Source organism: Nostoc sp., from assembly GCF_036917755.1.
Taxonomy (GTDB): domain Bacteria; phylum Cyanobacteriota; class Cyanobacteriia; order Cyanobacteriales; family Nostocaceae; genus Nostoc.
This window is the reverse complement of sequence record NZ_JBALFC010000050.1, coordinates 1-115,343: the sequence shown is the minus strand read 5'-3', so window position 1 is coordinate 115,343 and position 115,343 is coordinate 1. Positions and strand designations below refer to the sequence as shown.

Annotated in this window: 103 protein-coding genes and 1 pseudogene; 62 read left to right on the top strand and 42 right to left on the bottom strand. The window is 42.1% G+C overall.

The features are described from left to right. Positions 1-180: 180 nt before the first annotated feature. From V7L05_RS12610 to V7L05_RS12600, 3 genes are all read right to left on the bottom strand, one after another. Positions 181-570 (bottom strand): response regulator transcription factor, encoded by a 390-nt coding sequence (locus V7L05_RS12610; protein ID WP_335164488.1) that lies wholly within the window; start codon positions 568-570, stop codon positions 181-183. Between the two features lie 56 nt (positions 571-626). Continuing rightward, positions 627-1,748: a response regulator gene (locus V7L05_RS12605; RefSeq protein ID WP_335164487.1), complete on the bottom strand. Its 1,122-nt coding sequence runs from the start codon at positions 1,746-1,748 to the stop codon at positions 627-629. A gap of 1,410 nt (positions 1,749-3,158) precedes the next feature. Next, positions 3,159-3,650, bottom strand: a complete 492-nt coding sequence (locus V7L05_RS12600; RefSeq protein ID WP_335164486.1) for a hypothetical protein — start codon at positions 3,648-3,650, stop codon at positions 3,159-3,161. A 145-nt stretch (positions 3,651-3,795) separates the two neighbouring features. Here V7L05_RS12600 and V7L05_RS12595 point away from each other — a divergent pair, with 145 nt between their 5' ends. Then, on the top strand, positions 3,796-4,401 hold the full coding sequence (locus V7L05_RS12595; protein ID WP_442937025.1) for a Uma2 family endonuclease: 606 nt from the start codon (positions 3,796-3,798) through the stop codon (positions 4,399-4,401). Positions 4,402-4,781: 380 nt separating this feature from the next. On the opposite strand, the gene V7L05_RS12590 is transcribed toward V7L05_RS12595, so the two are convergent. Beyond that, positions 4,782-5,132, bottom strand: coding sequence for a pentapeptide repeat-containing protein (locus V7L05_RS12590; protein WP_335164485.1), 351 nt, complete (start codon positions 5,130-5,132; stop codon positions 4,782-4,784). Positions 5,133-5,733: 601 nt separating this feature from the next. Between V7L05_RS12590 and V7L05_RS12585 the strand changes: the two genes are divergently transcribed. The 10 genes from V7L05_RS12585 to V7L05_RS12540 all read left to right on the top strand — a co-directional run bounded on the left by V7L05_RS12585 (position 5,734) and on the right by V7L05_RS12540 (position 18,028). After that, complete coding sequence (locus tag V7L05_RS12585; protein WP_335164484.1) at positions 5,734-7,098, top strand: LLM class flavin-dependent oxidoreductase; 1,365 nt, start codon at positions 5,734-5,736, stop codon at positions 7,096-7,098. Positions 7,099-7,215: 117 nt separating this feature from the next. After that, entirely contained in the window at positions 7,216-8,583 is a 1,368-nt protein-coding gene (locus V7L05_RS12580) for an LLM class flavin-dependent oxidoreductase (RefSeq protein ID WP_335164483.1), read from the top strand. Between the two features lie 153 nt (positions 8,584-8,736). Further along, positions 8,737-10,275, top strand: a complete 1,539-nt coding sequence (locus V7L05_RS12575; RefSeq protein WP_335164482.1) for an amidohydrolase family protein — start codon at positions 8,737-8,739, stop codon at positions 10,273-10,275. A gap of 251 nt (positions 10,276-10,526) precedes the next feature. Next, on the top strand, positions 10,527-11,969 hold the full coding sequence (locus V7L05_RS12570) for an FAD-dependent oxidoreductase (protein WP_335164481.1): 1,443 nt from the start codon (positions 10,527-10,529) through the stop codon (positions 11,967-11,969). Continuing rightward, positions 11,936-12,094, top strand: coding sequence for a hypothetical protein (locus V7L05_RS12565; RefSeq protein ID WP_335164480.1), 159 nt, complete (start codon positions 11,936-11,938; stop codon positions 12,092-12,094). Before V7L05_RS12570 ends, V7L05_RS12565 begins: the two co-directional genes overlap by 34 nt. Then, positions 12,028-12,774 (top strand): dienelactone hydrolase family protein, encoded by a 747-nt coding sequence (locus tag V7L05_RS12560; protein ID WP_335164479.1) that lies wholly within the window; start codon positions 12,028-12,030, stop codon positions 12,772-12,774. The genes V7L05_RS12565 and V7L05_RS12560 overlap by 67 nt, the downstream gene beginning before the upstream one ends. A 100-nt stretch (positions 12,775-12,874) precedes the next feature. Further along, complete coding sequence (locus tag V7L05_RS12555; protein WP_335164478.1) at positions 12,875-13,558, top strand: GDSL-type esterase/lipase family protein; 684 nt, start codon at positions 12,875-12,877, stop codon at positions 13,556-13,558. Between the two features lie 169 nt (positions 13,559-13,727). Next, a complete protein-coding gene (locus V7L05_RS12550) occupies positions 13,728-14,726 on the top strand; it encodes an aldo/keto reductase (RefSeq protein ID WP_335164477.1) in 999 nt (332 codons plus the stop codon). Positions 14,727-14,801: 75 nt separating this feature from the next. Then, positions 14,802-15,920: an aliphatic sulfonate ABC transporter substrate-binding protein gene (locus V7L05_RS12545; protein ID WP_335164476.1), complete on the top strand. Its 1,119-nt coding sequence runs from the start codon at positions 14,802-14,804 to the stop codon at positions 15,918-15,920. 227 nt (positions 15,921-16,147) lie between these two features. After that, complete coding sequence (locus tag V7L05_RS12540) at positions 16,148-18,028, top strand: ABC transporter ATP-binding protein (RefSeq protein WP_335164475.1); 1,881 nt, start codon at positions 16,148-16,150, stop codon at positions 18,026-18,028. Between the two features lie 235 nt (positions 18,029-18,263). Here the strand turns inward: V7L05_RS12540 and V7L05_RS12535 are convergent, their stop codons facing one another. From V7L05_RS12535 to V7L05_RS12525, 3 genes are read right to left on the bottom strand one after another with little or no spacing between them, the layout of a single operon-like run. Beyond that, positions 18,264-18,488 carry a hypothetical protein gene (locus tag V7L05_RS12535; RefSeq protein WP_335164474.1) on the bottom strand — a complete coding sequence of 75 codons (225 nt, stop codon included), beginning with the start codon at positions 18,486-18,488 and terminating at the stop codon, positions 18,264-18,266. Beyond that, positions 18,478-18,690 carry a DUF4258 domain-containing protein gene (locus tag V7L05_RS12530; protein ID WP_335164473.1) on the bottom strand — a complete coding sequence of 71 codons (213 nt, stop codon included), beginning with the start codon at positions 18,688-18,690 and terminating at the stop codon, positions 18,478-18,480. The genes V7L05_RS12535 and V7L05_RS12530 overlap by 11 nt, the downstream gene beginning before the upstream one ends. Then, on the bottom strand, positions 18,687-19,007 hold the full coding sequence (locus tag V7L05_RS12525; protein ID WP_335164472.1) for a hypothetical protein: 321 nt from the start codon (positions 19,005-19,007) through the stop codon (positions 18,687-18,689). Before V7L05_RS12525 ends, V7L05_RS12530 begins: the two co-directional genes overlap by 4 nt. Positions 19,008-19,453: 446 nt before the next feature. Between V7L05_RS12525 and V7L05_RS12520 the strand changes: the two genes are divergently transcribed. Next, positions 19,454-20,428, top strand: coding sequence for an RRXRR domain-containing protein (locus tag V7L05_RS12520; protein WP_335164471.1), 975 nt, complete (start codon positions 19,454-19,456; stop codon positions 20,426-20,428). A 128-nt stretch (positions 20,429-20,556) separates the two neighbouring features. Next, positions 20,557-20,814, top strand: a complete 258-nt coding sequence (locus V7L05_RS12515) for a type II toxin-antitoxin system RelN family antitoxin (RefSeq protein ID WP_335164470.1) — start codon at positions 20,557-20,559, stop codon at positions 20,812-20,814. Between the two features lie 157 nt (positions 20,815-20,971). On the opposite strand, the gene V7L05_RS12510 is transcribed toward V7L05_RS12515, so the two are convergent. From V7L05_RS12510 to V7L05_RS12500, 3 genes are all read right to left on the bottom strand, one after another. After that, positions 20,972-21,511, bottom strand: coding sequence for a DOMON-like domain-containing protein (locus V7L05_RS12510; RefSeq protein ID WP_335164469.1), 540 nt, complete (start codon positions 21,509-21,511; stop codon positions 20,972-20,974). Next, positions 21,508-22,626 (bottom strand): phosphotransferase enzyme family protein, encoded by a 1,119-nt coding sequence (locus V7L05_RS12505; protein ID WP_335164468.1) that lies wholly within the window; start codon positions 22,624-22,626, stop codon positions 21,508-21,510. The genes V7L05_RS12510 and V7L05_RS12505 overlap by 4 nt, the downstream gene beginning before the upstream one ends. A 91-nt stretch (positions 22,627-22,717) precedes the next feature. Next, positions 22,718-24,580: an ABC transporter ATP-binding protein gene (locus V7L05_RS12500; protein ID WP_335164467.1), complete on the bottom strand. Its 1,863-nt coding sequence runs from the start codon at positions 24,578-24,580 to the stop codon at positions 22,718-22,720. A 276-nt stretch (positions 24,581-24,856) separates the two neighbouring features. On the opposite strand from V7L05_RS12500, the gene V7L05_RS12495 reads away from it, so the two are divergent. After that, complete coding sequence (locus V7L05_RS12495; RefSeq protein ID WP_335164466.1) at positions 24,857-25,180, top strand: hypothetical protein; 324 nt, start codon at positions 24,857-24,859, stop codon at positions 25,178-25,180. Positions 25,181-25,327: 147 nt separating this feature from the next. After that, a complete protein-coding gene (locus tag V7L05_RS12490) occupies positions 25,328-28,690 on the top strand; it encodes an AAA domain-containing protein (RefSeq protein WP_335164465.1) in 3,363 nt (1,120 codons plus the stop codon). Between the two features lie 7 nt (positions 28,691-28,697). On the opposite strand, the gene V7L05_RS12485 is transcribed toward V7L05_RS12490, so the two are convergent. Together V7L05_RS12485 and V7L05_RS12480 are read right to left on the bottom strand one after the other, a co-directional pair. Further along, entirely contained in the window at positions 28,698-29,912 is a 1,215-nt protein-coding gene (locus V7L05_RS12485; protein WP_335164464.1) for an SUMF1/EgtB/PvdO family nonheme iron enzyme, read from the bottom strand. Positions 29,913-30,106: 194 nt separating this feature from the next. Then, on the bottom strand, positions 30,107-30,679 hold the full coding sequence (locus V7L05_RS12480; protein ID WP_335164463.1) for a single-stranded DNA-binding protein: 573 nt from the start codon (positions 30,677-30,679) through the stop codon (positions 30,107-30,109). Positions 30,680-31,101: 422 nt separating this feature from the next. Between V7L05_RS12480 and V7L05_RS12475 the strand changes: the two genes are divergently transcribed. Beyond that, a complete protein-coding gene (locus V7L05_RS12475; protein ID WP_335164462.1) occupies positions 31,102-31,350 on the top strand; it encodes a hypothetical protein in 249 nt (82 codons plus the stop codon). A gap of 97 nt (positions 31,351-31,447) precedes the next feature. Here the strand turns inward: V7L05_RS12475 and V7L05_RS12470 are convergent, their stop codons facing one another. The 4 genes from V7L05_RS12470 to V7L05_RS12455 form a co-directional block, all read right to left on the bottom strand. Beyond that, positions 31,448-31,744, bottom strand: a complete 297-nt coding sequence (locus tag V7L05_RS12470) for a hypothetical protein (RefSeq protein WP_335164461.1) — start codon at positions 31,742-31,744, stop codon at positions 31,448-31,450. A 562-nt stretch (positions 31,745-32,306) separates the two neighbouring features. Beyond that, positions 32,307-34,088, bottom strand: a complete 1,782-nt coding sequence (locus V7L05_RS12465; RefSeq protein ID WP_335164460.1) for a PAS domain-containing sensor histidine kinase — start codon at positions 34,086-34,088, stop codon at positions 32,307-32,309. Between the two features lie 72 nt (positions 34,089-34,160). Then, positions 34,161-36,731 carry a sensor histidine kinase gene (locus V7L05_RS12460; protein ID WP_335164459.1) on the bottom strand — a complete coding sequence of 857 codons (2,571 nt, stop codon included), beginning with the start codon at positions 36,729-36,731 and terminating at the stop codon, positions 34,161-34,163. Between the two features lie 44 nt (positions 36,732-36,775). Further along, complete coding sequence (locus tag V7L05_RS12455) at positions 36,776-36,913, bottom strand: hypothetical protein (RefSeq protein ID WP_335164458.1); 138 nt, start codon at positions 36,911-36,913, stop codon at positions 36,776-36,778. A 109-nt stretch (positions 36,914-37,022) separates the two neighbouring features. Here V7L05_RS12455 and V7L05_RS12450 point away from each other — a divergent pair, with 109 nt between their 5' ends. The 3 genes from V7L05_RS12450 to V7L05_RS12440 all read left to right on the top strand — a co-directional run bounded on the left by V7L05_RS12450 (position 37,023) and on the right by V7L05_RS12440 (position 39,725). After that, positions 37,023-37,610: a Uma2 family endonuclease gene (locus V7L05_RS12450; RefSeq protein ID WP_335164457.1), complete on the top strand. Its 588-nt coding sequence runs from the start codon at positions 37,023-37,025 to the stop codon at positions 37,608-37,610. A gap of 218 nt (positions 37,611-37,828) precedes the next feature. Continuing rightward, a complete protein-coding gene (ada, locus tag V7L05_RS12445) occupies positions 37,829-38,944 on the top strand; it encodes a bifunctional DNA-binding transcriptional regulator/O6-methylguanine-DNA methyltransferase Ada (protein WP_335164456.1) in 1,116 nt (371 codons plus the stop codon). Positions 38,945-39,023: 79 nt separating this feature from the next. Next, positions 39,024-39,725, top strand: a complete 702-nt coding sequence (locus V7L05_RS12440) for a DNA-3-methyladenine glycosylase family protein (RefSeq protein WP_335164455.1) — start codon at positions 39,024-39,026, stop codon at positions 39,723-39,725. Here the strand turns inward: V7L05_RS12440 and dapF are convergent. Next, positions 39,709-40,548, bottom strand: a complete 840-nt coding sequence (dapF, locus tag V7L05_RS12435; RefSeq protein ID WP_335164454.1) for a diaminopimelate epimerase — start codon at positions 40,546-40,548, stop codon at positions 39,709-39,711. The two genes, V7L05_RS12440 and dapF, sit on opposite strands and share 17 nt — an antisense overlap. A gap of 69 nt (positions 40,549-40,617) precedes the next feature. Between dapF and V7L05_RS12430 the strand changes: the two genes are divergently transcribed. The 8 genes from V7L05_RS12430 to V7L05_RS12395 all read left to right on the top strand — a co-directional run bounded on the left by V7L05_RS12430 (position 40,618) and on the right by V7L05_RS12395 (position 49,677). Next, positions 40,618-40,833 (top strand): Hfq-related RNA-binding protein, encoded by a 216-nt coding sequence (locus V7L05_RS12430; RefSeq protein WP_335164453.1) that lies wholly within the window; start codon positions 40,618-40,620, stop codon positions 40,831-40,833. A 135-nt stretch (positions 40,834-40,968) separates the two neighbouring features. Beyond that, on the top strand, positions 40,969-41,139 hold the full coding sequence (locus V7L05_RS12425) for a transposase family protein (protein WP_335164452.1): 171 nt from the start codon (positions 40,969-40,971) through the stop codon (positions 41,137-41,139). 271 nt (positions 41,140-41,410) lie between these two features. Further along, a complete protein-coding gene (locus V7L05_RS12420) occupies positions 41,411-41,797 on the top strand; it encodes a DUF2358 domain-containing protein (RefSeq protein ID WP_335164451.1) in 387 nt (128 codons plus the stop codon). A gap of 922 nt (positions 41,798-42,719) precedes the next feature. Further along, the gene (locus V7L05_RS12415) at positions 42,720-45,032 is read left to right on the top strand and encodes an NACHT domain-containing protein (RefSeq protein WP_335164450.1); all 2,313 of its coding nucleotides are present in this window, start codon (positions 42,720-42,722) and stop codon (positions 45,030-45,032) included. 227 nt (positions 45,033-45,259) lie between these two features. Beyond that, positions 45,260-45,715: a response regulator gene (locus tag V7L05_RS12410; RefSeq protein ID WP_335164449.1), complete on the top strand. Its 456-nt coding sequence runs from the start codon at positions 45,260-45,262 to the stop codon at positions 45,713-45,715. Between the two features lie 207 nt (positions 45,716-45,922). Beyond that, on the top strand, positions 45,923-46,564 hold the full coding sequence (locus V7L05_RS12405; RefSeq protein WP_335164448.1) for a Uma2 family endonuclease: 642 nt from the start codon (positions 45,923-45,925) through the stop codon (positions 46,562-46,564). A 281-nt stretch (positions 46,565-46,845) separates the two neighbouring features. Then, positions 46,846-48,312 (top strand): efflux RND transporter periplasmic adaptor subunit, encoded by a 1,467-nt coding sequence (locus V7L05_RS12400; protein ID WP_335164447.1) that lies wholly within the window; start codon positions 46,846-46,848, stop codon positions 48,310-48,312. Between the two features lie 147 nt (positions 48,313-48,459). Next, the gene (locus V7L05_RS12395) at positions 48,460-49,677 is read left to right on the top strand and encodes an ABC transporter permease (RefSeq protein WP_335164446.1); all 1,218 of its coding nucleotides are present in this window, start codon (positions 48,460-48,462) and stop codon (positions 49,675-49,677) included. 145 nt (positions 49,678-49,822) lie between these two features. On the opposite strand, the gene V7L05_RS12390 is transcribed toward V7L05_RS12395, so the two are convergent. The 3 genes from V7L05_RS12390 to V7L05_RS12380 form a co-directional block, all read right to left on the bottom strand. Next, on the bottom strand, positions 49,823-50,059 hold the full coding sequence (locus tag V7L05_RS12390) for a DUF4351 domain-containing protein (protein ID WP_335164445.1): 237 nt from the start codon (positions 50,057-50,059) through the stop codon (positions 49,823-49,825). A gap of 39 nt (positions 50,060-50,098) precedes the next feature. Then, positions 50,099-50,953: an Rpn family recombination-promoting nuclease/putative transposase gene (locus V7L05_RS12385; protein ID WP_335164444.1), complete on the bottom strand. Its 855-nt coding sequence runs from the start codon at positions 50,951-50,953 to the stop codon at positions 50,099-50,101. Positions 50,954-51,092: 139 nt separating this feature from the next. Further along, a complete protein-coding gene (locus V7L05_RS12380) occupies positions 51,093-51,389 on the bottom strand; it encodes a hypothetical protein (protein ID WP_335164443.1) in 297 nt (98 codons plus the stop codon). A 569-nt stretch (positions 51,390-51,958) separates the two neighbouring features. Between V7L05_RS12380 and V7L05_RS12375 the strand changes: the two genes are divergently transcribed. From V7L05_RS12375 to V7L05_RS12360, 4 genes are all read left to right on the top strand, one after another. Then, entirely contained in the window at positions 51,959-55,573 is a 3,615-nt protein-coding gene (locus V7L05_RS12375; RefSeq protein WP_335164442.1) for a CHAT domain-containing protein, read from the top strand. Positions 55,574-55,921: 348 nt separating this feature from the next. Beyond that, a complete protein-coding gene (locus V7L05_RS12370; RefSeq protein WP_335164441.1) occupies positions 55,922-56,266 on the top strand; it encodes a hypothetical protein in 345 nt (114 codons plus the stop codon). Next, the gene (locus V7L05_RS12365; RefSeq protein WP_335164440.1) at positions 56,263-57,681 is read left to right on the top strand and encodes a hypothetical protein; all 1,419 of its coding nucleotides are present in this window, start codon (positions 56,263-56,265) and stop codon (positions 57,679-57,681) included. Before V7L05_RS12370 ends, V7L05_RS12365 begins: the two co-directional genes overlap by 4 nt. 27 nt (positions 57,682-57,708) lie before the next feature. Continuing rightward, entirely contained in the window at positions 57,709-58,470 is a 762-nt protein-coding gene (locus V7L05_RS12360) for an ABC transporter ATP-binding protein (protein ID WP_335164439.1), read from the top strand. Between the two features lie 124 nt (positions 58,471-58,594). Here V7L05_RS12360 and V7L05_RS12355 read toward each other — a convergent pair whose 3' ends face one another. Next, positions 58,595-59,125: an orange carotenoid protein N-terminal domain-containing protein gene (locus V7L05_RS12355; RefSeq protein ID WP_335164438.1), complete on the bottom strand. Its 531-nt coding sequence runs from the start codon at positions 59,123-59,125 to the stop codon at positions 58,595-58,597. Positions 59,126-59,343: 218 nt separating this feature from the next. Between V7L05_RS12355 and V7L05_RS12350 the strand changes: the two genes are divergently transcribed. Further along, entirely contained in the window at positions 59,344-59,721 is a 378-nt protein-coding gene (locus V7L05_RS12350) for a hypothetical protein (protein ID WP_335164437.1), read from the top strand. 484 nt (positions 59,722-60,205) lie between these two features. On the opposite strand, the gene V7L05_RS12345 is transcribed toward V7L05_RS12350, so the two are convergent. Continuing rightward, a complete protein-coding gene (locus V7L05_RS12345; RefSeq protein WP_335164436.1) occupies positions 60,206-60,841 on the bottom strand; it encodes an HAD-IA family hydrolase in 636 nt (211 codons plus the stop codon). Continuing rightward, the gene (queG, locus tag V7L05_RS12340) at positions 60,816-61,790 is read right to left on the bottom strand and encodes a tRNA epoxyqueuosine(34) reductase QueG (RefSeq protein ID WP_335164435.1); all 975 of its coding nucleotides are present in this window, start codon (positions 61,788-61,790) and stop codon (positions 60,816-60,818) included. Before queG ends, V7L05_RS12345 begins: the two co-directional genes overlap by 26 nt. A gap of 470 nt (positions 61,791-62,260) precedes the next feature. Here queG and V7L05_RS12335 point away from each other — a divergent pair, with 470 nt between their 5' ends. Further along, positions 62,261-62,701, top strand: coding sequence for a ketosteroid isomerase family protein (locus V7L05_RS12335; RefSeq protein WP_335164434.1), 441 nt, complete (start codon positions 62,261-62,263; stop codon positions 62,699-62,701). A 395-nt stretch (positions 62,702-63,096) separates the two neighbouring features. Here V7L05_RS12335 and V7L05_RS12330 read toward each other — a convergent pair whose 3' ends face one another. The 3 genes from V7L05_RS12330 to V7L05_RS12320 all read right to left on the bottom strand — a co-directional run bounded on the left by V7L05_RS12330 (position 63,097) and on the right by V7L05_RS12320 (position 66,086). Beyond that, positions 63,097-63,522: an ATP-binding protein gene (locus V7L05_RS12330; protein ID WP_335164433.1), complete on the bottom strand. Its 426-nt coding sequence runs from the start codon at positions 63,520-63,522 to the stop codon at positions 63,097-63,099. Between the two features lie 3 nt (positions 63,523-63,525). Then, on the bottom strand, positions 63,526-65,199 hold the full coding sequence (locus V7L05_RS12325) for a SpoIIE family protein phosphatase (RefSeq protein ID WP_335164432.1): 1,674 nt from the start codon (positions 65,197-65,199) through the stop codon (positions 63,526-63,528). A 167-nt stretch (positions 65,200-65,366) separates the two neighbouring features. After that, positions 65,367-66,086 (bottom strand): response regulator transcription factor, encoded by a 720-nt coding sequence (locus tag V7L05_RS12320; RefSeq protein WP_335164431.1) that lies wholly within the window; start codon positions 66,084-66,086, stop codon positions 65,367-65,369. A 283-nt stretch (positions 66,087-66,369) separates the two neighbouring features. On the opposite strand from V7L05_RS12320, the gene V7L05_RS12315 reads away from it, so the two are divergent. Both V7L05_RS12315 and ftsE read left to right on the top strand, forming a co-directional pair. Continuing rightward, complete coding sequence (locus tag V7L05_RS12315) at positions 66,370-67,125, top strand: WecB/TagA/CpsF family glycosyltransferase (RefSeq protein WP_335164430.1); 756 nt, start codon at positions 66,370-66,372, stop codon at positions 67,123-67,125. A 407-nt stretch (positions 67,126-67,532) separates the two neighbouring features. Continuing rightward, positions 67,533-68,273, top strand: a complete 741-nt coding sequence (gene ftsE / locus V7L05_RS12310; protein WP_335164429.1) for a cell division ATP-binding protein FtsE — start codon at positions 67,533-67,535, stop codon at positions 68,271-68,273. A gap of 108 nt (positions 68,274-68,381) precedes the next feature. Here ftsE and V7L05_RS12305 read toward each other — a convergent pair whose 3' ends face one another. The 3 genes from V7L05_RS12305 to V7L05_RS12295 form a co-directional block, all read right to left on the bottom strand. Beyond that, positions 68,382-69,494 (bottom strand): acyltransferase, encoded by a 1,113-nt coding sequence (locus tag V7L05_RS12305; protein WP_335164428.1) that lies wholly within the window; start codon positions 69,492-69,494, stop codon positions 68,382-68,384. A gap of 524 nt (positions 69,495-70,018) precedes the next feature. Next, positions 70,019-70,792 carry an armadillo-type fold-containing protein gene (locus V7L05_RS12300; RefSeq protein ID WP_335164427.1) on the bottom strand — a complete coding sequence of 258 codons (774 nt, stop codon included), beginning with the start codon at positions 70,790-70,792 and terminating at the stop codon, positions 70,019-70,021. Between the two features lie 172 nt (positions 70,793-70,964). Further along, complete coding sequence (locus V7L05_RS12295) at positions 70,965-71,549, bottom strand: hypothetical protein (RefSeq protein ID WP_335164426.1); 585 nt, start codon at positions 71,547-71,549, stop codon at positions 70,965-70,967. Positions 71,550-72,099: 550 nt separating this feature from the next. Here V7L05_RS12295 and V7L05_RS12290 point away from each other — a divergent pair. After that, a complete protein-coding gene (locus tag V7L05_RS12290; protein ID WP_335164425.1) occupies positions 72,100-72,996 on the top strand; it encodes an alpha/beta fold hydrolase in 897 nt (298 codons plus the stop codon). A gap of 210 nt (positions 72,997-73,206) precedes the next feature. Here V7L05_RS12290 and V7L05_RS12285 read toward each other — a convergent pair. Continuing rightward, positions 73,207-73,795: pseudogene (locus V7L05_RS12285) on the bottom strand (Uma2 family endonuclease). A 400-nt stretch (positions 73,796-74,195) separates the two neighbouring features. On the opposite strand from V7L05_RS12285, the gene V7L05_RS12280 reads away from it, so the two are divergent. Next, the gene (locus tag V7L05_RS12280; RefSeq protein ID WP_335164424.1) at positions 74,196-75,479 is read left to right on the top strand and encodes a protein kinase domain-containing protein; all 1,284 of its coding nucleotides are present in this window, start codon (positions 74,196-74,198) and stop codon (positions 75,477-75,479) included. Positions 75,480-75,753: 274 nt separating this feature from the next. Here V7L05_RS12280 and V7L05_RS12275 read toward each other — a convergent pair whose 3' ends face one another. Next, positions 75,754-75,972, bottom strand: a complete 219-nt coding sequence (locus tag V7L05_RS12275) for a DUF4327 family protein (protein ID WP_012407469.1) — start codon at positions 75,970-75,972, stop codon at positions 75,754-75,756. 998 nt (positions 75,973-76,970) lie between these two features. Between V7L05_RS12275 and V7L05_RS12270 the strand changes: the two genes are divergently transcribed. The 13 genes from V7L05_RS12270 to V7L05_RS12210 all read left to right on the top strand — a co-directional run bounded on the left by V7L05_RS12270 (position 76,971) and on the right by V7L05_RS12210 (position 93,545). Then, the gene (locus tag V7L05_RS12270; protein WP_335164423.1) at positions 76,971-77,396 is read left to right on the top strand and encodes a tetratricopeptide repeat protein; all 426 of its coding nucleotides are present in this window, start codon (positions 76,971-76,973) and stop codon (positions 77,394-77,396) included. A 64-nt stretch (positions 77,397-77,460) separates the two neighbouring features. Then, positions 77,461-78,450, top strand: coding sequence for a UDP-N-acetylglucosamine 4,6-dehydratase (inverting) (gene pseB / locus V7L05_RS12265; RefSeq protein WP_335164422.1), 990 nt, complete (start codon positions 77,461-77,463; stop codon positions 78,448-78,450). Next, positions 78,447-79,613, top strand: coding sequence for a UDP-4-amino-4,6-dideoxy-N-acetyl-beta-L-altrosamine transaminase (gene pseC, locus V7L05_RS12260; RefSeq protein WP_335164421.1), 1,167 nt, complete (start codon positions 78,447-78,449; stop codon positions 79,611-79,613). Before pseB ends, pseC begins: the two co-directional genes overlap by 4 nt. Beyond that, complete coding sequence (locus V7L05_RS12255; RefSeq protein WP_335164420.1) at positions 79,610-80,347, top strand: glycosyltransferase family protein; 738 nt, start codon at positions 79,610-79,612, stop codon at positions 80,345-80,347. Before pseC ends, V7L05_RS12255 begins: the two co-directional genes overlap by 4 nt. Before the next feature lie 17 nt (positions 80,348-80,364). Continuing rightward, positions 80,365-81,867 (top strand): UDP-2,4-diacetamido-2,4,6-trideoxy-beta-L-altropyranose hydrolase, encoded by a 1,503-nt coding sequence (pseG, locus tag V7L05_RS12250; RefSeq protein WP_335164419.1) that lies wholly within the window; start codon positions 80,365-80,367, stop codon positions 81,865-81,867. Positions 81,868-81,879: 12 nt separating this feature from the next. Then, positions 81,880-82,944, top strand: coding sequence for a pseudaminic acid synthase (gene pseI / locus V7L05_RS12245; RefSeq protein WP_335164418.1), 1,065 nt, complete (start codon positions 81,880-81,882; stop codon positions 82,942-82,944). A 61-nt stretch (positions 82,945-83,005) separates the two neighbouring features. Continuing rightward, a complete protein-coding gene (locus tag V7L05_RS12240; protein WP_335164417.1) occupies positions 83,006-83,614 on the top strand; it encodes a class I SAM-dependent methyltransferase in 609 nt (202 codons plus the stop codon). After that, positions 83,615-84,601, top strand: a complete 987-nt coding sequence (locus V7L05_RS12235) for a GNAT family N-acetyltransferase (RefSeq protein ID WP_335164416.1) — start codon at positions 83,615-83,617, stop codon at positions 84,599-84,601. It abuts the gene before it with no gap. A gap of 35 nt (positions 84,602-84,636) precedes the next feature. Then, complete coding sequence (locus V7L05_RS12230) at positions 84,637-85,347, top strand: glycosyltransferase family protein (protein ID WP_335164415.1); 711 nt, start codon at positions 84,637-84,639, stop codon at positions 85,345-85,347. A gap of 14 nt (positions 85,348-85,361) precedes the next feature. Beyond that, positions 85,362-86,333: a Gfo/Idh/MocA family protein gene (locus tag V7L05_RS12225; RefSeq protein WP_335164414.1), complete on the top strand. Its 972-nt coding sequence runs from the start codon at positions 85,362-85,364 to the stop codon at positions 86,331-86,333. 8 nt (positions 86,334-86,341) lie between these two features. Continuing rightward, entirely contained in the window at positions 86,342-87,610 is a 1,269-nt protein-coding gene (locus V7L05_RS12220; RefSeq protein WP_335164413.1) for a DegT/DnrJ/EryC1/StrS aminotransferase family protein, read from the top strand. After that, a complete protein-coding gene (locus V7L05_RS12215) occupies positions 87,607-88,587 on the top strand; it encodes a hypothetical protein (protein ID WP_335164412.1) in 981 nt (326 codons plus the stop codon). Before V7L05_RS12220 ends, V7L05_RS12215 begins: the two co-directional genes overlap by 4 nt. 257 nt (positions 88,588-88,844) lie before the next feature. Continuing rightward, on the top strand, positions 88,845-93,545 hold the full coding sequence (locus V7L05_RS12210; protein ID WP_335164411.1) for an O-linked N-acetylglucosamine transferase family protein: 4,701 nt from the start codon (positions 88,845-88,847) through the stop codon (positions 93,543-93,545). On the opposite strand, the gene trxB is transcribed toward V7L05_RS12210, so the two are convergent. Next, complete coding sequence (trxB, locus tag V7L05_RS12205) at positions 93,521-94,891, bottom strand: thioredoxin-disulfide reductase (protein WP_335164410.1); 1,371 nt, start codon at positions 94,889-94,891, stop codon at positions 93,521-93,523. The two genes, V7L05_RS12210 and trxB, sit on opposite strands and share 25 nt — an antisense overlap. A gap of 259 nt (positions 94,892-95,150) precedes the next feature. Here trxB and V7L05_RS12200 point away from each other — a divergent pair, with 259 nt between their 5' ends. Further along, complete coding sequence (locus V7L05_RS12200; RefSeq protein WP_118164352.1) at positions 95,151-95,771, top strand: hypothetical protein; 621 nt, start codon at positions 95,151-95,153, stop codon at positions 95,769-95,771. Between the two features lie 88 nt (positions 95,772-95,859). On the opposite strand, the gene tnpA is transcribed toward V7L05_RS12200, so the two are convergent. Continuing rightward, entirely contained in the window at positions 95,860-96,369 is a 510-nt protein-coding gene (tnpA, locus tag V7L05_RS12195) for an IS200/IS605 family transposase (protein ID WP_335164409.1), read from the bottom strand. Positions 96,370-96,435: 66 nt separating this feature from the next. After that, positions 96,436-96,714 carry a hypothetical protein gene (locus V7L05_RS12190; protein WP_335164408.1) on the bottom strand — a complete coding sequence of 93 codons (279 nt, stop codon included), beginning with the start codon at positions 96,712-96,714 and terminating at the stop codon, positions 96,436-96,438. A 183-nt stretch (positions 96,715-96,897) separates the two neighbouring features. Here V7L05_RS12190 and V7L05_RS12185 point away from each other — a divergent pair, with 183 nt between their 5' ends. From V7L05_RS12185 to V7L05_RS12165, 5 genes are all read left to right on the top strand, one after another. Beyond that, complete coding sequence (locus V7L05_RS12185; protein WP_335164407.1) at positions 96,898-97,143, top strand: helix-turn-helix domain-containing protein; 246 nt, start codon at positions 96,898-96,900, stop codon at positions 97,141-97,143. A gap of 61 nt (positions 97,144-97,204) precedes the next feature. After that, positions 97,205-98,410, top strand: a complete 1,206-nt coding sequence (locus tag V7L05_RS12180) for an RNA-guided endonuclease InsQ/TnpB family protein (RefSeq protein ID WP_335164406.1) — start codon at positions 97,205-97,207, stop codon at positions 98,408-98,410. A 372-nt stretch (positions 98,411-98,782) separates the two neighbouring features. Continuing rightward, entirely contained in the window at positions 98,783-99,349 is a 567-nt protein-coding gene (locus V7L05_RS12175; RefSeq protein WP_335164405.1) for a Uma2 family endonuclease, read from the top strand. Positions 99,350-99,536: 187 nt separating this feature from the next. Next, positions 99,537-100,091 (top strand): type IV pilin-like G/H family protein, encoded by a 555-nt coding sequence (locus V7L05_RS12170; protein WP_335164404.1) that lies wholly within the window; start codon positions 99,537-99,539, stop codon positions 100,089-100,091. A gap of 139 nt (positions 100,092-100,230) precedes the next feature. Beyond that, positions 100,231-102,450 (top strand): O-linked N-acetylglucosamine transferase, SPINDLY family protein, encoded by a 2,220-nt coding sequence (locus tag V7L05_RS12165; RefSeq protein ID WP_335164403.1) that lies wholly within the window; start codon positions 100,231-100,233, stop codon positions 102,448-102,450. Positions 102,451-102,630: 180 nt separating this feature from the next. Here the strand turns inward: V7L05_RS12165 and V7L05_RS12160 are convergent, their stop codons facing one another. Beyond that, positions 102,631-103,278: a nucleotidyltransferase family protein gene (locus tag V7L05_RS12160; RefSeq protein ID WP_335164402.1), complete on the bottom strand. Its 648-nt coding sequence runs from the start codon at positions 103,276-103,278 to the stop codon at positions 102,631-102,633. A 12-nt stretch (positions 103,279-103,290) separates the two neighbouring features. Then, positions 103,291-104,448, bottom strand: a complete 1,158-nt coding sequence (locus tag V7L05_RS12155; RefSeq protein ID WP_335164401.1) for an XdhC family protein — start codon at positions 104,446-104,448, stop codon at positions 103,291-103,293. 357 nt (positions 104,449-104,805) lie between these two features. On the opposite strand from V7L05_RS12155, the gene V7L05_RS12150 reads away from it, so the two are divergent. Continuing rightward, positions 104,806-105,399: a flavin reductase family protein gene (locus V7L05_RS12150; protein ID WP_335164400.1), complete on the top strand. Its 594-nt coding sequence runs from the start codon at positions 104,806-104,808 to the stop codon at positions 105,397-105,399. 185 nt (positions 105,400-105,584) lie between these two features. Then, entirely contained in the window at positions 105,585-106,448 is an 864-nt protein-coding gene (locus V7L05_RS12145) for an alpha/beta fold hydrolase (protein WP_335164399.1), read from the top strand. Positions 106,449-106,556: 108 nt separating this feature from the next. Here V7L05_RS12145 and V7L05_RS12140 read toward each other — a convergent pair whose 3' ends face one another. From V7L05_RS12140 to V7L05_RS12130, 3 genes are all read right to left on the bottom strand, one after another. Then, a complete protein-coding gene (locus V7L05_RS12140; RefSeq protein ID WP_335164398.1) occupies positions 106,557-106,793 on the bottom strand; it encodes an IS5/IS1182 family transposase in 237 nt (78 codons plus the stop codon). 85 nt (positions 106,794-106,878) lie between these two features. Further along, positions 106,879-107,412, bottom strand: coding sequence for an IS5 family transposase (locus tag V7L05_RS12135; protein ID WP_335164397.1), 534 nt, complete (start codon positions 107,410-107,412; stop codon positions 106,879-106,881). 359 nt (positions 107,413-107,771) lie between these two features. Then, the gene (locus tag V7L05_RS12130) at positions 107,772-109,343 is read right to left on the bottom strand and encodes an MFS transporter (protein WP_335164396.1); all 1,572 of its coding nucleotides are present in this window, start codon (positions 109,341-109,343) and stop codon (positions 107,772-107,774) included. 165 nt (positions 109,344-109,508) lie between these two features. Here V7L05_RS12130 and V7L05_RS12125 point away from each other — a divergent pair, with 165 nt between their 5' ends. Then, entirely contained in the window at positions 109,509-109,697 is a 189-nt protein-coding gene (locus tag V7L05_RS12125; RefSeq protein WP_335164395.1) for a hypothetical protein, read from the top strand. Between the two features lie 358 nt (positions 109,698-110,055). Next, positions 110,056-111,282, top strand: a complete 1,227-nt coding sequence (locus tag V7L05_RS12120; protein ID WP_335164394.1) for an RNA-guided endonuclease InsQ/TnpB family protein — start codon at positions 110,056-110,058, stop codon at positions 111,280-111,282. 227 nt (positions 111,283-111,509) lie between these two features. On the opposite strand, the gene V7L05_RS12115 is transcribed toward V7L05_RS12120, so the two are convergent. From V7L05_RS12115 to V7L05_RS12105, 3 genes are all read right to left on the bottom strand, one after another. Continuing rightward, entirely contained in the window at positions 111,510-112,247 is a 738-nt protein-coding gene (locus V7L05_RS12115) for a DUF4142 domain-containing protein (protein ID WP_335164393.1), read from the bottom strand. Positions 112,248-112,465: 218 nt separating this feature from the next. Beyond that, positions 112,466-113,536, bottom strand: coding sequence for an aldo/keto reductase (locus V7L05_RS12110; protein ID WP_335164392.1), 1,071 nt, complete (start codon positions 113,534-113,536; stop codon positions 112,466-112,468). A gap of 312 nt (positions 113,537-113,848) precedes the next feature. After that, positions 113,849-114,226 (bottom strand): DUF6632 domain-containing protein, encoded by a 378-nt coding sequence (locus V7L05_RS12105; protein WP_335164391.1) that lies wholly within the window; start codon positions 114,224-114,226, stop codon positions 113,849-113,851. 170 nt (positions 114,227-114,396) lie between these two features. Here V7L05_RS12105 and V7L05_RS12100 point away from each other — a divergent pair, with 170 nt between their 5' ends. Further along, positions 114,397-114,576, top strand: coding sequence for a hypothetical protein (locus V7L05_RS12100; protein WP_335164390.1), 180 nt, complete (start codon positions 114,397-114,399; stop codon positions 114,574-114,576). A gap of 73 nt (positions 114,577-114,649) precedes the next feature. Continuing rightward, complete coding sequence (locus V7L05_RS12095) at positions 114,650-115,021, top strand: hypothetical protein (RefSeq protein WP_335164389.1); 372 nt, start codon at positions 114,650-114,652, stop codon at positions 115,019-115,021. Positions 115,022-115,343 lie beyond the last annotated feature (322 nt).

Genomic DNA, 115,343 nt, shown 5'->3' with positions numbered 1-115,343 from the left:
AAGTTAGTGGGCGTGAATAATTAAAGGTTTATAGTCAGTAGCTACACCCTATTTTAAGGTCTGAAGCCCCTTACTACGAGCAAGTTTAATTAATTTTACATTCCTTAATATAGTTTGATGTATTCTTGCCCACTTACTTAATTCTTCTTAACTGAACAATATTGTGTTATGTCGCACAAACTAATTTGTCGGTTTATGCGTCAACGATTGAATGACATTCAGTAGCTGCTCAGGCGTATATGGCTTAGTTATATAGGCATCAGCAGCTTGCTTCTTTGCCCACAAGCAGTGAATTGCCTGATTTTTGCTACTACAAATTAGAATCGGCACTTTTTGACTAGTCAGATTTGTTTTGATGAAGCGACACAATTCAAATCCACTCATTCCCGGCATTACTACATCAGTAACAATCGCATCTGGCTTTTCTTCTAAGATTATTTCTAGAGCTTCTTTAGCACTAGTCGCCTTAATAATATTGTAACCTCTATCGCTGAGATAATGACTAATTAATTTCAATTCACTCAGGCAATCTTCTATAACCAGAATGGTAGCGATCCAGGTAATACTCAACCTTAAATCTCCAAAAAATATGTTGGTGAAGTGGAGTTATTTTTTATATTAGGAAATTAAACAATATGTTGAAAGATGACTTTTAGTAAATCTCCTTGTGTAAAAGGTTTAGTTAAATAGCCTGATGCTCCAACCATCTTAGCTTTAGCTCTATCTATAAATCCTACTTTTCCTGACACCATAATCACAGGTGTATTTTTAAAATGTGAGTGTTTACGCAGCAAAGAGCAGAGTTCATATCCATCTAAATTAGGCATCGAAATATCCAACAAAATTATGTCGGGTTTTGTGCGAACAATCTGCATTAAAGCTTTCAAAGAATCGGTGACTCCCACAACAGAAAACGTTTGCTCATCTAAATAACTTTTAATAACATTCAATACCGCAGGACTGTCATCAATACAAAAGATTGTGTATAGTTTTTTGTCAACAGGCGGTTGGATGATTCCCTGACCTCTATGATCATTAGTATTAATAGGGTAGGCTGCTGGTTTATAGCCGTTTGTTCTAGGCAACTTTGGTGTAGTTTTGGCTTGAGGTTGTAGCTGATTTATTTGGAACAATTGTGAGGGGTGCGATTGAGAAGTTGGTGATGTCTGATGATAAGCCGCTTCTCTACGAGAGTCTTCTCTTTCAGAGAGGCTAACGCCAACGCTTCGAGGCGTTTGACATCGTTCAACTAATAAGCGGAGATTTAGATAACAAAACTTTGGCATGTCATCCAGAAAGCTGTCAGGAATAAATTCATAACTCCCCTCTTCTAAGTTCAAAAATGACTCCAGAACTTCTAGTGCTAATTGCTCTATCAGTATCGCCGCTTGAGACGGACTGATATATTTTTGATTGACCAACCAGCAAATAGCCAGATAATCTGGATTCGGTATTGCTTGATTTTCAATACCAGTTTCAAATATCGCCCGCAACTGTTGGTCGATTCCGCAAGGGAGAGTAGAAATTTGTTGACTCAAGCGTTGCAAATTCCGATAAAGCGGCTCAAACATTTTCTCTGAATAGCAAGCATAAATTAGTTTACCCTCGTCCATATATATTGACCAAGAGCCTGATGTGCTAAACACCTGCAAACAACCAGTAACCGACTTACCAGTGATTTTTTTTAACAGAGATAAGGGCTGGAGCTTTTGAAAAAATCTGTATCTACTAATCGGAAGTGTCTTCATTGCGATAGCTCTGGAATAAAATTAACATTTGCAGGCAAAATTAGTGAATTACCTTTTCGGAATTCACCGCGACTTTGTTGGAAGCACTGTCAGATAAATATAGCGATAACATTTGAGTTAGTACAGAGATTCCACACCCCCCAACTCTTAATTCACCAATCTCTGTTAAGCTATCAAGCACGAGTTATAACTAAACCAATTCATGCTATTTTCCAATAGCAAAATTGCCCGACTAGTTGCCAGGATATAGTATTTCAAAAATTAGATTGGTTTTCTGTATCTTTCGCTAATCTAGCCAATCTAACAGTAACTCAAGTATCACGCACAGACAATTGGCTCTCGCCCATCAGTCACAAAAGCATCATTGTTATCCGTATTTTGCAGCTTACAATTGCAAATACTTTAGTTCTCTTGCAAAAGTTTTTTTTACCCCTAATATTAAAGTCTGGAATGACTAAAACCTACTGTAAGGTAGACGAAAATGGCTTTGTATCATGGCTTTTAGGCATTAAGTCCGCACTGACGAACTATGTTTTTGTCGCCATGACGAAAGTCGTCAGGTACTTTTCCAAGAAGTTTATTCTTGAGGGGAACTTCATTAAAAGAAAAAGTATTATTAAAAACTAAGCATTCCAAAAGTTCAATGTCTTACTTAAGTTTGTGATTGTAGAGCAACTCTTAGTGTTGGGATTGGGCAAAATTATCACTTGCACAACAAAAATGGTAATGGTAAACCTCCGACCAAGGATGAGTTAGCTGATAATTGCCGCCATGATGGTATGTGGTGAGATGCACAGGCGACCAGTTCAGCAGAAGGGAATCTCTTCATAAGTACAGGAAACGGGTTCTGATGTTGTATGGGGCTAAATAGTCACCCTGTACAGTTTGGAGCGACAAATCAAGAATTTACAGCGAAATGCTTGATTGGTAGTACATACCGGCAAAATAGCTATTTTCAGCTAGATGGTAGATAACAAGTAACGTACTCACTAAAATTCAGATTACTATAATTTTCAAAAAAAGTTAGCATAAATATATAAACTTCATGATAAGTCAGTAAACAAAACATCAAAACTAATTAATATCATCTTCCAGATAATTGTCATAAATATTTATTTTTTCGGATGTCCTGAAAGGCTGAAAATGTACAGTAAAAGATAATTTCTGATGCTTATTTAATTACACTTATAGATGAGTGAATCATTATATGGTAGCAATTTGCCCGAAAAATCTCAAGTTTTAAAAGTCACAAATATAAATACAAAATTATACGCGTAGGCGTAGCCCGTGGTAGACATTGCATTCATTAACCTATAAGGTGTATGTAGCAAAAAGACGCAAATAATTTCTTTGCGTCTTGGGCGTGAGATTTAGAAATAAACATCCTCACCGTTATATTTCTCCATCTAGTTAAAGTTGCTCCCGCCAGCACCAGCTTAAAAGTGTGCCACCAGCCACCAGCTTAACTACTTCCAGTAGCCAATAACCACCGTGTAGTAAATTCATTGTCGATGGAACAGCAGCAGCAGCTTCAAATAGGTTGAGTTGAACTCCTATAGCGCACATCTGCGGAGTTAATAAATAGGTGTCAAGCATAGCTATAGTTAGCAGTAGCGCAGATAAAACAATACTGCCAATACGCCAGTGATATTGGGTTTTGCTCAAAGCTAATGCCCCAGTCAGTACTACAGCAGCAGAGAATAATTCCATCCGATTGAAGTTCCAAAAAATCGTATAGCCTGCTGTCGTAAAACCAGCTTGGCTCATCATCCCAGAAAGATAAAGACTAGGCATAATTACCCAGTCTAAAACTAGACTAGCACTAAGCCAGAAGCCCAAAGTCACTATGATTGCGGTTTGCCAAATTGGCCGTTTGAATTCAAGGCTAGAAATAGCAGTCATATAAATAATTACGTGTGTTGTATATTTCTTAGTTTCTAACTTCACTAGCAGTTTGACAAGAAATATCAACTAACCTTTACAAAGCGATCGCTCTTAATTCTGAACTCAAGACTTAGAGGAGATATTGCGATAATAGATCAAGCTAATGATGTTTTTACCAGAAGGTAAGGTGATTATGGCAATCACATTAGATAAAGCTGCATCTGGGAATATGACTCTTGAGGAGTTCTTTAATTATGACGATGGTACAGATGCTCTCTATGAGTTTGAAGATGGAAAATTGCTTCTGATGACGGCTGAGAGTGAGATAAATCGACGAATTGCCATGTTTATCCTTGTCTGCTTTGTGCAACTGGGTATTCCTGCTTATCGGCTGTCGATGAAAATGGAAATTGTGACTACTGGCTCACGGGTGCGCGTTCCTGATTTGGTAGTGTTTTCTGAAGAGTTGGCAACTGCGATGGAGGGGGCTAAACGATCTACGGTGATGCCAGAGATGCCACCGCCGTTATTGGTGGTTGAGGTGGTGAGTCCCAATCAGAGCAGTCGTGATTATCGCTACAAGCGATCTGAGTATGCAGCGCGGGGTATTGCTGAATATTGGATTGTTGATCCGATACAACAGCGAGTGACGGTTCTGGAATGGGTAGAGGGTTTTTATGAGGAGAAGGTGTATCTAGGAGATAGTGCGATCGCAACGCTTGTATTTGCTGATCTAAAGTTGACTGCTGCTCAAATTTTACGAGCGTGATGGAGATTCAGCAGGGAATGAAGGATTTGCTGAAGTGATTTCTCCCAACTCTATTTAGTGGTACTACACGCGCTAAACTCACCAAGTCTGAAGCTTCAGAGATTCTGATTCCAGTTCCACCTTAGAAGAACAGCGACGAATTGCAGAGATACTCGATCGCGCCCAAAAACTCAGGTCTAAACGTTGGCAAGCGATCGCTCTTAATTCTTAACTCAATCCCAATGTTTTTTAAACTTAGTTGAGAAATATTAAGATTTTATAAAAATTAATTTAAATAATGTTCCAAGTGAATAGTGAAAAAGTACAGCTTAAAGACAAAGAGATATGACAATCCTTATTTGAGTAGTTCTTTGTTGGTTGAGAAAAGAAGCGATAACTTTTCACCCTTCAATACTCTCTTCGACAAGAATATCGCCATTACCGACAATAGTATTTTGGAAATAAGCTCCGTGAGCCCGACCGAAATCACTGAGGTAAGACCCTTTGAGATTAGCATTTTCAAATCTGGCGCAAACAGCGTCAGCATCGGTCACACTAGCCCCTTCCAAATTAGTACCAATGAACCTAGCCAGACTCAATTTGGCATAGCTGAGATTAGCCCCACTCAAATTAGCTGCCAACAGATTAGCTCGACTCAGGTTAGCCCCACTCAGGTCAGCCTCTTCCAAATTAATCCCACTAAAGTCTCTCTCCCCAGCAGCATAACGCTTGAGCAACTCTTCAGCATCCATAAATCACCTCTTGCATCAATGTTCCCAAAGTCCATAAATTAGTTTGCAATACTTAATATTCGATAAACTAATAATTAGTATTTCATAATATTGTGATTTCCAACACATATTTTTTTGTATGGATTGTGTAAAGTCTATCTACGGAGTCAGATTACTAGATAAATTTATGGTAATTCGAGCGCCAAGCAGTAGCATCCCTAGCTCTGCCGTGGTATTGACCTTACTTACAGTTCGGTTATTTCATTCCTTGTAGAGCAATTAGTAGGCAACGGAAGCACAAGTTTAGTTGCTGCCAAAGTATTCCATTATTACATTCACTATCTAGCAGGAGGTGAATACCTGAGAGCTAGAAACGAGTACCTCAAAGCTTTATGGGGAAATGATTTTATCGCTCTGCCATCCCTTGTATTTTTTGGGCGGATGTCAGTGGTTGAAAGCAAGACTGCTGTTGTCTTCTCATAAGTCACTAAATTGATTTATGGGGATTTGAATTTTGAATTTTGAATTTTGAATTCCCCGAAGGGGTTGACGTAGCTATACGCAAATTAGCGATACCAACCGTAGAGCTACCGCTAACGCACTATAAAAAACAAAAAAGCAGATGAGTACAACACGCAAGTTTCGTTTAGGTGCATTCATTCAAGCCACTGGGCATCATATCTCTGCTTGGCGACACCCCGATTCACAAGCAGATGCTGGTCTGAATTTCGAGCATTACAAGGAAATTACCCAGACAGGCGAACGCGGGTTGTTCGATGCAGTTTTCCTGGCGGACAGTCCAGGAGTCTGGGGCGGCGCTCCAGAAACTCAGTATCGCAACGGTAAAATTGCCCATTTCGAGCCGGTCACTCTCTTCTCGGCCTTGTCCTCCGTGACCCAAAACATCGGCTTCATTTCCACCGCCTCGACCACCTATGAAGAACCCTACACCCTGGCACGTAAGTTTGCTTCCCTGGACTACTTGAGTAAAGGCCGGGCAGGGTGGAATGTTGTCACCACAGGCAATGAGAATGCTGCACGTAATTTTGGGCTTGAGCATCACCCGGAACACAGCCAGCGTTATGAACGTGCTGAAGAGTTTGTGGAAGTGGTGAAAGGATTGTGGGATAGTTGGGAAGATGATGCCTTCATCCGTGACAAAGAATCTGGTGTTTATTTCGACCCAGATAAACTACATACACTTAACCACAAGGGCAAATATTTTTCTGTAAAAGGCCCTTTGAACGTCGGTCGTCCGCCCCAAGGTTATCCCGTGATTGTTCAGGCTGGAGCCTCCGAATCGGGACGGGACTTGGCCGCACGCACTGCCGAGGTGATTTTCACCGCCAATCAAACCCTAGCTGATGCACAAGAATTTTATACTGACATAAAAGGTAGGCTGGCACAATATGGGCGATCGCCAGACGATCTAAAAATTATGCCTGGTGCTTTCCCAATCATTGGCCGTACTGAAGAAGAAGCTCAAGAGAAGTACGAATTCCTGCAATCGTTAATCCATCCCGATGTCGCCTGGGGTATTTTAAAGAACTATTACAAAGGTGTGGATCTATCTAAATATTCTTTAGATGATGCGGCTCCTGAACTACCTAGCGACACCAACACTAACAAAAGTCGTCTCAAGCTGGTCAGAGATTTGGCGACTCGTGGCACTCTCACACTACGCCAGTTGTATCTCTCTCTTGCCACCGCACGAGGACATCGTACCATCCTTGGTACTCCCGAAAGCATTGCCGACCAGCTAGAAGAATGGTTCAACAATGGTGCAGCAGATGGTTTTAATATCATGCCGCCAATCCTCCCCACAGGATTAGATGACTTCATTAACCTAGTCGTTCCCATCTTGCAAAAACGCGAACTATTCCGTACCGAATACGAAGGCAGTACCTTGCGTGAAAACCTGGGATTGCGTCGTCCGGGCAATCGTTTTACCGCCAAACAAGTGGATGAAAGATTGGTGTTGGCGTAAATGACTTTTAATATCTGCACCGTGCTTAAGCAGACATGAAAATTCATTAGTTATACACAAATTAGCGATACCAACGGTAGAGCTACTGCTAACGCACTATAGAAAACAAACATACATATGAGTACAACACGTAAGTTTCGTTTAGGTGCATTCATTCAAGCCACCGGCCACCATATCGCCGCTTGGCGGCACCCCGATTCACAAGCAGATGCTGGATTAAATTTCGAGCATTACAAGGAAATTACCCAGACAGCCGAACGCGGCTTGTTCGATGCAGTTTTCCTTGCCGATAGCCCCAGCCTACAAGACAACAGTGAACCGGAGGTGCTGAAGCGCAACGGCAAATTAGCTAAGTTCGAGCCAGTGACCCTATTTTCCGCACTCGCCCCACTAACCAAACATATTGGCTTTGTTGCTACCGCTTCGACGACCTATGAAGAACCCTACACCCTTGCACGTAAGTTTGCCTCGCTAGACTACCTAAGTAACGGCCGAGCAGCCTGGAATGTAGTCACCACAGGCAATGAGAATGCCGCCGGTAATTTCGGTAGCGACCAGCATCTAGAGCATGGACAGCGTTATGAACGCGCCGAAGAGTTTGTGGAAGTGGTCAAAGGCTTGTGGGATAGCTGGGAAGATGATGCTTTCATCCGCGACAAAGAATCTGGTGTCTATTTCGACCCGGATAAACTGCATACACTCAACTATAAAGGCAAACATTTTTCTGTAAAAGGCCCTTTGAATGTCGGTCGTCCGCCTCAAGGTTATCCGGTGATTGTGCAGGCTGGTGCTTCAGAAGTCGGTCGTGAGCTGGCGGCACAAACTGCTGAAGTTATTTTTACTGCCAACCAAACACTCGAAGACGGGCAAGAATTTTATGCGGATGTGAAAAGCAGGTTGGCTAAATATGGCCGCCATCTGGACGATTTGAAAATCATGCCGGGTGTGTTTCCGGTGATTGGCCGCACTGAAGAAGAAGCCCAAGAAAAATACGAATTCCTGCAATCACTAATTCACTCATCGGTAGCGTGGGGCTTACTCAAAACACGTTATAAGGGCATTGATTTATCTGGCTATTCACTCGACGATCTTGCACCACCATTGCCTAGTGATACCAACGGTGGTAAGAGCCGCCTCAAGTTGCTGACGGATCTCGTAAATCGCGGCAACCTAACACTGCGCCAGTTGTATCTCTCTGTCGCTACCGCGCGGGGTCATCGCACCATTATCGGTACGCCGGAATTGATCGCTGACCAGTTAGAAGAATGGTTTAACAATGGTGCGGCAGATGGCTTTAATATCATGCCGCCAATCCTGCCCACAGGATTAGATGACTTCGTTAACCTAGTCGTCCCCGTCTTGCAAAAACGCGGACTGTTCCGTACCGAATACGAAGGCAGTACCCTGCGTGAAAACCTGGGATTGCGTCGTCCGAGCAATGGTCTTGCTGCTAAACAAGTGAACAAGAACCTGGTGGTAGCGTAAATGAATTTTTCATTAAATTGCACCTTCTGTAGATCGCCGCCCTACAGAATTTGAAAATTGTAGAGAGACGCGATAAATCGCCGTCTCTACAGAAAATGTATTCGTCAATAGCACCATGCTCGGAAAAACCTGTAATTTTTTGAAGGAAAAAACATGACTGAATATAGCCGATTGAAGACTTCACGCTCTGCTGCAATCAGAGCAACCCTTGATTATCCGGTAATAGACACCGATGTTCACACCAATGATTTCACGCCAGCTTTTGAGGATTACATCGCTAAGTACGGCGGCGTGAAACTTGTAGACGAATTACGCAAGACCGAAGCTTCCCGTCTCAACTCCAAGAGCAACGGTAAAGACTGGTATCAACAAACCCCTGAAGAACGTCAATACAACCGCACAATCCGATCGCCTTGGTGGGCTAGAGTGACTAAAAACACACTGGATCTCGCTACTTACACCCTCCCCGGACTGCTCTATGAGCGTCAGGCGGAGCAGGGGTCAGACTATTCGGTGCTGTTTCCCAACAATGTCCTGGCACCGGCTGGAGCCAGTGCAGAGAATCGTCAGGCACTGCAACGGGCGGTCAATCACTATCATGCTGATATCTACCGGAAATATAGCGATCGCCTGACACCGGTAGCTGGCATTCCCTTGACCAATCCCCAAGAAGGCATTGAGGAGTTGGAGTTTGCAGTGAAAACACTTGGCTTAAAAGTGATTAATATCACTGGGGGTGTGAAACGGCCGATTAAAGCGATCGCTGATAAATATCCAGCCGATCAATTCCCCGAAATCGCCAAGTATGCGTCTTATATCGACTTTTACGGACTAGATAGTGAATACGACTACGATCCCTTCTGGGCTAAAGTTGTTGAATTAGGCGTACCCGTCACCACCCATTATGGCAGTCAGGGTTGGACTGGCCGCTCCTCCATCAGTAACTACATGAACAACCATATTGGCCACTTCGCCGATGGTTCGGAAGCTTTTGCTAAGGCGCTATTCTTCGGCGGTGTTACTAAGCGTTTTCCGCAGTTGCGTGTAGCGATGTTGGAAGGTGGCGCAGATTGGGGTGCCCGCGTCTACATTCATTTGGTAGATCGCTTCTCCAAGCGCAGTCTGAAGGGACTGGAAAACTACAATCCAGCATCGACGAATGCCGATGAGCTATTTGAAATATTTGAGCGCTACGGTGCGGAAATTACTCAAGGGCATTCCCTCGATAAGGATGAATTGACCAAGACTGTACTGGGAGCTTCATTCAGCCGTCATAGCCGTGCGCCAATTGGTAGCGAATTAAACGATTTTGCAGCAGCAGGCATTGAAACAATTGAAGATATCCGCGATCGCTGGGTGAATAGTTTCTTCTTTGGTTCCGAGTCCGACGATCGCACGATCGCTGCGGCATTCAATGACAAAGCTAATCCCTTGGGAGTCAAGATCAACGCCATCTATTCCTCCGATGTTGGTCACTGGGATGTGCCAGACCTGACTTCCCCACTGGCTGAAAGCTGGGATTTGGTGCAAGAAGGCGTTATTTCCGAAGCCGACTTTAGATCCTATGTATTCGCTAATCCCTACAAGTTTTACACCCAAGCTAACCCCGAATTCTTCAAGGGTACAGCGATCGAATCCAAAGTAGGTAATACCGAATCTAAACAAGTGGATAAGAGCCTAGTAGTGGCGTAAAAGGCGAGATGAGGGAGTGGGGGAGATGAGGGAGATTATTCTTCTTTAGGACTTACGCAAAATATCTCTGAAACTCTGATTTCCACCGTTCGCGCAGCGTCTCCCGTTGGGAGAAGTTCAGATCGGCAGAAGCCACCGCTCCGACTTCTCTCCGTGTACTCTGCGCCTCTGCGGTTCGTTATTCCGTAACTCGTGCGTAAGTCCTATTCTTTATCCCCTCATCCTCATAGTGTTTCACCCTGGAGATCGACATGACGATAACAACTGATCCTGATCTTGGGGCACGCGAGGCGCTACGCCTAATCGGCCCCGATCCAGAGAACTGGGTACCCGATCGCCAAGGCGTCGAGCACAACGTGACGATTGTGGGTGGTAGCGGCAGTGGCAGCACCTTTGCATTTGCGCTGCGGCGGGCTGGCATCGGCCGCGTGACCGTGATCGACGCGGCCAACGACGAAGCCCATGCTGGCGTGTGGCTGAATCGAGCGCGGATGAAGAAACTACGCACGCCGAAAAATTTGCCCGGCCCTGAATTGGGTATCCCGGCGCTGTCCTTCCAGTCCTGGTACGAGGTGCGGCACGGTGCTGAGTCCTACGCAGCCATTGATCGCATCCCCCGCTTGGTATGGGCTGAGTACCTCAGTTGGTATCGGCAGTTCCTCGGCATCCCGGTTAGGTATGGGACGCGGCTGGTGCGAATCGAGCCAACCGAAGGTTTCTTTCGCCTGCACCTTGAGGTGAACGGTGTCCCACAGGTGGAGACTACCCGCAAGATCATCTTCGCCAACGGTGTGGCTGGTACTGGTGGCCCATACGTGCCACCAGTGCTAGATCGTCTGCCACGCAAGCTGTATGCTCATACCGCCGATGCCATCGACTTCACCGCATTGCGTGGCAAGACCGTAGCAGTGCTGGGTGCTGCGGCCTCAGCTTTCGACGCCGCAGGGGTGGCGCTGGAATCGGGAGCAAAGGCGGTGCATTTGTTCGCGCGGCGGTCGGCGATCGCATCGCTGCCAGTAAATCGCGTGCGTGGGTATCCTGGCGCTTACTACAACTATCCAGAACTGCCCGATGCGGCCCGTTGGTTCCAGGCTTGGCGCTTTGGTCAAGTTGGTTCTACACCACCAGCCGACGCAATTGAGCGAGCGATCGCATTCTCGAACTTCCACCTACACCTGTCTGCAAACTGGAGAGCAGCACACGAGCAAGCTGGCCGGATCGTCGCGCAGGTAAACGACGATGTATTTGAGTTCGATTTTGCGATCGCAGGCACTGGCTATTTCGTTGACCCGACGAAGCGGCCTGAACTAGCCGACTTTGCACAGCACATTGCACTTTGGCGCGATCGCTACGAACCACCAGCCAACCAACGCGCCGACGACTTGGGCACACACCCCTACCTTGGTAGCGCCCACGAATACCAAGAAAAAGTACCCGGTAGCGCACCTTACCTGAAGGATATCCACGTCTTTAACCCAGCCGGTTTTGTGAGCTTCGGTCTGCCCATTGGCGATGTACCCAGTATCCGGCGCGACGTGCCAGCAGTGGTAACACGTATCAGCCACGACTTATTTTTCGCCGACTGGTCACTTCACGAGGCACGCATCACGAGCGACAACATCGCGCCAGACTTCGATGCCTCGCTGTACGCAGCCGCAGTGTGGAAACAGCCAGCGAAAGCGGCAGTTACCTGAGTCTAAGTAATACACAGGGGATGAGGGAGATGAGGGAGATGAAGAAAGTGTTTTCCCAATGCCCCATGCCCCATGCCCAATGCCCCATGCCCAATGCCCAATGCCCAATGCCCAAATCAAATTAGGAGTCACAACAATGCCTGTCCAACAACGCTCTTACGAGACCAATAATGGTTCTTTGCCTTATCTTTTCTCGCCTGTTTCTGACAATGCCAACAAACCCGCACCCTTAGTGCTGTTTCTGCATGGAGGACGCGATCGCGGCACAGATTTGAATGTGTTGCTGAAATGGGGTCTACCTCGTTTCGTGGATTTATCCGACTCCTTACCTTATGTGTTCGCCGCACCCCAGATTCCGGCTGAACAGACTTGGGCAGATCGAGCCGATGATGTGCTTGCTTTGCTTGATGAACTGATTGCTTCCCAACCCGTCGATCCAGCGCGGGTGATATTGGCTGGGTTCAGCTTAGGCTCGGCGGGGATCTGGCATATCGCTGCTTTGCATCCTGATCGCTTCGCCGGTCTGGTACCTGTGTCTGGACGAGTACCCAAAACATTAGAAGAAAGCGAACTAGCTGCACTCAAAGACATTCCCGTTCAGATATTCCAAGGTGGACAGGATAAAAATCTGCCGGTTGAGGATACAGAGCATTTTGTTGAGCGCTTACGCAAAGTCGGTGGGAAAGTTGATTTGACACTACTCCCAGAAGGCGATCATTTTATTGCAGATGAGGTATACGGCGATCCGAAGTTGCAACAGTGGCTAATTTCACAAAGCCGTCGTGAAATTTCTGTAGTTGCTTGAGGCAAAATGTCCAAAAACTAACTTGCAATATTCGGTTAGGTAGGCAAGATGCCTACCTAACAAAATATATTAATATCTTCGTGAGATGACAAATAGAATCATGAACATAATGCTTCTTTCCAAGTCAAAACCGAACTTTTTCGCCAAAACTTCAGTTGACTTATGTCAGTCTCTCGCAAAGAAATCAGAATTTGCTTTATTGGTGAATCCTTTGTCAATGGCACAGGCGATCCAGAAGTTTCTAGGTTGGACAGGTAGAGTGTGCCGCAATGCTAAATCAAGAGGATACGCTATCACCCATTACAATTTGGGGGTGCGGGCAGAGACAAGTCGGTATCTCAAACAACGTTGGTACTCAGAAGTCTCCTATCGTCTTCCTAGAGAATCCGATGGTCGAGTAGTGTTTTCCTTTGGGGCAAACGATTCAGGATGGGCGGGTAAACAGCAAGGAATCGAACTTTCAGAGTCGATCGCCAATGCTCGCAGCATCTTAACCCAAGCAAAGCAACTCTATCCGATCTTGATGGTTAGTCCGCCACCTTGTGGTGATGTCGCTCAAGAAAAAAGAAATCAAATTCTTGCAAATCTATCACAGGAATTCGCGTTGGTTTGTAATGAGCTAGATGTTCCTTATCTCGATGTGTTTTCCAGTTTGGTGAAGTCACCGATTTGGCTAGCAGAAGCAAAAGCCAATGACGGCGCTCATCCAAAAGCAGATGGTTATGCGGAATTTGCTGCGATCGTTCAAAACTGGGAAGGTTGGTTAAATTGGTTCACGCCTTAAAAATGCTGACATCGTTATCCTATTGATTTGTTGTATAGCGTTTTAGTTCTGCGTTAGCGTACCCCTCCGGGGAAGCAAGCTACGCGTAGCGTCTCGTAGAGAAGCGGGGCGGAACGCACGTCGCATTCTATTTAAAAGTTTCCACACTTTCTCAATTAACAACATCTTTATGACCTTACCAACTACTAATCTCGGTAAAACTGGATTGACTGTTTCGCGCCTTTGTCTCGGCACCATGACCTTCGGATTGCAGACCGATGAAGAAACTTCCAGAGACATCCTCGACACTGCTGCTGATGGCGGGATCAACTTTTTGGATACAGCCGACGTTTATCCCCTCGGCGGTGGGCTTGCTATAGCTGGACGCACCGAAGAAATCGTTGGGCGCTGGCTGAAAGGTAAACGCGAAAATTTTATCCTGGCTACCAAGTGCGTCGGTCGGGTCGGCCCTGCACCTTGGGATCAGGGGGCTTCGCGTAAACATATTCTGGATGCGATCGATGCTTCTCTGCGGCGGCTGGGAACCGACTATATCGATCTGTACCAGTTGCACTCCGACGACGCTTCAACTCCCCTCGATGAGACTCTGGAAGCACTGGACGCGGTGGTTCGTGCTGGCAAAGTGCGCTACATCGGGGTTTCCAACTTCTTAGCTTACCGACTCGCCCGCGCTTTGGGTCGTGCCCAAACGCGCAATCTAACTAGGTTCATCTCGATTCAGCCGCGCTACAACCTGTTGTTCCGCGAAATTGAGCGAGAACTCTTGCCCCTGGCGAAAGAAGAAGGACTGGGTGTAATTCCCTACAATCCCTTGGCGGGTGGTCTACTCACCGGCAAACACATTCTCGCTCAAGGCCCCACTTCAGGTACTCGTTTCACGCTGGGTGCTGCCGCAGAACGTTATCAAGATCGCTACTGGCACGATCGCGAGTTTAATACTGTTGAGGAATTACGCACAGTAGCGGATCTCGCCGGATTTTCCCTCACCACCCTAGCGATCGCTTGGGTTTTATCTAATCCCATTATCACTGCCCCGATCATTGGCGCTAGCCGCCCAGAACAACTTGCTGACAGCCTAAAAGCAGTGGAACTAAAACTCGACGACAGTTTGAAACAAAAATTAGACGACCTAACCGCCGAATACCGAAGAGGAGATTCTCTGCGTTAGTTTCTAATTACGAATTGGTATTAGGCGTTTACAAACCTGAAGATTTAAGCAACTCAACACCCACAGCTTTTGTAAATGACAACCATAATTCCTTCAAATCAGAAATATCTCATGGATAAAATAGCTAGGATTAAACGCCGTCGTTTTCTCCATTTTGCTACTTCAGGGCTATGTGGCTTTTCTATGGCATATCTGTTAGGAAGTTGTAGCAAACAAAGCCAACAAAATGTAGCAAAATCTTCTTTGATAAACAGTGCTACTGCCGATGAAAGTTCTCTTGGGATAAAAACGAAAGTTCTCCGCATGGGGTATCAGAGTGCGGGGGATCTCTTCAGAAATCGAAAAGTTTTAGAGAAACGCTTGGAGCCGATGGGGATTAAGGTGGAATGGGCGCAATTTGTCCAAGGTCCCCAACTTATGGAAGGGATGCGTGCGGGAAAAGTTGACGTGGGATCAGTGGGAGAAACACCACCAATTTTTGCTCAAGTGGCTGGGTCTGACCTGGTTTATGTAGTCGGTACACAAAGAAACCAAAAGACAGGGACGAGCAGTGTTATTGCCGTTCCGCCGGAGTCTCCCCTTCAGAAGTTTGAGGATATCAAGGGGCAAGAAGTTTACTTTCAAAAAGGCTCGGCATCGCACTACTTTATGATCAGAGCGTTGCAGTCAATCGGCTTGACCCTCAAAGATATTAAAATCAAAAGTCTGCCAACTGTCGAGGCATCGGCTGCTTTTCTCGAAGGTAAAATTCCCGTTTGGATGACAGGAGATCCATATTATGCGATCGCTCAAAAGCTGGGTCGAATTCGAGTCCTCAAAGATTCTGTTGGGCTAGATTCTCCTGGTGGCTATTATATTGCTGACAGGAAGTTTGCCGAAGAAAATCTTGGCTTGCTAAAAATTATTATTGAGGAGCTTAATAAGCTCGACAAATGGGCAGAGGCACATCGAGGCGAAGTGGCCAAAATGATGATCACTGAACAAAAGCTCGATGCGGATGTGGTAGAAAGGGTGATGTCTCGGCGCACTTTCGTCGGACGCAGAGGACTTAGCCCTGCACTAATTAAGGAACAACAACGTGTGGCAGATTTGTTCTTTGAAGAGGGCGTAATACCGAAGAAAATCAACATTCAGGATGCGTTACTCCCACCTGACATCTATACTGCCATCACGCCACCAGAAATTATGGTTTAGTAGTCTTGGCAGACTACTATCCGGGGTTAAATAACGAACCGCTCCAGGCACAGACAAGACACAGAGAAGGAGAGAAAGATTCTAAAACTTGGTTTACTCAATCATTGTTACTGTGGTGGATTACTAGTGGAGTACTGCCATTCGTCCCTAATACCACCGGACGGCTTATCCAGTCGTCCATTTTTATCTTGCACAACAGCTAAAATGATGCTAAGAGAGCGACTTTCATGACAAAAAAGGCCAGACAATCCAAATCCTTTCAACGTGCTCCTGATGCACCAGACCTGCCATCAACTCCATTCAGGTTCATTTGCTATTTTGTGAACCAGTTCCGATGGTGGTATGTGTTAATGGTGATCCTGGAGATAATACACGCAACCTGTGGCATTATGTTGCCCTATGCTATTGGCCAGATCATCCGGGGCGTAACGGGATCGGCGGGACACAGCCAGCCCATTTTTGATGCCATGAGGCAACCCCTAATGCTGTTCATCGGCTTGAGTGTGGGTGAAGTGGTATTCGGGCGAGCGGCTGGACTCTTGCAAACGATCCTCCATCCGATTCACCGACAGCACATCGTTCGATCGCTATATGCATACTTGCAGCACCATTCGCATCGCTACCTGAGTAGCAGTTTTTCCGGGGCATTGGCACATCGGATTAGCGAAACTTCTCTGGGTGTTACCCAGACGATGCAAATGATGATTACTGAATTTATGCCAGTAATCGTCGTGTATAGCGTCGCCACGACGATACTGTATCGCGCCTATCCTCCGCTTGCTGCACTTGTGGGGATCTGGGCAGTTCTCTTCATCAGTATTTCCTTCTGGCTGGCAACTCGCTGCCGATTTTATTCCCGGAAAGCCGCAGCCGCAAGAAGTGAGACAACTGGCATGATCGTAGATGCGGTAACAAATCTCACTAGTAGCCGACTGTTTGCTCGCTTCGGTTTTGAACGACGCTATTTAAATGACCAATTAAGGCGGGAAATCAAAGAGGTGAGAGAGTCCAACTGGTACTCGGAGCGAATTCGCTGGTTTCAGTTTATCTCAGCAGCCATTCTAAAAATCAGCACCCTGTATTACTCGCTCTCCCTCTGGAGTCAAGGAAAGATCGCTACTGCTGACTTCGTTGTGGCCACTAGCCTATCGCTGTTGATCATCAGTGAAGCCCGCAATTTGAGCCGCCGCTTTCTCGAATTTTTTGAACATGTCGGCAATGTCGCCAATGGTGTCTTTATCATCATTCAACCCCACGAGTTGATTGATCGCGATCGCGCGATCGCACACTCAATCACCCAAGGTAAAATTGAGTTTCGGCGGGTGAATTTCAACTATACAGATGAAAAGAAAGTTTTCAACAACCTTTCTGTCACCATCCAACCGGGACAGCGTGTCGGACTGGTGGGCTTGTCCGGCTCTGGAAAATCTACCTTTGTCAATCTGATTCTGCGTTTGTTCGACCCCCAATCTGGACAGATTATTATTGATGGGGTCGATATTCGAGACATGACTCAGGATGCCTTACACGCTCAGATCAGCTTGATTCCCCAAGATCCGTCTCTGTTCCATCGGACGTTGCTAGAAAATATTCGTTACGGACGCTTGGATGCAACCGATGAAGAAGTGATCGAGGCAGCGCGAAAGGCTCATGCTCACGATTTCATCGCCCAAAGTAAGGATGGTTACAATTCTCTGGTGGGCGAACGTGGTGTCAAGCTATCTGGAGGACAGAGGCAGCGCATTGTGATCGCTCGCGTAATCCTCAAAGATGCGCCGATCCTCATCTTGGATGAAGCCACCTCTAGCCTCGATTCAATTACCGAAAAAGCGATCCAGGATACCCTCGACTTAGCAATGAATGGCAAAACGGTCATCGTGGTGGCTCATCGGCTATCTACCATCATCCATCTAGACCGGATTTTGGTGTTCGACAAAGGTCGCATTATCGAAGATGGTTCCCATGCCAAACTGCTGACACTCGGCGGCGCTTACCACAGGTTATGGAAAATGCAGGCAGGTGGATTTTTACCGGAAAATCTGGACGAGGAACGCATACGCGAGGCTCGCACTGGCACAGATAACATCGAAGAGGGAATGATTGCTTGACCGAATTAATTCATAATTAAAAATGCTCGACTTCAAACCCTGATGATTCAAGTTTTGAACTCGAAGATTGCACCTTGGAACGTAAATTTTTTGCTAATAAGTTGCTAATAAGCTAGCTATCCGAATACTCTATTTATTTATAGCGGTTATCGATTGGATGAGAACACCAAAGTCCCTGCTGTAAAATCATTTCAGCAAAGTTTCTGTATCTCACTCAACTGAACACCGCTATATCCTAAGCAGCAAAGTCATACACTGGCGTTTCAACAATGCGGACAGGCTGTTGTTGGTTGTAAATAATCTGCTGCAACCGTTCTACGGTAGACGGTGAGAAAAATTGTTCTCCTGTCTCTAGATTCACTCGTGCAGGTACATTTTCAATTAAGTAAAATTTGCCATTCATCTGTAGTGTGTAGGTTACTGTTTGCTCTACTAGTGTCTCATTGGAATTACTGCTCATCGTTGCTTCTCCTTCGGGTAAAGTCATTGTTCCATAGGTTGGAGTTAGGCTCGTAAACGGTAATAATTTTAATTAACGAGCGAGAGGGATAGCTACACTGAACGTGAATAGGTCGGTTTGCTTGCGTCAAGCCACTAATCAAGCAGCTAGCGCCATATTTATCATCTGGATAGTCTTCAATAACTTGACCACTAGCAATCACCTCCTTAATTTCTTGTAGGTGAATCCCACGCAGGAAGATTGGTCAACAGCGTGTTTGGAGAATTCAAATTGATCATCAGCTATTTTGCGACGAATTTCTGCAAGCATTGTTGACATACAGCACACAACTATTTTATTTATGCTTGCATTAACATTGTAAGCCGATGCATTGGCATTGCAGGGTATCGCATTGGCATTGCAGGATATCGCATTGGTATTGCAGGGTATTGCATTGGTATTGTAAACCGATGCATTGGCATTGTAAGCTGATGCATTGGTATTGTAAGCTGATGCATTGGCATTGCAGGGTATCGCCAAATTTAATTTGTTACAAATTAATGAAATGCTGTATTAAGTTGTAAGATTGAGCCAATTATGCTTAGGCGTAGCCCGTCGGAAACATTAGTCTCTTTATTCATGTTTTAACTAGCTCTTTAAGCATAGTGCTGATCGCGTTTCAATTTTGCGATAATTTAAACTAGATTCTTCTCACTGCTGCTGATTTGGTTCAAGAGTAGTGAACGCAAAACCACTGGAGGAGCGGTCACAAACCCTGCTCTACCAGAGACAGGGCTTGTAAGAGAAAGACTAACCACCTTTCTGATACAAGACTAAAAAAGTGTCTAGCTTACAGGCTTAAAGCCTAAACTGAATTGCCTGGGCGTGGTAGCCCACAAAACGTTAAGAATGCTTCCCAAGTTTTTAACCTCTTGGACAATCAGTAGCGATGGGATATACACACCTAGCAATAGGATTTATCGTAAATGTTTGTACCAGTAGTTGATCAAAACAACCGTCCCCTAATGCCAACGACACCTAGTAGAGCAAAGCGTTGGATTAAATCAGGTAAGGCTACACCATTCTTTAAAAAGGGAGTATTCTGTGTTCGATTAAATCAAGAGCCAAGTAATAGAAATACTCAGCCAATTGCCGTTGGAATTGACCCTGGTAGTAGGCGTGAGGGGTTCACTGTGAAATCGAAGATGCATACATATCTAAATATCCAAACTCATGCCGTTGATTGGGTAAAAGACCATTTGTTGGTTCGCCGTAATATGCGACGTGCTAGGCGATTTCGTAATACCCCTTGCCGACAGAATCGCAAGAACCGACTTGTAAACAAACAAAAATTACCCCCATCTACTAAGGCAAGGTGGCAATGGAAGTTACGCATTTGCAAGTGGTTGACGTTAATATTTCCTGTCTCAACTTTTGTGGTTGAGGATATCTTGGCTAAAACCTGGAAAAATGGACGTAAGTGGAACGTGATGTTTAGCCCTTTAGAAGTTGGTAAAAAGTGGTTCTACTCAGAACTTAAAAGGCTTGCCAACCTGGAAACTCGCACAGGGAACGATACTTACGAGATGCGTCAAAGTTTAGGGTTGAGAAAGTCTAAAAATAAATTGTCCAATACTTTTTCTGCCCATTGTGTCGATTCATGGGTGCTAGCTAACTGGTTTGTTGGTGGGCATATTAAGCCCGAAAATACATCATTGGTTGAGGTTGTCCCACTAGTATTTCATCGTCGTCAACTTCACCGATTACAGCACACTAAAGGGCATATTCGTTCTAGATACGGTGGCACGATTAGTGTGGGATTTAAACGCGGCTCAACAATCAAGCATCGAAAATTTGGATTTTGTTATGTCGGTGGTTGGCAGGAATCCCCAACTAAAAAAGATCCAAGTAGAAAAACAATTAGTTTGCATTGCCTAAATACTGGCAAACGATTAACATAGAACGCATTACCAAGTGAGTGTAAATTCAAAGGATATTCTTCCTGGAGAGCCACGGCAGTTAAAACTGCCGTTCGGCTTTCCTCCACGTAAGAAAGCCAAGTGGTTTCCATCCGTTTCGGAGATTTTATATGAAAGCTATTGAAGTCATGGCAAATGTGGATAAACAAGGTCAACTTTCTCTAGATGTACCATTGACTGTAGACCAGCAGACCCGCGTCAGAGTTATTGTATTGCTCCCAGAAAACGCTGACGAAGAAAATAACCAACAGGAGGATAAGGAAATACCTGAATCTGCGATCGAAAGTTTTCGTCACGGTTGGGATGATGCCATAACAGTAAACACTTTACCTGTGTCTCAACTGTGGGAAGGAATGGATGTAGAATGACCAATTAACAATTCAAAATTCAAAATTCAAAATTAAAGACATTTTCAGACTCTTATTTAAACCCCGATTGAAACTGATCGGAGGCGGAGTAGCTTCGACTCCGCGCTACCTGTATTGTTGGGGTCTTAAACCCTTTTATTTACGATCATATCAGTCTTCAAAACTCAACGATAAAACTATCCCGCAGATGAAAGTCAGCCTCCGCGCCTCGATGAGTTAACGCCCAGTAAGTCACCTCAGTATTTCTGTGTTTAATAACTGTAGTAATACCAACTTCAATCGCTTGTTCTGCCGAGACGATTTTATCCAAATCGACATCTAACACAAGTGCTAAAGCGTCGGCTTGATTTTGAACATTAAACGGAAGTATTGTAAAAGCTGTTTCCTCTTGCATTCCTTGACGGTATGCATCAAAGCGATAGACATTCCAATGTCCGGCGGGGGAAAGGTTGAATTCCCAATACCGTTGAGAATCTTTGATGCTAAGAAAGAACTCAAAGCATGTGTCTTTCCACAATTCGGGCTTTCGCAATTGGGCATTTGATGGTGGGTCTATGGCAATTTCTTTTAAGTCGCCTCCAAGGGTGTAGCGGATGGCAAGCTGATTAGAATTTCGGTCGATATTGCCTGCAATTTTCAAATTAGGCAAGGATTTTGTCGAAGGAAAAGGTTGCAGGGAAAAAGTCTGGTCGTTCATTTCATGTCTTTGATAATCTTACGAATCTGCGTTTCTTGAGATTCGATACTTTCGGTCAGCTTAAACTGGACGATCGCTCTTGCCAAATTATGTTCTGGGTGCTTAACTTTGAAGTAGACATTCTCTGCTAAATAATCAGCAAAAAATCTCAGCCCTAGTTCAAAGGTGATCAGACGAATTGCATCGTAAATATAAGCATAATCATTGTCGGTCAGAAATACCTTTGCCACTGAGAGATAACCTTTTAGAATTCCCTGACACAGATCAGTATCAAAATAAATACTTTCCCAATTCTCGGTTTCTTCTCCAGCCGGATTGCAACCCGATCGCAGGCAATCACCAATATCGTAATGTACCAGACCGGGTTTAACGGTGTCGAGGTCGATGACACTGACGGCTTGCTGGGTAACAGTGTCAAACATAACATTGTTGATTTTGGGATCGCCGTGCATCAAACGCAGGGGTAGAATGCCTTCAGATTTGGCATTTTCTAGGATATGTGCAAAGATTTGGCGATCGCTAACAAACTGTAAGCAATAATTAACTTCCACAGATTGACGCACACTAGTTTTCGCCAATACTTCCTGATAATATTCGAGGTAAAGCGGTGTAATGTGGAAGCCTTGAAGGGTGTCCGCGAGTTTTTCTGGTGGTAAGTCGCTGATCAGATTGTGGAACATCCCCAAGGCGTAACCGATTTCTTTCGCGTATGAGCGATCGCGCATACTATCGAAAGATTGCGAGCCTCCAATAAAGCTAATCGCCCGCCAAAAGTAGCCGTGTGTATCTCTCCAGTGGTCTTGAGCATCCTTGGTTAATAGTACGCGTGGCACTTCCCAGCGACGATTCAGTGGGGTGCATTGTAACCGTTTCTGAATATGCTCAGTAAAGATACACATATTCTGCATAATCAGTTCGGGCTGACGAAACACCTGCGTGTTGATGCGTTGCAGGACAAAATGTTGTTCTTCAGAGTCATCGAGAGTTACTAAGAATGTGTCATTGATATTACCACTACCAAAGGCTTTAACCTCTGTAACCTTTCCCGATTGGGCGAATTGATCAGCGATCGCAACTAGATTTTCTGCCCCCTGTGTATTAAATTCTTTTGTCATGTTTGTGTTAGACCTGCATTAATCCTGACGTATATTGCACAAAGGCAATAGGGGATATCGTAGCGCAAGTCTCAAGATCATAATCACCTTTCTATAAAGCTTTCAGATGACGATTTCGCACACGTTCAGGACTACCAGTAGGAATCGCAGCAATTAATTTTTGTGTGTATTCCTCTTTGGGTTGCAGGTAAATGCTTTCGGCTGTGCCTTCTTCAACAATTTGACCGCGATTCATCACTAAAATGCGATCGCTCATAAATTTCACCACACTTAAATCATGGGAAATAAAAATATAAGTAAGCTGAAAGTCTGACTGTAATTCTTTGAGAAGATTTAATACCTGCGCCTGTACTGAAACATCCAGCGCTGAAACTGATTCATCGCAGATAATAAATTTAGGATTTAATGCCAAAGAACGGGCTATGCAAATCCGTTGGCGTTGACCGCCAGAAAACTGATGGGGATAGCCGTTAATTGCATCTGCACTCAAGCCCACCCGTTCTAAGAGTTCGACTACTCGCTGGCGTCGTTGTTGCTTGGTCTTACCAACGGAGTGAATTATCAATGGTTCCATCACCGCTTCCCCAACCTTCATCCGTGGGTCAAGGGAACTAAAAGGATTTTGGAAGACTATTTGCATTTCCCGCCGCAGTTTTTGCAACGCTTCTCCTTTGAGGCTAGTAATATCTTGTTTCTCAAAGATAATCTGACCACTCATCGGTTCAATTAATCGCAGCAAGGTTCTGCCAAGGGTGGTTTTACCACAACCAGATTCTCCCACCAAACCGAGTGTTTCTCCTGGTTTAACATCAAAGGAAACGCCATTAACTGCCATATTGTAGCGTTTTGTCCCACCAAACACCCCGCGCACTGGAAAACCAACTTTCAGATTGCGGATTTGCAGCAAGGGTTCCAATTCATTGAAGTTTGCCAATCTTGCAGCAATTTCTTCGGCGGTGATTTCTGTAGGTTGTGCGGGTTCTTTCGCTTGAATTACTACTTGTCCCGTTGCTGTCTCTTCTGCACTCATGTAGTCAGAAACAGTGAGTAATTTTTGAGGACGACGGTCAAGTGAGGGGCGACAGGCGATCAAACCTTTAGTATATGGATGCTGGGGACTGCTGAAAATTTGCTCACAAGCACCAGACTCGACAACTTTACCTCTATACATCACCGCTACTTCGTCAGCAATTTCCGAAATTAGCCCCAAATCGTGGGTGATGAAAATCATTGCCATGTCACGGCTTTGTTGCAATTCTCGAATTAACTCCAAAATTGTCGCTTGCACCGTCACATCCAAAGCTGTAGTTGGTTCATCGGCAATTAAGATTAATGGGTTGCAGGAAATTGCCATTGCAATCATCACCCGTTGCAACTGACCCCCAGAAAGTTCATGAGGGTAGCGTTCCAGCATCGCTTCTTTGTGTTCTTTAACCAACTGTGGCAACTTTGATGGATCTAGTTTCGATGAATCGGTATACTGCTGTTGTATCTCCTGATCGCTAGGTAGAAGTTTTACTTCTTGCAAACCTGCGATCGCAATTTGTTTTGCTTGAGATGCTGACACATTTTGATGTCGCGTAATCGCTTCTGTTAGCTGAAACCCGATGTTATAAACTGGATTAAGCGAACTCATCGGCTCTTGAAAAATCATGGCGATGTCGCCACCCCGGTGTAACTGCATTTGCTCAGGAGGCAATTTTACCAAATCGATGGCGTTGGCATTCTCCTGCGGACGAAACCAGATTTCACCGCCAGTCACTAGACCGGGAGTTTGCAACAAACCCATCACAGCTAAGGCTGTCACTGATTTACCACTCCCCGATTCTCCTACTATTCCTAGAGTTTCACCTCGATGCAGCGCAAAAGAAATACCATCCAAAGCTCTGTTAATGTTGCCATCACTGGGAAATTCAACTTGGAGATTGCGAACCTCTAGGACAGTTTCTCTCATAGGAGTTGGGTATGAATATTAACTTAAAATTATTTGGATTTTAACAATAGTTTTGATGTATGTGTGGGTAAATTTGGTTTTTACACTCCTTGGCAGTTTTTCTGACATCGCATACTTCCACAATATACACGCATTTGCGATGTATTACTGAAAGATTTAATTGATGATTTTAAACAAGGCAAAGGCAGAGTAGTTTTTACTTCCTCTGAAGGTGAGCAAAAATCTTGGATAAAAAATGAATCAAGCAGCATCTATACTTATCACTTTCTCGAAGCCTTGCAAGGTGCTGGCAATCAGCCCGGTGATACAGAAGTTCGAGTTTCTAATTTAATGAATTATCTGGGTAAAACTGTGCCTGAAAGTGCGCGTAAGTTATACAAAGCAGAACAAATCCCGCATTTTGATATGGATGCAGGAGATTTTGTAATTGCCAAACTTCGAGGTGGTAAAGGTTTACCTGATAAAGGATGGGATGAGGTTAAGCCCCAAGCTACACAAAAGATTAATAAAATTGCCGAGACGATAAACCAGTATGGAAAGTTTATCACGAATATTAATGAAGCTAGTGATATCCATATTGGCGATATTTACAATAAATAACTGCTGCAAAACAATATAGGGATAACTGATGGCTACCCCAAATGAATTGAAGGATATTTTTGAAAAGATTGCAGAGGTACTGCTATCTGATTAGACTAGTAATAATACATAGAAGACTCAAGCTATAATCACAACCTGGAGGTACTTTTGAACGCAGCCAGCAAAGTAGATAAAATTCTTAATGCGTGGTTCGATTACATTGCATTGGATGATTACAGTAATGCCAGAATTGCAGCCAACAGCGATAAAGTCAAAGTCAAACAGCGTGGTATAAAGCTAGTACGCGACCATGTATTAATTGAGGTAGGCACTTTTTCAGAACTACAAAAGAAAGTTAACCAAAGGCAAAAATTTCAACAAGAAACAGCGTGGGTTTTATCTTTTCCACAAGTTTTAGATGTAGAAAACGGAAAATCTTATCTTTGTCCTCTGTTTAGCTTGGATGTTACATCCATCCTCAAGGGAGAGTATCAAGAGCAAGGATGGAACTTAGATAGCTTGACACTCATAGAAGCCGGAGACAACTTAGCTACATTCCTTGGACTGGATGATGAACAATGCGAACAATTCATTACTAAAGATGGGCTAAGACGGTTTCTTGAAACAACTTTTGAGCCAACACCATTTGATAGTTATCAAAATTGGATGGAGCGCGTTGTTATACCTCGTCGCTCTCGTGACCAAATTCAACGTCAGCCGTACTTGTTTGAGTTTACAGGAACAATATATTCTAGGAATATCAAGGAAGATTTAAAAGAAATCAAGTCAGATTCAAAAAATTGGTTAATGCCAAGACATCCAGCTTATGAATATTTGTTTGGTGTGCCTAACTCTGCAAAAGACGAAGTTATTTACATAGGAGCTTTCCCAATCCATGCACCGACTAATTCACAATCAACAGCACTAAAACATGCTCAAAGCGAACCTATAACAGCTGTACAAGGGCCTCCTGGTTCGGGGAAAACGACTCTTATTCTTCATGTTATTGCTCAACAAGTAGTCAACCGCGCACTCAGCTTAATTGAAACTGGTAAGAACATCAATAACCTGACAGTAGTGAGTAGCTGGAATAACAAAGCAGTTGATAATGTTATTGAAAAGCTAGATAAATTTTTCAAAAATGAACTATTTTATCTAAAAGGAGGAAATAAAGTTAATATTCAATCATCTAGTGGAGCCATTGAACAACTGCGGCAAGCTATTGATTTTTTACAAAAAAATAGCTTTGATGAACAACTATATAATTCATTAAAACAGAGTATTAAAGCAATTAAAGTTGAAATATTAGCAGAAGAGTCTCAATATTTAGAACTACGTCATCAACGAGATTTAGATGAAAAACGACACCAACATCTTTCCGATAAAATTCAAACACTGCAAAAGCATTTAGATGAAATTTTAGCTGCTATAACCCCCTTTCAAAGAGGAGCAAGAACTTTATCAGAGTATAATCAACTACCAATCCAAGCTTATCGGACAATCGAGAAACACTTTAATAAGGCTGAATCACTGCTATCTAAAGGAAGATTAACTTGGTGGGTTCGTCTATGGCGTTGGCTGACTGGTAAAACAGAAGAAGGTATTTTACGTAATGTCAATTCAGTTTGCCAATCAGCAATAGCACAAACATCTGCAACTAGTTTTCCTATAGAACCACCTAGCACTCGTGTTGATTTAATTCAACAAGTGCGATTAGTTAGAGAAAGAATAGATAAGGCAGATGAGTTAAAAAATGTACAAAAAATATTAGAGCAAAAGTATAACGATAGAGACAATACAAAGCGACAAACGGATGATGCATTTAAGGAATTCCAGATATTAGAAGTTAGGTTGACAACTCCGCTAGAAAATTTTTATGCTTTGTTTCATCAAAATTTTCATGACAAGCAGCAAGAGCTATTTAAGTTATCGTGGCAATTTCTTAATCAACAAGCACTATACAATAAAGACAGAGGAAAACAGACTTTAGAACTATATTCAAGTGTTCTCTCAGGATATAGGAAAGATAAAGATAGGATGGCAGAAAACTTAGATGAACATATTAAATATCTGAGTTTAATTTTTCCTGTCATCACTAGTACCTTACCCTCGGTGCGAAATATGCTCCCGTGGATTGAGGAATGTGTTGACCGCACAATTGTAGACGAAGCCGGAATGATTGACCAGCATAAAACTTTTCCGTTATTGGTGCGATCGCGCAAAGCTATTATTGTTGGTGATCCTCTACAAATTGAACCTATTATCACTCTAAGTCAGCAGAGACGCGAGAACTATCGCCAAACAGCGTTTCTTAGCAGAGGATTAACTGAAATTGATTACCATCGTTACAGTCCAGAAGAAGAGTATAGTGCTACTACCTATCATCGCGCCGCCGGAGCAAGTGGAGAAGATAATGATCAGGGCCACGGAATCTTTTTGAAGGAGCATTATCGTTGTCAGCCTAGTATTATTCAATATTGCAACGCTATTACTAACTATGATTTAGAAATAAAAACAGAACTAGTAAATTCTTTATTAGATTCACACTTAATTGCTTACGACGTTGAGGGTAATATCCACAATAATGCAAATGAGGAAGAAGTTACTGCTGTATGTGAGATAATTCAACATTTGCTTAAGCAAGGTTACTCATTAGAAGACATAGGCGTTATTTCACCCTTTAACGTTCATGCTGCTGTATTAAAAGAACGATTAAAAAATAAATTTCCTAAACTAGACTCAAAATCTGTTGGAACAATTCACACTTTTCAAGGTTCTGAGAAGAGAGTAATTATCTTGTCTACAAAGGTATGCCGACCACAAGATAATGTTTACTGGATTAACAAACGACCAAATCTTCTGAATGTGGCTGTATCGAGAGCAAAAGAACTATTTATTTTGGTTGGCAATCTTTACAAACTAGAAAAAGGAAATCTAACGCGTCAGCTAGTTGAACATATTCGGGAGCATGGGGTTGTTTTAGAATACAAATCTGAGGCTGAAATTCCCAAAGCTGAACCTGGAAATATTCTAATCTATGATTGTGAGCATTTACAAATTTTTAGAGAAGCTCTTGAGCAAGTTGAAGAAGAATTGATCATTATCACGCCTTGGATTCGAGGCTCTGAATCAAAACGCTTTGTTAATGATGTTGTTTCAGCATTGGAAAGAGGGGTGAAAGTAACCGTAGTTTATGGAAATAAAGGCAGCGAGCAAAATGATTATAATGATGCTGTTATTGAGGAGAATTTGAGAGATTTATTCTCACGGTATTCAGGTTCACGATTCAGTCGTTTAGGTGAAGGAATACATATAGAAAGTAGGGGAACAAATGCAAGGATTTTAGTTTGTGACACTAAAATTGCTGTTATAGGAAGTTGGAACTGGCTGTCTCATCCTTACAGAAAGCAGTGTAGTAGGTCATCAATGAATATTAAGCCTCAAATTCGCCAAGAGACAAGCATAAAACTTTCTGACATATCATCTATTGAACATGTAAAAGCAAGTATTTCTAGACTAATTACATCATAATAAAAAATTATGTCAAAGTACAAACAATCCGAAAACCAAATCTACTATCAGTAACGCTTGCCATTTCAGAAAAGCGAGATGCAGAACGACAGCAGCTTGGAGAAGAATCCCAAGAACCACCGCGCAAAATTCGATATTCTTCATTGCCATCATTTAACCATGCACTCCCATCTAAGGGTGCGCCTTGATAGTCTTGATGTTCGTAGTCATCACACCACTCCCAAACTAGCCCGTGCATATCGTATAATCCAAAAGCATTAGCTGGAAAATTACCAACCTCTATTGTCTGCTGGTGATAAAAAGTATGAATATTTTCGTTGTGTCCACAATAATTTCCTAAATTAATCGTAATTATTTTGCCAAAATGAAATGGAGTTGATGTTTGGGCACGACAAGCATATTCCCATTCAGCTTCGCTAGGTAAGCGATATTTTCTTCTTGTTTCTCGTGAAAGTCGCTCACAAAATTCATGTGCATCATACCAAGAAACTCTTTCTACAGGTAAGTTATCCCCCTTAAAACAAGATGGTTCCAGTTTAAGACAGCTTTTGACTTTTGGAAGCTTTGCAATAACTCTCCACTGTGCTTGAGTAATAGGATACTTACCCATACAAAAGGGTTTTAAAGTGACTATGTGCTGGGGACGTTCATCTTCAAGTGATTCAGATTCATCTTGAGGTGCGCCCATTTGAAATTTCCCACTACCAATAGAAACCATTTCCAATACTATGCCATCTGCTAGACTCTCTATAAAAGACTCAGCCTGTTTAAAACAACGCTTCGTTTCTATTCCTTGAGTGTCTATAGTTACAACTTCAAACTCGAACTTTGTGATAGCTGGTATTCTTGGAGGAGGAAGCAGTGGTGTTTGTGCATTAGTTATAACTACAAACTTTTCATTTGTAGCTGGAGGAGAAATATTAGATATAAGAGAAATCGGGGAATTTGCCTGTGAAGCTGTTTCAATGCTGATTTTCTGGAGTATTTCTTGTATCTGTCGAAGAATTGCGATCGTTTCTTCATTAATACCTTCGTTGATGATCTTATCGCCAATATGAATATTGTTGCTATCAGGGGTATTAACTATATATTTAGCTGACTGCACCAAATTCTTATTACTACTATTTTCTAGCCAATGTCGCAATAGAGCAATATCCGTTTTATCTTTTTTACCATCTATGATGCGGTCAAGTATCGTGATTAACTCATGAGATGTAGTCATTCAATACCATCAAGTGTTGCAAACATTTATTAAAAATAGTGTAACTTTCTCTATCTCTAACTTACTCGATAGCTAGACTAAGCGATCGCAGACAAAAAAATAGCACATCCTAAAGGATGGCTATTTGTAGAAATTGTCTAATTGTAATGCTTTTTGCTAAGTATGTGAGCAAATTGAATAGACACTAAACAACTTTAGAACGGAATATCATCTGGATCTGGTTCTTCCGCTTTCACTGCTGGATAAGTGGTTCGCTCATAATTTGTGGGTTGGGGTACGGGTTCGTAACTTGTCGCTTGGGGAGTAACGCCAACAGGATTTGTAGCTGGGGTAGGTGCTGGACGTGGTGACTCGTAAGTGGGAACGTCTTTCTGTGGCGGACGAGATGTTGAAGATGGCTGTGGTGGAGACGTTTCAGTAAATGATGGAGTTACGGTTGCTGAGGGCAATGGATCAGTATTAAAACTACCTCCAACAGGTTGAATTTGTTGCACCGTCAATTCAGCGCGTTTTTCTTTAAAACCTTCCATCGGAACAGTATTCATACTTAAACGTCCTACCAAGATGACGCGATCGCCTTGGTGGTAGTTTTGCTGAATTTCTGTGGCTAAATTCCCCCAGCCGACGACTTTCAGGGTGGCTGGTGGATCTTCTGGTTTCTGGGAATTGGGAAACTGCACCAGCATTTCCGTGACTCCCAGATTATCCGCCGTATAGCGGAGTTGTGGCTCGTTAATAATTTCCGCCATCAAAACACAGCTGTTCATTATAATTTCTCCTAACTGCAAAAAGTGCTGATTCAAAAACAGGGGGTTTTTCTATGTAGTGCCAACTAATATCTAGATAGGTTTAATTGTTTGCATTTTTTAATAATGTTTGAATAAATTTCTTACTTTTAGTTATTCTTAGCATAAAAGCCAAGCGATCGCTTTGAACAGCATTAAATATGCTACTCGCCACCTTCGCTTGACTAAATAAGCATTGAATTCTGCCTTGAGTAGTATAATTGTACCATAACTTCGGGAAATAGAAAAAATTCTTGGCAAAAATTAAGTCTTGATGTGAACTGGAAAACACCCAAGGCGATCAACCTTCCTGGAAGGTCGCGCCAGATGGGTAAATTAGACGAACACTAGATGAACCGTCGAATTAACGTTATATTAGCTACTACGTATTGCATGATCAAAAGATGTTTAACGACAGCAATAACTCCGAAGCTAACCAAGCTAGTGTTCTCTACAGACACGGCGACGTTCTAATCAGACGTATTGCTAACTTACCTGTCGGTACTCAAATTTTTATTTTTTCGGCAAAACCTACGCAGTATTGGATCGTACTAAGTAATACTCTTAATTTCACTTCATGCGATCGCATCTATTCATCTGATTTTACTGATAATTTGGACAAAAAGCGCCTAACTTTGTTAGCAACTCCTTGATTAACATTATTTAGGCATTAATTTGAGTAGATTTATGCAAATAAAAAAAGGAGAATATTGCTACTCTCCTAACGTAATATGAGGGAAAATTTTCAGCTTAGTGATTAAAATGAGCTTGACGTTGACGCAATTCACGAGCGCGTTGTTCACGGGCTTGACGCTCACGCAATTCACGAGCGCGTTGTTCACGAGCTTGACGTTCACGCAATTCACGAGCGCGTTGTTCACGGACTTGACGTTCGCGTTGAACTTTACTGTTATTAACAGCTACAGTATTACGATTAAAATGATCATGCTCAGATTTAAATTCAGCAGCATTAGCATTTTGAGAAAGAGCAGCAATTGAAGCAGCTGCTAATAAGCCTCCAAGAAGAATAGATTTTAAGCGGTTCATATATCCTTTAATCTCCGTTGCATTGCTTGATTTCTATATTCTCAATATAATCGGAATAATCACGCATACACCTGTGCCAAAAGTCACCTTTAAATGGTGACTTTTGTCACTAATACTAAGATTTATATTTGATTTTTGAAATCGGATAACGGTCGAAACCTTCCCTGGTATAGGTTATACCCCAGTATGCCTAGTTACACCGTTTTACTTTAATAATGATACAAATACGTTGGTAGGGAACATTGCTTATAGGTGTCAACTTAAGCTGAAAACCAGTCTATAAGGAGCTTTTAGAGATTGTCTCGTTCCCAGTCTCTGACTGGGAATGCCTATTAGAGGCGGAGCCTCAAGACTAGCGGCAGAGCCGCAATTGAAGAGCATTTCCAGCCAGAGGCTGGAAACGAGGTTTGAAAAGGGTTTTGGCTTAAGTTGACATCAATGAGCATTGCTGTGCCCCTACGAGAAATCTATATGTATCAGGGTTTGTGTGAAATGGCATCACACAATGAGAGGATTTTGGATTGAAAAGAGCAATCAAGTCAGGGGCTTGTGTCATTTAATTTCAGATTTTGCGGAAAGTCTGAGCGGAGGCTTCTGACGCGCTAATAGGTAATGTAAACCAGAAGGTTGCGCCTCCATCCAATGCACTATTCACACCAATTTCGCCACCGTGAGCATTGATGATTTGCTTACATAGATACAAGCCTAATCCCAAACCTACGGAATTACCGATACTAGCACCCCGAAAGTAAAGGTCAAAAAGCCGATCGCTTTGTTGTTGACTAATTCCCATGCCGTTGTCACTAACAGTACAATAAATCATGTCATCCTTACGGATAGCGTTGATTGTCAAAACTAATTCTGGGGGATTGTGTTTGAGAGCGTTGACGATTAAGTTAGAAAAAACTCGCCATAGTTGCGTAGGATCAGCATTCACTAATGGCAAATCTGCGGACACCAGATTTATCAGCTTGGCTTGATTTTGTGCTAGTAATGGCTCTAAATCTGCGATCGCAGCTTCAACAACTGCCAGTAATTGTACGGCTTGGCGTTGCAAAATGACACCTTGCACCTCGCTGACATAAGCTTCCATCAAGGAATTAATTAAATTAAGTTGGCGATCGCTACTTTGAATCATCCGCTCTAAAATTGAGCGTGAAATCGAAATATTTTCCTCTGGACGTGAAAGCAAATTTTTCAGCACCATTAAACTACCCAGCACTGGGTTGCGTAAGTCGTGAGAAACTGCATGAAAAAATACTCGTAGTTCTTCTTCAGTTTGTTTGCGCTGGGTAATGTCTTCAATTAAACCTTCGTAGTAAAGCAGTTTAAGATGTTCATCATACACTGCATAGGCTTTTTCCGAAATCCAGACAATACTCCCGTCTCGGCGATAAATTTGGGACTCAAACTCGGAAACGCTGCCATACTTTTCCATCAGACGCACAAATTCTGCCCGACGATTCGGATCAACATACAATTGTTCAATATCAGTGAAATTTGCTGTCACCTCCTCCGCTAAGGAGTAGCCATAAATGCGGGCTAAAGCCGGATTTGCCGTAATGTAACGTCCATCGGGACTGCTTTGAAAAATACCTTCAACGGCGTTTTCAAAAATGCTGCGATATTTAGCTTCTGCAACCTTGAGTTTTTGGTAGGCTGATTCTAGTTCTTGACGGGCGTAAAACTCAGAGCGTTGCAAGCGATCGTACAAATATACACCGATATCACATATAATACAAAACCAAAAAATGTATAAGATAAAGGTTACATTATATATTTCTGCGTGTTCGGGGATTGGTGTTTTTAGCCCAAGTGCCGTATTTACACCAAAATAGTAAATCAGCACACCAACTTGACACAGCAAATGAATAATCCAGCAGATGGGCATCAACACAGCTTGGCTCAAAAACAGCAGCGACCAGCCGATGGTGTCAGGTAGTGCGAAACCTCTGATGGTTGCAAACAACTGCGATGCTAGACTAATTGACCAAGAAGACCCCAAAAATAATAAATCTGGACGATGACGACCTAACTTAGTTTTATGTAAGGCAAAGCAAATAATTATACTCGCAAGCATTGCAACATTGATCGCAAGGCTTTTAGCTCTAAGTACTTCTGGCAGGCTTTCCAACTCCTTTAAGGGGAAAAACAAGCCGTAAATGTCTCGCAAGGTAAAAGACAAAAGACAAATTAGCACCAGCCATAACCATAAGCGCAATCTCTGCCACAAAAAATGGTTACGCCAAGCTTTGTAAAGAGTAGTGGTTTCATCTGTTGTTGGTGCAGAAAAGGTTTTTCTCCACCACCTTTGCACTGTTGTAAATTGAGTAGATATTAGCATCAGAGCAACTTTGCCCATACCGTCGAGAGTGTTTCCCTTACTGGTTCATTTACTCTCGCATTTTTTGGTGATTTATGGGCGATTTATTGCGGATGAAGTTGCTAGAGGTAATGTAAACCAGAAAGTTAACCCGCGCTTGCGGTTACTAATAACACCAATTTTACCGCCATGTGCCTTGATAACTTTCCGACAAAGATACATTTTTAAGCCAATGCTTGTAGAACAAGAATCTTGAGGATCGCGGACATGGAGATCAAAGAGGCGATCGCACTCTATTTTACTCATACCTACACCGTCATCTTGAATCTGAGTGCGAATCATTCCAGCTTCAACGCTGGCACTCATAATCAAATTTAATCCTGGTGGATTATTTTGCAAGCTATGTGTTACTAAATGTGCCAAAACTTTCTGCAAGCAAATTCCATCTGCCATTACTAACGGTAAATCTGCGGGAACCAAGTTCTTTAGAGTCGCTTGATTTTGTGTCAGCATGGGTTCCAACTCGGCGAATATTCCTCCCAGTAGGGTGCTAATTTGCACAGGTTCGGGTTTGATTTCAATACCCTGTTTTTCACAGGAATTAATTTCTAGCAATGAGTTAATCATCGTCAGTTGGCGATCATTACCTTGAATCATCCGCTCGATGATTGACCGAGATACTTGAATTGGGGCTTGGGCATTGGGCATTGGGCATTGGGCATTGGGAGGAGACAAGGGAGAGACTTCTTCAATAATTGCTCTTTGTCCGCCTTGTGCCCTTGTCCCCCTCCCCACTCCCTGATTTAACAAATTCTTTAAGACCATCAAGTTACCCATCACCGAAGTTCGTAAATCGTGGGCAACTGTATGCAAAACAACATCTTTGACGCGATGCAATTTTTCAACTTCTTGCATTTTCTGCTGCAATTGTGCTGTCCGTTCTTGTACTTGGTGTTCTAAATTAGTGTTAAGTTCTGCTAGTTTTTGGCATATCTGGCTTTGCTGAATGGCGATCGCTACCTGTTCTGACATCTGCTGTAACAAATCAATTTCTATTGGCTGCCAATGACGCGATCCTGAGCATTGATTAGCAATTAACGCCCCAAATAATTCGTCACCTAGCATAATTGGTACAGCCAAAGTAGCCTGCGTTTTGAATTTTCGATAGTGTGCTTTTACTCTGGGAGATACTGATATTTTTGTTATATCTTCAATGACACGGACAAGATTATCTTTTAGTAAGTTTCTTAATTCTTGTAGATAAGCTTCATCATTAGTAGACCAACCTGTGACTGATGGATACTTGGGATCTACTGATTCGGCAAGAGTTCTGACTCCTAAATTGGCATTATTTAAACCAATGAAAACTCGATCTGCTTGCAGAAATTGCCTGACTTCGGTTACAGTGGTTTGGAGAATTTGCTCTAAGTTAAGCGAAGACCGAATTCGCACTAGGGTTTCTGCCAACAAGCGATCGCGTTGTGCAGAAAGGCGTAATTGCGCTTCTACCTGTTTGCGTTCTGTAATGTCGTGATGGACTGCTAGGATGCTCTTGTTACCATTCAAATCAATCATTTCGGCTGAAAGCAGTGCTGTAATTATCTTGCCAGACTTTTGCCGAAATTGAAATTCCAAGTCGCGAACAACTCCTGTGGCTTGCAACTCCTGTAACAAATTCAGGCGATCGTGATCGTCTACCCAAAGATTTAACTCAAAAGAAGTTTTACCAATCGCCTCATCTCGCTCATAACCTGAAAGTTTCACAAAACTGTCGTTAACTTCGATAAAGCGTCCTTCTTGCAGCGTACTAATAGTAATTGAATCGGGGCTGCAACTAAAAGCTTTAGAAAATTTTTTAGCCAGATTTTCTAAGGTGACTTCAGCTTGTTTGCGTTCTGTGATATCTCGCACAATTGCGAGGATCTCATCTTGACCACTCACTACCAACCGCGCTTCATAATCTCTGACTCCCAAAGGCGTTGATAGTTGATATTCACAAGTTTCCAAAGTTCCAGAATCTAAAGTTTTAGCGATCGCTACTTGGCTAATCGCCGCAACATCACTGGGCAATAACTCTTGCAGATTTTTTCCAACTATTTCTTCCCTCGAAAGAGTGATATTTTCTGCCTCATTTTTCAAATCTAGATACTCTCCATCGCGGCTGATCCGAAATATCAAATCGGGGATAGCATCCAAAATTGCTTTATACCGCGCCTCACTCTCTTGCAATTTTTCTTCGGCTTGTTTTCGGTCTGTAATATCCATAACCAAGCCATTCCAAAGAAAATCGCCTTCTGCTTGTAATTCAGGTTGCGAAGTACCTTGAATCCACTTAAGTTTGCCACTAGGGGTAATGATCCGACCTTCCCAATGCCAAGGTGTGAGAGTGGTTCTACAAACAGTAATAGATTCTCTAAAAGCTTTTATATCTTGTGGATGAATTAGTTTATATAGCACCTGGAAGTCTGCCTGTAAAGCTTCTGGTTCTAATTCATACAAGTATTCACAACCAGAACTAACATAAGGGATAAACACAGAACCATCCTGCCGTTGCAGAATTTGAAAAATCATTCCTGGTAAATTGACAGCAATTTTTGAGATCAGGTTAATAGCCTCTTGCTGGCAATTTGGTGCATACAGCCATTTTACAACGGTTTCATCCACTCTTAGACCCTTTGATAGACAAGCTATTGATGTACAATAAAAAGTCAGAATAACCAATTTAACAGTTTTGATTCTGTAGGCATAATCGCTAACAGAATTAAAATAGTACCTTCTTTCAGAGTAGTTCCTGATGAGGCGATCGCATTCACCCAATCGGGTGAACCAGTTGTCAAAGATATCAAAGAGCGAATCAGTTAAGGACTAAAGTCCTGACTACAAACTTATTTACCCAGGATAGTTGACTTGACAGACTACTAGAATAGATATATAGCTTCTCCCCAAACTGATAATATGAATACTACCACCGTCAGTTTACCTCCTACCCTCGAATTAAACATCGATCTGACTGACGAGCAATTTTTTCAGCTTTGTCAAAATAATCGAGACTTAAAGTTTGAGCGGACGGCTTCAGGGGAGTTAATTATTATGCCACCTACGGGGAGTAATACTAGTGACCGGAATGCTGATTTAACTTATCAATTAAGAGATTGGAGTCGTCAAAATCAGCTAGGGAGATCCTTTGACTCTTCTGGTGGTTTCAAACTTCCCAATGGTGCAGAGCGTTCTCCAGATGCGTCTTGGGTGAAAATGGAACGGTGGAATGCTTTGAGCGAAGCAGAAAAAGAAAGATTTGCTCCTTTGTGTCCCGATTTTGTGGTTGAGTTAATTTCTTTTAGTGATTCATTAGAAAAAACGCCAGCCAAAATGAGGGAATACATGGAGAATGGCGCAAGATTGGGCTGGTTAATTAATAGAAGGCAGCAGCAGGTAGAAATTTATTGTTCCAATCGAGAAGTTGAGATTTTCCAAAGTCCTAAAACTCTATTGGGAGAAGATGTTTTGCCAGGATTTGTTTTAGATTTGGCGGAAATTTGGTGAGTAATTGCCTACCCGGAATCATTCGTGAGAAACAAGATCCCCAACTTCTTAAAGAAGTCGGGGTTCAGCGAGTTTGTAAATTAAAAAACTGAGATAATCAACTTTGATCGCAACAATCAGATAGAAAGTAGTTTTTCCATACCTTAATCTAGTGTTATATCAAGCTTAGTACGTAGCGATCGCCCTGTGATTTACCAAAAAGGGCAGAGGAGGCATCAATGCAATTACAACAGACATCTGTTTTAGAAGAAACTCTTTGGGAAGCAGTTCTCAATCGAGATCCAACTTTTGAAGGCAAGCTTTTTTACGGTGTTCGTTCTACAGGCGTTTATTGCCGACCGATTTGCCCTAGTCGCAGACCAAATCGCCATCAAGTTTGTTTCTTTGAGTCAGCACAAGAGGCTGAAATTGCAGGTTTTCGACCTTGTAAGCGCTGTCAGCCACAATCTGAAACAGTTCCAATTCCGGCGAAAGCGAAAGTTTTAGCAATATGTCGATACATTGAAGCACAAAGCGATCGCATCCCAACTCTTTCGGAATTATGCTCTCAGGTGGGAATGAGTCCCAGTTATCTGCAAAGAATATTTAAACAAATAATTGGCGTATCGCCCTTTCAATATGCAGATGCCTTGCGTAGCCAGCGATTGAAGCAGCGTCTTCAGTCAGGCGAAGAAATTGCTCATGCAGTTTACGACACGGGGTATGGTTCAAGTAGCCAACTGTATGAGAAAGCACCTAAGCAACTCGGAATGACACCAAAGACTTACCAACAAGCTGGAAAGACAATCAGCATTGTTTATGCGATCGCTACATGTCCACTAGGATATTTGCTTGTGGCAACAACAGAAAAGGGTATCTGTGCCGTTAAACTAGGTGATGAAGCAGACAAGCTTGAACACATTTTGATCAAGGAATTTCACCAAGCGCACATCATGCGTGATGACCACACACATAAACAATGGATAGAAGCAATCCTCAACTTTATTTCGGGAGATGAAACACATCTCGATTTACCACTTGATATACGTGGGACAGCATTTCAGAAACAGGTTTGGGAAGCATTACAGAAAATTCCCTATGGCGAAACCTGCACCTATACCGATATCGCTCGTAATATTGCCAAGCCGCAGGCAGTCCGCGCCGTGGGAAATGCTTGTGGAGCTAATCCGATCGCGCTGATTGTACCATGTCATCGTGTGCTACGAAGTGATGGCAGTCTTGGTGGTTATCACTGGGGAATTGAGCGCAAACAAAAACTGCTTGTACAAGAATCAACCCCAAAGGGGAATTCAAAATTCAAAATGACGCTCGCGGACTCGCTAACGCTACGCTAACAAAATTCAAAATTACAATTCCCATAAATCAATTCACTTGCTCTGTATCCTATTCTTTTTAGGTTGAAATTTCTTAAAGATGACATTGGAAGAAACAGCCGCACAAACAGCTGAACTAGAATCGCTGACTGAAGAAAGTCTAACCCGTGGTTTGCTGGTGCTTGCCAATCTTGACAGCGATTTGGCTCGGATTTTAGAGACACTGGGGCCTCCACCTATGTGGCAAAGAGAACCGGGTTTTGCAACGCTTCTGTGCATAATTCTGGAACAACAAGTTTCCTTAGCAGCTGCAAGGGCTGTATTTAGCCGACTATGTGGGGTTGTTGTAACTCTCACGCCAGAAACTTTTCTGACATTGGATGATGTTCAATTGAGAGGAATTGGATTCAGTCGGCAAAAGATTCTATACTGTCGTGGGTTGGCTCAGGCGATGCCGAAGGCGGGCTACGCCTACGCAACTGGTCAGCTTGATCTAACCAAGCTGGAAAGAATGGACGAAACTACTATCAGAACTGAGTTAAAGCGTCTCAAAGGTATAGGAGACTGGACAGTTGATATTTACTTGCTAATGGCGCTGCAACGTCCTGATGTCTTTCCTAAAGGTGATTTAGCGATCGCGATCGCTTTCCAAAAACTCAAAAACTTGGCGACGCGTCCAACACCAATTCAACTAGAAGCAATGACACAGCACTGGCGACCGTGGAGAGCAGTTGCTGCAAGACTTTTATGGCACTACTACTTGAGTAATGCCAATAGTAAATCGGTTACAGTTTCCCAGTGAATATCCGCTCGGCTGGGCCTGTCATGTAAACCCGTTGGTCTACTTCTGACCATTCAATTTGCAAACAGCCACCAGGTAATTCGATCGTGGCGGCGCGATCGCATTTTCCAGTCAATACTCCAGCTACCAAGGAAGCGCAAGCACCAGTCCCACAAGCTAATGTAATTCCAGCACCCCGTTCCCACACCCGCATTTTCAAATAGTCACGGCGTACCACTTGCATAAATTCGGTATTTATGCGTTGGGGAAAAGCTGGGTGATGCTCAAATTTTGGGCCGATGGTTTCTAGCTCAATTGCTGCTACATCTTCCACAAAAGTGATGCAATGGGGATTTCCCATACTTACACAAGTGACTTCCCAAGTTTGCCCCGCCACCTCCAACGGCTGAGAAATTACTTTTTCTTCAGCAGGTGCAAGGGTGGTGGGAATTTCGCCAGCGAGTAACCTGGGTAAACCCATGTCTACTTTAACTTGACCATCAGGTAAGATTTGGGGAATCATCACACCAGCTAGGGTATGAATGCGATATGAGTCTTTATTCCGGGATTCGCCTTCTAAGTCTGCTAAAAAGCCAGCTAAACAGCGAATGCCATTGCCACACATTTCTGGTTCTGAACCATCAGAATTAAAAATCCGCATGGTGTAGTCAGTGCCGTTTTCTCCCGGTAGCGCAAAAATTACACCATCAGCACCGATACCAAAGTGGCGATCGCACAACTTAATGGCTTGCTCTGGAGTCACTACAGGCACAGATGACGAGCGATTGTCAATCAGAATAAAGTCGTTGCCTAGACCATGATACTTAGTAAATTCGATTGCCATTTCCTCAAGGATGAATTATCAAGGATTAGTTACTCTTTATTTTGCCTTGTAGGTTCATCTTTACTCAAAATGCTTACCGAATTTGACACCACTTTACCTAGTATTAGACAAGTCCAAAACCTGATTAAACACACAATGCCAGTAGAGTTCAAGCTGCTGACTGGTGATCTAATCACAGGAAAGATTTTATGGCAAGATCCACACTGTATCTGTATTGCTGATGAAAACAGTCAGCAAACCACTATTTGGAAACATGCGATCGCCTATATTAAACCAAAGAGTTAGTCATATCATGTCCGCCAAATTACCCATAATAAAGGAACCCCTCCCCGCTCTTCGGGAGGGCAGGGTGGTTTCATACAACGAGAGAAAAATAATAATGATTTGTAGAGGGTAGAGAAAAATGGATAACTAACAAGTATGAATCTCATCGAACAATTGCAGCAAGTCCCAGACTATAGGCACATCGGGGGACGAAGACATGAATTATGGTTAGTATTATTGCTCATATTGCTCGGAGCAATGACTGGGTATTGGGGCTACCGTCCACTGGAAGATTTTACCTGCATTACACAGACAAAGCTTAATTGAGCTGTTAAACCTAGATGAGGCAATGAAGTTTCCATCAGATTTCTTGGTTTTCGCACTATCCCTCAAGCTCAACGTGCTGTCTTCCAATCAAATCCAAAAAGTTTTTTCTTTCTTTGTATGAAACCACCCTGCCCAACGCTAGTAGGGAAGGGGGCTGGGGGGTTAGGTTTTTGATTACTGAATCGATGCTCTAGCAAACAGTACAGCGTTCTAGTGAATAAACTAATGCATCTCTGCGCTAATCTAGAGGCTATATCTAACAAAAGTTAATATGGATATCATTGAAATCCTCAAAAAAGACTATCAAAGATTCCCACTAAATCAAACTTACAGCATTTACGCTTCAGACGTTTATTTTCAAGACCCACTGAATAAATTTCGTGGTGTTAAACGTTACAAAGAAATGATTAATTTTATCCAAACTTGGTTTTTAGACCCGAAGATGGACTTACATAATATTCAACGTTTAGGAGACACAATAAAAACTGAGTGGACACTTAGTTGGAATACTCCTCTCCCCTGGAAACCACGGATCTCCATTCCTGGTTGGAGCGAACTAGGTATTAACTCTGATGGTTTGATTGTCTCCCATGTGGATTATTGGAATTGTTCACGCTTAGATGTGGTGAAGCAGCATTTCTTTGCTGCAAAAATGTAACCAATTAAGGTTTGTTCTAATTCCCTCGTTAAAAAAGAGAGCTAAGGAGGATCAAGCTTTAACCCAAGGGACATTCATCATCAGAGACTTCCAAATAAAAAAATATCCAATTATCTATTGTGGGGTGGTCATTGGTGTCAACTTAAGCCAAAACCCTTTTAAAATCTCGTTTCCAGCCTCTTGCTGGAAATGCTGCTCGTTGCGGCAGAGCCGCAAGTCTTGAGGCGGCAGCCCTCTCGGAATGCATTAAGAGTCGGAGACTTCTTTTCGAGACAATCTTAAAAGCTGCTTAGAGACTGGCTTTCACGTTAAGTTGACACGTATGAGCATTGCTGTGCCCCTACGAGAAATCTATATGTATCAGGGTTTGTCTGAAATGGTATAACATGGTGCGTTAGGGCTTTAACCTAACGCAGTCTACCGAAGATTTACTTCTAACTTCTGCTGTATTTTAATAATTATTTAGTTTTTTTAGCTCATATTATACAACTTATACGCTACTCAACCGCTTGCTCAAACATGATTTCTAACACTAGGATGTCATACTAAAAATAATTAGCAAATTACACACAACCAAGTCAGATAAATGGCTGCTATTATTGATGCTGTCGTTAACGAGGTATAAAATATACTACTAGTGTAACTATAATTTCTGAGCAAGTAAGTATTTATAAGTAAGCTCTCAATCTCTACTTAAGCATTACATCTCAATCTTTGAGTTCAAGTCTTGCCAAAGCTTGAGATGTATAAGATAAACGTATAACGTTTGAGTTTGTTATAAAACTTTAAGAAAATAAGAGTATGCTCTGGGATTTTGTATAAGATTAATCAAGTAGAATAGTGGTATCACATAAAAAGCTATAAAATTCCAGAGATTAATAAAAGTTTAAGTTCATGATTTGAGGAGCAGGGTTTTTGTCCTATGGTCAAGCGATCGCTCCAAGCATCACTGACTGGCATTCAAGAGGCTAAAAGAGCATTCGCTCGCAAGGGCTGGACACAAGACAATTTGGCAGGAGAAGTTAACCTCAAGACTAGACAACCAATTTGGCGGTTTTTCAGTGGTCGTCCGGTTGAGCGTCATAGCTTTATTGAAATTTGTTCGGTGTTGTCACTGAATTGGCGTGAGATTGCTACCAATCCTCCGGCAGAATTCGGTGAACGAGAAGAATTCACCCAGCCCTCTGTCGTGGATATTGATACATTAGTGCAAAAAGTGCGATCGCAACGCTTCGACAAAATTCAAGACCAGTGTGGTATTTTGCAATTATTGGATATCAACCGTCCCGTTGCGATCGATGACATATATATAGATGTGAATATTTTGGAGTCAATTGCAAGTCAACAGTACTTAGAAATCACTAAACTGCAAAGCATTGATCCCAAAGAATTTGACCGTTTTGGCTTAGGTGAGGCTGACCAGAACCAGATACCTGGTACACACGCAGTTAAAACATACTCCAAGCTCAGGGTGTTAGGCAAACCAGGAGTAGGTAAAACCACCTTTTTGCAATATCTTGCCATTCAGTGTAACCAAGGCGCATTTGCGGGGAATCAAGTTCCGATCTTCATCACACTCAGAAACTTTGCCCAAGAGTCTAAAATCACCAGCGAATTTAGCCTATTAAAGTACATCCGCCAGGAGTTTCACACATCTAGAATATCAGATCCCTCAGTCATCGAAACCTTGCTTAGTAGAGGCAGAGTGTTACTCTTGCTTGATGGCATGGATGAAGTTCTTAACCAACAAAGCAATGCTGTCTTAAGCGAAATTCGCAGATTTTCAGAGAAGTATCACCAAAATCAGTTTGTGGCCACCTGTCGAACAGCAGTTCAAAAGCTCAGACTCCGAGGCTTTACCGATGTTGAGATTGCCCCATTTACCTCAGAACAAATCCGAGCCTTCGCTCAAAAATGGTTTGTGGCCTTTCCCAACACCAACACTCAAGATGGTCTGGCGCAATCGATTCAGTTTATTCAGAAATTGGAGTTAGATGAAAACTGGGAATTTCGCCAACTCGTCGTCACACCCCTATTTCTGCATCTTGCCTGCTGGCTGTTTCACGGTCAAGAAAAATTTCCGACTAAGCGGACTGACTTTTATAAACAAGGTCTAGACCTGGTGTTGGGTAAATGGGATGAAGCCAGAGGCATTGAACGGGATGACGTTTACCGAGGGTTTTTATTACCACAAAAGCTTAAGTTATTGAGTCAGATTGCAGCAGCGACATTTGAGCAAGGTCAGTACTTTTTTGAGCAACGCATCGTTGAGAAATACATTGGTGAGTATATTCAGAGTCTGACCAACGCACCAATAGATGCAGAGTCACTGCAAATAGAAAGCGAAGCGGCGCTGAAGGCAATTGAGGCTCAACATGGGCTACTCGCAGAACGGGCGCGGGGAATTTTCTCCTTCTCCTATCTGGCGTTTCAAGAATATTTAACTGCAAGAAAAATCGTTGCCAGCCATAACCTACAGGCATTTGAGCAAGCTCTGGGAGGTCTGGTCAGTCATATCACTGACCCGCACTGGCGCGAAATCTTCTTATTAACGGCTACCATGCTTCGGAGTGCAGACGGGCTAGTACTGTTGATGAAACAACAGATTGATACACTGGTTGCTCAAGATCCTTATTTACAAGAATTTTTGACGTGGGGCAGCCAAAAATCTCGCACGATTCCCACCCAAACAAAAGATGCGACAGTTCGAGCCTTTTACCTTGCCTTGAGTCGGACTCCTCATATAGCTTCTCACTTTGCCCTAGCCAGCAGCCTCGAACAGGGGATGTTTCTGGATGTCGCATTAGATGACCTGCTGCTAGAGTGTGCAATTGATGGGAACCAGGACTTTGCTCACATCCACACCTGTGGAGAAGCTCTCTCGAACATTCTGGGCATTGTTCTGGATGTTGGACTCCATAAATCCTTGCAAAAACTCTCTGAACAATTGCCAAACTCTCGTCAAAGTCAAGAACGGTTTGGGCTATGGGGGCAGACAAACTATTCAGCCTGGGCTGAACAATTAAAAATAACGGTGATTAATTATCGCAATATTAACCATGAGTGGCAGTTTAGCCAAGAACAACAGCAAATGCTGCAACGCTACTACGATGCCAATCAGTTACTACTCGATTGCCTACATAGCAATTCGGAAGTGACGGCTGCTATCAGGCAGGAAATTGAAGCCACCTTATTGTTGCCGATAAAGGAACTTGAGGATAGGGAATGGCAATAATTCTTTTTGCAAAAATGATTTTGACTACATTTTGTGTCGTAGTTAATCAACTCATTCACCAAATCAAACAACACCAAGTTTATAGTACAGGAATAGAACCGAGTAATTGTAGCCATCTACGTGGTTCTCTGCTATTTTTTATTTGATCTATCAAGTTGTCTTACCTCTTTAAGACTACGTATTTTTCAGCCCACTTTGCACTTAAAGCCCTAATCGCAGGTCTTATTATGAATTTAATCAATGACTTTTGCTTGAGAGTTGGGATACTCAAAGGTGTACAAGTACTAGTTGTAGACAACGATCGCGATAGTAGAGATTTGTACGCGTTATTACTCAAAGACTTGGGCGCAAATGTGATCACTGCTGGTTCTATAAAAGAAGCTTTAGAAATCCTGAGTTGTTTCACGCCCAACATCCTGGTCTGTGAAATTAGGTTCTTAGGTGAAAGTATTTATACATTGCTAAATACATTGAGTGCTATGGAAGCAAACAATGGTAATCATATTCCAATCATTGTGACTTCAACATCTACCACAGGTACTCATGACCAAATTCCAGAGGTAGAGTTTGAAGAATATTTACTTAAACCATTTGACCTTGACAAATTTGTTTCCCTGATTACCAATCAAGTACAGTCAGATGTGGTGGAAAGTTTTCGCCAGGATGTACTAGTTTTACATTAGTAGATAAGTTTAAGCATCTGCCTTGTTTGCCCGGACTGAATTGAAGAAAAATTCAGAATTTTGAATCAAAAGGCTCTCTACGAGATGCCGGGCGGATGCGGACTCGCTCTCCGTGGCACTATCCGCTTTTTCGGTCAGAATAGACAGCTGAATTCTGTTTCGATAAAACTTGTATGATCGTTGTTAAAGTTCCCCTTTAGCAATATTATGAGCGAATTACAGATCCAATTAGTAACTGATACCTGGATAGCAGTAACTTGGGATGAATATATTCAAGTAATTGAAAATCCTGCCTACGAAAAAGCCAAGGGTTACTACCACAATGGACACATGAGGATTGAAATCTACGCACTCGGCCATGACCACGCCTGCGACAACACAATTATTGCCTTTGCTGTTAACCTTTTTTGCACAATCAAAGATATCCTCGCCAAAGGCTTAACTAACTGTACATATCGGAAAACAGGCTTTAATGAAGCTCAACCTGATGTATCTTACTATATTGGCGAGAATGCTGATGTCATTCCTTATGGAACTTCAATCATTAATTTAGATATCTATCCACCACCAGATTTAGTTATTGAAGTTGCTAATACTTCACTTGCTGATGATCAAGGCGAAAAACGACTTTTGTACGAAGATTTAGGAGTGAAAGAATATTGGATTTTAAATGTCCAGAATGTGCAAGTTATGGCTTTTGCTATTGAAAACCAAGGTAGTAGGCGGATTACAGAATCTCAGGTATTACCAGGATTAGTAATTTCTTTGTTAAACGAAGCATTACGGCGAACTCGTCAAATAAATCAAAGTCAAGTTGGTGCTTGGTTATTAACCCAATTTCAGCAATAATTACTTGAACCATTCTCAATAACCGTAGGAGAGCCAATTGTTATAGGTAGGCAAACTCCCGCGACAGTACATCAGTGGCTAAAGTCACCCATTTAGGTGAAGACATATAGGTATGTAATATCTACTATGAAGGAAGATTAAGCAACTATGAAGCTAATTATGTGTCTAGTTGTGAGTTTACTAATAAAAATTTAATCCAAAAGTTTGAAAAAATCCGTATTCCTGCACTGCCCTCTAACTGAGGACTACTCGCATAAAGCAATATTCATAGGCTTATAGATATGGCTACATACATAGAAATTCCAGTTATAGGCAAAGTTAAGTATCCATTACGCTGGCTGATGGGCCTGATTGCTGGGGGTGCCTTGGTTGTTGGTACAGTCACAGCCTACACCCTGGTAAATCAAGGGACAAAAGAAGATATTGCTAAATTAACTGTGCCAGTGGCAGCGCAAAACGTGACTTTGCGGATTACAGCTAGTGGCAAAGTTGTGCCAGTTCAGAGCGTAAATATTAGTCCGAAGAATCCCGGAGTGCTGTCGCAATTATATGTGGAACAAGGCGATCGCATTCAACAAGGGCAAATTCTCGCCCGGATGGATAGTGCCAGCATTGAAGCCCAAAGGAGCCAGTATCGTGCTAACTTAGCCCAAAGTCAAGCACAACTAGCCGAAGCCGTTGCTGGTAGTCGTCCTCAAGAAATTGCTCAAGCTAGGGCGCGATTAGCACAATCTCAAGCCCAGTTAGCCGCAGCCCGTGCTGGTAATCGTCCCCAAGAGGTTGCTCAATCTCAATCCCAAGTGGATGCGGCTCAAGCAAAGGTGAATTACGCAAGTCAACAGGTAAAGCGTTATCAATACCTATATAAAGAGGGAGCAGAGACAAAACAATTACTCGATCAAGCTATCAGCGACGACAAAAGTGCTAGAGCCAATTTAGAAGAAGCTAAAAAACGCTTTTCGTTAGTCCAAAGTGGCACTCGGACTGAGGAAATTGACCAACGCCAAGCGGCTGTGAATGAAGCACGGGCAGCATTAGTTCTGTTGGAAGATGGCACCCGTTCTGAAGAAATTGTCCAGCGTCAAGCAGCAGTTGCCTCTGCTGAGGCTCAATTGAAGGGTGTGCAAGTGCAATTGGAAGATACAATTATTCGCGCTCCTCTTTCGGGAATTGTGACGCAAAAGTATGCCGAACCAGGCGCGTTTGTCACACCCACAACTTCTGCTTCTACTAGTGCGTCGGCAACTTCCAGTTCAATTGTGGCTGTAGCACGCGGTTTAGAAATATTAGCTCAAGTTCCCGAAGCCGATCTTAGCAGAATAAAACCGGGACAGCAGGTGGAAATTGTCGCCGATGCCTATCCCGATCAAGTTTTTAAAGGTCATGTGCGTCTAATTGCTCCCGAAGCTGTGGTGGAACAAGGTGTGACATCCTTTCAGGTGCGGGTTGCTCTCGATACTGGTGCAAATAAACTGCGTTCTGGCTTAAATGTGGATCTGACTTTTTTAGGCGATCGCGTCAATAATGCCTTAGTATTACCAACGGTGTCAATCGTCACCGAAAAGGGTAAAACTGGCGTACTTGTACCAGATGCAAACAATAAACCCCAATTCCGCGAAGTTACAGTTGGGGCGCAAATTCAAGAGCAAACTCAGATTTTAGAGGGAGTTAAAGCAGGCGATCGCATTTTTGTTAACCCACCCAAAGACTACAAAATTGAGAAGGCCAAGGAACAAAAGAATAAATAAGTCGGAAGTCGGAAGTCGGAAGTCGGAAGCGATGCCCTTCGGCAACGCTTGGGGTACAGTTTTGTAACGGGGATTTAGACCCACTTTTTGATAACAAGATTTTTGAAATTTTAATTACGAATTACGAATTACGAATTACGAATTAGTATGAACTTTCTAGAAAGTATCCAAATGGCGGGAAAAACCCTGCTGTCAAATAAGCTGCGTAGCGCTCTCACCATGCTGGGTATAGTTATTGGTAACGCCTCAGTTATTGGCATGATTGGTATTGGCGAAAGTGGCCAAAAGTACGTGAATAAACAGCTGGAGTCATTAGGGCCAAATGTGCTGTTTGTAATTCCAGGTAATCGAGAAACTCAGCGTATCTCCTTTGAAGTGCCAAAAACTCTGGTGTTGCAAGATGCTGATGCGATCGCTTCTCAGGTACCAACTGTAGTAGGAGTTGCTCCCGAATTAAACAGAAGACAGGTAATTACATACCGCAACAAAAACACCGATGTCAACATCATTGGCACAGCTCCCAGTTTCCTATCGGTGCGGGATTTTGAAACTGCTAAAGGCAGGTTTTTCTCTGAGGTAGACATTAAGCGAAGTAACCAAGTTGTTGTGCTGGGTGCAGACTTGGCAGAAAAACTATTCGGTAATAGTAACGCTGTCGGTCAGCAATTGCGAATCGGAAATACTAGCTTTCAAGTGATTGGGACGTTAACAGCCAAAGGTTCCAGCGTCGGTGCAGATTATGATGAAGCTGCCTTAATACCGATTACGACTTCCGCAAACCGACTTGTGGGAAAGAATTCTCCCTATGGTATCGCCTTAGATTATCTCGTCGCTGCCGCTCGTGATTCAGAGAGCGTCGATGCAGCAGAATTTCAAATTACTAATTTGTTGCGTCTACGGCACAAAATTAATGGTGAAGATGACTTTACTCTTCGCTCTCAAAAGGATGCTTTGCAAACTGTCGGTCAAATTACAGGTGCATTGACAATTATGTTAGCAGCGATCGCAGCCATATCGCTGTTTGTCGGTGGCATTGGCATCATGAATATTATGCTTGTCTCCGTCACCGAACGCACCCAAGAAATCGGATTGAGAAAAGCGATCGGGGCAACTGAGCAAGATATTTTGCTACAGTTCATCATTGAGGCAGTGATAGTTTCCGCAGCTGGTGGTTTAGTTGGGACTGCGGTTGGTATCAGTGGCATTCTATTAGTGGGAGCCTTGACTCCTTTAGAAGCGAGTCTTTCTCCCGTAGCGATTACTATGGCAGTTAGTGTTTCTGCTGGTATTGGTTTATTCTTTGGCGTTGTTCCCGCACGTCGCGCAGCTAAACTTGACCCAATTGTGGCTTTGAGAAGTGCTTAGTACAGAACACCACAAAAAGGGTATGGAATTTAATCATTCGTAGGTTGGTTAGAACGAAGTGGAACCCAACATCAAGTCTCAATATTTCCGAACCCCTTTTACAGTGACGTGTACTTAGTGATGGGAATGGCGAAACTTAATCTTCCTAATCAGGTTGAGCTAAGTAATTCACTAAATCATTTTGACTGGAGAAATCTAACAGCGCTTCAGCTAACTCTTCTAGTTGAGCGATCGATAAAGTGCGAATCTGCTGTTCTATCTCCGGCTCAATTGCAGCAAACCGATGTGTCAAAAGACGCATAATCAGTTGTAGCGCCTCCTGTTTCTTTCCTCGTTCTTCTCCTTTTTGCAGAATGTCTTGGTAAATTACAGATTCTTGCATAATTTGCTTTTTAGTAGGTTTGGCAAAGCGATCGCTTCCTTAATCCCCTAAACTGGGTTGAAGTGGGGAGATATTTGCTAGATAATTCACTAAATCACTTTGGCTGTTAAAACCCAACAGTGCTTCAGTTAACTCCTCAAGTTGAGCGATCGATAATTTGCGAATCTGCTGTTCTATCTCCGGTTCAATTGCACCAAACCGAAGCTTCAAAAGACGCAGTATTACCGCCACCTCTCCTTTTTGCAAACCTCTTTGCTCTCCTTTTTGCAGAATGTCTTGGTAAATCACTGATTCTTGCATAATTTCTTCTCTAAAAAGCTGTTTAATCACATTTTTGTCAAACCGCAAACCAGCCAAAACCTGTACACAAGCTGATATATTCTGTCGTTCGTCTGTTTCCTCAATCATATCGACAGCAGTAGCGACTTGCTCTAAAAGTCTTTGGGGTGAGTTGGTTCTGGCTAATGTCGCTAGTGGTAAGAGTGCGGGGTTAGCCAGTAGTGGCGTGGGATCTTCTTCCCATAAACGAATCACTCGATATCTGTGTGTAGTGTTTATGTCTATATACTGAGTTTGAAAAGCGATCGCCGAAGATGTAGCTTGAAGGAAAATTAACACCTGTTTAATCTCACACCAGTATTCTCGCTTTAATCTGGTGTAGTAATCCAGCATCCGAAAGTCAAGCGGGGTTGTGGATTTGGGTGTTGTTTGAAACTCTAAATGTAAGATTTGGTTGGCGATTTGCAGGAATGTCACCGAATCAGCGCGAATTGGTTCGAGGTTGAGTTCGGTTTTGAGTACTTGGATATCTGACGTCTCAATTGAGAGTAACCAGCTAGCAAACTCAGCAGGGTAGTTTTCAGCAAGGTATTTGCAGGTGTTATCGTAGGCCAAGGGCGATCGCTTGTCTGACTATATTGATATATTGTGGTCTAATATACCATTTCCATATTTGAGTTGTGCTGATATCACGTCAGACTGTCAGCGAAACAGAACCCCGACTTTTTAGAAAAGTCGGGGTTCTTGTTTAAAGTTATGAAACTAAAATCTGACGGCTTAAAATACTCATCACCTCGCCAGGGTTAGCGGTTGGTAGTAGTTGACTCCAGTCTCCAACACTTGCATAACCAATTACCTGCAAAAAGCGTATTGTGCTAGTGACGGCTTTTGGAGAACCAATCAATAAATGTTTTATTGGTTCTCTTTGAGACAATGGCTTTTGAGCAGATTCCTTGAGGGTGGGTGTATTGAAGTCTTCACTACTCAAATACTCTTCCAACTGTACTTGAGCAAACTTTGGATTTTCTACGAACTTTTGTACTTGTGTCATTATGATAGTTGACTCCTAGAGTAGGGGTTAAAGAAAGGCGATCGCGGACTCTTCCCGGAGGGCGATCGCTTTTCTCATACTTTTGATATTATAGTATAATTTTATACAAGTCAAGTACTAATGCAAAAAATGTTTACGACAAATTACCTCGTCTAAGTTGCACTGTTAGGCGGGGTGGTGGAGAAGCTATAATTCTCAGTTAAAGGGGAAAGTTGTGTAAAAAAGACTGGGAATTGGGTTTGTTGGGTTGCGCTAAAAAGCGGGAACGTTTCTCTACAAGACGGTACGCATAGCTAACATTACAACGTTGGTCATCAACATTGCAACATTAAGGAGAAACATTACAACGTTAGTCATCAACATTGCAACATTAAGGAGAAACATTACAACGTTGGTCATCAACATTGCAACATTAAGGAGAAACATTACAACGTTGGTCATTAACATCACGACATTAAGGAGAAACATCACGACATTAAGGAGAAACATTACAACATTTCTCATGAACATCGCGCCGATCGCCAACAAGTCATAATAGAGAAGGTGTTACATGATACTTGCACCTGACTATGAACGAACAGCGCCTACAAGCTTATTACCAGCTGATCAAAAGTCTGCTAAATTGCCCTAATGGGGAAGAACCAGGGATATTAGCAGCTAATACAGAATTGCTTGATACTGGTTTTTTGCAGGTGTTGGCAGCAGTAGCAGAGCATTTTGCACAGCAGGGTGATGAAAATAGAGCAAACTGGTTGAGAAACCTAGCAACACAACTCACCCCGAAAACTTCCCCCATCACCCAAGAAGATATAGAGACTTACGGGCAATTTTTACTAGAAATACTGCAAGCAACGGCAAAAAGCAACGGCGATGCTCAAGTAATTTACCCATTGTTGGCAGCAAATACCGATAAACTCAATCATATTTTTGCTGAATTATTGCGTCGTTGGGCAACAAATACCTTAGCAGAAGCGGAACCAGATACAGCAAGATCTATCGCCGCAGTGATTGTTAATTTTAGTAATCTGATTCAGCAGTTCCCCTTGGGTAGCAAAGCCAGCAATATGGAAATTAGCATCGCTTGCTACGAAATCGCCTTAACTGTTTACACCCGCAGCGCCTTTCCCCAAAATTGGGCAACCACGCAAAATAATCTGGGGGCTGCTTACGGTAACAGAATATTTGGAGAACGAGCCGAGAATATTGAATTAGCGATTGCTGCTTATTCTGCTGCACTGTCTGTATATACCCGCAGCGCCTTTCCCCAAAATTGGGCAACCACGCAAAATAATTTGGGAGAGGCTTATCGTAACAGAATATTCGGAGAACGAGCCGAGAATATAGAATTAGCGATCACTGCTTATTCTGCTGCACTGGAAGTATTAACCCGCAGCGCCTTTCCTGAACAATGGGCAACATTACAAAATAATCTGGGGAATGCTTACGGTAACAGAATATTCGGAGAACGAGCCGAGAATATTGAATTAGCGATCGCTGCTTATTCTGCTGCACTGTCTGTATATACCCGCAGCGCCTTTCCCCAAGATTGGGCAATGACGCAAAATAATCTGGGGAATGCTTACGGTGACAGAATATTCGGAGAACGAGCCGAGAATATTGAATTAGCGATCGCTGCTTATTCTGCTGCACTCGAAGTTAGAACCCGCAGTGCCTTTCCCCAAGATTGGGCAATGACGCAAAATAATCTGGGGAATGCTTACCGTAACAGAATATTCGGAGAACGAGCCGAGAATATTGAAAGTGCGATCGCTGCTTATTCTGCTGCACTGTCTGTATATACCCGCAGCGCCTTTCCTGAACAATGGGCAACCACGCAAAATAATCTGGCGACTGCTTACGGTGACAGAATAAAAGGAGAACGAGTCGAGAATATAGAATTTGCGATCGCTGCTTTTTCTGCTGCACTCGAAGTTAGAACCCGCAGTGCCTTTCCCCAAGATTGGGCAATGACGCAAAATAATCTGGGGAATGCTTACCGTAACAGAATATTCGGAGAACGAGCCGAGAATATTGAAAGTGCGATCGCTGCTTATTCTGCTGCACTGTCTGTATATACCCGCAGCGCCTTTCCTGAACAATGGGCAACCACGCAAAATAATCTGGCGACTGCTTACGGTGACAGAATAAAAGGAGAACGAGTCGAGAATATAGAATTTGCGATCGCTGCTTTTTCTGCTGCACTCGAAGTTAGAACCCGCAGTGCCTTTCCCCAAGATTGGGCAATGACGCAAAATAATCTGGGGAATGCTTACGGTGACAGAATATTCGGAGAACGAGCCGAGAATATTGAAAGTGCGATCGCTGCTTATTCTGCTGCACTCGAAGTTAGAACCCGCAGCGCCTTTCCTGAACAATGGGCAACCACGCAAAATAATCTGGCGACTGCTTACGGTGACAGAATATTCGGAGAACGAGCCGAGAATATAGAATTAGCGATCGCTGCTTATAATCAAGCACTGTCCGTTAGAACCCGCAGCGCCTTTCCCCAAAACCATGCAGAAACTTTATTCAATCTCGGCAATCTCTACCAAGACACAGAACAATTTGACTTAGCTTACAATACCTTTGCCTCTGCCATTGCTACAGTCAAATCATTGTGGGGAGAAATTGTTTCTGGCGATGAAGCAAAGCATAAACAAGCAGAAGAATGGAATCAGCTTTATAGACGCATGGTGGAAGTTTGCCTGCAATTAAAAAGGGACACGGAAGCAATAGAATATATTGAGCAGAGCAAAACCCGCAATTTAGTAGAACTGCTAGCCAAAAATGAACAACTTGCCCAAATAGCTAAAGCACCAGTAGGCGGTGAAGCAAATCTCCCTTCAGTTGATAGCAGCATCCGCTTTGCACAAATTCAAAACCTTCTAGACAACAAAACTGCAATTATCCAGTGGTACATTTTTAATGATTGTTTTCGGGCTTTCATCATCACCAGCGACAACGATCAACCAGCAATCTGGCATTCTCATGAACAAGACTTAGAAAACTTGATAAATTGGACTAATGAATATCTTCAGCTTTACGGCGAAGATAAAAAACGATGGCGATATGAGCTTAGTGATCAACTTACTCAACTGGCGCAAATTCTCCACCTCAATCAAATAGTTTCCTTAGTCCCATGTGATTGCCAAAAGCTGATTTTAATTCCCCATCTTTACCTACACCTGTTACCTCTCCATGCCTTACCCATATCTGCTAGCGACTCCCCAGCACCAGAGTATCTCATTGATCAATTTCCAGAAGGTGTAAGTTATGCACCTAGTTGTCAACTTTTGCGTTTCGCTCAACTCAAAATGCAAAAATTAGACTCATCGCCTGAAATACCTACAAATCCTGCTCCCTCCTCGCTTGCAGGGAGGGTTGGGGTGGGGTTAAATTTACAACTCAGCCACCTATTTGCTATTCAAAACCCCACAAACGACTTAATATTTACGGATATCGAAGTCGAAACAATAGCAAAAGACTTTCAACCTCACCAAGTCCTCAAACATAGCCAAGCCACCAAAGCAGCTTTAGCAGAATCATCAATCAATGATAATTTTCTAAATGCTCAATGGCTGCACTTTTCTTGTCATGGATATTTCGATTTCAACTCACCCCTGAAATCTGGATTACAGTTAGCAGACGCTAGAATTCTGGCTAATACTGCATCATCGCGCTACCTGCGAGTTGATAACGAAACATCGATTGATTTAAATCAATGCCTCACCCTAGAAGATATATTTTTATTAAACTTACGCAACTGTCGTCTAGTCTGTCTTTCAGCTTGTGAAACAGGCTTAGTTGACATTAGCAGCAATAGCGATGAATATATTGGTTTAGCCAGTGGTTTTATCCGTGCTGGTGCAGCCAACATTATTAGTAGTTTATGGGCAGTCAGCGACTTTCACACATCTTTATTAATGATTAAATTTTATGAAATACTGAAAACTAATCCATATAATGTAGCCCTAGCTCTCAACACAGCCCAGCAATGGTTACGCCAAGCAACGCAAACACAAATAATTGAATGGATTCAAAATAAAATCAATATAGTAACAGAGCAAAAGCAAAAAATCATAGATGTTTTATTACAAGAATATAAACCAGAGCAGCAACCATTTAAAAGACCAGAATTCTGGGCAGCTTTTTGTGCCATATCACCCGTTTATAGCGTTTCCTAATCATACAAGTTACATCAGAGCAAGCTCCTCGGTTGTTATATACACAAGTCGAATTACCCCCCTTAATCCCCCCTTATAAAAGGGGAAACAGGAAATTTAGTTCCCTCCCCTTTACAACTACGGTGTACACACAAGTCTTGGAAAGTTGCCCCATAGCCTTTTGATCCCCCCAACCCCCCTTTTTAAGGGGGGCAAAAAATTCTCAAAGTCCCCCAATTTATCGGGGGATTTAGGGGGATCTTACGATGTTTTGCATAGTGTATAGAGATGTGTGTACACCGTAGCCCCTTTATAAGGGGAGGGTTAGGGTGGGGTAAAATAAGAGTCAACCAACACCACAATAAACCAATGGAAGCCGATAAACTCATCCAAGCATTTACCCAAGTTGTGAGAAATCAAGATTATGTGTTTTCAACTGAAGCCATAGCAACTATACCTGCACTGCGAGAAACTATTGCGGAATTTGAAACCCAAGCGCCGCAAGAACTAGCAGAAGTAATTCGCAACTGGTATATCAATCACGAAGATGTGAGAGATGCTGTATTAATTGAAGAAAGAGAAATTGATAAAATCAGTAAAACTAAGCCAGAATCTCAAGAAAACACCCAAGAGAATCGCTACCGAGTTTTGCAAGATGAACTGCAAAAGTTGCAAGATAAAAAGACAGTAGCACCTCAGCCAAACCAACCATGAAAGTATATGCGCCTAACGTCCATTTATTTGCCTTTCAACTTGACAAAAACTCAAATGATCCATCGATTAATAAAAACTTTATCTGGGAAACTGGTGATGAAATAGTTCATACAACCTTACATCAAGACTTGCATCTGTGCCAGCGTATAGACGTAAACAAAGAACCTGATAGCCCCCGTGTAGATTTGCTCAAAGATGCAGAAGTTATTGATAATAACTATGCAGTATCATTTGCAGGTAAAGTTTCCCTAAACCAAACTCAAGATGTACTAATTAAAGGTTTTGCTCATCCATTGCGGATTTATGACAGCTACAGTTTGTGGCTGAATTTGCGTCGTCCCGAACAAGAAGATGATAAACCAACGTCAGATGTAGACATTACTTTTTTAAGTCAGTTCAATCAAAATAACTGTCTCACCTTCAAAGAACATCCTCTTTTTCTCGGACAAACTCTGCTGATTACCGCTTGGTTAACAGGCGCAAAGGATAAAAAAGTTGTCAAGCAAATAGCCGAAGAATGTTTAACAGCAGTTTTTCCAGATAGCCAGAAAAAACCGCCATTCAATCGCCAAGGTGAGTTATTTGGTAGTCCGATTTTTGAATATGGTTTATTTAGCCAAATATCTAACTATCAGCATGTGCTGATTTGGTTATTTGCAGATGAACAAGCTGATATTAAATTTAACCAATGCTATCAAGAATTATTAGATTTACTTTTCTTTCGTAATAAAGTTGTCAAAGCTTATAAAGACAGTAGAGAAATTTATAAAAAACTAGATGCAGCTTATCTTAAAATAGAAGCAGAGATTGATAAAATGCCTAAATTAGGCGAGCCAGAATCTCTGGTTGCAGCAAATTTAACTGACTTAAAAAACCAGTTAAAAGCTTTACCACAGCTAGCACTAACATATACCCGCCTGCTGCGAAACTTAGAAGATTACCAAAATACAATCGCCATTAATGCCTATAATTATGAGGAAAGATTACAGAAAGTTCATGCTATAATAGGCGATAATATCAGCTTTTTAGAAACCTTCAGTCAGAAGAATTGCCCTTTCTTCCAACAACAAATCAACGCCGATTTAGGTTATTTTCGTCATGGTTTGGAGTTATTAGGTAGAGCAATAGACTCAATTCGCGGCATCGTAGAAATAGAACAAGCCGAGCGCGATCGCTCTCTAGAACATACAATACAAATATTAGGTATAGGATTTGGTGGCGGTGCAATTATCTCCGGCGTAATCGTCCAAGACATCGACAAAATCAACCAACCTCTAACCGCGATATCTCCCAACAACCCACCACATCCCTTTTACGCCTCTTTGCTTTTGAGTATTGTTGCTACATTGTTGTTTATCGCCTTGGGTTGGTGGTGGATAAATAAAGGACAAGGGAGACAAGGAAGAAAGAATTAATGACTAATAACTAATAACTAAATATTTATGGCAAAAACTATTTCAATTACCGATTCTCTAGTTGCTAATCCTGTACCGAAACCAGCAATCATTCGACTAGAAAACATTTTCAAGATTTATGGTAGTGGCGAAACAGAAGTACGAGCGCTGAATGATGTCAACCTAATTGTGGAACAGGGCGAATATTGTGCAATCATGGGGCCTTCAGGTTCAGGTAAATCCACAGCCATGAATATTATCGGCTGTTTAGATCGCCCCACCACTGGACATTATTACTTAGATAACCTTGATGTAGCCCAAATGGACGATCGCTCATTGGCACACATCCGTAATAAAAAGCTGGGGTTTGTCTTCCAACAATTCCACCTATTGCCCCAACTAACAGCATTAGAAAATGTGATGCTGCCGATGGTGTATGCTGATGTCAATCCCAAAGAAAGAAGCGATCGCGCCACAGTTGCACTGACGCGAGTCGGTTTAGCAAATCGCCTCAACAACAAACCAACTCAGCTATCTGGTGGACAACAACAACGAGTAGCAATTGCTCGTGCGATCGTTAATCGTCCCGTAGTACTCCTAGCCGATGAACCCACAGGCGCACTTGATTCGCACACAACCCAAGAAGTCTTAGATATTTTTGGCGAACTCAATGCCAGTGGAATCACCGTTGTCATGGTAACTCATGAACCAGAAGTTGCTCGTCAAACCCAGCGCATCGTTTGGTTCCGTGATGGTGAAGTAGTACACTCCAACCTCACCCCAGCCGACTTAAATCAGCTTGCTATGTAGCCGCGACTTCTAGCGATTGAGACAAACAGAGGTAATGGATGTGGATTTAGTCCGCGTAGGCGGACTTTGTTTGTGTAGCCGCGACTTCTAGTCGCCAGGGCTGATAAATGCGATTTTGATATGATTACAAACTCGGCGTTTTCCCAGTTTCTGCTTGGGTTGCGATCGGCTTGACATCGGTGTAACCCATTTCACCAGATATTGTCCGAAACACTGAAATTTGCTCCTCAAAATCTAGTCCTTCAATTTGGGAAACCAAATCATTAATCGCCTTACTTGCCTGATAGCTAGCTGGTAAGTCAACCACCGTATCCCCCATAGCTACTGCCCAAGCATACCAAACTAACAACTGGTTGTTTTCTTTTATCGCCCCATAAGCACGAGAATATTCTGTATCTTTGCGGTTAACTATATCCCGCATAATATCTAGTTGCTGCTCATCGGATAATTCAAAATAATCCCCAAGTAGAATTGGTGCTAACTCTGGTTCGGCCGCAGCTGGAGCAGCTGGAGTGATCGAATCACCCATTTTTTCATAAACATAATAAAACCAGGCTAGTTTGGCATCAGTATCTAAGCCATTAAAAGCATCCACCAATTTTTGAGTTTCATTGCTCTGAGCTTGAGAAATAGTTTTGTCGTAACTTGCAGTCATTATTGTTTGTCTCCAAAGTAATTTAACAGGCCAAACTAATTGTTACCAGAGTTCGGTAATCAGATTCTACTATCGATAGAAAGAATTAAAATAATTGGAAATTGCAGCTTTAATCTACCTTTTAATAGAGGTAAAGTCTCTCCTAAGGAAGCAATAAAGCAGCACATTACTTTGCTACAATCGCCCCAGTGATAAAAAATTTACCTAAGGTTTTAATTATGCCTAATGAAGAAGTGAAGCCCAATTTAAATGAAGCTTCCACCCAGGATGCACAATTAGCTGCCGAAAGCATAGCTAGTGGTGAAGAAAAAGCGCCAACGGTAGATTTTGATGCTGATTATGCAGCTGCACAGCAATTCAGCGTTAGTGAAGTTGATCGCAAAGGTGAAGGTTCAGCAGCAGCCCAAGCAGCGACTGCACCTAAATATAAAACCTCTAAACCAGAAGAGACAAAAACTCAAACGCAGTCAACTGGTAATCCTGATGATTTTGTAGAGTCAGCAAAGGAAATTGGGAATTCTCAGACTGAGGGTGTAACTAATGTCAGTGATGATCTAGTACAACAAGCTTTGGAAAAGGGTGAACGGAAAAATTGAAGAAGAATTCAGCTATTCTGAATTCAGAATTCAGGAGTCAGAATCAATGAGTGGAGGATTTAGACCCACCACTCAGTTGTTGTACCACTAAATATACGATTTAGTGGGGGTCTTAAACCCGTTTATTCAGCGTTCGACTGAGCGCTCACGCCGAAGTCCGTCAGTACTTCGACAAGCTCAGTAACCATCACACAGAATTAAATTCTGAATTCTGGCGACTGATGCCTTTATTCTGTTTGGTAAGTTTTCCTGACATCTTGCTATTTTGTTGGGTGGGGAATGTCACAAATACAGCAGAATTCAGAATTAAGGAGTCAGAATTCAGAAGTAAAACAGGCTTTATCCCTGGCTTTGAGACTTAGCTTGTGTACTTCACAAATCTGAAATTTGCTGTATTAAAATTGAAGTTTTCGGCATTGATAGACATTACCTACCCTTCTGTTTTGGTCAATCGTCAATAGTTAAGATTTTCACTATTGATTAATTAACGACCATTCATAACTTCTAGTAGTTCGCTAGGTTGCTGAATTAAATAATCTGGATTTTGCTTGGCTAGTGCTTCTGGTGAGTTAAAGCCCCAAGTCACAGCAATCACTTGGATATTTGCTTTCTTTGATGCTTCTATATCTCTGGTTTCATCTCCCACATAAATAACTTCTTCAGGCTGGAGTTGCTTTTGCCTCAATACATTATTGATTATGGTTGTTTTACCAAAAATTGTAATTCCTGAGTAGATAAAATCAAATAGATGATTTAAATCATTGATTGTCAGGAATTGCGTCACATTTTCTTTAGAATTAGAAGTGATAATGCCCAGATTATATCCTTTAGCTTGGAGTTCCATTAATGCTTCTTTAATTCCCGGAATTGGCTTTAATTCTGGGATTTTGTTTTTTAATTCTCCTTTAACTTTTTTAACTAGAAAAGGTATCTTAAATAGAGAAACTCCTGAGTATTTAATAATTTCCCTAGATGTTAGGTTTTTAAGGAGGGCTAATTGCTCTGGGCTTATGTGTCTATAACCAAAGTCTACAGCTAGACGATTAGCAATACTTACAAGGGCATCTACTGTATCAGCAATTGTGCCGTCAAAATCAAAAATAATTACTTTCGGGGTCATTCTTTCGCCTGGATGCGTCAAGATTAGCTAGGGCGTTGCGTCGTAACATTTCTGGCTTAATCCGCCGCAAGGCAGATGCTGGAAATCGTTTATTCCACTCCTGATCTGAGATTTGGGCTAATTCTAGCAGTTGGGGAGCAATATTCCCAGGATAAGGCTGAAACTCTGCAATATCAGTTGTGCTGGCAAAACGTTGATTCCAAGGACAAACATCTTGGCAAATATCGCAACCAGCAACCCAGCCTTGCAAATGATGTGTAATTGTCTCTGGTAATTCCTCGGCTCGATTTTCAATGGTATGATAAGCAATGCAGCGATTAGCATCCACGACAAAAGGCTGAGTAATTGCACCCGTAGGACAAGCTTGAAGACAACGAGTACAGCTACCGCAGTGTTCTGTATGCGGGCGATCGCTCTCTAATTCTAAATTGGTCAACACTTCTCCCAAAAATACCCAAGAGCCATATTCTCGTGTAATCACATTACCATTTTTGGCAATCCAACCAATTCCGGCTTGTTGTGCTAACACTTTTTCTTGCACTGGGCCAGTATCTGCATAATAACGAGCTACTACGCCTTCATCAAGTGATTCTAGCCATGTAGATAGCTGTTTGAGTTTTTTATGCATCACCTTGTGATAATCCCTTCCCCAACCATAACGGGAAATTTTGGCATATTCCTCGCCTTTGGGACGTTGATCTGGTGTGTAGTAATTTAGCACCACACACACTAGCGATCGCGCCTCTGGCATCACTAAGCTGATATCCTGACGCTTGGGATTACCCATCCATTCCATATCGGCGTGATAACCCAGTTCAATCCATGCTTGTAACCTCTGCGCTTCTGTAGCATCTATCCTATCTACACCAGCAATTCCAACTTTGTGAAAGCCCAACTCCTTGGCTTTTTCTTTCACTACACTGCTGCTTGTTACGGAATACTGATTCATTTTTTTTGGGGATTTTGCCTTACCTAAAGGCATTCTGATTATACATTACGTAGTCAATACCTCTAATTAAGATTTGTTGCTTTTCATCTATATAAATTTTATTTATAGCCCAATACACCTGCCTCCCCGATTCGATCCTACGGTGTACACACAAGTCGAAAAAAAGCTCGATTTTCCATTGTTCTCTCGTTCTTGGAAATGGCTGCTGACGGGACTGCTGCCTCCAGTCACACATCAAGGCTGTTTTACTTGTGAATTCTGCTGTAAAACTTCCATCGTGAGGAAGATTTACCAATATGTAGCAATCTATCTCCACAGCAGCTTTATTTTTACCTAATTTTATATTGAAATTAATATTTAGCTAGCATGATACAGATAATCCGATGACCGACAAAGACTCATGATACAGAGCAACTAAATGTATTTATAGCGATTGTTAATTTTGAATTTTGAATTCGGAGTGAAGTGACGTGACCTCTGCTGAATTTATATCCCCAGCGCAGTTGAAAGAAGAATTCCAGATTGAAGGAATTACAGAACCAAGTATACTGCGTTATTTTGAAACCTTAAATGCAGGAGAATTTGAGGCAACTGCTGCCTTATTTGCGGTAGATGGTGTGATGCGTCCACCATTTGAATCTGATATTGTGGGGACAGATGCGATCGCAGCCTACTTAAAACAACAAGGCCAAAACATTAAAGCTTACCCCAACACCGGAATAGCCGAGAGTTTAGAAAACGGTGATATCCAAGTGCAGGTAACAGGCAAAGCCCAAACTTCCTGGTGTAGTGTAAATGTCTTGTGGCTATTTATCCTCAACCAACAACGGCAAATTTCCTATACTAGAATCAAACTTTTAGCTTCTCCCCAAGAGTTACTTTCTTTAACGTCAGTTCGACGGGGTAAATAATGTCCCCCTAATTAGTCGAATTAAAAGACCTCTCCCTCTCCGAGTCAGAGCTACGGTGTACACACCAGTCATCGAATTAGCCAAAACAAAAATCTCACCCTGTCTTGACGAACATCCCTCTCCTTACTAAGGAGAGGGACAGGTTTTGCGTAGCAGAACCAGGGTGAGGTTTCTTTGGGCTATTCGATAAACAGTAAATTGTGTTAATTAAGACAGACTTGTGTGTACACCGTAGGAGTCAAAAAGGGATAGGTTTATCCAACTCACATTTGTTTACGTCGTCAAAAATAGCAAATAAGTATAATGACTTAGGCAAGCTCTAATAATACCCAAAACAAAATCTAGTCATCTAAAATTCGGATAAATCACATAACTTAAAAAATAGGAACTATTATCTATTGGACTAATTCGGGTAAAGTCGCTTCTAACTTGAGACAGTTGGCACCATTAACCTGCAACTGATACTCTACCTTATCCATCAGACGATTCATAATCAGCCAACCATAACCACCTTCTTGTTTTTCCAGAGGGTGTGGAGCGTAGTAGCTAGACATATCAAAGCCTTCGCCGTAGTCCCAAATTTCTAGGGAAAGCTCCCGGCCTTTGAGTTCCAAACGCAGTAAAATCGGTAAACTTGGTTTCTCCTTGTGAGCATGACGGACTGCATTTGAGTAGGCTTCTACCAAAGCCAGTCTCAAACGACTTGATTGCCGTGACCAATCTACAGAATCTCCTAACTGGATTTTCAAACATCCCAGCAACCAGTTTTCGACAATATTAAGAAAATTCAAGTCACTTGGTACATGAAGCTCACTTTTCATGACTTACAAAATCTCCAGTGAAAGTATAGTTTGATCATCTTCTTGAACCGGGTTATCTGCCTGGATGCGAGCTAGTAAATGCTTAAGAGAAAGCGGTTGTTCCTCTTGTTGTAAGAGATGCCAAAGACCATCTTGATTCAGCATAGAACGGTTAGCTGGCTCAACGTCAGACTCGGTTTTGACTGCTGAATCAAAATTATTTGATATCATTGCTTCTGTAATTCCATCGCTGGCTAGCAACAATGTGTCTCCAGCAGCAAGAACCAAATGACCAGACTGTGCCTGCCACTTAGGCAAGATCCCCAAAGGAATGCTGCGGACTTTGAGGTAATTGGGATTGTCAGCTAAAGCGCCTTGGCGTGACCATAATAGTGGATAGATATGACCAGCATTAGTGTAGACGAGTTCCTTAGTGCTAGGGGTATAACAGACTAACACAAGGGTGATAAAATAATTATTGCTAATCAAGTCTTCACTGAGAGCATGGTTGAGGTTCTGCATGACCACATTTGGCTCGGCGGGTGTTTCTTGAGATAATTCCCGGCGCAAAACTGAAATAATACTAGCCATAAATAAAGCAGCTGGGACACCCTTGCCAGAAACGTCACCCACTGCTAACCACAAGTCGCCTTTGGGATGAACAAAAACTTCAAAAAAATCGCCTCCTACTTCTCGTGCGGGATAGCAGCAGGCTTGCACCTTGACACCTTTGATGTCAGGTAAAGTTTGGCGTAGCAAGTTGTATTGAATTTGGCGAGCCACTTCCAACTCATTGTGAATCTGCTCTTGCTTTTCTTGGAGGCGCTGGTAGAGTTTTGCTTGAGAGAGGGCTAAGGCTGCTTGTTCGGCAACACCTGCAATTAGTTGGATGTCTTCGTCTTGCCAAGGGCGATCGCGTCCCCATTGGTTGAGGGCCAGCACAGCCAACATATGCTGCTGGTAGCTAAGTGGTACAACCAAGTGGTGAGAGGGATTACCGTTATATACATCTTCAGCAAGTTGATAATGACGGGTTTCTAGCACCTTTTCAATTAAAGGACTGGGGTCAAAGAAGTAATCTGATACATCGGATTTCGCATCGGTGTAAAAAAATTGGTCTGGTGTGAGGCGATCGTCCTCTACTGGTCTGAGTAAGCAACTGGTAGCTTCAAATGTTTGTCCAATAGTTGCGACAATCTTTTGCAGCATACTGTCATAGTCTAAAGATTCCCGAATTGCTGTTGTTACAGCATTAAACAAAGATTCTCGCCGTAGGGCGCGACGCAATTCTTGCGTGCGCTTCTTAACTAGGCGATATGTATCAGTGGCTTGCTCAACTAACGCTCTCAGCCGATCCGGATTCCAGGGTTTAGTAATGTACTTGAATACCTGACCGGAGTTAATCGCATCCACCAAATCTTCGACATCAGTAAAACCAGTTAACAAAATCCGAATCGTATCTGGAAAGCGCTCTACAGTAAGACTCAAAAATTCAGTGCCATTCATTTCTGGCATTCTTTGGTCAGAGATAATCACCGCCATTTCGCCAAATTTCTCCAAGATTTCCAGAGCAGCAAAGGCATGATTGGCTTTATATACTTGAAAATCTCGCCTAAAAGTGCGGTAGAGTAGATCTAAGTTATCCGGCTCATCATCTACCACCATGAGCTTAAGTTTGTCCAACCCGATCTCAGACATATTTAACTTCAGTTTTCACATATTTGAATAGTGAGATAGTGTGATCTTTATCCCACCTGATAATTAACAGAAAATTAGAGAAGCCATTCACTTTGAAAATGTAACTTTCTCAAAGTTGTAAGTTTCTCTTGTTCATCCTCAATAATTGCTCTACATCAAAATTAACTTTATCCAACCAACCCAGAACGCAAGGCGCGGACTGCTGCTTGGGTACGGTCATCGGCACATAGCTTATTCAAAATATTGCGAACGTGAGTTTTAACAGTCCCAACAGTGATGTAAAGTCTTTCCGCAATTAGTGCATTACTACAACCTTCGACAATCAACTGTAACACTTCTAATTCCCTTTCTGTCAGGGTGTAAGGTTGAATTCCTTCCAGAGTCTCAACAGAATCAGGGTTAGAGGCAATAGCCTTGATATCGACAAAAGCCGATTCCGACTTTTGGGGATTTTGTTGCGCTTGTTGTAATACAATCCGAGCGATCGCTGGATCGATCCAGGCGTTGCCATTGTAAGTTACTCGCACTGCTTCCAGCAAATTATCAAATTTGATATCCTTCATACAGTAAGAGTCTGCGCCAGCCGCAAAAGCTGCCAACACCGCTTCTTTGTTATCCCGCAGCGTCAAAATTAACACCTTTGTGACTAGCTGCTGCCCATTAGTAGTAGATTTTACCTCCCGTGTCAACTCAATGCCATCCTTATCTGGTAAACCAATATCTACAATCGCAATATCTGGTTGTAGCATTTTTAACATTTTTAGTCCTTCAACAGCATTAGCAGCTTCACCTACAACTTCAATTTCATCCTTTTGCTGTAGTGCTGTGCGAATACCCACACGAGTTAGGTCATGATCTTCAATCAGAGCGATACGAATTTTACTCATAGCCAACTTCAGCCCGTTACACTACCTTAACTATAAAGTCGAGTTTCGTGACATACTCCCACACTAACCGCAAGTAGTATAGTGGGGGTTAATCAACAGCAGTCAATAAGCTCACAATTATTCAATGAATAATCATCTTGATTTAACTTAATTTGTGCTAAAATCGACCGAATAACAACGATTTTACCCTTGCCGTCAGAGGATACACCCGTAAGCATTCACTGGCGTTTGATAAACTTAACATTCAAGGAAATCTGGTGTGATGGTTAATCAAGAATAGGCTATGTCTAACGACAATCAAGCATTTTCAGTGTTGGGAATACCAGTTCATGTGATGGCTAACTATCCAGGCTGGTTGTTAGAATGCCTGCACGCAAGCAAAGGAACTCATGTAGTAACCCTGAATGCAGAAATGACTATGCAGGCAGAGCGAAATCAATTCTTAGCTCAGGTGATTAAAAATGCTGAACTAGTGATTCCAGATGGAGCCGGGGTTGTTCTGTATTTGCGGTGGCTATTATGGCAAAAAGTGCAGCGTTTTCCGGGGATTGAATTAGCAGAAAAACTTTTGCAAGAACTTGGGCAACAGAAGACAGAGGCAAAGGTATTTTTCTATGGAGGAGCGCCTGGAGTGGCCTCAATTGCGGCAGATTTTTGGCAGCAGCAAATTCCCGATTTGAATATCGTAGGCACTCACTCAGGCTACCATTCGCCAGAAGAAGAAGCACAATTGCGACAAACTCTCGCTCAATTGCAGCCACAAGTGATTTTTGTCGGTTTGGGAGTGCCACGTCAAGAGTTATGGATTGCTGAAAACCGCCATTTGTGTCCTCAAGCAATTTGGATTGGCGTTGGTGGCAGTTTTGATATTTGGTCGGGAACTAAAACTCGTGCTCCCGCCTGGCTAGGAAATAATAATTTGGAATGGTTATATCGGCTTTATCAAGAACCTTGGCGTTGGCGGCGGATGTTGGCTTTGCCAGCGTTTGCTGTGAAAGCGTTTGTTTATCGTTTGACAGCAAGGGGTGCTATTAGTTAAGGGTGGGAGTGGGGAGAGACGCGATTAATCGCGTCTGTACAGGAGTTAGGAGTGTTATTACTTGTACTATTTGACACAAACTTTGAGAGATGTAGATTTCTCGCAGGGAACATTGCTCATGGGTGTAAACTTAACGTGAAACTTAGTCTCGAAGCAGCATTTAGAGATTGTCTCGTTCCCAGTCGGAGACTGGGAATGCATTCCGGGAGGCTCTGCCTCTTGACTTGCGCCAGAGTCGCAATGAGGTGCATTTCCAGCCTCTGGCTGGAAACGAGGTTTTAAAAATTTGAAATTTTATTTGTTGCATTTTAAATTCCCAGGCGAAACCTGGGAATCATTATTTTTGAGAGGAATGTCACATCTAAGTTGGCAAACTATTTGGTTGTGGGTATGAGGAAAATTTAACAATGCCAGTATTAACAACTCAAGTTAAGACAGACAAATCAGTTCATAGAGAGGACAGTAAAACTCAACACCACGGTAGCAATACTACTGTAAAGGTGCAGTTGCAATCTGTAACCAAGACCTATACTAACGGCTGTCATGCCTTGTTGAATGCGAACCTTGAGGTAAAAAAGGGAGAATTTCTATTTATCACAGGGCCAAGTGGTTCTGGTAAATCAACGCTCTTGAAACTGCTGTATGGCCAGGAGTTGCCTACACAAGGAGAAGTAATTGTTGATGGATCTAATGTAGCGGGTTTACGGGGCGATCGCTTATCATTATTGCGGCGACGCATTGGCATTGTGTTTCAAGACTACAAACTGATTAGCCAACGAACAGTAGCGGAAAATGTGACTTTTGTGCTGCAAGCTCAAGGGTATACCCGTAAAGAAATTCAACGACGTTTACAACCAACCTTGAAGCTAGTTGGTTTGCTGAATAAAGCTGACTGCTTTCCAGATCAACTGTCTGGGGGAGAGCAACAACGGGTGAGTATTGCACGAGCGATCGTTGGTACACCACCCCTGCTGTTGGCGGATGAGCCGACTGGAAATCTCGATCCAGATAATTCCTGGCAAGTCATCCAGATTCTCCAGAAGTTAAATTCCTTTGGAGCTACGGTAATTGTTACCACTCACGATGAACAATTGGTGCGGCGATGCAACCATCGGGTAGTGCAAGTTCGCAATGGACGGCTGTCTTGAAAATAAGCATTTGTCATTTGTCATTTGTCATTTGCAAATGACAAATGACCAATATAGGGAGAAGCTAATCGGCATTCAAGTTGCATAATCTGTTTTACTGAGTATAAATTATTTTAACAATAACATAGAAAGCAAATTCGAGTAATTCTGACCAAATGTGGTTTTTTTAATTATTCCAGAAACTATTTTTTTCTGTAGATAAGTGACTGCGATCGCTCCTACAGTTACCACTGAAAAGGCAATCAAAAAGTGACTGGCAAATTTTGGTAAATATACCACGATAGTTTGCCAATAATAAACAAAGAATATATGCCACAAATATATCCATAAAGAGGATGAACTGATAAAAATAATTCCCCTGATTAAGACATGATTATTGTTAGATAAATTATACTTAGAACAAATTCTATCTACTGCACAAAAAGCAAAAAAAGACATAAAAATCCCATAGGAAACAAAGTACATTGTGGGTGGATATTTAAAATCTGCGGTAGATGCAAAATGTCCTAGAGTCCGGTAATAGAACCCAGTTAATAATAAGAAGATAGTCAAAAAGAATCCCGAAATAAATAATATTTTTTTGAATCTAAGTTGGAGTAATACTATACCCAACCCAAATAAACATCCATAGGGAATAAGATAAAATAAATAATCATCGATCAATTGTATAATGATTTGATTGTGTAAGTGAAAATGACCAATTTTAAGAAATAATATTTCGTATCCCAGATATATTAAAAAGAGCAAAGCTAAAAATTTATTTTCCGACTTACATAATTTGTATAACTTCAATAAAGGATTCGCAAAAATTGCAACGAGAGTAAATACACGAATAATCCAGACATATCCAATCCCTTTTAAGAAGAGAAAAGTTTCAATTATTTCTGAAGACGAAAATGGATAAGGTTTAGCCAGCAAAAGAAATATCAGATTAGCCGAAATGAAGAAAAAAGTCAAAAACAACCATACCGGGGCAATCAGACGAGGCAATCTTTTTTGTAAATAATTCCAAAAAGATATATTTTTATTGTTAGCTGAATAGTAATATAATGTTCCTGATGCAATAACCATCAGAGGTACATCAAAACGTCTGATGTCAAATAAAATGTTATTTTCAGGCCCTACATGGGCAAAAATAATAAAAATCAGCGCGATGGTTTTTAAAATATCAAATCTAATATCTCGCTGTTTGTCTAGAGTTTTTTCTATCCTATTTATCATTGATTACACAAAAGTAATTTAATGTTTATGGGTTTTGAATAATTATGCGAAGTTGCTTCGCTAAAAGTATGGAAATTTTGCCAGACAATAAAAAATAAAATTATTATCTAACATTGGAAGATTTTCTAGCAATTGGAGCATTCTATCGTTGATTTTTAAGTAAAATTAGGATTTTGATGTTTAACTAATATAGGAATCCTTTCGGGAGCATCTCAATGAGTGTAAAAAGCTTTGTAAAACCTCACCCCAACCCTCTCCTTGGTAAGGAGAGGGAGCAAGAATCTTGTTTCTCATCTGGTATATTTGCTTTCACTGAGATGCTCCCAATCCTTTCTGTCCTGTTCCCTCTTCCCTGCCACGCAAGTGAATTCAGGAATCAAATCGGATTGCTATAGTTTGGCATACTATATATTGAATAACCACATTTATTTACACATATCTTGCCTGGTTGACTGACAAAATTCAAGCAGCATAGCAGTATGATTTGACCCGAAACTCTCTTTCATACTGCTTTTGAGCCATAATTAATAAACGTGGTGCTTGACTTTTGTCGATAGGGGTACGAAAGTTGCTGCTGTTTTGGGTGGTAGAAGTTGTAGGCGATCGCAAGCTTGTAAACTCTTAAAAGCTGCCTCTCGAATCACAACTTCCTCCTCTCGACTAATTAGCAGTTGCAAGCATTCGACAACATCTTGCTGCACTGAAGAATCAACTCGCTTATGGCTGATGAATTTAGTTAGTTGACGTAGCGCAATCAACCGCTTCAATGGATCTTTTTCTGTTAAATTGACCAACAACTGATCAAGGTGGTCTTCTTCTCGATATTCATAGAAGTTGACAATTTGCCAGACCAATAAAATTAAAGTTAACAGGGTTCCCAGACCTTGCACAATAGCACCAGCGCCAATCCAAGGACTGTGAGAGTCAACCCAAATTGCAGCGGCCATGTAAGTGCTGACAGTTGCAAGACCACCACTGACGACTGCTAAGGCTAACCGACGATTTGGACTGTTTAAGAACTTACGTATCTTAGACCAGTGCAATTGCCAGTCCCACTCCTGCATTGAGTAAACCAATACCATTATCCCAACGCCGATTAAGAGAGCCAATAGCAGTATCCAGTTCCACAACAACATGGCAACGACGATTGTCAGGAACCCAAGAAAGCCCCCAGGCCCAGAGAAGCGCTTAAATGTTTGCTGCTTTGTGGCTCCCTTTGTCTTGAATTTTGTCAGCGACCAGTTCCATTTTGGAATCTGGTTGATCAATTGCTGCCAATAAGACGAAGCCTGTGCCACAGTGTTTACCTACTTGATTACAAAATTACCTATTGTAGGTGAAGACTCAAACCACGAGATGCCCCTTACGGCATTCATGGTCAAGATGCACAATTTTACCAGAAAAAGAGTTCGTTTCCTCCATGTCCTCTGATCGGAGTGCGGGAGCAAGTTGGTGAGGCATAAAGGCTTTTTAAAGACAAAAACGAAAGCGATCAAGGGTGAATTGACCATCAAAAGCACAGAAGGTAACGCTGTAGATGTTATTCACAGCTATAGATAATAAGGTATTGGGGGAAATTGCCGAGTCGGAATTGGCAAGATTGGCGCTTGGTAGTGTAGTTTGACCGAGCAGTTGCCGATCGCGATCGTAGGCGCAAAGCACTAGCCGTTGCGAACTAGTGACAAAGGCGCTAACTGAGTTAACCGGACGTAAGAAAGTAGCTTCTAAAAATCCGCTTTTAGGCGCTCCCATTAAGACTGTTAACCCTGAATAGGTTGGAAATGCTGGATTTGATGGCTGTATTGCTAGAGAATTGTCAAAAATTACTCCCCAGCGTTCATACTGGCGCTCTACTGTTTCAAAACACTTCAAGCCTTCTAAGTCTAAACAAATACAAGTAGGTACAGTCACTCTGGCAGCGTCAAGAGCTGGTTCGACCTGACCCCGCCAAGCTGAAGCTGTAATTTCATTTTGGATATCAAAGTTGTCAAGCGCAAATTTAGCGTCTTCAATCGTTGGTAGTTTATTTGATTGAAGAGTAGCCTGCTTTACCATGACATTCCGCCTTACCATTACCTAGAGAATAATCAGATTAGTTATACATTAAAAGCTATTGTTTCTACATATAGAAGTAGAATTAATAGTTTATTAAAATGAGCGTTTTAACTATTCTTGACGCTCAAAATTATTTATCAGTTTTTTGATAGACTACCATAAAAACTTATGTTTAATTCCGGCTTTGGTGATAGTCGCTACCATGAGAAACCCTTATAAAACAGTAATTACAACGATAAATTATTTTTTATAATCAAAAAATAATCACCAAATCTTTACAAGTAATCCAGTAATTTTATATCTACTTAATCTAGCGGTAGTAAGAAGTCCTAAAGTGATTGGTTCGCCGATAATAACAATGAGTGGGGAGTTTGAACTAAACAGGTAAGTATTCTGGGATGACTAAAGAAGACACCATGACACGGAGAAATTATCAAATACTCTCTGTGTCGCAAAATCGCCGCAAGCCGATGCTAATACAAGTCTTAGCGTCCCCAGGTTTGTTTTGTTACTTGTACCAACTAATTACTACAGTCAATAAAAAATACTTATGTTTCAACCACTAGGATTTGAACAACGCTCCATAAATACCTCGCTAGGTAGAATGGCATACTATACTGCTGCTGGGGCACCTTGGCTGGACAGTGTAACTGCCAAAGATGATCGGGAAACTTTGGTATTCCTGCACGGCTTTGGTGGTGGTTCTTCTGCTTATGAGTGGTCGAAAGTTTATCCAGCTTTTGCGGCCGAATATCGGGTGATTGCGCCAGATTTGATCGGTTGGGGTAGGTCTGAGCATCCAGCGCGGAGTTATAATATTGAGGATTATTTGACTACAATTCGGGAATTTTTCGAGCAGACTTGTACTGGGCCAGTAACAGCGATCGCTTCTTCTTTAACCGCAGCATTTACAATTCGAGTCGCAGCAGATCATCCTGATTTATTCAAGTCTTTAATTCTGACTACCCCCGCCGGACTTTCCGATTTTGGCGAAGACTATTCCCGTAGTTTTTTTGCCCAGTTAGTTAGCGTTCCCCTTGTTGACCGTTTACTTTACAGCACTGGAATTGCTACGAGTGGGGGTATTCGCGGCTTCCTAGAGCAACGGCAATTTGCCCAGTCTAATCGAGTGTACCAAGAAATTGTCGATGCTTATTTACAATCCGCCCAACAGCCTAATGCTGAGTATGCAGCGCTGTCTTTTGTACGCGGTGATTTGTGTTTTGATTTATCTCTTTATATTCAACAACTAACAACTCCCACCGCCATTATTTGGGGACAAAGGTCGGAATTTACAGGGCCATCAATTGGTCGTCGCCTAGCCGAAATTAATCCCCAAGCGATCCGATTTTTTCAACAGTTGGAAGATGTGGGGTTAACACCGCAGTTGGAATTGCCAGCAGTGACAATTGGGTTAATTCGCCACTTTTTGCCTTTACTTAATTAGTGGTTTGCTCAGTTGTCAAAGCCTCATCTAATTTTCTACCTTTTGCCTTCTTTAATGTTCTAATTTCAACCACAATTGTGTCGCTAGACTTTGAATTTTCGAGGCTGATTGAAGAATTCAGGAGTCAGAATTTATGCTCAACTCTGACTCCTGAATTCTGTTTTGATAAAGTCACTTTGAAATGCGCCATGTGTATCCGAATCGATAAAGCTACATAATCTGCCGTAAATCTAGCACAAATCCAGGTAGTACATTTTCTCCTGATAAACTAGCAGGATTGTCTAATATCTCTACATTTTTACCTGGACGATAAATTTCTACTCGCTTGTTTTTCCGGTCAATTAACCAGCCTAATTGAGCGCCATTTTCGATATACTCCTGCATTTTCTCCTGCAATTCTTTCAAGGAATCAGAACGAGAACGCAACTCTACTACAAAATCAGGGCAAATCGGGGCAAATTTTTCTTGTTGTTCTGGCGTTAAAGCATTCCATCGCTCAATTTTCACCCAAGAAGCATCAGGAGAACGTTCTGGCACCATTGGGTAGGGTGAAACCAGTTGAAGAGTCAAAAACTTCGCCTAAATTACTCTCAGAGTTCCAAATATCTAATTGAGTGGTAATTTTAACATTACGTCTACCAGTATCGCTACCTGTAGGTGGCATAATTAATAATTCCCCTGATGCTGTACGCTCAAATTGATAATCGCGGTTTTTCTGACACATCTGGAAAAATTGCTCATCAGTCAAGTCAATTTTCAATTTGAGTGTAGAAGGTAAAGTGGTTGTTGTGGCGTCCATAGGCTATTCTGAGCATCTTAGTTTTTAGTTTAGTATTTTGTGGCAAGCGATCGCTTGATCAGATGATGGAGATAGCACACGTCAGGTACCAACACACACAGACGTAACATACAGCGTTTTGCAACTCATCCGCCTGTCTTACAAAATTCATTCTGAATTCTGTTTCGATAAATCGTTGATTAAGATGGAAAGTCTATGTAATAGTGGTAACATCGTAATTTTTCTCACATTCTTGGCATCGAATTATGGTCTTTGATATAGGCACAAGCCTTGCTCTAATTACCATTAAAGAAAATAGCGGCAATCAATACCGCGAAGCGATCGCTATTCATCTATAACCCGCAACTGGGGTTAATACCTAATTTCCACTTCCTGTTCCTCTTAGCTTTTAGGTTGTATTGTGGTTAGTCTGACTCTGTTAGAACCGCAACAGAAAACACCCCTCCAGCAGTGGTGCTTTGAGAACTCTTCCATAATTCGGATTGGTCGAGCGGCAGATAATCAGGTTGTTTTAACTGATAGTTTAGTTTCCCGGCATCATCTAGAACTGAGACAAGTCGGTTCCTCTAGCAATGGCGATGCTTGGCAGCTAATTAGTCAGGGTACAAATGGGACTTTTCTCAACGGTATCCTTGTAATTCAAAGTCCGTTACCAGATAATTCCCTTTTGCAATTGGCACAGGGAGGCCCAATACTGCAATTCCAAATTCAGGAGGTAACAGTACTGGAAACTGGTTTGCGATCGCCACAAATGCCAGGGAGAGAAGAAAACGCCGTCGAGACGCTTTACTCAGCAAAAAATCCGGCAAGTTCATCCTCCACTTGCACGCACGAAGGTAACTCGCCGAATAATCTGTTTTGCATCCACTGCGGTCTACCCCTCTCTGTGCAACAGAGGATTCGCCATTATCAGGTATTGCGAATTCTCGGACAAGGAGGTATGGGTACTACTTATCTCGCGTGGGATGCGGCTGGTCTGATTGCGGGTATGCCACAACTGCTGGTGTTGAAGCAAATGAATGCTGATATGGTGAAAATTGCCAAAGCTCAAGAGTTATTTGAGCGGGAGGCGTACACTCTCAAATCCCTTAACCATCCTGGAATTCCCAAGTATTATGACTTCTTTGTAGAAGATGGAAAAAAATACTTGGCAATGGAACTAATCCACGGGCAAGATTTAGAGAAACGTGTCTATACCACTGGCCCGGTGACACCAAACCAAGCGATCGCTTGGATGATCCAAACCTGCGATATCTTAGACTATCTTCATAGCCAAAGCCCTCCACTGATTCACCGCGATATTAAACCCGCGAATCTAATGGTGCGAAGTTCAGGAAATCGCATAGTGGTGCTGGATTTTGGCGCAGTTAAGGAAATTGGCACAGCGCCCGGCACTCGAATTGGTGCAGAAGGTTACTGCGCTCCTGAACAAGAACGAGGACAACCTTTGACTCAATCTGATTTGTATGCAATTGGGCCAACGCTGATTTTTCTGCTCACAGGGGAAAACCCGTTTAAGTATTACCACCAACGAGGGCGAAGCTTCAGGTTTGATGTGGCAAAAGTTCCAACTATTAGTTCCCAATTAAGGGATGTGATTGACCGCGTTACAGAACCATTGCCACGCGATCGCTACCAAACTGCAAAGGAATTGGCTGGGGCTTTAGCGACTTGCAAAGTTTAGGGAGTGGGGAGTGGGGAGTGGGGAGTGCATGCGTGTCAACTTAAGCCTTGGCGAATGGAATTCGCGGCTACACAAACAAAGTCCACCTCCGTGGACTAAGAGAAAATCAAGCTTTCATAACCCACGGAGGTGGGTTTTGTCTGTGTAGACGCGGTTTCTAACCGCCCTTTTATCTTAAGTTGACACCAATGGTCGGGAGTGGGCAGTGGGGAGTGGAGAATATTGAAAATCACTATTCCCTATTCCCTATTCCCTATTTCCTATTCCCTATTGCCTATTCTTCATCCCAAGTTTCGACAGCTAGCAATTCACTAACTGGGTCTTGCATACTAAAGCCAAAGTCGAGCAGTTCCTGTTTCCAGTGCTGCCATTCATTACCGTAGAGCAAAGCGATTTTCCAGATGCTATCGCTTGGCTTGATAATATTCGATTCTATGAGTGATTGCACGTTGCGCTGCAATTTCACCATTGGGTGAATCACTTGCTGAGTCATAACTCTCGATTGAATTCAGGTTTTGTTGGTAAATACTTAATCAAAACTGCTTGCCATTCTGCAATTGTTGCCGGGTCGTAGAGTGGTGTAATTGGGTAAAGCTAGTCTTAACTTTTTAACTATACCATAACAAACTCTACTAAGTTACTGGTAAATTCGGTTTTGTACGGTAATTACCACCACAAAACTCGAATTCCACCAAGCAGTCCTTAAACTTTTTGCAGAAATCAGGCAAAGGTTCAGGGATGCTTATGTTTTCCCTTTTACCTTTAACTTTTCCCCGTCTTCTTTGTCCTCTTATAGCGGTTCTCAGGTGCATGAAACACATATCAAAACCTCACCGCAACCCATCTCCATGAGTTCGGAGAGGGGAGATAAAGCACAGCCTTATCGGGGTGAGGTTAAGCTGTATATAACCTTTACCCTTTCTCCACTAGAGTGCAACAGTACCTTTTGTAAGATATCTATTGTGGACGCCAAGCAGAATAACTAGTCCTTTGGGAAGTTGCACTAATGAGGGCGACTGGGAAAATTCTATTTGTTTGAATCACGAAAAATATGTGTGATTATTGAAGAACCCATAGGACACGGGCTAGTTTGAAAGTTTTTGACTGACTAGGAAATTTGTAATTGAGTAGAAATATCTACTGTTTCTGTTTCTTTAAACGTTATTTACAATATCGCAAACATCTGGCATTAGGCAAATTAATTGCAAATCTTTATATAACTTTAATGTTTTGCCTAGAGAATAAGACCTGGAGGGTTGCCCTGTTTAGGTGCAGGAGAGGGTTTTGCTTTGAAGTATAGAAGCGGTTCGCATGGCAAAATTGTCGATGCAGCATGGGTTTACCACAAAGTTCTCTTGTCTTCAGAGTCAGCATTTGAATTTTATGTAAAAAATTTTTAGCCAAGATGTTAGTTTCTGTTGAGCAAATGGGCATCCTCATAACAGGAGGCTTGCTGATATCTAAGTATTTACCGCAGCAAGTATGTGAGGCATGGCTAGTTCGGAGGCAGAATACCTAATTTCCCGCAAAAAGCAGATTCAGCGGCGACAAAAGATTGTCACGATAGTGTCGATGTTCTCGTTTTTTGGTTCTACGGTATTTGCAATCATTCCGGTAATACAAAAGGCTAGTCAACCTCAGCCAGCAATTGCGTCTCCTTCTGCTGAGTCAGAATTACAGCAACAGGCGCGGGGCTACGAGTTGGTTTTACAACGGGAACCAGAAAACCAACTTGCTTTAGAGAAACTGTCTTTGTTGCGGTTGCAATTGAAGGATGCTAAGGGTGCGATCGCACCTTTGGAGAAGCTGGTAAAGTTGCACCCTGAGCGGCAAGATTACAAAGTTGTATTAGAGCAGATTAAGAAACAAGAGGGAAATAGCGATCGCAGCACAAATAAGCAGCCCAAATCTCAGTAACAACTTCACTTAAATATTTTTGCAAAATAAAATAATTAATTTTGAAATTACAAAGAAATACAAGATGTTTAATGGCAAATCGATTTTAATCACTGGTGGTACAGGCTCCTTCGGCAAGCAATTTGTCAAAACGATTCTCAGCCGATATCAACCTCATAAAGTCATAATTTATTCACGGGATGAACTCAAGCAGTATGAAATGGCGCAGGAGTTTAATGCACCAGTGATGCGCTATTTCATTGGAGATGTGCGCGATCGTGATCGGCTGCGTCTAGCTATGCGGGGTGTTGATTATGTTATTCATGCTGCGGCACTTAAGCATATTCCTGCCGCTGAGTACAACCCAATGGAATGCATTAAAACTAATATTTATGGAGCAAATAATGTCATTGATGTTGCTATTGAGCAAGAAGTAGAAAAAGTGATTGCTCTTTCAACAGATAAAGCAGTTAATCCAATTAATCTCTACGGTGCAACCAAGCTAGCTGCGGATAAACTTTTTGTCGCAGCTAATAATATTGTTGGCACAATGAAAACTCGGTTTGCTGTAGTTCGATACGGCAATGTTGTTGGTTCAAGAGGCTCAGTTGTACCTTTTTTTGAAAAACTGATTCGTGAAAAAGCCCCAGAAATTCCCATTACAGATCCACGCATGACCCGCTTTTGGATTACCCTACAACAAGCTGTGGATTTAGTGTTTAACAGTTTTGAACGGATGCACGGAGGAGAAATATTTGTCCCTAAAATTCCCTCAATGAAAATTACCGATTTGGCTGAAACACTTGCACCGGGAGTCCCAATTAAAATTGTTGGTATTAGACCAGGGGAAAAACTACATGAAGCTATGTTTCCTTCTGAAGCTTCGCATTTAGTATTAGAGTTTGCCGATCATTATGTGATTAGACCAACTATTGAATATACCTATTCTATTGATTATGCTTGCAACGCTTTGAGCGAAAAAGGAGTTCCCGTTCCTGAAGGGTTTGAGTATAGCTCCGAGATAAATACAGAATGGCTAAAAGGTTTCCAACTACTTGATATGCTGAAGCAATGAGTGACTATATTCCTTATGGAAGGCAAGATATCAGTCAACAAGATATTGATGCCGTAATTGAAGTTTTGCGCTCAGACTGGATTACTCAAGGCCCAGCTATAGAGAGATTTGAGCAAGCTGTTGCCAACTACTGTGGAGCAAAATATGCTGTAGCGGTTTCTAGTGCGACAGCTGCATTACATATTGCTTGTCTTGCTTCTGGTTTAGGGCAAGGAGATATTCTCTGGACATCACCAAATACCTTTGTTGCCTCAGCTAATTGTGGACTTTACTGTGCTGCAAAGGTTGACTTTGTTGATATTGACCCAAATACCTACAATTTGAGCGTAGATGAATTAGAACATAAGTTGACTGGGGCAGAAAAGCAAGGTTGTTTGCCTAAAGTAGTAATACCTGTGCATTTTGCAGGGCAATCTTGTGAGATGGAACAAATTGCCGCTTTATCACAGCGTTATGGTTTCAAAATTATCGAAGATGCTTCTCATGCGATTGGCGGAAGCTATCAGGGACAACCTATTGGTTCCTGCCAATTTTCCGATATGGCGGTTTTTAGCTTTCATCCGGTAAAAATTATTACAACTGGTGAAGGCGGTATGGTGCTAACAAATCATGAGGAACTATATCAGAGATTGATTAGATTAAGAAGTCATGGCATAACTCGTAATCCAGATTTGATGCAAGGAGAATCTCACGGTTCTTGGTATTATCAGCAACTAGAACTAGGCTTCAACTATCGGATGACGGATATACAAGCAGCATTGGGTGCTAGTCAGATGCAACGACTAGATGAGTTTGTTAAACGTCGGTGGTTTTTAGCTAACCGCTATCATCAACTACTGCAAGATTTACCGTTGATGCTGCCGTGGCAACATCCAGATAGTGAATCTAGCTGGCATCTTTATGTCATTCGGCTCAAACTGGACAAGATTAATAAAACTCATCGACAGGTATTTGAAGAACTTCGCAGCGTAGGAATTGGTGTCAATTTGCACTATATTCCAGTTCACATACAGCCTTATTATCAAAAATTTGGGTTTAAAGTAGGGGACTTTCCACAGGTAGAAAAGTACTATAAGGAAGCTATCAGTATACCCTTATATTATGGGCTAAATGAAGAGAGTCAGGATAAGGTAGTAGTTTCGCTAAAAGAGAGCCTGATATGAAAACTGTAATTATTGTTCAGGCAAGAATGACTTCAACTCGCCTTCCTGGAAAAGTGCTTGAAAAGGTATTGGGTAAGCCTTTATTAGAATACCAGATTGAGAGATTAAAGCGAGTAAAGTTAGCTGATGAAATTGTGATCGCGACTACAACCAATAGTACAGATTTGCCAATTATTGAACTTTGCGATCGCCTTTCAGTACCATATTTTAGAGGTTTAGAAGACGATGTGCTAGCCAGATATCATGGCGCGGCTAAAGAGCATGATGCAAATGTAGTAGTTCGCGTCACTTCCGATTGTCCGCTTATTGATCCACAAGTAATTGACAAGGTAATTCAATCTTATATTGAACATAAATATGAATATGATTATGTGTCGAACTGTTTAGAAAAAAGCTACCCACGAGGAATGGATACTGAGGTTTTTTCATTTATAGCATTACATCAGGCGTTTGTAGAAGCAACAGCACAACCTGACCGTGAGCATGTTACTCCGTTTATCTATATGCACCCGGAACGTTATCGATTAGCCCAGATATTTTATTCAGAAAATCAAAGTTTACATCGCTGGACAGTTGACACAGCAGATGATTTTGAACTTATCAAAAGAATTATTGAAGCGCTTTATCCTCAAACTCCAAAATTCACCTTGGAGGATTGTTTAGATTTGCTGAAACAGTATCCTGATTGGTCACTAATTAATGCACACGTAGAACAAAAGAAATATGCTGCGTAATTAAGCATTTATCAAAAATGAAGCTATTTATCCGAGTAGATGCATCAACACAAATAGGTATAGGCCATGTAATGCGTTGTCTAGCTTTAGCGCAGACTTGGCAAAATGCAGGTGGTCAGGTAATTTTTGTGATGGCGACCAAAGCACCAGATTTGAAAACTCGGTTAAACGCGGAAGGAATGGAAGTTATCCACCTGCCGATTCAAATTGGAAGTGCTGAAGATGCCGAAGAAACAGCGAAACTCGCACGCCAGTTTAATGCGAGTTGGGTTGTGGTAGATGGCTACAATTTCGGTGCTAAGTATCAAGAAATCATCAAGAGATTTGAGCTACAACTTTTATTCATGGATGATTATGGACACGCAAAACAGTACCATGCGGACATTGTTTTAAATCAAAATATTCATGCTTATGAGGGATTGTACAGAAATAGACAGCCATATACCAAACTGTTACTTGGTACAAGCTATAGCCTTTTGCGGCGGGAATTTTGGCAGTGGGGGGGATGGCAGCGATCGCTCCCTCTAATTGCAAAGAAGTTGCTAGTTACACTAGGTGGTGCAGATCCCGATAATGTCACTCTCAAGGTGATTGAAGGATTGCAACAAGTAGAAGTAGAAGGGCTAGAAGCAGTTGTTGTAGTTGGAGGAAGTAATCCGCATTATGAGCAGCTGCGATCGGCTAGTCAAAATTTGCAGTTTCCTATCCGTTTGGAAAGAAATGTAATGAATATGCCCGATCTCATGGCTTGGGCTGATGTGGCAGTGACAGCTGGTGGTAGCACTTGTTGGGAACTGGCTTTTATGGGTTTGCCTAGTCTAGTAATGATTTTAGCTGAAAATCAACGGGCGATTGCCGAAAAACTAGAGGCAATGGGAGTAGTTGTAAATTTGGGATGGCATAAGAATGTTTCTGCTGTTGAAATAGCATCGAGAGTAGCGCAATTACTGATAACTATTGGAATGCGGGAAAAAATGACTACACATAGCCAAGAATTAGTGGATGGTCAAGGAAGCAGTCGAGTCTTGAGCTATCTAAAAGATAACTTTTTTCAATTGCGATCGGTGCAGCAAGATGATTGTCGGTTGCTATGGGAATGGTCAAACGCTCCAGAAGTACGTGCGGTTTCTTTTTCCTCAAAGTCTATACTCTGGGAAGATCATGTTCAATGGTTTAAATCTAAATTGATTAACCCTAATTGTATCTTTTACATTGCCATTAATAAGAATGATGTACCTATTGGACAGATTCGATATGACATAGAAAATCATGAAGCTACTGTTTCCATGAGTATTGATCCAAAGTTTCGTAATCAGAATTATGGAAGCAGCTTGATTAAATTAGCTTGTAAACAACTATTCTCTGATTCCGATATTACTAGAATTAATGCCTACATAAAGTCAAGTAATCAGGCATCTGTTAGGGCATTTTCCAAAGCGGGTTTTCAGAGTATAGGAATAACCACACTGCAAGAACATCAAGCGATCCTTCTTATTATAGACAAGTATAAATTTAGTTAGTTGAGAGAGCAAATGCGAGAAATTAACATTGCAGATAGAATAATCGGTGCTAGTCATCTCCCCTTCGTAGTTGCTGAAATTTCCGGCAATCATAACCAATCTTTAGAAAGAGCTTTAGATATCCTTGAAGCAGCTGCTAAAGCCGGGGTACATGCAATAAAACTCCAGACTTATACTGCTGACACGATGACTTTAGACATCAATGAGGGTGAATTTTACATCAATGATCCTAATAGTCTATGGCATGGTCAATCCCTGTATCAACTATATCAACAAGCTTACACACATTGGGAATGGCACAAACCTATTTTTGAGCGTTGCGAGGAACTGGGAATAATTGGGTTTAGCACCCCTTTTGATGCTACTGCTGTAGATTTTCTCGAATCTCTAAATGTACCTTGCTACAAAATTGCCTCTTTTGAAAATACCGATTTAGCTCTAATTCGCAAAGTTGCTAGTACGGGTAAGCCGATGATTATTTCTACTGGGATGGCGACAATTTCTGAGTTAGATGAAACTGTTCGGACAGCGCGAGAAGCTGGGTGTCAAGACTTAATATTACTCAAATGTACTAGTAGCTATCCTGCGACACCAGAGAATACTAACCTGCTAACTATTCCTCAAATGCGTGAGTTGTTTAATGTGCAGGTGGGGTTGTCTGATCACACAATGGGTATTGGAGTTGCTGTTGCTAGTATTGCTTTAGGAGCTACATTAATTGAGAAGCACTTTACTCTGTGTCGGGCTGATGGTGGAGTCGATTCAGCTTTTTCAATGGAACCAGCAGAGATGCAGCAATTGGTAATAGAGTCGCAAAGAGCTTGGCAAGCTTTGGGTAATATAAAATATGGAGCAAGTGAGGCTGAAAAAAAGTCATTGATTTATCGGCGATCGCTCTACGTTACCCAAGATATGAAACCTGGAGAGATTCTCACTCCAGAAAACCTAAGAGCAGTGCGTCCAGGATTAGGATTACCACCCAAGTTTTTCGACATTATTATTGGTAAAGCAGTTAATCAAAATATAAAAAAAGGTACGCCTTTTACCTGGGAGTTAGTATTAGCAACTCAAAAATAAAAAGCTAATTAATACTCAGTATTATACTGTTTTTATCTATAAAATTGAAGGATTAATCTCAATGAGTCAAGTCAGCACAAGTGTACAGATATTACGAGAACATTATCAGGATCTTGTAAGAAAAAAAGGGGACTCACCTGGATCTGGACAGTGGGGTTCTATAGATGAATCTCTTGTCAGATATTTTGAACTTATGAAAATTGGAGACCTCAATGGATGTCGAGTTTTAGATATAGGATGTAGTATCGGTTATTTTGCAGAATATTTGCAAGAACACAATATTATTTGCCAATATAGAGGCATAGATATTGTACCTGAAGCCATTGAAATTGCACGTAAAAAATTTCCAGATATGAAATTCGAGTGCTTAGATATAACTCAAGAGAGTCTAGAAGAAACCTATGATTATGTTTTAGTATCTGCTGTTTTCAATAATTTTACTCCTAACGGTAATCTTTTTCTCCAAACTTTAATCAAAAAAGCATTCTCTTTATGTGAAAAGGGTCTCGCATTTAATTTTATTTCCTCTTATGTGAATTTCCAACAAGAAACGATGGCTTATTATGAACCGGAGGCAGTTTTAAGGTTCTGTATTGAGCACCTATCTAGAAAAGTCACAATAATTCATCACTACTATCATTGTGATGTTTGTATTTATGTTTACAAGTAAATGAATAGTAAAGATTTTGTAATTAATTGGCAGGAAATAGCAAATATTTGGGATGATTTTGTTGAAGATTCTCCTCAAGGAACTGTTTTTGCAAAAACTGACTTTATCAATGCATTAGAAGTTCCTTTTCAAATTATTACAGTCTATTTCAGACAGAAAATAGTTGCAGGTACTGTTATCTTATTTTCTCAAGATGGTAAGACATTACCTGCTCCTTTCCCTTTTACACCCTATCAAGGACTGTTACTAGCCGACAATTGTACTAAACCAGATCACAAACGTAATTCTGAAGAGTTTTTGATTTTAACTTGGTTCATAGAACAACTTATAGATAAATTTGAAAAAATTTCCCTAGCCCATTCATGGCAATTGATAGATATACGACCATTTCAATGGTATAATTACCACACACCTGACAAGGGAAAGTTTGAAGTTCAACTGAGATACACGGCTATATTGAAATTAATAAAATTTGATAGTTTTGACTTTTATCTCAGTTGTATCAGGGCTGTCAGGCGTCAGGAAATGCGGAAAGCTATCAAGAATAAATTATCTATTCAGGTGTCTGATAATATTGATATTTTAGATAAACTACACCGACAAGTTTGGGCTAGACAAGGAATAGAAAACATAGAAAAAGAATCTTATTTACTGAAAGCAATAGCTCATAAATCTTTAACAAAAGGATTTGGAATACTGAAAGTATGCTATTTTGATGCAATTCCTGTTTGTGCTATTTTATTCCTCTTTGATCAAAAGCGCGGTTATTATATGTTTGCTGGGAATAATCCTGAATACAGAGAAAGTGGTGGTTCAACCTTTTTGCTACTCAATTTAATTGAAGAATGTTTTAAACGCAAGTTGCAAGAAGTTGACTTTGTAGGAGTTAATTCTCCAAATCGAGGAGATTACAAACTCAGTTTTAATCCAGAGATTAAGCCTTATTTTGTCACAAATTTAAATGCCAATTTGGATCTCTATCAATAAATATAAAACTTTTTACGGGAGAAATAACTAAAACTGTGAATCGTGTAATTGCCACTATAGAAGCCAGGATGGGTTCTTCACGCCTTCCTGGTAAAGTCCTCAAAGAAGCAGTGGGTAAACCGATGCTGTTGCTGATGGTTGAGCGTGTTCGTCGCGCTCGTTATATAGATGAAGTTGTAGTTGCCACAACCACTAATGAAAAGGACGAAGCGATCGCATCCTTATGCAGTAAACACAATATTCCTTACTTTCGTGGTTCAGAAGAAAATGTATTAGAACGAGTTGTAGAAACTGGGCGACACTATCAAGCAGAAGTTAGTGTCCTTTTAACCGGAGATTGTCCCTTAATTGACCCTTATGTGATTGACCAGCATATCTGTGCCTTTTTCGCGGCTTACCCCCATGTGGATTACGTCGCTAATTGTGAAGTACGTTCATATCCTCATGGGCTGGATCTCATGGTGTTGTCTTGGAAAACACTAGCTCAGACAGTTGATTTTGCCTCCAGCGAACCCTTTCGTGAACACGTTGGTTGGTACATCCGACGACATCCAGAGCAATATCGTCGCTTGGATATCATTGCTCCTCCAGGCTTAAGTAATCCTTTTTTCCGTATTACCCTTGACTATCAAGAAGACTACCATCGCATCAAAGCCATTTTTGAAGCACTTTATCCCCAGAATCCCCAATTTACGACAGTAGACATTCTTAACTATGCCCAACAACAAGGATGGATTGACTTCTGAGAGAGATTAAACTCATGAAAGTGTGTGTCGGTATTATTGGTTTGGGAAAAATTGGGCATCGCTTTGGCATTTCCCCACAAGGCGATCCACTCAGCCATTCTGAAGGGTATGCTCAAATCCCTAACGTAACAGTTGTATTAGGAGTAGATCCAGATTCAGAAGCCTGTAGAGATTTTCAACAACGTTTTTCTGAAGCACAAATATACTCCAGTTTAAAAGATGTACCACATGGACTTTGCCTCGATGTAGTATCAATATGTAGTCCGACTCACCTACACGCTCAGGGAGTTATTGCTGCACTGGCTTGGCAACCGCGCGTCATCCTATGCGAAAAACCCCTTGCAGTTAATGTAGCAGAGGCAGAAATGATGCTAGCCGCTTGCTCTGCACAGGGCTGTATTTTGATAACTAACTATTCGCGTCGTTGGACACCAATGCTGCAAGCCTTGAAACATCTAACGAACCAGGATGATGGCTTAGGAACTCCAATTGGTGCTTGCTTACGCTACAACGGTGGTTTACTGCACAATGGAACCCATTGGATCGATATGTTATTGGCTTTATTCGGATCAGTTGCTTCAGCATATCGTCTGGAAAAATCACCTGTTGCTGAGGATGACGCTGCTGAGTCAATTGCACTATCCTGGAACAGCGGATTAACTGCATATTTGATTGCAGTACGTGGAACTGGGTGTTCAATCGGCGAAGGCGAACTCTGGGGAACCGGCGGTATGCTGCGGTATAGCGCTGGGGGAGGGCGAGTCACTTGGCAGACAGCTCAACCTAGTGAATGGTCAGGCTTTCAAGAGTTAGGTCAAGCAAAGATGATCTGTGAAGCTGGCTTAAAAGGCCACATTTTAGGGGCTGTCAGTGAAGCTGTGCAATTAGCACAAACTCGCGGACAAGCAACCTGTTCTGGCGCTGATGGTGTGCTTGCTTTACAAGTTGTTGAAATGGCAAGAAACAACAAATTTCTAATTAAGTAGGTAATTTGATGGTTATTACTAGAGAAAAACCGGCTTTGCTCGGAGGTTCCAAGGTTTTTCCAGAGGCATTACCAAGGTATATCAGTACTAGTTCCCAGGAGACTGAAGCCGCGATTCAAGTATTGAAAAGCGGTATTTTATCTGACTATATTGGTGCTGCTGGACTGTACTTTATGGGTGGCAAACAAGTTTGCACTTTGGAAGAACAATGGGCTGACTACTTTAATGTTCGTCACGCTTTAAGTGTTAACTCTGCTACTAGTGGTTTACATGCCGCTGTGATTGCAGCCGGTGTTAATTTTGGTGATGAGGTAATTGTGCCACCGCAAACGATGTCAGCAACGGCAACAGCAGTGGTTATGGCAAATGGGACTCCTGTTTTTGTTGATCAAGAGGAGGCTAGTTGCTGCATTGATCCAGAAGCCGTTGAAGGTGCTATCGGATCACGCACAAAAGCAATTATCGCAGTCAATTTGTTTGGAGGTCCAGCCCAACTGGTACGCTTACGTGAGTTAGCAGATCGACACGGTTTGATTCTAATTGAGGACAACTCCCAAGCACCGGGAGGTCAGCATCAGGGGCGTTGGCTGGGAACAATTGGGCATTTGGGGGTATTCAGCCTCAATTGTCACAAAACGATTCAGTGTGGTGAAGGGGGGATTGTAGTTACTAATGATGATCGCTTGGCGCGGCGGGTGGCATTGGTACGTAATCATGGAGAGAATGCAATTGAAGCGGAAAACTGGTATGAGGATGGTGATATTGTTGGTTACAATTACCGTCTAACTGAACTTCAGGCAGCGATCGCTCAGGTTCAACTCCAACGTTTAGAAGAATTGACACAGCCAAGGCTGAAAATTGCTGAAGCTTTAGACCAAGGGCTGTCTGAGTTTAAAGCGCTACGGACGGCTAAAGTTGGCTCTGGCGATCGCCATGTTTACTATACATATCCCATTTGGATCGATCCACAACAAGCTGGATTGTCGCGGGACAGATTTGTGGAGGCACTTCAAGCAGAAGGATGTCCTGTGACGGGGCGTTATGTGCGTCCCTTATACAGACTACCTCTTTTCCAAAGGCTGCAACAAGAAGGCAAGACAATTGTCAGTCATCCTACTGGTGTCTGTCCCATAGCCGAAAAGACATATAACCAGACACTTTTATCTACAACTCTCATCCAAATACCTGGGGGTATTGACCTAGTTGATCGTTTCATAGCTTCTGTGGCTAAAGTCCTGGCTCATGCCAAAGAGTTAAGTCAAGGGCAAGATGAATGAAGATACTTGCGATCGCTCACGATCCAGGCGGTGCTAATGCTGTGGCTGCAACTGTTGCAGCCTTGCGGACAGCAGGTACACAGGTAGAAGCGTATGCCAAAGGGCCAGCTATCCGTCAATTTCAACGCCTTGAAGTTGCTTGCACGCCAATTTCTGAGGAACACCAAAATCTTTTTGTGAGATTAACAGGAGATATTCTGCTAACAGGAACATCTCAATATGATGAGTTTGAACGCGATGCTATTTTATGGGCAAGGCAAGAGCGTATCCCTAGTATTGCTGTCATAGACTATTGGGCAAATTATGGACAGCGTTTTCAACCATTCAATAATCCTAATGCAGAACCAAATTTTCCAGATATTATCACAGCTTTAGATGAACTGTGTGCCGCAGGAATGATTGCTGATGGAATACCAGAAAAGCGAATCCGCGTTGTGGGACAGCCTTATTTTGCTTGGCTGATTTCTAGACAAAAATGCAGAAAAAGCATTTTGAAACCACGAGAGAATATTCTCTTTGCTTCTCAACCAAATGCCAATGAGATTGAAATCCTCCGTATCTTAATTAAGGTATTAACTGACTATAAACCCTTAAAAAAATTGCTGATCCGCTTTCATCCCCGCCAAGGTGAGTGCCGTGCTTCGCTTGATTTGCTAGCACAATCAGGTTTGCCATTTGCCATTGACGAAAGTACTGATACACTTGCCACTCTGCGTCAGCAAGATATAATGCTAGGAATTACTTCAATTATCCTAATTGAGGCGGCTTTAATGGGAATACCAGCAGGTAGTTTGGTGATTGGTGTCGATGACACACTCATAACCAATCAAAGGGGAATCACAATTCCGTTAAACTCCTCAGAAAAGCTGCGGGAGTTTTTGTATTTTCCTCAATATGGGGAAATAGAAGAACAATTTGTTGAACAGCAGCGCGATGCAGATTTCCGAGTAGCACAGTTATGCAAGGCAATAATTTAGTTATTGACTTTGAAAGAATTTTTAAAGTGCTGGGTACTATATAGTATGGAGTGATTCAGGCTGAAAATAATCCTTTAATTTTCCGGCTATAGCTCTACATGAATCAAGATATGAAGGCTAGTTTTATTTGAATGCTGAAAAACTTGAGTGCAGTGCATCCAAGCTTGGTTTAACTCCAAAATATTACGATATGTGACTAGGAGATTAAATTAAACAGGATGCTAAAAAAACTAAATCAATAATATGGGGTTTCTTCAATGGTTGATAGATTATACCTAGCATATACACTTGCAGATGCTGAGTGGCTAATTGCACACCCAGAGCTATTAAAAGAAGGTAAGATTATTTATTCAGGAATTGAGCCTCATTTGGTCTTTCGTTCAGCAAGAATTCCTGCGGATGATGGAGTTGAATTATATCGGCGATTAGATTTTTGCACTATTGCCAATGAGGCAGAATATCTAAGATGTAAATTTGAGCAAACTTTGCGACAGGTTGGACCTGATTACGGGCTATCACTCATTTATCAAGATATTGATATTTTATCTTGTTCTCTCCATCTTCTCTACTATTTTTTCTACGAAGCTGTAACTTCCTATCATCTCGCATTAGCAATTCTGCGAAGATATCAACCCAAAGAAATTTGGGTAAACCAATCACCATTTACTGCTGTAACACAGTGGGGTCTTGCTCCTCCGCCTCAGACTAATTATGAGAATCAAGTATGGGGTTTTATGAGGAATATAGGAGTAATTATAAAAGATTTAGAAATTCCTAATACGTTAAAATCATCGAATGTTCAAGAGCAGAAGATTAACTTAATTTATAGATCGCAATATCAACCTTGGCAGCCTCAACATAGCCAAAGACCCACAGTTAACCAAAGTAAAAACTCATTAAAATCAGACGTTTTATTAGCGCTCCAAAATAACTTCCTCAAAAATTATGCACCTATTGGTGAAGCATTGGCAAATTCTTTTAATCTCAAAACACTAGATTTAATTCAAGAAAATCTATGGTTGGGATGGCATGATGCTTCAGATTCAATTCCTGTTCCTCTCATTCAGGATTTAGACAATACAAGTTCAGTACAAATTAATCAGCTTTTGAATGATCAGCGGTTTTCCGATGCTTTCTTGGAGTATCCACTAGACATCTGGAAAATTATTCAATCAAGAGCAGACCTTTTATTAAGCTTTGATATTCCCTTTGTTCGCGCTTGGATAGAATGTGCTCACTGGGTACTAGCTCAGGTGCAACCTAAATTTATCGTCATGGCGGAAGAAGTTTCACTAGCAGCGCGTTCATTAGGAGCGGTAGCAAAACTGTATGGGGTTAAAAAACTTGTAATTGAGCATGGATCTCCTGATACTCAAATATCAAAAAATGAACGCTCTGATATGCATCACTGGCAACATAATTATGCTGAAACCAGACCTGATTATGTGGCTACGTGGGGTTGTTATGGTCAGCATTATTATATAGAAAATCTTGGTTGGTCAGCAAAACAAGTTATTCCTACTGGCTGGCCTTGGATTGAAAGGGAGATAAGACAGCATCTCAGCAGTAGAAAAATAAACGAGTTTGCCCATGTCGAACGGCAGTTACTATTTTTAAGTACATCAACACATAAGTCTTACCATTATTTGTACGAAACGCTTCTTGAAGCAGCCAAGCAATTGCGTTTTCAAATTATTATCAGACCTCATGGTGCTGAAAACATGAATTACTTGCGTGACTTAGCTAATCTCATTGGTGTCAATGTCAAGATTGACAATTCAAGTAACATACTCGATCAAATTGCAGAAAGTGATATTATTATTGGTGGAGCAACCAGTGTACTAAGTTATGCGATCGCACTGAGTAAGCCTTGTATTTTTTTAGATTTGTTAGGAATGAGAGATTATAAACCCTATGCCATAGAAGGTGCAGCAATAGGGGTATATAATTGCGAAGAATTAATTCCGGCAATTGAAAAGCTAAACAGTGATTATCAGGAAAGAGATCGCCAACAGAAAAAACAAAAGCTGTTTACACAACAATACTTAGGCGAACTAGATGGTAAGGCGACTGAGCGGATTATAAATTTTGTCAAAAGGGAGATTGAAATGCAAGATAACTTATCAACTGACTATAGAAAACTTACAACGCAAGCAGATATATTGCGTGTAGATATAGGCTGTGGAATTCATAAACCTAAAGATTTCATTGGCGTAGATATTGCTCCTGGTATTGGTGTTGATATCGTTGCTGACCTCAGTAAAGAATTTCCCTTTCTTGATAGTTCAGTAGACGAGTTGAGAGCACACGACATTATCGAACATCTCTATGAACGAATTCACACAATGAATGAGATTTGGAGAATCTGCAAACCTGGTGCAAAAGTTGATATTCGTGTGCCATCTACAGATGGTCGAGGAGCTTTTCAAGACCCAACTCATATCAGTTTTTGGAATATTAATTCTTTTCTGTACTACTGTAGTGAATTTCCAGCTTATATAGAACTTTGTAGAAGATATGGATTTAAAGGCGAGTTTAGAGCTTTGAAAATTGAACATGAAGAATCCCCTGGCGGAGTAATTCATGTTAGGGCTGAATTGGTTGTAATAAAGCCAGTATCTGATTTAATTAAAAATCAAATTCCTGAAAGTAACCATTTGATAATTCCCCAGGAATATCAGCAGGAAATTCAGAAACAATTTGCTCCTGAAGTTAATGTAGATGTTGAAGGTCAAGAACAAGATATTTTTTCTAAAATTTCTTCTTACGTTGAACAATATCAACAAGATTCGACTAGTCGCACAGCAATAGCAAATATCCGTCAGGCTCGTCATCAAATTGCCCAGCAATGGCTGAACATCTCAGACTCTGAAATTGAAAGCGTGTACTTAGGAGATTTGGGGAAAGCACATCAAATATTGCTTAATAATAGCATAAGAAATGATGTATTTACTCGTACTGAACAAGCTTTTGTAGATGAACTCACTGCACACATTTCTAGAGGCTTCGATGAACCCAAATCACTTCAGTATATATTGGCAGCTATGCTGTATAGTTATGCTGCTCACTTACCCCTAACGCATGATATCTCTACTACTCCTACGTGGTTTATTAATGACTATTTCAAATTCCTATTTCAACCTCAACTTTACTTTCAAGAAATGGGAGAAGCAGAGAATTACTATCACTATATGCAGAGGTGGGTTGATTACTTACATACATCCATATTTAGGAATCAAGATTCTCTGTTATGGCATAAAATAGTTCAACATTTTGTCAAAAGCGCTAATTTTATCCCTCTATACTTTAATGAAACTAATCTTAAAGATATCTATGTAAAACGTGCGGAAATACTAGATTTTTTCTTGGCTATTAATGGCTATCAAGTAAATTATGAATTTAACGAGAGGCTTATAACTAGAAAAAAAATTCGGATGGGTATTCTCGCAGCGCATTTTCTGCCTTCAGCAGAAACATTTGCCACACTTCCTGTTTATGAATATATCAGCCGCTACTTTGAAGTAATTTTGTACTCTCTGAATCAAACTGGTCATCCTCTAGAGCAATATTGCCAAAGTTGTGCCAACTCCTTTAAACTGCTGCCACAAGATTTAGCAGAACAAGCAAATACTATTCGTGCTGATGATCTGGATATATTATTCATTGCTACCAATCTGACTGCGGTAACGAATCAAATCTGCTTCTTATCAATGCATAGGTTAGCGAGAATACAAGTTACCAGTGGGGGATCGGTTGTAACAACTGGAATGCAGCACATTGATTATTACATCTCAGGTACGCACACCGATCCATCAGCAACGTCAGAACAGCAATATCAAGAAAAGTTGGTGAAACTAGAAGGAACTGCTCATTGCTTTAGTTATGGTAATGAGCAAGAAAATGTAACTATCAAAGTTGATCGAGAAAGTTTAGGTATCTCTGAAGAAACAGTTATTTTTGTCTCTGGTGCTAACTTATTCAAAATAATTCCTGAACTAATTAATACGTGGGCAAAAATTATTTCTAGAGTTCCCAACTCTGTTTTAGTGCTTCTGCCATTTGGCCCGAATTGGTCAAACACTTATCCTAAAAAAGCTTTTGTGAATCACTTGAATAAAGTATTTTCAAAGCATGGAATAACAGCAGACCGATTGATAGTCTTAGATCCTCAGCCCGTACCAAATCGACAAGAAGTTAAAGCATACTTCAGTATTGCCGATGTTTATCTAGATTCTTTTCCATTTGCTGGAACAACTTCTTTGATAGAACCACTACAGGTTAATTTACCAGTAATTGCTAGACGGGGAACTACCTTTCGGTCTGCAATGGGGGCTGCAATGGTGCAAGCATTAGATGTAACTGATTTAGTTGCGGATAGTGAAGAGTCTTATATACAGTTAGCGATCGCACTTGGCAATAACCCTGAATTACGCCAACAAAAGAGCGCCCAAATCAAAGAAAAAATGCAAGGTAATCCGAGTTTTCTAGATAGCCGCTCTTACTCAGCTAAAATAGGCAGCCTCTTCCAAGAACTATTTAGTAAATATCTTGCAGATACTCTGAATCAAAATTTCCGCTTAAAAGATATTAACCTAATTATTTTCCCAGACTGGTCACAGCCAGAAGACCTACTATATCAAGATTTAGCAAGTGTTATTTCTACTCTCACTACTCACCCAGATAAAAGCCATATAACTCTCCTGATAGATACTCACAAAGTTTCTGAAGAAGAAGCTGATATGCTTTTATCCTCTTTGACCATGAATTTGCTCATGGAGGGTGATGTAGATATAACTGAGGGGCCAGAAATTTCTCTGCTAGGCAAGATGAGTGATACACAATGGAAAACTCTTTTGCCTAGAATTAATACTCGAATTGCTTTAGCAACAGATAATCAACAGGCGATCGCCCAAGCGAAAGCAGAAACTCTTCCTTACAAATTGCTTTCAATCAACTGACGGTATTCGCTCTTTTGCTTCACACCTTTAACTTCCTTCACCAGTTCCTTATTTTTGAACAATTGAACCGTTGGTGTTCCTGTCACACCAGCATTTTCAGCAATATCTCGGTCTTTGTCGATGTCAATTTCCACAAAGTGAATTTTGCTGTCAAATTCATCCACCACTTTATTTAAAATTGGCTTCAGGGTATGACAAGGACCGCAACCAGGAGAGACGTATTTAACCAGGAGTAGGCGATCGCTTTCATGGAACAATTTCCGTAAAGCATAACCTCCCTGATGGCGTGTCCCATTCAAATTAAATTCAGCTTCTTCCTCGGCTTCAGTCTTTTTGGCTGGCTGATGTTCTAATTCATTATCTGCTGTTTCTGCCTGTTGATGGAATTCTTGAATCAAGCCACTGAATGACAACCAACGTTCTGCTAACATCGCCGCCATACAGCCAGTACCCGCAGCCGTAATTGCTTGCCGAAACTCATGATCTTGCACATCGCCAGCAGCAAAAACGCCCTCTACACTCGTTTCTACAGTACCGTGCTTGGTGACAACATAACCCACCTCATCCAGTTCTAATTGTCCCTTAAATAGAGAGGTATTGGGACTGTGACCAACGGCGTAGAATAAACCCTTAGCGTGCAGTTTGCTCTCTTCACCAGTTTTGGTATTGCGGACTTTCACCCCTTCCATGTGACCATTACCGAAGATATCCACAGCCTCTGTATTCCAATGCACCTGGATTTTTGGGTTGCTCAAAACCCTGTCTTGCATGGCTTTAGACGCCCGCATCTTATCAGTGCGTACCAACATATTCACCTTAGAACCGTATTTGGTGAGGTAAATTGACTCTTCCGCCGCCGAGTCGCCAGCACCAATTACAGCCAATTCTGCACCGTGGAAAATTGGCGTTGCACCATCGCAAATCGCACAAGCAGAGATTCCCCGACTCCAAAATTCATGTTCGCTGGGTAAACCCAAACGCTTTGCTGTTGCACCAGTAGCAATGACAATGCTGTTGGTTTTAATTTCCCTTTCTTGCGATCGCACTATAAAGGGACGCTGACTCAAGTCAACTGAGATAACATCTTCAGTATATAGTTCAGCCCCCCAGCGCTCCGCCTGCGCCTTCATCTGATCCATCAGTTCCGGCCCCGTAATCCCTTGGGGAAACCCAGGAAAGTTCTCGACTTCCGTCGTTGTCATTAGTTGCCCACCAGGTAAACCCCCGGCTTGGAAACCTTCAAATACAACGGGTTTCAGGTTAGCGCGTCCGGCATAAATGGCGGCTGTGTAACCTGCTGGCCCAGAACCGATAATTACTAAGTTTTCTACTGTTGGGTTAGTCATGACCATATACAAACTCATAACGACTACGCTTAATATAGCATAATAAATTGTGATTGGCTAGATCATGGTGGCAGCGATCGTAAAATGCCTATGGTGCTATATGCTCAATACTTGTCAAACAGCCTCTTAACTCCTAAGACTGTTCTTGCAGATGCTTCCTGATAGTTTCAACGTCTAGTTCTAAAAATTCTGCTATTTCTTGAATGCTCACACCTCTATCAACACATTTCCCGACATCTCACCCATAATTTAAAATCTCATGAAGCTAGATCCAACTCAGACATATACCTTTAGCAAATATTTTGAAAGCGGTTACTATTCTGAAGACTTGGCTCAAGCCTTCGGTTATTCACTAGAGTACAAAGTATTTCAATTGCCACAATACTCAGGCGAATTGGATAGATTGCTCGAATTGAGAGAAAGGATAGAAGAATCTCTTCCTTATGTAGAGTTGACTACTGAGTTAGCGAGAAGGGAAGTAATAATTTCTAGAATAGTCTTAGAGTTGATACATTACACGAAGGCAAAACTAAGAATAGAATTTAGCCTGAGAGTGAATAATCAACTTCAAGGTACACTAGATTATTTAATTAGAACCACCCAACCAAATCAACTATTAGTCATAGAAGCAAAACAAGCTGATTTAAGTAGAGGCTTCACTCAATTAGTAGCCCAAATAGTTGCACTGGATTTTTGGGAGGATTCCCCAACTGTTGCAGAACAACCTATATTAACTGGTTGTGTCACTACAGGAAGTTTGTGGCAGTTTGCAAGTCTAGATAGAGTAAATAAACATTTTACTCTAGGGATTAATAGCTACAGAGTTGTCGAAGATATTGAGGAATTGATGAGAATATTAGTAAGGTTATTGAAAAATTGAGCTATTTCCGACAGCAGCCCCACGCCGTCCCGAAGGGCGGCGATGGGAAGAATGGCGGGGCGGTGACGAACACACCCCCGAATCAATGTCAACCGCTAGGTTGACGGGATGAGCGGGGTGGGTGAGGAATCGCCAATTTGTCTTGGGTGCAACTCGCGGAATCTTGGTTTTGCACGTATTGTTTTAGAACTTCGACAGTCACCCCACCGCACGAGGCGACAAAGTAAGCACTATTCCAGAACACGGGTTTACCCCAATAGACGCGCCTAATCTCCATCAAAAACTCTTTGCGAATTTGTTGACTGGTGTAGGACTTTAAGGCGTTGACAAACTTTGACAGCTGCATCTGGGGATAGTACCGGAATAACAGGTGAACATGGTCGCTTTCACCGTTGAATTCAATCACTTCACAACCCCATTTCTGGGATATATGATTAACTAATTCACCCAATCGAATCAGCATAGCAGGTGTGATGACTTTTAGTTCGTAGGCTCTCCGTGTGCCAGGGGGATGATACTCTAATCCAGTGATTTCGCCCTGTTTTACCCGTTGCCCAAGGCGGTATTTCGGCGGTGTCCAACTGTCAGGAATTTTCATTTTGTTACCTCTACAACGCAAGAAAGAGACGCATTATTGCGTCTCAGAGGAAGGGGAAAATTTGATTTATGCTGCAAGAATTGCGTTTATCGCTTGTCCGTCAGTTACCCATGATGTGCGTTGTATGGTGCAGCAGGGCTGGGATATCCAGCAACCTTCTAAGCTCTGGTAGAATGTGCCAAGTAGGTTGATTCCTTTTTCTCCGCCCCAAACGCGGTAAAGTTTGCCGAATACATCATCAGTGGAGTCAATCTCGTAATATGCGGATTGCTCTGATTGCTGTGCGAGGTGATTGTCTAATTCGGCTTGGGTTACGGATTGAATGTCGAGTGTTGCTAATGTCATAATGGAAATCTCCATGAATATGTTGATAGAGAAGCGCTTAAGTTTGGTAGACGGGGCGCTTTCTCTATATATTTATATTAACTGCTACGATGAATGATGTCAATCGTTGCGATGAATTATTTTACTGCTACAATGAATATATAGCTTGTAGGGATTAATATTCATCGTAGGAGTTAAGCTGGTATGGATGCAATTTGCAAGGACACCATGCCGATGAAATGGCGACTTCCTGTTCTAATGGCTGACAGGGAGATAGATTACAAAGAACTAGCAAAAGTTACCGGGATGCATCCCGGTACAATTAGCAAGCTTAAAAACAACCTGCCTGACAGGTTAGAACTGGTGACGCTTATGAAACTGTGTAAAGCGTTAAAGTGTCAACCGGGTGACTTGCTGGCGTACATTCCAGGTGAAGGGGATGACTTGTGATTGAACCTTTTGCCATCAATCCCCTCATCCTGCCTTCAACGCCAAACCTTCTGCCTTTCCTATGCGCCTAGCCTACCAGTACCGTCTACGCCCGACATCGCAACAGATAGCCACCTTTGAAAGCTGGCTAGAACTGTGTCGCCGTCAATATAACTACAGGCTTGCTGAACGGTTTAACTGGTGGGACAATAATCGCTGTGACGTTAACCGATGCTCTATCATTTCTTGCGGGATCGCACCACTTAAGGACAAGCCTGATTACTATAGTCAGAAGCGGGATTTAACCAACAGTAAAGCTTTATTCCCGGAATACAAAGAACTGCCTTCACACACGCTACAGGATGTAATCGCACGGGTTGAAAAGACGTTTGAACGTTGGTTAAAAGGTGATAGCAAGGGCTTTAAATCTGGTCGTCCACGGTTCAAAGGTAAAGGGCGCTATCATTCATTGGCGTTTCCTGACCCTATCAAACCAGAACACCTAACGGGTAAATTCATCCAGTTACCCAAAATTGGCAAAGTGAAGATGATTTTGCATCGTCCAATCCCGGACGGCTTTAAAATCAAAACTGCGACGATTACCCGTAAAGCTGACGGCTATTACATCAGTCTTAGTCTGGAAGATGTAACTGTGCCTAGCGTCACATCTGACGTTATCCCCACGTCAGATAACACGGTGGGTATCGACATGGGCTTAAAAGTATTTTTGGTAACGAGTGACAACCAAGAAATAAAAATTCCCCAACATTACCGTAAAAGCGAGAAGAAACTGAAGCGGCTGCAACGTCATTTATCTCGAAAAAACAAGGGGTCAAATCGTCGCAAGAAAGGAATTAAACGTGTTGCCAAGACTCATTTAAAAGTTGCTAATCAACGTAAAGACTTTCATTATAAAACCGCAATATGGTTAATAAATCAATCTCAGGTTATTGCCCATGAAAACTTAAATATCAAGGGGCTAGCAAAATCAATGCTAGCCAAGTCTGTAAACGATGCTGGTTGGGGTCAATTTCTACAAATTCTAAATACCTTGGCTGCAAGTGCTGGGTGTTTGGTGATTGCTGTAAATCCAAACGGTACTAGTCTTGAATGTTCTGATTGTGGCGCGACAGTTCCGAAAACATTGGCCGATAGATGGCATAACTGTTTATGTGGCGCTAGTTATTGCCGTGACCACAACGCCGCGCGAAATATAAAACATAGGGCGGAGGGTCATCCCGTTCTTCAAAGCTCAGGAAATGTCCGACGGGTTGCCGGGAGTCACTGAGAAGCCCCCGCCGTCCCAGAGGGCGGCGCGGGGAGTATGTCACAGAGAAACCAAAAAACATCTCACTATCTCACCCATCCCTACCTACCTATCACAAGCTACAGGAGAAGTTAAAAGAGGCGGGAATGCCTGAAGACCTAGATTAACGACTTATCCCCCCATAACCCAGGGCTGTTTCATTCCACAAGATAAAGGAGTTTGTCAATATCATTAATAAGTTTATAAAAAATTATCTGTTTTCATTGATGCTATTAATGGCAAACTATGGAGTCGTTTTCCTTTGAATATAATACATTGTAGCTTTCTGAGAGTAGCGGCAATTCATGAATTGCCGCTACTTATGATATATATAAGAGTATTTTCTGTAATATTATGTCTTTCACCATTACAGACTTAGAGCAACTACAAACCGATCATCCAGAATGGCAGATGGAGTTGGTAGAGGGGAAAATCATAGTTATGGGGCCATCAGATTACGAGTCAGAGGAAATTGGCGCTCGTCTAATTACCTTCTTGAATAACTGGGTCATGTCGCGCAAACTAGGGCGTATAACTGGCTCTAGTGCTGGATTTATCCTGCCGAGTATAGAAGAGGACGACTCGGAAAAAAGAAACCTACGTGCCCCTGACGTGTCTTTTGTTCGGGCTGACCGATTGAAGAAGACCAAGCGCGACTTTGTAGAGTTAGTTCCAGACCTGATGGTTGAGATTAAATCTAAAAGCGACAGAATTAAACCGCTTGAAGAGAAGATTCAGTTATTTTTGCAGCTTGGGTCTGTAGTCGGCATACTGATTGATCCTGATAAATTGACAGTAACCGTTTATCGAATAAACCAAACTCCGGTGGTATTGCAGAATAGTGACACGCTCACACTACCAGACTTGCTACCAGGTTGGGATCTGGCAATATCAGAGTTGTGGCCACCTGAGTTTGATTAAGGCACTCTCACAACCGAAATTGGGAATCTAGCCCCTGGTCTACACCAGGGGCTTTTGAATGCAAGGATTTTGCATTGTGTAACCGCATTTACCCAAACTTTTTTTATCAAGGTGATAGGAAACCGATCGCAGTTGGGTAAGTTACATCTAGAACACCGAATCGCTTCCTACCCCCGGAAAAACACTTATGAAGACCGAACTAAAAGCCAAGTTTCTCCAACACATCCTCGCCAAGAAGAAGGGAGATGAGGGTTTTACACTCATTGAATTACTAGTAGTAATTATCATCATCGGTATTTTATCGGCTATTGCCCTACCTTCTTTCTTGAACCAAGCAAACAAAGCCAAGCAGTCAGAAGCTAAAACCTACGTGGGTTCCATGAACCGCGCACAGCAAGCTTTTTACTTAGAAAATACTTCATTTACAACTTCAATTGGTGCTTTAGGTCTTGGTATTGCAACACAAACCGTTAATTACCAATACTCGGCTGCCCTGCTGACGGGCAATACTGTAGTAAGCAACCTAGCACAAGTAATACTTGCCAGTGCGCCTCTCAAAAGCTATGTTGGTATTGTAGAACTGACAACCCAATCTGCTACCGGTGAAGCTACTACCATAGCTGTTTTGTGTGAAGCTAACAGCGCTATGGTTAACGGTGGTGTAAACGCAACTGCCGCTACAGTTACCTACAATCAAGGAACAGCTACTTGTCCCGCCAGCTTCGTCTCTTTGGCTAAGTAACCAACCAAGGACAAACAGTATATAAATTGTCTCTAAACTAGAGATTTTCCAAAGTGGGTAGATGCTTCTATCCACTTTATTTCAATTTTGTGATTTATTCACAATTAGATTGCCCATACCTTTCTCTATGAGAATCACAATGATTACTGATATATATAATTGGCAAAATCAAGCTAAACAATACTTCATTCAAGAAAAATATTCGCAAGCAGCACAGTTATATGAACAAGCAATAGCAATAGAACCAAATGTTATTTTTTATTATTGGCATTTAGGACTACTATTGCTATTACAAGGGCAAGAAGCAGAAGCTCAAATGACTTGGATGCTGCCAATGACAGAGGCAGATGAAGAACAGTTACCAATTTGGACAAATGAACTATTTCAAGTTTTGCAAATAGAAGCTGCAAGACGCGAAACACTGGCAGAATATTCTCTAGCTTGGTTAATTCGCCAACACATGCGGGAAATTAATCCTAGTTATATAAATAATTTGCTTCAAATTCTTATACTTTCTATCAAATTGGAAAAGATTGAAGAAATTGATAATTTGAACGAGTGGGGATTAATTGAAAGTTTAAATGCAAAAGAAAATATAGAAATTAATACCGAATTATTAATCCAAGTTTTAAAAGAATTTTTAAATACTGTTCCTTTACATCCAATTAATCTAAATTTAATAGAAGCTAGTCTTCCTTATTTTTCTGATACTGACCAATGCTTTTCTATAGTGCTTCCTGCTGCTATCCAAATTGGTCATACTTTGCGGCAGCCTTTACTCGCAGCATCTCTGCTAGAATTGCATTTACGATTGCAGCCAGATAATGTAGAAATTTTGCGGCACTTAGCCACTTTTTATCAAGATGCTGGTAATTATTCTCAAGGAATAAAGACAGCTAGGTTGTGTTATTCCCTATCAGAAGGTTCGGCTGATAAAATTTTTGCACTCCATTTGCTCTTAAGGGGTCTAATGTCAGCAGGGGGATATTGGCAAGAGATATGTACAACTTGTCAAGAATTAGAAACTGTATATAAAGAGTTTATTAAAGCTCAACGAATTCCTTTAGAAGAAGGAAGAATATTACGGTTACTTACGCCATCTTTTACGATACCTCACATTAAAGATGCTCCTGCTGATTTCCGAGCTATTCATAATCAGGTAGCTGAGATTTTTCATAATTATATTCAAGCTTTTTCCCAATCACAAGGAAAAAATTATGTTCGTAAAATTATTAATAATCAATCTTTAACACCCCATCCGAAGAAATTAAAAATTGGTTATATATCTTACGTTTTAAGGAATCATTCTGTTGGTTGGCTAGCTCGCTCGTTATTTCAGCATCATGATCGAGATAAATTTGATATTCATACCTATTTTGTGAACTATCAATTAGTAGATGATTTTCTACAGGATTGGTATGTAGAAAAGGCAGGAAAAGCTCACAAGTTAGGCATGAACGGTCTGGAAATTGCTGACCAGATATATCAAGATGAAATTGATATTTTAATTGACCTGGATAGCATTACTCTAGATATTACTAGTCAAGTGATGGCACTCAAGCCAGCCCCAATTCAAGTTACTTGGCTGGGGTGGGATGCATCAGGCATACCTGCAATTGATTACTTTATCGCAGATCCTTATGTACTGCCAGATGATGCACAAAATTACTATACAGAGAAAATCTGGCGATTACCTCAAACTTACATAGCAGTAGATGGTTTTGAAATTGGTGTACCAACTCTCCGCCGCGATGAGTTGGATATTCCTATGGATGCCGTTGTATATCTCAGCGCCCAAAGAGGATATAAACGCCATCCAGAAACGACAAAGTGGCAAATGCAAATTATCAAACAAGTACCTAACAGCTACTTTTTGATTAAGGGACCTGCTGAGGAGGAAACAATTAAACGCTTCTTCTACCAAATTGCCGAAGAAGAAGGTGTAGATTGTTCTCGGTTACGATTTTTACCACAAGTTCATTTAGAGTCAGTTCATCGTGCTAATTTAGGCATTGCTGATATTGTATTAGATACATTTCCCTACAACGGAGCGACAACAACTTTAGAAACATTGTGGATGGGTATCCCTTTGGTGACGCGAGTTGGTGAACAGTTTGCAGCGCGTAACAGCTACACCATGATGATAAATGCGGGTATCACAGAAGGCATTGCCTGGACTGATGAAGAGTATATAGAATGGGGCGTGCGTTTGGGGAAGGATGAAGTTTTACGCCAGCAAGTTGCTCTGAAGCTGAAAGCATCGCGGCAAACAGCACCCCTGTGGAATGGCAAACAGTTTACCCGTGAAATGGAAAATGCTTATGAGCAGATGTGGCAGAAGTATATTGAGGAAAAATAAGCGTGTCAACTTAAGCCTTGGCGAATGGAATAGAGCCTCCGGCACGCTGACGCGAACGCGGCTACACAAACAAAGTCCACCTCCGTGGACTAATACAAAATCAAGGATTCTTAACCCACGGAGGTGGGTTTTGCCTGTGTAGACGCGGTTTCTAACCGCCCTTTTAACCTTAAGTTGACATTAATATTCATGAATTGCCCCTACATTTCTTGATAGCAGTTGTTCGTAATCCTTTGGTGTATCAATATCGATATCCCCTAGTGGAAACTGAATGGAAAACACTTCATTCAGGTTATTATTAATAACTTTTTTTGCTCCTGAAGTCTCTTGCAAAACCGCAAGTTCTGAAAAATATCTCTGACTAAATAGAGCAGGTACACCTAATGTACCCGCATATTCAGAAGCAATGATCGGTTTTTTTGCCGAATAATAGGCATCAACAAGTTGATTAATAATTTGGTGAGACACAAATGGTTGGTCGCAAAGTGTAATAACTACTGCTTCTATTTTTTGAGGAAGATTATTTAACAATTCAATACCGCTCTTGATTGAAGTACTCATTCCACAAGCCCAATCGAGATTAGTAACTACTCTAACGGTAAGTTGGTTAATTTGGGGATGAATCTGTTCTGCATTTGCTCCAAGTACTACTACTACAGGTTGACAAACTGAAGCGATCGCCATTTCTGTAATATACTGCAAAAAACTACGTCCTTGGTAAAGCAATAGTTGTTTTGGCGTACCCATACGAGTTGATGCACCCGCAGCAAGAATCATAATTGCTATGGTTGATTTTTGATTGTCTATTTGCTCAGTGTTAAATACCATAACAGATAAAAACTATGTGGTAAGTAGCAAGTTTAAGCTGCTTTCATAGGATTGGTGAATTGGTTGATTGCGATTTCTTAAAAAATTACCACTGCGGTTTGTTAACACTGCTTGAATTTCAGCAATAATTGCGATCGCTATTCCTTGAGGTGTATCTGCTCCAATGTCAATCCCAATCGGGCCATGCAATCTTTTTAATTGTTCAGTATTATAAACCATTCCTTGTAAACTTAAATCTTCAAGCAATTTTTCAGTACGCAGCTTTGGGCCTAAAACCCCGATGTAGCGTGCCGGAGATGGCAGCAACATTTTCAAAATTTCCAGGTCGTCAAGGTAATTATGCGTCATCACTACAGCAGCTGTGTAGTCATCTATAAATACCTGCTTTTCTACAATTTCTCGCCGACTAAGAATGATCTCGCAAGAAGCAGGAAATCGCTCTTTAGTTGCCTGATTAGCTCGACAATCGACTACAGCAACGTCCCAACCTAATGCTTGAGCAAACTGTGCTACGGGTACAGCGTCATAACCTGCACCAAATATTACTAAAGGTGTGGGTGGTTGGATGACTTCGATGAAAACTTCTGCACTACCTAAAGGTAACTGATAGTTATTTACCCTTGACTTTTGATTAGCAAAGGCTGCTTGAGCATCTGCAATCACAGATGGAATTAAATTTGGATCTTTGATGTCAGTAATAATTTTACCATTTGGATGCAGCAGTAAGCGCGACCCAAGTTTGACATTGACTGCGCCTTCAAAGGCAAAGACTGTGGCAATAATACCCAAATGTTTTTTATTAAAGCACTCCTGGGTAAAAGCGATCGCATTCGGTGTACTTTCTCTCTCAAGACGTTCGACGAGAACTTGCACTATCCCATTGCACCCTAGACCAAAGCCCCAAAGAATATCTTCAGAGGCGGTGTTATCGTAAGTAACAACAATTGGTTCACCGTCCGACATTCGTTGTTGAGTATGCTCAAATACGTCATTCTCCAAGCAACCAGCGCTGATTGTTCCAATCATCCGACCTGTATTTGTGATCAACATTTTGGCACCCGGTCGGCGATAGGTTGAACCTTCGGTTTTGACTACAGTGGCCAGGAAAGTGATTTCACCACTTTTTTGACTTGACTCGAAGCCTTCTAAAATTGCTTGTAATTCGTTCATTACTATTTGCTTATTTTTCGGTTTCTAGCAGTTTGTCAGCTTTAGCAAGCAGTCCCAATGAAAACAATGTGATGACTGTGCCATTGTGCATTGCTGCTAGTCTCAAACACGAGTCGTTTTGCCGTCTATGAATTAGACTGACTGCCTTATTGACCGCCGAAGGGCATCGTGGTGTTCTCCTACCCAAGATAAGCGAAAATACCGATTGAAATCATGCCCCGCAGGATAGTTGTCAACTGGGCTTATTTATCTATCATTAGAGTTAGCACGGAATACTGATTTTCCGTAACTTACAGTGAATACTATTAACCACCCGCAAGATTACAGAATTTTATGTTATCTTTTGTGCCGCAGGAAATGAAAGACCCTGCTCCTTACCATCTATTGACAAGCATCGTTGCTCCTCGCCCAATTGCATGGGTATCTACAATTAGTGCCTCTGGAATTCCCAATCTCGCCCCGTATTCGTTTTTCAATGCAGTCGCAGGTTTTCCACCAACCATTATGTTCTCAGTTACATACCATAGACGTGAGCCAAAAGAAAAAGACACGTTACGCAATATTCATGAAGTTGATGAATTTGTGTGTCATGTGGTGGATGAAACACTATCTCAGGCAATGGTTCAAACAGGAACGGAATTTCCCTATGGAGTTAACGAGTTTGAAAAAGCAAACTTAAAAGCTATTCCTGCTACAGATGTCAAGCCCCTGCGGATTGAAAGCTCACCTGTGGCAATGGAGTGTAAAGTCACACAAATAGTTCCAGTCCAAGGAACCAATAATCTGATGGTATTAGGCCGAGTGTTACGATTTCATGTGCGTGAAGACCTATACCGCCAAGATTTGGGGTTAGTTGATACTGTAGGGATGCAGCCGATTACGCGCTTAGGTGGGCCAGTTGAGTATACAAAGATTGGGGAACTATTTGAGATGACAACTCCAAAGGTATGATCGGATGTTAATTTACAAAGAAAGGCAGTGAGCAGAAAGCATAAGCAAAGAAGTATTAATCAAAACTTTACTGACCCTGACTTTGATAGAATTCGCTAAGAGCAACTATTCAAAATTTCAGTTGATGGTTTTTTGTAGCAAGTAAACGATTAACATTGCAGTAAAGATTTAATTCTTTTCTTCAAATGAATTCATACACTGAAACAGAATTCCTGGTTGGTGATATTCCGTACCAAATGTTCATTCAATGTTACCGCCCAAGGAAAGACCGAAATTCAGTTCCTATTGTGCTTTTACACGGCGCTTTTCATACAGGTAGTTGCTTTGTCAAAACACCCGATAATCGCCAAGGTTGGGCAGTATATCTGACAGAACAAGGCTGGGAAACCTACATTGTTGACTGGCCAGGGCATGGTCGATCAGGCTGTGTCCCAGATTTTCCCACGATGCCATATCAACGGGTAATTGATGCTACTGTGGCGCTACTCCAACAAATTGGCCCGGCTGTCATTCTTACCCACAGTATGTCTGGTGTCGTTGGTTGGCAGGCAGCACAAACCCATCCCAAACTTGTTAAAGCTATTGTAGGCATTGCACCAGGGCCACCAGCCAATCTATTACCAGCGATCGCAAAAGACTCTCAGGAGGCTTTTCTCGAAGACCGTCCACGTATTCAGTCGCGTGAAGAAACTAAAAAATACTTCACTAACTCAGATAATTTTCCGCAAGAGGTATTTGAGAATTACTTTTGTAGTTTAGTCCCTGAGAGTGCGCGAATTAGTAACCAGCGCAGAAATGTTGAAGGACAAGGGCTTTATATTTCCCACCCTCAGGTACTATTTGATATTCCCATCTTAGTGATTACAGGCGACCAAGACCCGCGCCATTCTCGTGAGGTAGATGCAGAAACTGCAAAATACTTCCGGGGTGATTTTGTTTGGCTTCCTGAAGTTGGACTTCCTGGCCATGGTCATCTGCAAATGCTTGAACACGGTAACTTAGCGATCGCTGACCTGTTTATTAATTGGCTAAAAAGCAAAGGTCTATAGCGGTTCCCAATCTGGTGAGGTACGTTTTTAAATCTGCTTAGTTTTCTAGAAAAGATTGAGGTGTACCTCCGTTGTTTAGGAAAGGCTATATAGAATCCATTTGACATCTTAGGAAGGGTCTGCAAGCCTCTTAATCATTAGCCTGATGAAGCAGAGGTTGAGTTTGGCAGTGGCACTAGTCAGGGTTCGTTCAAAGTTCTTAACCAGAATTTTACAACGCTCCATCCAAGCATTGGAGCGCTCGATCACCCATCTGGCTACTGCCGGAACAAATCCACATTTTCCTTGTGCTGCTTTCTCTTGTTTTGAGGGTTTCGTAGAAAGTTGAAATTGGATTTTGGTCATGATCTCTGGGTAAATCCGCTCTAACTCCTGAGTTAAATATTCGGGATGATACCCGTGATCTAGCAGGATGGTGATCTTGGGAATATCACTCTTGTTTTGACTTGAAGTAGTCGATGTTGAGAGTAAACATCTCAATTAATCCGGCATCATCCGAGACATTGGCACGAGTGCAGTGCGTAAAGAAGGGAAACCCAAGGGTATCAATAGCCAGATGCCTTTTAATGCCGTTGGTGGCTTTGTAGAAACAAAAACCTTTCGACTCCACACTGGCATTGCAGGTATTTTTCACCGCTTGGGAGTCAATGATGATCAACGTCGTCCAGTGCGGTTTTTTTTTTACCTGTTCACGCACTTGTCCATGTAAGACACTCATTAGTTCCTCGAATACCCCAGCGGCTCGCCACTGTTTGTAGTGCCAATAGACGGTGGAATAAGGGGGGAAGTCTTTGGGTAGGTCTTGCCAATTGCACCCATTTTTCAGTTGATAGAGAATTCCATTGAATATCTCTCGCTTTGTCCAGTTGCTCGGTCGAGTCTGCTTCTTAGTCGGTAAGATTTCTTGCAATAAGGGGTCAAAAATTTCCCATTCTGTATCAGTGAGGTCGCTGGAATACGCCATTAGCATTGGATTGTAGATGCTGAGGAGTACCTTAATTCAAAACCTCATAAGATGTCAAATGGGTTCTATATAGCGGTCTGCTTTGATTTTTGAAATTATTTGCGTAGACAGGGAGTAGGGAGTAGGGAGTAGGGAGTGGGGAAGAAGCCTTTTTGGGTGTACTGATTTTTTTCAAAAATCAAATACGAGTCCCATATCAGCTTTTATCCATTTTCTCAAACGGTATTGTAAACTATTATTTTTTGGCGTAGGCGTAGCCCGCCGTAAGCATCGCACAACTTTTCGGTCTACTGACATTAAGCAAGGGAAGAGCGATCGCATTTCATCAGAAGTCTTTTCTAAGTTCGTGCTTCTTGAGATTAGTGAGCGTAAATCATGTGAGAAATAACCGGGGGTTCATCGCCTTGATGAAAGGCAAAAACCTTTTGACGAATCTCTCGATCTGTCACTGTAAACCGTTCATATTGACGTAAATGATCCACCCAAGACTCGACGATAAATGTCTCTAAGTAGCGATTCGGCTGAGATGTATCATGAAAGATGCCCCAGCGAATTGCACCATCTCGTAACCGCACCACTCGTAAGGCATTAATTGCCGCAATGAATTCCTCTGCTTGATCTGGGTCAATGCAATATTCAAGTGTGACTAAAACCGGGCCTTGTTCTGGTTGCAATTCAATTACTACCAGAGGTTCCGCTCGCCGTAATGCTGGAGCTAAATCAAGTTTTCCTGAGAGCAAGTGGTAACGCCGCGCTGTGAACGTTCCCCCCACTAAGCCAATCGCAGCAACGAATAAGGCACTCGGCGTTCCCCAATGTTCTGCTGCTGCACCCCAAACAATACTGCCAATTGCTGAACCTCCTTGAAATACCATTTGATAGGTTCCCAGCGCCCGCGCCTGCACCCAAGCCGGAACAGCAAGCTGCACTGTGATATTCAAGCTGGATGTCATAGTTGTCCAGGCAATCCCAGCTGCCAGCAAAGCCAGCAATACCAAAGGTACATTGTGAATGAATGCCAGAATTAATGTAGCGATCGCAAACACAAGAGTTCCTGCAATCACAACTCCATCAGTTGTGAGATGTTGCCGCACTTGTGGCATCAAAATCGCCCCGACAATCGCCCCCAATCCAAAGCAACCGAGTAGTAAACCATACCCACCTGCTCCCTGTCGCAAATCCTGCTGTGCCACCAAAGGCAGCAACGCTAACAAAGCACTTGTGCAACTAGTTAAAACAGCTGCCCGAATTAACACGGCTTGCAGAGCGGGAGAAAAGCGGAGATAGCGAATACCAGCCCGCATAGAACCTAATACTCGCTCTGCGGGTAGGGCACTTTCATAAAGCGGTTTGCGCTGCCAACGGTAAAGGATAAAAATCACCGCAAGAAAGGAGAGGGCATTAATCAAAAAGACGACTCCGGCATTTGCTGCTACCAAAATCAAGCCAGCGATCGCCGGCCCAACGGCTCGTGCAATGTTAAACCCAGCACTATTTAAAGCAATGGCAGCCATCAGTTCCGATCGCGGTACTAGTTCTGGTACAATTGCTTGCCAAGCTGGGCCATTCATTGCCGCTCCTAAGTTAAGCAAAAACGTCAGCGCCAACAGTGACCACGGTGTAATCGTACCGGCAAAAATCAATCCACTCAAGATCAGTGCAGCAACCAGCATCCAGACTTGCCAGAATAGCAGTAACCGACGGCGATCAAAAATATCTGCGGTTGCTCCGGCTGGTAGTCCTAACAGCAGCACCGGCAAAGTTGCGGCTGTTTGCATCAGTGCCACCAACAGGGGAGAGGTGGTGAGAGAAGTCATTAGCCAAGCTCCCGCCGTGTCCTCCATCCAACCCCCAATGTTGGAGACAATTGAGGCAATCCAGCGATCGCGAAACAAAGAGTTACGGAGCGGAGTCCAAGCAGAGTTTGTCATGACTGCGGTATGCACTATTTACTAAAGCATTCTGGGAGCGGGGCTACGAGTAACATCCAATCCTGACACACGAGGTAGAGCGATCGTTTTGCCTGTTTGTGCGGCCTCGTAAATCAACGCTATCAGTTTTTGGTCTTGCAAACCTTCTTCACCAGGGGTATGAGGTTGCTTATTTTAAATCACACAAATGCGTCGGCTGACAATGCCAATGCGTTGACTGACAATGCCAATGCGTTGACTGACAATGCCAATGCGTTAGCTGACAATGCCAATGCGTTAGCTGACAATGCCAATGCGTTGACTGACAATGCCAATGCGTTAGCTGACAATGCCAATGCGTTTCTCTGCAATTAAAAACGCTACACTTTTTCAGCAAGCCCTATTTAGCTAAGGCAGAAAAAGCCCCACACCTCCCTTCGGGTAGGTGTGGGATGAATTCTGGGCAATGAGGAATTGACCAACAAGCGGAATTAAACTGCGTTTAATTCCGCTTGTTGGTCGATGACGAATTGCCTCTCTCTGTGGCTGGTAACGAGTCAATAAAGTCTTCAAGTATTTGAGTCATAGTCCTGTCTTTTAAGACTGAATACAATCGAAACTTATTGAGCCTACGCTCACTGATTCGTATTTGTAGATATTTATTTTTCATATTTGTCACTACGATGTCACAACGTTTATGTTATCATAGTTGCAACAAGGAGACGACAAATAAATGAGGACAGCATACCAATACAAACTACGACCAACAACAAAGCAAACCATTGAAATAGACAGATGGCTATCTATGTTATGCGCTCAGTATAATTTCTTGTTGGCTGATAGATTTGATTGGTACGAACGTAATCGTTCACCTATTAACGCTTGCCCCCTTGTCTGCCACATACCAGAGTTGCGCGATAACCCAGACTATTACTCACAAAAGAAGACACTGCCACAACTCAAAAAGACTCATCCTTGGTATGGTGAAATTTACTCGCAGGTACTACAGGATATAGTCAAACGAGTTAAGGTAACGTTTGACCGGCATCTTTTAGGTGATAGCAACGGCTTCCGTTGTGGGCGACCTCGGTTTAAATCTCGTGAACGTTATCGCACGTTTACATATCCACAGATGAAGGATGGGTGTTTGCAAGGTAATTTAATAACTTTACCGATGTTTGGTATAGTCAAGGTTATTCTGCATCGCCCAATACCTGATGGATTTAAAATTAAAACCGCATCTGTCACCAAAAAAGCTGATGGCTATTATTTAACTTTAAGCCTTGAAGATACAACTGTCCCAAGTATTAAGCCTGATTTCAATGCAGACTCAATTACGGGTATCGACCTTGGCTTAAAAGAATTCTTGACAACTTCCGATGGTGATACTGTTTCAATCCCTCAGCATTACCGTAAATCTCAGAAGCGATTACGGGTCATTCAAAAACGTATTTCACGCCGCAAGAAAGGAAGTATTCGCCGCAAAAAAGCTATTAAGCAAGTTGCCAAACAACACAAAAAAGTAGCCGATAAGCGTAAAGACTTTCACTTTAAAACTGCTAATAATCTACTGAAAAAATATGATGTCGTAGTTCACGAAGATTTAAACGTCAAAGGTCTTTCTCGTTCCATGCTAGCTAAGTCTGTACATGATGCTGGATGGGGTAGTTTCTTGTCGATACTGATAACCAAAGCCGAAAATGCTGGGTTATTGGTAATTGCAGTGAATCCATCAGGTACGTCACAAGATTGTTCTAGTTGCGGCGTGAAAGTTCCTAAAAAACTGCATGAACGCTGGCACGATTGCTCTAATTGCGGGTGTGGTCTTGACCGCGATCATAATGCAGCGTTGAATATAAAAAATAGAGCGGCAGGGCATTCCGTTCTTAAAGCCAAGAGCCTCCTAAGCAATAGCCGGATTGTCTTGGAAGCCTACACTGTACTCGAAGAGTCAGTGTAGGAGTATGTCACGCAACTCGAAGAAATAAATTATCCAATTCCTTCATACAAGGCTAATATTAGATTCTTCTTTCCCAACCTCTCCACATCCACGGCAGTTGCTCCTGAGGGAAACCCCCAAGGCATACTGCCGACGCTTTTACGGACGCTCGACTACTCGCTATTGCTAACGCCCCACTGCTTCCCCAACTTTAAGAGCAATGGAATATTTTTTTATTTGAAAGTCCCTTATGGGGTACTGGTTGGAATTGGTCTACTGGTTGGAATTGGGGTACTGGTTGAACTTGGGGTACTGGTTGAACTTGGGGTGCTAGTTGAACTTGGGGTGCTAGTTGAACTTGGGGTACTAGTTGAACTTCCAGGATTAATAATGGAACGAACTTGTTGCAGGTGTTCTTGGAGGGTTGGCAGCGCTTGAGCGGCAAATGCTTTCACGTCTGAATCTTGTCCCTGTTGAGCTTCAGTCTGAAATGCCGAGATATCCTTTTCATGATCTTGAAGCATCTGATTCAAATATTGGCGATCAAAGTTAGCACCAGAAAGTTTAGATAAGCGTTGCTTCACTTGCTGATTTTTGCTGCCGATACTAGTTGGCAGCCTCACACCTTTTTGAGTCGCCAACTGTTTGAGTTGATTGTTGACTTGGGTATGATCTTGAACCATATGCTGTCCAAACTGTTTTACCGCATTGCTAGTTCCACGTTGTGATGCTAATTGTCCGAGTTGGACTTCTGCTAAACCACCTTGAGCCGCTTCTTTTATAAACTGTCTGTCTGAAGAACTGAGGTTATTTTGCCCTGACGTAGTTGGTGACGCAGTTGGTGATGGACTCTCAGTTGTTTGCACAGGCACAGCAGCTGGAGCTTCAGATGTATTCTGGTCATGGGGAGTAGTTGGTGTGCAACCAGTCGCTAGAGATAAAGCGATCGCTACTATACCAGTAGAAACTATTTTGAAGTTGGACATAATTAATGTTCTCCTTGGATAAAGCTATATTTGGCAACGTAGAATGAAAAACAAGCGCGATCGCACAGTTGAGTACGACCCCTAATGCGTAACGCATCAACTGGATGTAACTCACACCTGCGAAATTGCGTAGGCGTAGCCTGCCGAAGGGCAAGCTCAGTGACTATCGTAGATATCGCTGTTTGCGTAAACAAAACGCTTAAAAATAGTATTAATATTTACCCTAGCCAAGCTGGATTCATTGCTGTACTATCATTTTGGGTTGTAGTCTTATATCGTTCGTACTCCCCTTTAGCTGCTGCCTCACGGGTACGCGCTAACAATGCTGTAACTCGTGCCTGATCCATTGGCTCAAAGGTGCGAACTGCTTCAAACGCCTGGTCTAAAATTCTCATGCTGTCGATGCCCGTAATTACAACTGAGGTTGGCAAATTCATGGCGTAGTGCAGGCACTCGATCGCACTGACTGTATTGCTTCTAAGAATGTAAGACTCCCCGATGGTTTTCATTGCCAGCACGCCAATGTTGTTTTTCACTAGCACAGGTAAAACCTGATGTTCAAAACTTCTAAAATGGGCATCCATCACATTCAAGGGCATCTGCACAGTGTCAAAGCGGAAACCATTTTGTGTGGCAGTTTCCAGCATCTGAAGGTGAATCTGAGGATTCTTGTGTCCTGTAAAACCGATATAGCGAATTTTGCCTGCTTTCTGCGCCTCGACAACTGCCTCCATTGAGCCGCCAGGAGCAAAGACCCGATCGGGGTCTTCAAAACGCAGTATTTCATGATGCTGCAATAAATCAATGTGATCGACCTGCAAATCTTTGAGCGATTCATCAATCTGCATCTTAGCAGCGGCTTTGGTGCGACCGTCGATTTTCGTCATTAGGAAGACCTTTTGACGATAACCATCTTTAAGAGCATTTCCCATCCAACGCTGGCTACGTCCGTCGTGATAGTCCCAAGAGTTATCCATAAAGTTGATACCGCGATCAATCGCACTGCGGATCAGTTTGATACTTTCTTGCTCCTCTTGAATTTTTCCAATGTGATATCCCCCCAAGCCAATCACAGATACTTGTTCTTTGGTGCGTCCGAGGTGGCGATACAACATTTCGCCGCGTCGAGTTGCAGTGGGTGAACTTTGGGCTAGCAGTTGAGTATTTTCATCAACAGGTTCTGTTTGGGCTAATAACGGCTGCAAAAATCCTTCCGAAACTACAAGTCCTGCCGCTACTAATCCCGAAGCAGAAGCAGTTTTTAACAAGCTGCGTCTACTAATCTCCATAATTGTCTCCTACAAGCAACAACAGGGATGAGCCGTATAGTATCACGACAATCTGGCACAGCGACTCTAACTAAGGTGTGTTTTGAAATATACTCCGCAAGATGCATTCACAATGCTTACTTTTTGTTTACAGCTATTTTTAGGTAAATAGACCACGCGGTAGGGGCACAGCATTGCTGTGCCCCTACGACAGATGTGGTTCAAATACATGATTTCTGCTGTAAGCTTGCTTGATTTAAAACTTTATCAATAAAGGTAGGAGTTAAAGGGCAGGAGGAAAACTGCCTCTAAGTACAGACATTCTATGGGAATTCATGTACCTGATACCACTTTGCGCGGCACTAAAAAGCCAAGTACAATTGCTACCAAGAACAATGCTGGAACATCACCAAACAGGTGTCCCTGTTCAACAGGGTCAATTACTGCATGTACCGTCATGATCAGCGCGTGGACTACACTTGACCAGACGGTGAACCAGATTAAACTGAGGTGAGCTTCTGGTTGCCTTGAAGCCAATAGCAAAAAGACACCAAGCGTTGCATAAACACCAATGATCATCTGTTCGTATTCGTGCTGACCTGGTTGCCATAACCAGCCTGATGCCCAGACCTGAGTTAGCGGATAGATAAGTAGAAAACTTATTCCAATAATAACCAGAGCAATTTGTAAGTACCGATCACGCTCATCCATTGCTTTAACCTCCGCTATTTTCTAGTGCAGTCTCTACTAACAAAACTGTATAAATTTTGTTTATGATTGTATTCCCACTAGTGACACTTCAGCTTTGGAGTGTTAGAAATTTTAATGCTCCTTGTGGTTTAAAACTGATTCAACTGTAAATGTAAGTTGATGCATTCACAATGCAAGTTAATGTATTCCCAATGCAAGCTGATGCATTCCCAATGCAAGCTGATGCATTCACAATGCAAGTTAATGTATTCCCAATGCAAGCTGATGCATTCATAATGCAAGTTGATGTATTCCTAATGCAAGCTGATGCATTGCCAATGCTTACCTTTTGTTTAAACTTGCGGATTTAAAACTTTATCTTACTGATAGGTTTTTTAGTTGCAATGGGTACATTAAATGTATACTATATTGGTAGATACATTTATGAGTATCCAAGATACAACACGCCGTTTGCGCCCTCAAAGCATTAGTCAAGATATTAGCTCATTCCACGGTTTGCAAACCGTCAGCACCTACAACACGACTCGTGCTGATGCTTCAGATGCAAAGTTACACGAAGTTTATCAGGCGATGTTGATTTCTCAACAAACTGAAACCGAGAAACTAGCTTTATACCGTGCTGCTTCTGATGCTGCCCGACTAGGAGAATGGGAATTTCATAATGCTGTATTAGCAATGAAAGAAGTTGTGCGGGGGCAATATGGTTCAGATAGCGATCAAGCTCAGGCTGTGGGATTGAAGAAAAAATCAGACCGCAAGCGCCCTTCCCGCAAAAAGCTAGTTGCGATCGCCTAACCGCCCCCTGGAAGCGATCGCAAATTAATCAACTTTGGTTGAGTTTAAAAACGGGCGATCGCTAATCCTATGATTGAGCTTTCATCGTTTCGGCGATGCCTACGGCTGGCTACGCCGGAGCATTGTAAGTAGTCGGCGTTGCAATTTATGAGAGATGCGAACTGCCGAAGGCGGCAGCGCTTCGCTATCGCGCAATTCCTGAAAGCTCAACGGCAGCAATTAATCTCTGTTAGAGTCGATGCCCGGTATTATCCGGGGCACCTCTCTGTTAAATCTGGGCGTGCGACTTTCATCGCACCCAGCTTCCGATGTTCTTAGCTTT

Bases quoted from the DNA above. Each gene is read 5' to 3' on its own strand.
- V7L05_RS12605 (WP_335164487.1), bottom strand. From the start codon at position 1,748: ATGAAGACACTTCCGATTAGTAGATACAGATTTTTTCAAAAGCTCCAG.
- V7L05_RS12600 (WP_335164486.1), bottom strand. From the start codon at position 3,650: ATGACTGCTATTTCTAGCCTTGAATTCAAACGGCCAATTTGGCAAACC.
- V7L05_RS12595 (WP_442937025.1), top strand. From the start codon at position 3,796: ATGATGTTTTTACCAGAAGGTAAGGTGATTATGGCAATCACATTAGAT.
- V7L05_RS12590 (WP_335164485.1), bottom strand. From the start codon at position 5,132: ATGGATGCTGAAGAGTTGCTCAAGCGTTATGCTGCTGGGGAGAGAGAC.
- V7L05_RS12585 (WP_335164484.1), top strand. From the start codon at position 5,734: ATGAGTACAACACGCAAGTTTCGTTTAGGTGCATTCATTCAAGCCACT.
- V7L05_RS12580 (WP_335164483.1), top strand. From the start codon at position 7,216: ATGAGTACAACACGTAAGTTTCGTTTAGGTGCATTCATTCAAGCCACC.
- V7L05_RS12575 (WP_335164482.1), top strand. From the start codon at position 8,737: ATGACTGAATATAGCCGATTGAAGACTTCACGCTCTGCTGCAATCAGA.
- V7L05_RS12570 (WP_335164481.1), top strand. From the start codon at position 10,527: ATGACGATAACAACTGATCCTGATCTTGGGGCACGCGAGGCGCTACGC.
- V7L05_RS12560 (WP_335164479.1), top strand. From the start codon at position 12,028: ATGCCCCATGCCCCATGCCCAATGCCCCATGCCCAATGCCCAATGCCC.
- V7L05_RS12555 (WP_335164478.1), top strand. From the start codon at position 12,875: ATGAACATAATGCTTCTTTCCAAGTCAAAACCGAACTTTTTCGCCAAA.
- V7L05_RS12550 (WP_335164477.1), top strand. From the start codon at position 13,728: ATGACCTTACCAACTACTAATCTCGGTAAAACTGGATTGACTGTTTCG.
- V7L05_RS12545 (WP_335164476.1), top strand. From the start codon at position 14,802: ATGACAACCATAATTCCTTCAAATCAGAAATATCTCATGGATAAAATA.
- V7L05_RS12540 (WP_335164475.1), top strand. From the start codon at position 16,148: ATGACAAAAAAGGCCAGACAATCCAAATCCTTTCAACGTGCTCCTGAT.
- V7L05_RS12535 (WP_335164474.1), bottom strand. From the start codon at position 18,488: ATGAGCAGTAATTCCAATGAGACACTAGTAGAGCAAACAGTAACCTAC.
- V7L05_RS12520 (WP_335164471.1), top strand. From the start codon at position 19,454: ATGTTTGTACCAGTAGTTGATCAAAACAACCGTCCCCTAATGCCAACG.
- V7L05_RS12515 (WP_335164470.1), top strand. From the start codon at position 20,557: ATGAAAGCTATTGAAGTCATGGCAAATGTGGATAAACAAGGTCAACTT.
- V7L05_RS12510 (WP_335164469.1), bottom strand. From the start codon at position 21,511: ATGAACGACCAGACTTTTTCCCTGCAACCTTTTCCTTCGACAAAATCC.
- V7L05_RS12505 (WP_335164468.1), bottom strand. From the start codon at position 22,626: ATGACAAAAGAATTTAATACACAGGGGGCAGAAAATCTAGTTGCGATC.
- V7L05_RS12500 (WP_335164467.1), bottom strand. From the start codon at position 24,580: ATGAGAGAAACTGTCCTAGAGGTTCGCAATCTCCAAGTTGAATTTCCC.
- V7L05_RS12485 (WP_335164464.1), bottom strand. From the start codon at position 29,912: ATGACTACATCTCATGAGTTAATCACGATACTTGACCGCATCATAGAT.
- V7L05_RS12480 (WP_335164463.1), bottom strand. From the start codon at position 30,679: ATGAACAGCTGTGTTTTGATGGCGGAAATTATTAACGAGCCACAACTC.
- V7L05_RS12475 (WP_335164462.1), top strand. From the start codon at position 31,102: ATGTTTAACGACAGCAATAACTCCGAAGCTAACCAAGCTAGTGTTCTC.
- V7L05_RS12470 (WP_335164461.1), bottom strand. From the start codon at position 31,744: ATGAACCGCTTAAAATCTATTCTTCTTGGAGGCTTATTAGCAGCTGCT.
- V7L05_RS12465 (WP_335164460.1), bottom strand. From the start codon at position 34,088: ATGCTAATATCTACTCAATTTACAACAGTGCAAAGGTGGTGGAGAAAA.
- V7L05_RS12450 (WP_335164457.1), top strand. From the start codon at position 37,023: ATGAATACTACCACCGTCAGTTTACCTCCTACCCTCGAATTAAACATC.
- ada (WP_335164456.1), top strand. From the start codon at position 37,829: ATGCAATTACAACAGACATCTGTTTTAGAAGAAACTCTTTGGGAAGCA.
- V7L05_RS12440 (WP_335164455.1), top strand. From the start codon at position 39,024: ATGACATTGGAAGAAACAGCCGCACAAACAGCTGAACTAGAATCGCTG.
- dapF (WP_335164454.1), bottom strand. From the start codon at position 40,548: ATGGCAATCGAATTTACTAAGTATCATGGTCTAGGCAACGACTTTATT.
- V7L05_RS12430 (WP_335164453.1), top strand. From the start codon at position 40,618: ATGCTTACCGAATTTGACACCACTTTACCTAGTATTAGACAAGTCCAA.
- V7L05_RS12425 (WP_335164452.1), top strand. From the start codon at position 40,969: ATGAATCTCATCGAACAATTGCAGCAAGTCCCAGACTATAGGCACATC.
- V7L05_RS12420 (WP_335164451.1), top strand. From the start codon at position 41,411: ATGGATATCATTGAAATCCTCAAAAAAGACTATCAAAGATTCCCACTA.
- V7L05_RS12415 (WP_335164450.1), top strand. From the start codon at position 42,720: ATGGTCAAGCGATCGCTCCAAGCATCACTGACTGGCATTCAAGAGGCT.
- V7L05_RS12410 (WP_335164449.1), top strand. From the start codon at position 45,260: ATGAATTTAATCAATGACTTTTGCTTGAGAGTTGGGATACTCAAAGGT.
- V7L05_RS12405 (WP_335164448.1), top strand. From the start codon at position 45,923: ATGAGCGAATTACAGATCCAATTAGTAACTGATACCTGGATAGCAGTA.
- V7L05_RS12400 (WP_335164447.1), top strand. From the start codon at position 46,846: ATGGCTACATACATAGAAATTCCAGTTATAGGCAAAGTTAAGTATCCA.
- V7L05_RS12395 (WP_335164446.1), top strand. From the start codon at position 48,460: ATGAACTTTCTAGAAAGTATCCAAATGGCGGGAAAAACCCTGCTGTCA.
- V7L05_RS12390 (WP_335164445.1), bottom strand. From the start codon at position 50,059: ATGCAAGAATCTGTAATTTACCAAGACATTCTGCAAAAAGGAGAAGAA.
- V7L05_RS12380 (WP_335164443.1), bottom strand. From the start codon at position 51,389: ATGACACAAGTACAAAAGTTCGTAGAAAATCCAAAGTTTGCTCAAGTA.
- V7L05_RS12375 (WP_335164442.1), top strand. From the start codon at position 51,959: ATGAACGAACAGCGCCTACAAGCTTATTACCAGCTGATCAAAAGTCTG.
- V7L05_RS12370 (WP_335164441.1), top strand. From the start codon at position 55,922: ATGGAAGCCGATAAACTCATCCAAGCATTTACCCAAGTTGTGAGAAAT.
- V7L05_RS12365 (WP_335164440.1), top strand. From the start codon at position 56,263: ATGAAAGTATATGCGCCTAACGTCCATTTATTTGCCTTTCAACTTGAC.
- V7L05_RS12360 (WP_335164439.1), top strand. From the start codon at position 57,709: ATGGCAAAAACTATTTCAATTACCGATTCTCTAGTTGCTAATCCTGTA.
- V7L05_RS12355 (WP_335164438.1), bottom strand. From the start codon at position 59,125: ATGACTGCAAGTTACGACAAAACTATTTCTCAAGCTCAGAGCAATGAA.
- V7L05_RS12350 (WP_335164437.1), top strand. From the start codon at position 59,344: ATGCCTAATGAAGAAGTGAAGCCCAATTTAAATGAAGCTTCCACCCAG.
- V7L05_RS12345 (WP_335164436.1), bottom strand. From the start codon at position 60,841: ATGACCCCGAAAGTAATTATTTTTGATTTTGACGGCACAATTGCTGAT.
- queG (WP_335164435.1), bottom strand. From the start codon at position 61,790: ATGAATCAGTATTCCGTAACAAGCAGCAGTGTAGTGAAAGAAAAAGCC.
- V7L05_RS12330 (WP_335164433.1), bottom strand. From the start codon at position 63,522: ATGAAAAGTGAGCTTCATGTACCAAGTGACTTGAATTTTCTTAATATT.
- V7L05_RS12325 (WP_335164432.1), bottom strand. From the start codon at position 65,199: ATGTCTGAGATCGGGTTGGACAAACTTAAGCTCATGGTGGTAGATGAT.
- V7L05_RS12320 (WP_335164431.1), bottom strand. From the start codon at position 66,086: ATGAGTAAAATTCGTATCGCTCTGATTGAAGATCATGACCTAACTCGT.
- V7L05_RS12315 (WP_335164430.1), top strand. From the start codon at position 66,370: ATGTCTAACGACAATCAAGCATTTTCAGTGTTGGGAATACCAGTTCAT.
- ftsE (WP_335164429.1), top strand. From the start codon at position 67,533: ATGCCAGTATTAACAACTCAAGTTAAGACAGACAAATCAGTTCATAGA.
- V7L05_RS12305 (WP_335164428.1), bottom strand. From the start codon at position 69,494: ATGATAAATAGGATAGAAAAAACTCTAGACAAACAGCGAGATATTAGA.
- V7L05_RS12295 (WP_335164426.1), bottom strand. From the start codon at position 71,549: ATGGTAAAGCAGGCTACTCTTCAATCAAATAAACTACCAACGATTGAA.
- V7L05_RS12290 (WP_335164425.1), top strand. From the start codon at position 72,100: ATGTTTCAACCACTAGGATTTGAACAACGCTCCATAAATACCTCGCTA.
- V7L05_RS12275 (WP_012407469.1), bottom strand. From the start codon at position 75,972: ATGACTCAGCAAGTGATTCACCCAATGGTGAAATTGCAGCGCAACGTG.
- V7L05_RS12270 (WP_335164423.1), top strand. From the start codon at position 76,971: ATGGCTAGTTCGGAGGCAGAATACCTAATTTCCCGCAAAAAGCAGATT.
- pseB (WP_335164422.1), top strand. From the start codon at position 77,461: ATGTTTAATGGCAAATCGATTTTAATCACTGGTGGTACAGGCTCCTTC.
- pseC (WP_335164421.1), top strand. From the start codon at position 78,447: ATGAGTGACTATATTCCTTATGGAAGGCAAGATATCAGTCAACAAGAT.
- V7L05_RS12255 (WP_335164420.1), top strand. From the start codon at position 79,610: ATGAAAACTGTAATTATTGTTCAGGCAAGAATGACTTCAACTCGCCTT.
- pseG (WP_335164419.1), top strand. From the start codon at position 80,365: ATGAAGCTATTTATCCGAGTAGATGCATCAACACAAATAGGTATAGGC.
- pseI (WP_335164418.1), top strand. From the start codon at position 81,880: ATGCGAGAAATTAACATTGCAGATAGAATAATCGGTGCTAGTCATCTC.
- V7L05_RS12240 (WP_335164417.1), top strand. From the start codon at position 83,006: ATGAGTCAAGTCAGCACAAGTGTACAGATATTACGAGAACATTATCAG.
- V7L05_RS12235 (WP_335164416.1), top strand. From the start codon at position 83,615: ATGAATAGTAAAGATTTTGTAATTAATTGGCAGGAAATAGCAAATATT.
- V7L05_RS12225 (WP_335164414.1), top strand. From the start codon at position 85,362: ATGAAAGTGTGTGTCGGTATTATTGGTTTGGGAAAAATTGGGCATCGC.
- V7L05_RS12220 (WP_335164413.1), top strand. From the start codon at position 86,342: ATGGTTATTACTAGAGAAAAACCGGCTTTGCTCGGAGGTTCCAAGGTT.
- V7L05_RS12215 (WP_335164412.1), top strand. From the start codon at position 87,607: ATGAAGATACTTGCGATCGCTCACGATCCAGGCGGTGCTAATGCTGTG.
- V7L05_RS12210 (WP_335164411.1), top strand. From the start codon at position 88,845: ATGGTTGATAGATTATACCTAGCATATACACTTGCAGATGCTGAGTGG.
- trxB (WP_335164410.1), bottom strand. From the start codon at position 94,891: ATGACTAACCCAACAGTAGAAAACTTAGTAATTATCGGTTCTGGGCCA.
- V7L05_RS12200 (WP_118164352.1), top strand. From the start codon at position 95,151: ATGAAGCTAGATCCAACTCAGACATATACCTTTAGCAAATATTTTGAA.
- tnpA (WP_335164409.1), bottom strand. From the start codon at position 96,369: ATGAAAATTCCTGACAGTTGGACACCGCCGAAATACCGCCTTGGGCAA.
- V7L05_RS12190 (WP_335164408.1), bottom strand. From the start codon at position 96,714: ATGACATTAGCAACACTCGACATTCAATCCGTAACCCAAGCCGAATTA.
- V7L05_RS12185 (WP_335164407.1), top strand. From the start codon at position 96,898: ATGGATGCAATTTGCAAGGACACCATGCCGATGAAATGGCGACTTCCT.
- V7L05_RS12180 (WP_335164406.1), top strand. From the start codon at position 97,205: ATGCGCCTAGCCTACCAGTACCGTCTACGCCCGACATCGCAACAGATA.
- V7L05_RS12175 (WP_335164405.1), top strand. From the start codon at position 98,783: ATGTCTTTCACCATTACAGACTTAGAGCAACTACAAACCGATCATCCA.
- V7L05_RS12170 (WP_335164404.1), top strand. From the start codon at position 99,537: ATGAAGACCGAACTAAAAGCCAAGTTTCTCCAACACATCCTCGCCAAG.
- V7L05_RS12165 (WP_335164403.1), top strand. From the start codon at position 100,231: ATGATTACTGATATATATAATTGGCAAAATCAAGCTAAACAATACTTC.
- V7L05_RS12160 (WP_335164402.1), bottom strand. From the start codon at position 103,278: ATGGTATTTAACACTGAGCAAATAGACAATCAAAAATCAACCATAGCA.
- V7L05_RS12155 (WP_335164401.1), bottom strand. From the start codon at position 104,448: ATGAACGAATTACAAGCAATTTTAGAAGGCTTCGAGTCAAGTCAAAAA.
- V7L05_RS12150 (WP_335164400.1), top strand. From the start codon at position 104,806: ATGAAAGACCCTGCTCCTTACCATCTATTGACAAGCATCGTTGCTCCT.
- V7L05_RS12145 (WP_335164399.1), top strand. From the start codon at position 105,585: ATGAATTCATACACTGAAACAGAATTCCTGGTTGGTGATATTCCGTAC.
- V7L05_RS12140 (WP_335164398.1), bottom strand. From the start codon at position 106,793: ATGACCAAAATCCAATTTCAACTTTCTACGAAACCCTCAAAACAAGAG.
- V7L05_RS12135 (WP_335164397.1), bottom strand. From the start codon at position 107,412: ATGGCGTATTCCAGCGACCTCACTGATACAGAATGGGAAATTTTTGAC.
- V7L05_RS12130 (WP_335164396.1), bottom strand. From the start codon at position 109,343: ATGACAAACTCTGCTTGGACTCCGCTCCGTAACTCTTTGTTTCGCGAT.
- V7L05_RS12120 (WP_335164394.1), top strand. From the start codon at position 110,056: ATGAGGACAGCATACCAATACAAACTACGACCAACAACAAAGCAAACC.
- V7L05_RS12115 (WP_335164393.1), bottom strand. From the start codon at position 112,247: ATGTCCAACTTCAAAATAGTTTCTACTGGTATAGTAGCGATCGCTTTA.
- V7L05_RS12110 (WP_335164392.1), bottom strand. From the start codon at position 113,536: ATGGAGATTAGTAGACGCAGCTTGTTAAAAACTGCTTCTGCTTCGGGA.
- V7L05_RS12105 (WP_335164391.1), bottom strand. From the start codon at position 114,226: ATGGATGAGCGTGATCGGTACTTACAAATTGCTCTGGTTATTATTGGA.
- V7L05_RS12100 (WP_335164390.1), top strand. From the start codon at position 114,397: ATGCAAGTTAATGTATTCCCAATGCAAGCTGATGCATTCCCAATGCAA.
- V7L05_RS12095 (WP_335164389.1), top strand. From the start codon at position 114,650: ATGAGTATCCAAGATACAACACGCCGTTTGCGCCCTCAAAGCATTAGT.